At 37.9% G+C, this 115,343-nt stretch carries 109 protein-coding genes, 1 pseudogene and 1 riboswitch (2 of these 111 running past the window's edge); of the genes and pseudogenes, 66 read left to right on the top strand and 44 right to left on the bottom strand.

Going from position 1 to position 115,343, the window contains the following annotated elements; translation table 11 throughout:
• From J3U37_RS06000 to J3U37_RS05985, 4 genes are all read left to right on the top strand, one after another.
• Window positions 1–786 carry the final stretch of a ribulokinase gene (locus J3U37_RS06000; RefSeq protein ID WP_267373813.1) on the top strand. The gene continues 876 nt to the left of window position 1, outside the view, so 786 of the gene's 1,662 nt are visible here — the last part of the coding sequence; its start codon lies beyond the left edge, outside the window; the stop codon is at window positions 784–786.
• Window positions 787–827: 41 nt separating this feature from the next.
• Window positions 828–2,336: an L-arabinose isomerase gene (gene araA / locus J3U37_RS05995; protein ID WP_267373811.1), complete on the top strand. Its 1,509-nt coding sequence runs from the start codon at window positions 828–830 to the stop codon at window positions 2,334–2,336.
• 101 nt (window positions 2,337–2,437) lie between these two features.
• Window positions 2,438–3,835: a sugar porter family MFS transporter gene (locus J3U37_RS05990; protein ID WP_267373833.1), complete on the top strand. Its 1,398-nt coding sequence runs from the start codon at window positions 2,438–2,440 to the stop codon at window positions 3,833–3,835.
• Window positions 3,836–3,919: 84 nt separating this feature from the next.
• On the top strand, window positions 3,920–4,612 hold the full coding sequence (locus J3U37_RS05985) for an L-ribulose-5-phosphate 4-epimerase (protein ID WP_267373809.1): 693 nt from the start codon (window positions 3,920–3,922) through the stop codon (window positions 4,610–4,612).
• Between the two features lie 178 nt (window positions 4,613–4,790).
• Here the strand turns inward: J3U37_RS05985 and J3U37_RS05980 are convergent, their stop codons facing one another.
• The 4 genes from J3U37_RS05980 to J3U37_RS05965 all read right to left on the bottom strand — a co-directional run bounded on the left by J3U37_RS05980 (window position 4,791) and on the right by J3U37_RS05965 (window position 9,961).
• The gene (locus J3U37_RS05980) at window positions 4,791–6,389 is read right to left on the bottom strand and encodes a bifunctional aspartate transaminase/aspartate 4-decarboxylase (protein ID WP_220219087.1); all 1,599 of its coding nucleotides are present in this window, start codon (window positions 6,387–6,389) and stop codon (window positions 4,791–4,793) included.
• A 28-nt stretch (window positions 6,390–6,417) separates the two neighbouring features.
• On the bottom strand, window positions 6,418–8,118 hold the full coding sequence (gene aspT / locus J3U37_RS05975; protein ID WP_220219086.1) for an aspartate-alanine antiporter: 1,701 nt from the start codon (window positions 8,116–8,118) through the stop codon (window positions 6,418–6,420).
• A 328-nt stretch (window positions 8,119–8,446) separates the two neighbouring features.
• Window positions 8,447–8,845: a hypothetical protein gene (locus J3U37_RS05970; protein WP_220219085.1), complete on the bottom strand. Its 399-nt coding sequence runs from the start codon at window positions 8,843–8,845 to the stop codon at window positions 8,447–8,449.
• A gap of 30 nt (window positions 8,846–8,875) precedes the next feature.
• Window positions 8,876–9,961 carry a class I SAM-dependent methyltransferase gene (locus tag J3U37_RS05965; protein WP_267373807.1) on the bottom strand — a complete coding sequence of 362 codons (1,086 nt, stop codon included), beginning with the start codon at window positions 9,959–9,961 and terminating at the stop codon, window positions 8,876–8,878.
• A 118-nt stretch (window positions 9,962–10,079) separates the two neighbouring features.
• Between J3U37_RS05965 and J3U37_RS05960 the strand changes: the two genes are divergently transcribed.
• Genes J3U37_RS05960 through J3U37_RS05890 form a run of 15 tightly spaced genes read left to right on the top strand, consistent with a single transcriptional unit; the run spans window position 10,080 to window position 23,647 of the window.
• A complete protein-coding gene (locus J3U37_RS05960) occupies window positions 10,080–10,805 on the top strand; it encodes a beta-ketoacyl synthase chain length factor (RefSeq protein WP_267373805.1) in 726 nt (241 codons plus the stop codon).
• Entirely contained in the window at window positions 10,784–11,581 is a 798-nt protein-coding gene (locus tag J3U37_RS05955) for a lysophospholipid acyltransferase family protein (protein ID WP_267373803.1), read from the top strand. Before J3U37_RS05960 ends, J3U37_RS05955 begins: the two co-directional genes overlap by 22 nt.
• 11 nt (window positions 11,582–11,592) lie before the next feature.
• Window positions 11,593–11,847: a phosphopantetheine-binding protein gene (locus tag J3U37_RS05950; protein WP_220219082.1), complete on the top strand. Its 255-nt coding sequence runs from the start codon at window positions 11,593–11,595 to the stop codon at window positions 11,845–11,847.
• A 16-nt stretch (window positions 11,848–11,863) separates the two neighbouring features.
• Window positions 11,864–12,112 (top strand): acyl carrier protein, encoded by a 249-nt coding sequence (locus tag J3U37_RS05945; RefSeq protein ID WP_220219081.1) that lies wholly within the window; start codon window positions 11,864–11,866, stop codon window positions 12,110–12,112.
• A gap of 6 nt (window positions 12,113–12,118) precedes the next feature.
• Window positions 12,119–12,682 carry a hypothetical protein gene (locus tag J3U37_RS05940; RefSeq protein ID WP_267373802.1) on the top strand — a complete coding sequence of 188 codons (564 nt, stop codon included), beginning with the start codon at window positions 12,119–12,121 and terminating at the stop codon, window positions 12,680–12,682.
• Window positions 12,652–14,388: a hypothetical protein gene (locus J3U37_RS05935; RefSeq protein ID WP_267373800.1), complete on the top strand. Its 1,737-nt coding sequence runs from the start codon at window positions 12,652–12,654 to the stop codon at window positions 14,386–14,388. The genes J3U37_RS05940 and J3U37_RS05935 overlap by 31 nt, the downstream gene beginning before the upstream one ends.
• A complete protein-coding gene (locus tag J3U37_RS05930) occupies window positions 14,379–16,127 on the top strand; it encodes a glycosyltransferase family 2 protein (protein ID WP_267373798.1) in 1,749 nt (582 codons plus the stop codon). Before J3U37_RS05935 ends, J3U37_RS05930 begins: the two co-directional genes overlap by 10 nt.
• Entirely contained in the window at window positions 16,120–16,539 is a 420-nt protein-coding gene (locus J3U37_RS05925) for an acyl-CoA thioesterase (RefSeq protein WP_267373796.1), read from the top strand. Before J3U37_RS05930 ends, J3U37_RS05925 begins: the two co-directional genes overlap by 8 nt.
• Window positions 16,536–17,141: a LolA family protein gene (locus J3U37_RS05920; RefSeq protein ID WP_267373794.1), complete on the top strand. Its 606-nt coding sequence runs from the start codon at window positions 16,536–16,538 to the stop codon at window positions 17,139–17,141. Before J3U37_RS05925 ends, J3U37_RS05920 begins: the two co-directional genes overlap by 4 nt.
• Window positions 17,142–17,184: 43 nt before the next feature.
• Complete coding sequence (locus J3U37_RS05915) at window positions 17,185–19,449, top strand: MMPL family transporter (RefSeq protein ID WP_267373791.1); 2,265 nt, start codon at window positions 17,185–17,187, stop codon at window positions 19,447–19,449.
• A 10-nt stretch (window positions 19,450–19,459) separates the two neighbouring features.
• Window positions 19,460–20,032: a DUF3261 domain-containing protein gene (locus J3U37_RS05910; RefSeq protein ID WP_267373789.1), complete on the top strand. Its 573-nt coding sequence runs from the start codon at window positions 19,460–19,462 to the stop codon at window positions 20,030–20,032.
• Window positions 20,033–21,217: a beta-ketoacyl-[acyl-carrier-protein] synthase family protein gene (locus J3U37_RS05905; RefSeq protein ID WP_220219073.1), complete on the top strand. Its 1,185-nt coding sequence runs from the start codon at window positions 20,033–20,035 to the stop codon at window positions 21,215–21,217.
• Window positions 21,217–21,693 (top strand): 3-hydroxy-fatty acyl-ACP dehydratase, encoded by a 477-nt coding sequence (locus J3U37_RS05900; RefSeq protein ID WP_267373786.1) that lies wholly within the window; start codon window positions 21,217–21,219, stop codon window positions 21,691–21,693. The genes J3U37_RS05905 and J3U37_RS05900 overlap by 1 nt, the downstream gene beginning before the upstream one ends.
• Window positions 21,693–22,424 carry a 3-ketoacyl-ACP reductase FabG2 gene (locus J3U37_RS05895; protein ID WP_267373783.1) on the top strand — a complete coding sequence of 244 codons (732 nt, stop codon included), beginning with the start codon at window positions 21,693–21,695 and terminating at the stop codon, window positions 22,422–22,424. Before J3U37_RS05900 ends, J3U37_RS05895 begins: the two co-directional genes overlap by 1 nt.
• Complete coding sequence (locus J3U37_RS05890; protein WP_267373780.1) at window positions 22,421–23,647, top strand: beta-ketoacyl-ACP synthase; 1,227 nt, start codon at window positions 22,421–22,423, stop codon at window positions 23,645–23,647. Before J3U37_RS05895 ends, J3U37_RS05890 begins: the two co-directional genes overlap by 4 nt.
• Before the next feature lie 40 nt (window positions 23,648–23,687).
• Here the strand turns inward: J3U37_RS05890 and J3U37_RS05885 are convergent, their stop codons facing one another.
• Window positions 23,688–24,095: a hypothetical protein gene (locus J3U37_RS05885; RefSeq protein WP_267373777.1), complete on the bottom strand. Its 408-nt coding sequence runs from the start codon at window positions 24,093–24,095 to the stop codon at window positions 23,688–23,690.
• Window positions 24,096–24,140: 45 nt separating this feature from the next.
• Window positions 24,141–25,244, bottom strand: coding sequence for a protease SohB (gene sohB, locus J3U37_RS05880; RefSeq protein WP_267373775.1), 1,104 nt, complete (start codon window positions 25,242–25,244; stop codon window positions 24,141–24,143).
• A 151-nt stretch (window positions 25,245–25,395) separates the two neighbouring features.
• Between sohB and J3U37_RS05875 the strand changes: the two genes are divergently transcribed.
• Together J3U37_RS05875 and J3U37_RS05870 are read left to right on the top strand one after the other, a co-directional pair.
• Window positions 25,396–27,096, top strand: coding sequence for a formate--tetrahydrofolate ligase (locus J3U37_RS05875; protein WP_220219067.1), 1,701 nt, complete (start codon window positions 25,396–25,398; stop codon window positions 27,094–27,096).
• Between the two features lie 14 nt (window positions 27,097–27,110).
• Window positions 27,111–27,518: an RnfABCDGE type electron transport complex subunit B gene (locus tag J3U37_RS05870; RefSeq protein WP_220219066.1), complete on the top strand. Its 408-nt coding sequence runs from the start codon at window positions 27,111–27,113 to the stop codon at window positions 27,516–27,518.
• A 42-nt stretch (window positions 27,519–27,560) separates the two neighbouring features.
• Here J3U37_RS05870 and typA read toward each other — a convergent pair whose 3' ends face one another.
• Window positions 27,561–29,387: a translational GTPase TypA gene (gene typA / locus J3U37_RS05865; RefSeq protein WP_220219065.1), complete on the bottom strand. Its 1,827-nt coding sequence runs from the start codon at window positions 29,385–29,387 to the stop codon at window positions 27,561–27,563.
• A 149-nt stretch (window positions 29,388–29,536) separates the two neighbouring features.
• Window positions 29,537–30,088, bottom strand: coding sequence for a menaquinone-dependent protoporphyrinogen IX dehydrogenase (gene hemG, locus J3U37_RS05860; protein ID WP_220219064.1), 552 nt, complete (start codon window positions 30,086–30,088; stop codon window positions 29,537–29,539).
• A gap of 138 nt (window positions 30,089–30,226) precedes the next feature.
• Here hemG and glmU point away from each other — a divergent pair, with 138 nt between their 5' ends.
• The 3 genes from glmU (at window position 30,227) to J3U37_RS12140 (ending at window position 33,808) form a co-directional block, all read left to right on the top strand.
• The gene (glmU, locus tag J3U37_RS05855) at window positions 30,227–31,612 is read left to right on the top strand and encodes a bifunctional UDP-N-acetylglucosamine diphosphorylase/glucosamine-1-phosphate N-acetyltransferase GlmU (RefSeq protein ID WP_267328582.1); all 1,386 of its coding nucleotides are present in this window, start codon (window positions 30,227–30,229) and stop codon (window positions 31,610–31,612) included.
• 3 nt (window positions 31,613–31,615) lie between these two features.
• Window positions 31,616–33,448 carry a glutamine--fructose-6-phosphate transaminase (isomerizing) gene (gene glmS / locus J3U37_RS05850; protein ID WP_267373773.1) on the top strand — a complete coding sequence of 611 codons (1,833 nt, stop codon included), beginning with the start codon at window positions 31,616–31,618 and terminating at the stop codon, window positions 33,446–33,448.
• Window positions 33,449–33,562: 114 nt separating this feature from the next.
• Complete coding sequence (locus J3U37_RS12140) at window positions 33,563–33,808, top strand: AbiH family protein (RefSeq protein ID WP_416379987.1); 246 nt, start codon at window positions 33,563–33,565, stop codon at window positions 33,806–33,808.
• Window positions 33,809–34,206: 398 nt separating this feature from the next.
• Here J3U37_RS12140 and J3U37_RS05845 read toward each other — a convergent pair whose 3' ends face one another.
• A complete protein-coding gene (locus J3U37_RS05845) occupies window positions 34,207–34,953 on the bottom strand; it encodes a hypothetical protein (protein ID WP_267373770.1) in 747 nt (248 codons plus the stop codon).
• Window positions 34,954–35,601: 648 nt separating this feature from the next.
• The gene (locus J3U37_RS05840; protein ID WP_220219058.1) at window positions 35,602–35,907 is read right to left on the bottom strand and encodes a hypothetical protein; all 306 of its coding nucleotides are present in this window, start codon (window positions 35,905–35,907) and stop codon (window positions 35,602–35,604) included.
• A 715-nt stretch (window positions 35,908–36,622) separates the two neighbouring features.
• Between J3U37_RS05840 and J3U37_RS05835 the strand changes: the two genes are divergently transcribed.
• The 4 genes from J3U37_RS05835 to rlmKL all read left to right on the top strand — a co-directional run bounded on the left by J3U37_RS05835 (window position 36,623) and on the right by rlmKL (window position 42,633).
• Complete coding sequence (locus J3U37_RS05835; protein ID WP_267373768.1) at window positions 36,623–38,518, top strand: PTS mannitol transporter subunit IICBA; 1,896 nt, start codon at window positions 36,623–36,625, stop codon at window positions 38,516–38,518.
• Between the two features lie 95 nt (window positions 38,519–38,613).
• A complete protein-coding gene (locus J3U37_RS05830) occupies window positions 38,614–39,774 on the top strand; it encodes a mannitol-1-phosphate 5-dehydrogenase (RefSeq protein ID WP_267373766.1) in 1,161 nt (386 codons plus the stop codon).
• Window positions 39,775–39,780: 6 nt separating this feature from the next.
• A complete protein-coding gene (locus J3U37_RS05825) occupies window positions 39,781–40,332 on the top strand; it encodes an MltR family transcriptional regulator (protein ID WP_267373764.1) in 552 nt (183 codons plus the stop codon).
• A 180-nt stretch (window positions 40,333–40,512) separates the two neighbouring features.
• Window positions 40,513–42,633, top strand: a complete 2,121-nt coding sequence (rlmKL, locus tag J3U37_RS05820) for a bifunctional 23S rRNA (guanine(2069)-N(7))-methyltransferase RlmK/23S rRNA (guanine(2445)-N(2))-methyltransferase RlmL (RefSeq protein ID WP_267335450.1) — start codon at window positions 40,513–40,515, stop codon at window positions 42,631–42,633.
• A 95-nt stretch (window positions 42,634–42,728) separates the two neighbouring features.
• Here the strand turns inward: rlmKL and J3U37_RS05815 are convergent, their stop codons facing one another.
• Window positions 42,729–43,157: a universal stress protein gene (locus tag J3U37_RS05815; protein WP_220219053.1), complete on the bottom strand. Its 429-nt coding sequence runs from the start codon at window positions 43,155–43,157 to the stop codon at window positions 42,729–42,731.
• Between the two features lie 200 nt (window positions 43,158–43,357).
• Between J3U37_RS05815 and J3U37_RS05810 the strand changes: the two genes are divergently transcribed.
• Both J3U37_RS05810 and J3U37_RS05805 read left to right on the top strand, forming a co-directional pair.
• Entirely contained in the window at window positions 43,358–43,765 is a 408-nt protein-coding gene (locus J3U37_RS05810; protein WP_267328590.1) for a GNAT family N-acetyltransferase, read from the top strand.
• A 1-nt stretch (window position 43,766) separates the two neighbouring features.
• Window positions 43,767–44,351: a Maf family protein gene (locus tag J3U37_RS05805; RefSeq protein ID WP_267373761.1), complete on the top strand. Its 585-nt coding sequence runs from the start codon at window positions 43,767–43,769 to the stop codon at window positions 44,349–44,351.
• A 37-nt stretch (window positions 44,352–44,388) separates the two neighbouring features.
• Here the strand turns inward: J3U37_RS05805 and J3U37_RS05800 are convergent, their stop codons facing one another.
• The 10 genes from J3U37_RS05800 to J3U37_RS05755 all read right to left on the bottom strand — a co-directional run bounded on the left by J3U37_RS05800 (window position 44,389) and on the right by J3U37_RS05755 (window position 53,754).
• On the bottom strand, window positions 44,389–45,054 hold the full coding sequence (locus tag J3U37_RS05800; RefSeq protein ID WP_267373759.1) for an ABC transporter ATP-binding protein: 666 nt from the start codon (window positions 45,052–45,054) through the stop codon (window positions 44,389–44,391).
• The gene (locus tag J3U37_RS05795) at window positions 45,055–46,266 is read right to left on the bottom strand and encodes an ABC transporter permease (RefSeq protein ID WP_267373756.1); all 1,212 of its coding nucleotides are present in this window, start codon (window positions 46,264–46,266) and stop codon (window positions 45,055–45,057) included. It lies immediately after the preceding gene.
• 73 nt (window positions 46,267–46,339) lie between these two features.
• Window positions 46,340–46,819, bottom strand: coding sequence for a DUF4418 family protein (locus tag J3U37_RS05790; RefSeq protein WP_267373753.1), 480 nt, complete (start codon window positions 46,817–46,819; stop codon window positions 46,340–46,342).
• Between the two features lie 14 nt (window positions 46,820–46,833).
• Window positions 46,834–47,493: an ABC transporter ATP-binding protein gene (locus J3U37_RS05785; RefSeq protein ID WP_267328594.1), complete on the bottom strand. Its 660-nt coding sequence runs from the start codon at window positions 47,491–47,493 to the stop codon at window positions 46,834–46,836.
• A 10-nt stretch (window positions 47,494–47,503) separates the two neighbouring features.
• Window positions 47,504–48,646, bottom strand: a complete 1,143-nt coding sequence (locus J3U37_RS05780; RefSeq protein ID WP_220219046.1) for an ABC transporter permease — start codon at window positions 48,644–48,646, stop codon at window positions 47,504–47,506.
• Window positions 48,647–48,663: 17 nt separating this feature from the next.
• A complete protein-coding gene (locus J3U37_RS05775) occupies window positions 48,664–49,950 on the bottom strand; it encodes an ABC transporter permease (protein WP_267373751.1) in 1,287 nt (428 codons plus the stop codon).
• Window positions 49,951–49,975: 25 nt separating this feature from the next.
• A complete protein-coding gene (locus J3U37_RS05770) occupies window positions 49,976–51,223 on the bottom strand; it encodes a Fe-S-containing protein (RefSeq protein ID WP_267373749.1) in 1,248 nt (415 codons plus the stop codon).
• A gap of 100 nt (window positions 51,224–51,323) precedes the next feature.
• Window positions 51,324–51,887 (bottom strand): iron transporter, encoded by a 564-nt coding sequence (locus J3U37_RS05765; RefSeq protein WP_220219043.1) that lies wholly within the window; start codon window positions 51,885–51,887, stop codon window positions 51,324–51,326.
• A gap of 89 nt (window positions 51,888–51,976) precedes the next feature.
• Window positions 51,977–53,179, bottom strand: coding sequence for an FTR1 family iron permease (locus tag J3U37_RS05760; protein WP_267328597.1), 1,203 nt, complete (start codon window positions 53,177–53,179; stop codon window positions 51,977–51,979).
• 11 nt (window positions 53,180–53,190) lie between these two features.
• Window positions 53,191–53,754, bottom strand: a complete 564-nt coding sequence (locus tag J3U37_RS05755) for a nitroreductase family protein (protein WP_267373748.1) — start codon at window positions 53,752–53,754, stop codon at window positions 53,191–53,193.
• A 348-nt stretch (window positions 53,755–54,102) separates the two neighbouring features.
• Here J3U37_RS05755 and J3U37_RS05750 point away from each other — a divergent pair, with 348 nt between their 5' ends.
• The 13 genes from J3U37_RS05750 to thiD all read left to right on the top strand — a co-directional run bounded on the left by J3U37_RS05750 (window position 54,103) and on the right by thiD (window position 66,128).
• Window positions 54,103–55,554 carry an LTA synthase family protein gene (locus J3U37_RS05750; protein ID WP_267373747.1) on the top strand — a complete coding sequence of 484 codons (1,452 nt, stop codon included), beginning with the start codon at window positions 54,103–54,105 and terminating at the stop codon, window positions 55,552–55,554.
• Entirely contained in the window at window positions 55,554–56,177 is a 624-nt protein-coding gene (locus tag J3U37_RS05745) for a LysE family translocator (RefSeq protein ID WP_267328600.1), read from the top strand. Before J3U37_RS05750 ends, J3U37_RS05745 begins: the two co-directional genes overlap by 1 nt.
• Window positions 56,178–56,377: 200 nt before the next feature.
• A complete protein-coding gene (gutQ, locus tag J3U37_RS05740) occupies window positions 56,378–57,340 on the top strand; it encodes an arabinose-5-phosphate isomerase GutQ (protein WP_267373745.1) in 963 nt (320 codons plus the stop codon).
• A 186-nt stretch (window positions 57,341–57,526) separates the two neighbouring features.
• The gene (aroK, locus tag J3U37_RS05735) at window positions 57,527–58,048 is read left to right on the top strand and encodes a shikimate kinase AroK (RefSeq protein ID WP_065634798.1); all 522 of its coding nucleotides are present in this window, start codon (window positions 57,527–57,529) and stop codon (window positions 58,046–58,048) included.
• A 67-nt stretch (window positions 58,049–58,115) separates the two neighbouring features.
• The gene (locus tag J3U37_RS05730) at window positions 58,116–58,892 is read left to right on the top strand and encodes an SPOR domain-containing protein (RefSeq protein WP_267373743.1); all 777 of its coding nucleotides are present in this window, start codon (window positions 58,116–58,118) and stop codon (window positions 58,890–58,892) included.
• A 49-nt stretch (window positions 58,893–58,941) separates the two neighbouring features.
• The gene (locus J3U37_RS05725) at window positions 58,942–59,763 is read left to right on the top strand and encodes a Dam family site-specific DNA-(adenine-N6)-methyltransferase (RefSeq protein WP_267328602.1); all 822 of its coding nucleotides are present in this window, start codon (window positions 58,942–58,944) and stop codon (window positions 59,761–59,763) included.
• 38 nt (window positions 59,764–59,801) lie between these two features.
• Entirely contained in the window at window positions 59,802–60,479 is a 678-nt protein-coding gene (gene rpe / locus J3U37_RS05720; protein ID WP_267373741.1) for a ribulose-phosphate 3-epimerase, read from the top strand.
• Window positions 60,472–61,167, top strand: a complete 696-nt coding sequence (locus J3U37_RS05715; protein ID WP_267335472.1) for a phosphoglycolate phosphatase — start codon at window positions 60,472–60,474, stop codon at window positions 61,165–61,167. The genes rpe and J3U37_RS05715 overlap by 8 nt, the downstream gene beginning before the upstream one ends.
• A gap of 51 nt (window positions 61,168–61,218) precedes the next feature.
• Window positions 61,219–62,214, top strand: coding sequence for a tryptophan--tRNA ligase (trpS, locus tag J3U37_RS05710; RefSeq protein WP_220219033.1), 996 nt, complete (start codon window positions 61,219–61,221; stop codon window positions 62,212–62,214).
• Between the two features lie 117 nt (window positions 62,215–62,331).
• Window positions 62,332–63,693: a Trk system potassium transporter TrkA gene (gene trkA / locus J3U37_RS05705; protein ID WP_220219032.1), complete on the top strand. Its 1,362-nt coding sequence runs from the start codon at window positions 62,332–62,334 to the stop codon at window positions 63,691–63,693.
• Between the two features lie 38 nt (window positions 63,694–63,731).
• A riboswitch (TPP riboswitch) is annotated at window positions 63,732–63,834 on the top strand.
• Between the two features lie 48 nt (window positions 63,835–63,882).
• Entirely contained in the window at window positions 63,883–64,671 is a 789-nt protein-coding gene (gene thiM / locus J3U37_RS05700) for a hydroxyethylthiazole kinase (protein WP_267373740.1), read from the top strand.
• A 9-nt stretch (window positions 64,672–64,680) separates the two neighbouring features.
• On the top strand, window positions 64,681–65,337 hold the full coding sequence (gene thiE / locus J3U37_RS05695; RefSeq protein WP_267373739.1) for a thiamine phosphate synthase: 657 nt from the start codon (window positions 64,681–64,683) through the stop codon (window positions 65,335–65,337).
• Window positions 65,334–66,128: a bifunctional hydroxymethylpyrimidine kinase/phosphomethylpyrimidine kinase gene (gene thiD / locus J3U37_RS05690; RefSeq protein WP_267373737.1), complete on the top strand. Its 795-nt coding sequence runs from the start codon at window positions 65,334–65,336 to the stop codon at window positions 66,126–66,128. Before thiE ends, thiD begins: the two co-directional genes overlap by 4 nt.
• A gap of 91 nt (window positions 66,129–66,219) precedes the next feature.
• Here the strand turns inward: thiD and J3U37_RS05685 are convergent, their stop codons facing one another.
• The 4 genes from J3U37_RS05685 to J3U37_RS05670 all read right to left on the bottom strand — a co-directional run bounded on the left by J3U37_RS05685 (window position 66,220) and on the right by J3U37_RS05670 (window position 69,285).
• Window positions 66,220–66,423 carry a heavy-metal-associated domain-containing protein gene (locus tag J3U37_RS05685; protein ID WP_220219028.1) on the bottom strand — a complete coding sequence of 68 codons (204 nt, stop codon included), beginning with the start codon at window positions 66,421–66,423 and terminating at the stop codon, window positions 66,220–66,222.
• 212 nt (window positions 66,424–66,635) lie between these two features.
• Entirely contained in the window at window positions 66,636–67,997 is a 1,362-nt protein-coding gene (mnmE, locus tag J3U37_RS05680; RefSeq protein ID WP_267335481.1) for a tRNA uridine-5-carboxymethylaminomethyl(34) synthesis GTPase MnmE, read from the bottom strand.
• Between the two features lie 110 nt (window positions 67,998–68,107).
• A complete protein-coding gene (locus J3U37_RS05675) occupies window positions 68,108–68,707 on the bottom strand; it encodes a YdcF family protein (RefSeq protein WP_267373736.1) in 600 nt (199 codons plus the stop codon).
• A gap of 14 nt (window positions 68,708–68,721) precedes the next feature.
• Window positions 68,722–69,285 carry a DNA-3-methyladenine glycosylase I gene (locus J3U37_RS05670; RefSeq protein ID WP_220219025.1) on the bottom strand — a complete coding sequence of 188 codons (564 nt, stop codon included), beginning with the start codon at window positions 69,283–69,285 and terminating at the stop codon, window positions 68,722–68,724.
• A 222-nt stretch (window positions 69,286–69,507) separates the two neighbouring features.
• Between J3U37_RS05670 and J3U37_RS05665 the strand changes: the two genes are divergently transcribed.
• Window positions 69,508–70,860: an MFS transporter gene (locus J3U37_RS05665; RefSeq protein WP_220219024.1), complete on the top strand. Its 1,353-nt coding sequence runs from the start codon at window positions 69,508–69,510 to the stop codon at window positions 70,858–70,860.
• A 66-nt stretch (window positions 70,861–70,926) separates the two neighbouring features.
• Here J3U37_RS05665 and gorA read toward each other — a convergent pair whose 3' ends face one another.
• The 11 genes and pseudogenes from gorA to ribE form a co-directional block, all read right to left on the bottom strand.
• Window positions 70,927–72,279: a glutathione-disulfide reductase gene (gorA, locus tag J3U37_RS05660; protein WP_267373735.1), complete on the bottom strand. Its 1,353-nt coding sequence runs from the start codon at window positions 72,277–72,279 to the stop codon at window positions 70,927–70,929.
• Window positions 72,280–72,586: 307 nt separating this feature from the next.
• Window positions 72,587–74,011 (bottom strand): bifunctional D-glycero-beta-D-manno-heptose-7-phosphate kinase/D-glycero-beta-D-manno-heptose 1-phosphate adenylyltransferase HldE, encoded by a 1,425-nt coding sequence (hldE, locus tag J3U37_RS05655; RefSeq protein WP_267373734.1) that lies wholly within the window; start codon window positions 74,009–74,011, stop codon window positions 72,587–72,589.
• A gap of 47 nt (window positions 74,012–74,058) precedes the next feature.
• Complete coding sequence (tatC, locus tag J3U37_RS05650; RefSeq protein WP_220219021.1) at window positions 74,059–74,829, bottom strand: twin-arginine translocase subunit TatC; 771 nt, start codon at window positions 74,827–74,829, stop codon at window positions 74,059–74,061.
• 14 nt (window positions 74,830–74,843) lie between these two features.
• Window positions 74,844–75,164: pseudogene (gene tatB / locus J3U37_RS05645) on the bottom strand (Sec-independent protein translocase protein TatB); the annotation flags it as partial.
• A gap of 3 nt (window positions 75,165–75,167) precedes the next feature.
• Entirely contained in the window at window positions 75,168–75,392 is a 225-nt protein-coding gene (gene tatA, locus J3U37_RS05640) for a twin-arginine translocase TatA/TatE family subunit (protein ID WP_370634036.1), read from the bottom strand.
• Between the two features lie 73 nt (window positions 75,393–75,465).
• Window positions 75,466–77,007: a ubiquinone biosynthesis regulatory protein kinase UbiB gene (gene ubiB, locus J3U37_RS05635; RefSeq protein ID WP_220219019.1), complete on the bottom strand. Its 1,542-nt coding sequence runs from the start codon at window positions 77,005–77,007 to the stop codon at window positions 75,466–75,468.
• A gap of 14 nt (window positions 77,008–77,021) precedes the next feature.
• Window positions 77,022–77,798 (bottom strand): bifunctional demethylmenaquinone methyltransferase/2-methoxy-6-polyprenyl-1,4-benzoquinol methylase UbiE, encoded by a 777-nt coding sequence (ubiE, locus tag J3U37_RS05630; protein ID WP_220219018.1) that lies wholly within the window; start codon window positions 77,796–77,798, stop codon window positions 77,022–77,024.
• Window positions 77,799–77,860: 62 nt separating this feature from the next.
• Window positions 77,861–78,796, bottom strand: a complete 936-nt coding sequence (gene nadR / locus J3U37_RS05625; RefSeq protein ID WP_267335495.1) for a multifunctional transcriptional regulator/nicotinamide-nucleotide adenylyltransferase/ribosylnicotinamide kinase NadR — start codon at window positions 78,794–78,796, stop codon at window positions 77,861–77,863.
• Window positions 78,797–78,923: 127 nt separating this feature from the next.
• Window positions 78,924–79,976: a TrmH family RNA methyltransferase gene (locus J3U37_RS05620; RefSeq protein WP_220219016.1), complete on the bottom strand. Its 1,053-nt coding sequence runs from the start codon at window positions 79,974–79,976 to the stop codon at window positions 78,924–78,926.
• Between the two features lie 21 nt (window positions 79,977–79,997).
• On the bottom strand, window positions 79,998–80,408 hold the full coding sequence (gene nusB, locus J3U37_RS05615) for a transcription antitermination factor NusB (protein ID WP_366518656.1): 411 nt from the start codon (window positions 80,406–80,408) through the stop codon (window positions 79,998–80,000).
• A 13-nt stretch (window positions 80,409–80,421) separates the two neighbouring features.
• A complete protein-coding gene (gene ribE / locus J3U37_RS05610; RefSeq protein ID WP_294832750.1) occupies window positions 80,422–80,892 on the bottom strand; it encodes a 6,7-dimethyl-8-ribityllumazine synthase in 471 nt (156 codons plus the stop codon).
• Window positions 80,893–81,290: 398 nt separating this feature from the next.
• Here ribE and lpcA point away from each other — a divergent pair, with 398 nt between their 5' ends.
• Together lpcA and J3U37_RS05600 are read left to right on the top strand one after the other, a co-directional pair.
• A complete protein-coding gene (lpcA, locus tag J3U37_RS05605; protein WP_220219014.1) occupies window positions 81,291–81,866 on the top strand; it encodes a D-sedoheptulose 7-phosphate isomerase in 576 nt (191 codons plus the stop codon).
• Between the two features lies 1 nt (window position 81,867).
• Window positions 81,868–82,647 carry a class II glutamine amidotransferase gene (locus J3U37_RS05600; protein ID WP_267373733.1) on the top strand — a complete coding sequence of 260 codons (780 nt, stop codon included), beginning with the start codon at window positions 81,868–81,870 and terminating at the stop codon, window positions 82,645–82,647.
• On the opposite strand, the gene mdtH is transcribed toward J3U37_RS05600, so the two are convergent.
• The 6 genes from mdtH to pncB all read right to left on the bottom strand — a co-directional run bounded on the left by mdtH (window position 82,625) and on the right by pncB (window position 90,060).
• Window positions 82,625–83,836 (bottom strand): multidrug efflux MFS transporter MdtH, encoded by a 1,212-nt coding sequence (gene mdtH / locus J3U37_RS05595; RefSeq protein ID WP_220219012.1) that lies wholly within the window; start codon window positions 83,834–83,836, stop codon window positions 82,625–82,627. The genes J3U37_RS05600 and mdtH overlap by 23 nt on opposite strands.
• Window positions 83,837–84,295, bottom strand: coding sequence for a methylglyoxal synthase (locus tag J3U37_RS05590; protein WP_220219011.1), 459 nt, complete (start codon window positions 84,293–84,295; stop codon window positions 83,837–83,839). It lies immediately after the preceding gene.
• A 136-nt stretch (window positions 84,296–84,431) separates the two neighbouring features.
• Window positions 84,432–85,571: a porin gene (locus J3U37_RS05585; protein WP_220219010.1), complete on the bottom strand. Its 1,140-nt coding sequence runs from the start codon at window positions 85,569–85,571 to the stop codon at window positions 84,432–84,434.
• 319 nt (window positions 85,572–85,890) lie between these two features.
• A complete protein-coding gene (locus J3U37_RS05580; protein WP_267373730.1) occupies window positions 85,891–86,997 on the bottom strand; it encodes a porin in 1,107 nt (368 codons plus the stop codon).
• Window positions 86,998–87,300: 303 nt separating this feature from the next.
• On the bottom strand, window positions 87,301–88,704 hold the full coding sequence (asnS, locus tag J3U37_RS05575; RefSeq protein ID WP_220219008.1) for an asparagine--tRNA ligase: 1,404 nt from the start codon (window positions 88,702–88,704) through the stop codon (window positions 87,301–87,303).
• Between the two features lie 162 nt (window positions 88,705–88,866).
• Window positions 88,867–90,060 (bottom strand): nicotinate phosphoribosyltransferase, encoded by a 1,194-nt coding sequence (gene pncB, locus J3U37_RS05570; RefSeq protein WP_267373727.1) that lies wholly within the window; start codon window positions 90,058–90,060, stop codon window positions 88,867–88,869.
• A 155-nt stretch (window positions 90,061–90,215) separates the two neighbouring features.
• Between pncB and pepN the strand changes: the two genes are divergently transcribed.
• Both pepN and J3U37_RS05560 read left to right on the top strand, forming a co-directional pair.
• Entirely contained in the window at window positions 90,216–92,852 is a 2,637-nt protein-coding gene (gene pepN / locus J3U37_RS05565; protein ID WP_267373725.1) for an aminopeptidase N, read from the top strand.
• 1,061 nt (window positions 92,853–93,913) lie between these two features.
• Window positions 93,914–94,246, top strand: coding sequence for a rhodanese-like domain-containing protein (locus tag J3U37_RS05560; protein ID WP_220219005.1), 333 nt, complete (start codon window positions 93,914–93,916; stop codon window positions 94,244–94,246).
• A gap of 31 nt (window positions 94,247–94,277) precedes the next feature.
• Here the strand turns inward: J3U37_RS05560 and J3U37_RS05555 are convergent, their stop codons facing one another.
• Window positions 94,278–95,126 (bottom strand): MetQ/NlpA family ABC transporter substrate-binding protein, encoded by an 849-nt coding sequence (locus J3U37_RS05555; protein ID WP_220219004.1) that lies wholly within the window; start codon window positions 95,124–95,126, stop codon window positions 94,278–94,280.
• Window positions 95,127–95,309: 183 nt separating this feature from the next.
• Here J3U37_RS05555 and J3U37_RS05550 point away from each other — a divergent pair, with 183 nt between their 5' ends.
• From J3U37_RS05550 to citG, 16 genes are all read left to right on the top strand, one after another.
• Window positions 95,310–96,449 carry an amidohydrolase gene (locus J3U37_RS05550; RefSeq protein WP_267373722.1) on the top strand — a complete coding sequence of 380 codons (1,140 nt, stop codon included), beginning with the start codon at window positions 95,310–95,312 and terminating at the stop codon, window positions 96,447–96,449.
• 10 nt (window positions 96,450–96,459) lie between these two features.
• A complete protein-coding gene (locus J3U37_RS05545) occupies window positions 96,460–97,503 on the top strand; it encodes a methionine ABC transporter ATP-binding protein (RefSeq protein ID WP_220219002.1) in 1,044 nt (347 codons plus the stop codon).
• Window positions 97,504–98,202 (top strand): methionine ABC transporter permease, encoded by a 699-nt coding sequence (locus J3U37_RS05540; RefSeq protein WP_267335504.1) that lies wholly within the window; start codon window positions 97,504–97,506, stop codon window positions 98,200–98,202.
• A gap of 280 nt (window positions 98,203–98,482) precedes the next feature.
• Complete coding sequence (gene mlaF, locus J3U37_RS05535; RefSeq protein ID WP_220219000.1) at window positions 98,483–99,298, top strand: phospholipid ABC transporter ATP-binding protein MlaF; 816 nt, start codon at window positions 98,483–98,485, stop codon at window positions 99,296–99,298.
• Entirely contained in the window at window positions 99,298–100,077 is a 780-nt protein-coding gene (mlaE, locus tag J3U37_RS05530) for a lipid asymmetry maintenance ABC transporter permease subunit MlaE (protein WP_220218999.1), read from the top strand. The genes mlaF and mlaE overlap by 1 nt, the downstream gene beginning before the upstream one ends.
• 11 nt (window positions 100,078–100,088) lie before the next feature.
• Window positions 100,089–100,670 (top strand): outer membrane lipid asymmetry maintenance protein MlaD, encoded by a 582-nt coding sequence (mlaD, locus tag J3U37_RS05525; RefSeq protein WP_267328626.1) that lies wholly within the window; start codon window positions 100,089–100,091, stop codon window positions 100,668–100,670.
• Between the two features lie 16 nt (window positions 100,671–100,686).
• Entirely contained in the window at window positions 100,687–101,331 is a 645-nt protein-coding gene (mlaC, locus tag J3U37_RS05520) for a phospholipid-binding protein MlaC (protein WP_267373719.1), read from the top strand.
• Window positions 101,332–101,337: 6 nt separating this feature from the next.
• Window positions 101,338–101,610, top strand: a complete 273-nt coding sequence (locus tag J3U37_RS05515; protein ID WP_220218996.1) for an STAS domain-containing protein — start codon at window positions 101,338–101,340, stop codon at window positions 101,608–101,610.
• An 86-nt stretch (window positions 101,611–101,696) separates the two neighbouring features.
• Window positions 101,697–101,954 (top strand): BolA family protein, encoded by a 258-nt coding sequence (locus tag J3U37_RS05510; RefSeq protein ID WP_267328627.1) that lies wholly within the window; start codon window positions 101,697–101,699, stop codon window positions 101,952–101,954.
• A 94-nt stretch (window positions 101,955–102,048) separates the two neighbouring features.
• Window positions 102,049–104,076 carry an oligopeptidase A gene (prlC, locus tag J3U37_RS05505; protein WP_267373716.1) on the top strand — a complete coding sequence of 676 codons (2,028 nt, stop codon included), beginning with the start codon at window positions 102,049–102,051 and terminating at the stop codon, window positions 104,074–104,076.
• Window positions 104,063–104,800: a class I SAM-dependent methyltransferase gene (locus J3U37_RS05500; RefSeq protein ID WP_267373713.1), complete on the top strand. Its 738-nt coding sequence runs from the start codon at window positions 104,063–104,065 to the stop codon at window positions 104,798–104,800. The genes prlC and J3U37_RS05500 overlap by 14 nt, the downstream gene beginning before the upstream one ends.
• A gap of 15 nt (window positions 104,801–104,815) precedes the next feature.
• Window positions 104,816–105,505, top strand: coding sequence for a 16S rRNA pseudouridine(516) synthase RsuA (rsuA, locus tag J3U37_RS05495; protein WP_267373710.1), 690 nt, complete (start codon window positions 104,816–104,818; stop codon window positions 105,503–105,505).
• A 129-nt stretch (window positions 105,506–105,634) separates the two neighbouring features.
• A complete protein-coding gene (locus tag J3U37_RS05490; protein WP_267373707.1) occupies window positions 105,635–106,882 on the top strand; it encodes a Bcr/CflA family multidrug efflux MFS transporter in 1,248 nt (415 codons plus the stop codon).
• On the top strand, window positions 106,879–107,403 hold the full coding sequence (locus J3U37_RS05485; protein WP_267373704.1) for a gamma carbonic anhydrase family protein: 525 nt from the start codon (window positions 106,879–106,881) through the stop codon (window positions 107,401–107,403). Before J3U37_RS05490 ends, J3U37_RS05485 begins: the two co-directional genes overlap by 4 nt.
• Before the next feature lie 104 nt (window positions 107,404–107,507).
• A complete protein-coding gene (locus tag J3U37_RS12135; protein WP_416379986.1) occupies window positions 107,508–110,447 on the top strand; it encodes a DNA translocase FtsK 4TM domain-containing protein in 2,940 nt (979 codons plus the stop codon).
• Between the two features lie 163 nt (window positions 110,448–110,610).
• The gene (citG, locus tag J3U37_RS05470) at window positions 110,611–111,507 is read left to right on the top strand and encodes a triphosphoribosyl-dephospho-CoA synthase CitG (RefSeq protein WP_267373702.1); all 897 of its coding nucleotides are present in this window, start codon (window positions 110,611–110,613) and stop codon (window positions 111,505–111,507) included.
• A 72-nt stretch (window positions 111,508–111,579) separates the two neighbouring features.
• Here citG and J3U37_RS05465 read toward each other — a convergent pair whose 3' ends face one another.
• Window positions 111,580–112,737, bottom strand: a complete 1,158-nt coding sequence (locus J3U37_RS05465) for an MFS transporter (protein ID WP_220218987.1) — start codon at window positions 112,735–112,737, stop codon at window positions 111,580–111,582.
• A gap of 257 nt (window positions 112,738–112,994) precedes the next feature.
• On the opposite strand from J3U37_RS05465, the gene J3U37_RS05460 reads away from it, so the two are divergent.
• The gene (locus J3U37_RS05460) at window positions 112,995–114,857 is read left to right on the top strand and encodes a beta-glucoside-specific PTS transporter subunit IIABC (protein ID WP_267373699.1); all 1,863 of its coding nucleotides are present in this window, start codon (window positions 112,995–112,997) and stop codon (window positions 114,855–114,857) included.
• A 10-nt stretch (window positions 114,858–114,867) separates the two neighbouring features.
• A protein-coding gene (locus J3U37_RS05455; RefSeq protein ID WP_267373697.1) for a glycoside hydrolase family 1 protein crosses the window boundary here: on the top strand, window positions 114,868–115,343 show its 5' end (the start). It continues 928 nt past the right edge of the window; only the first 476 of its 1,404 coding nucleotides appear in the window; it begins with the start codon at window positions 114,868–114,870; its stop codon lies off the right edge, out of view.

Here is a 115,343-nt window from a genome sequence, read left to right as displayed (position 1 = left end):
GTAATTGGCACTTCAACATGCGATATATTACTGGCAGAAAAAGAAGTCATTAAAGATCGTTCAATCAAAGGTATTTGTGGTCAAGTTGATGGTAGCGTAATGCCTAATTATATTGGATTAGAGGCTGGCCAATCAGCTTTTGGTGATATGTATGCTTGGTATCAAACATTACTAGGTTGGCCGCTTAACCAATTAACCAAACAATTACCCGAAATACAATATGAAGTTGATCAATTAAAACAAACATTATTGAACCAGCTAGCCACGCAATGGTCTCAAAACCCTAATTTAGACAATATCCCAATAATCCTTGATTGGTTTAATGGACGAAGAACTCCATTTGCTAATCAACGGCTCAAAGGAGTTATCTCCAATTTAACGATTGCAACCGATGCTTTAACACTTTTTGGTGGTTTGATTTTATCAACTGCATTTGGTGCTAAAGCAATTATGGAATGTTTTATTGAACAACAAGTCCCTGTGAATAATATTGTTACATTAGGTGGAATAGCCAAAAAATCCTCTGTTATTATGCAAGTTTGTGCTGATGTTATGAATCGTCAATTAAAAGTTGTCAAATCAGAACAATGCTGTGCATTAGGTGCAGCAATTTTTGCAGCCGTTTCAGCCAATATTTATCCCGACATTCCAACCGCTCAAAAAATAATGTCCAGTAAGATCGAAACAACGTTTATTCCAAATGCCGAAAGAGCCGCCAAATACCAGCAGCTGTATGGCAAGTATCTAACTTGGTCTACCTCTTGCGAACCTAATTACCACGTTTAGATTTGCACCCAAACTATCAATTAAATTTAAAGGAGTGAAATATGTTTGTTTATGAAGAAGCAGAAATTTGGTTTGTCGCTGGAAGTCAACATTTATATGGCCCGGAATCACTTGAGCAAATCAAAAAAAATATCCAATTAGTATCAGAGTATTTCAATAAAGAAGCCAATCTACCAGTAAGAATAGTTCTTAAACCGCTAGCCACTAAACCGGATGAAATATATCGCTTATGCCAAGAAGTTAATTATTCGCAAAATTGTGTCGGTTTAATCACATGGTTACATACCTTTTCTCCCGCAAAAATGTGGATTAATGGATTAACCCAGTTACAAAAACCATTGCTACAACTTCATACGCAGTTTAATGAACTAGTACCATGGGATTCAATGGATATGGATTTTATGAATCTTAATCAAACTGCACATGGTGGGCGTGAATTTGGTTTTATTGGGTCTCGTATGCGTTTAGCTCATTCCATTGTCACAGGTTATTGGAAGGACAAGGAGGTACATGAAAAAATTGCAAAATGGATGAGAGTTTGTGTAGCCATACATGAAGAAAAAACAATGAAAGTGGTGCGATTTGGCGACAATATGCGAGAAGTTGCAGTAACCGAAGGCAATAAAGTATCGGCACAAATAAAATTTGGCTACTCAGTCAATACACATGCAGTGGGCGATCTGGTTTCGGTAATTAATTCAATCAATAATAGTGATATTGCCCAATTAATTGAGGAATATGAAACACTTTACCAAATTAGCCCTGTTGCTCAAGTTAATGGTCCAAAAAGACAAAATTTAATTGAAGCAGCAAAAATTGAATTAGGTATCAAAACGTTTCTTGAACAAGGCAATTATTCAGCATTTACCACTACATTTGAAGATTTATATGGTTTAGCACAATTGCCCGGTCTTGCCGTCCAACGGTTAATGGAAAAAGGTTATGGATTTGCCGCAGAAGGTGACTGGAAAACAGCCGCATTACTTCGAACAATGAAAGTAATGGCAAAAGGTTTGTCTGGTGGAACGGCTTTCATGGAAGATTATACTTATGATTTCACCAAAGGCAATGAACTGGTTATCGGTTCACACATGTTGGAAGTTTGCCCGTCTATCACTGATGATGAAGTTAAACCATTATTGGATATTCAACCGTTAGGGATTGGTAATAAAGCCGATCCAGCACGCCTTATTTTTGCATCCAAACCCGGCTACGCTATCAATGCAAGTTTGATCGATATTGGTAATCGTTTCAGACTGATAACTAATACATTACAAACCATTAAACAACCGTACCCATTACCCAACTTGCCTGTAGCTTGTACAGTATGGAAACCACTACCTTCATTAGATATTTCAGCCGAAGCGTGGATTCTTGCCGGCGGAGCTCACCACTCAGTTTATACCCAAGCATTATCAATGGATTATTTTAGACTCTATGCGCAACTGCACAATATTGAATTACTTGTGATTGATGAAAACACAGAAATGTGTAATTTCAGAAATGAACTGCGCTGGAATGAAATCGCCTATGGTAATACTAATGCATAACATTCTGATTTGGTACATAAAATTAAAGAAGTTATAACCGATAATTTTTAAAATAGATATAAATAAGGGGTAAATAGATGGATATCAATACACCTATACCAATGGATAAAAAGGCAAACAGTTCCGCAAAAAAAATGACATTTTTAATCGGTTTTTCAGCTGCCATGGCTGGATTATTATTTGGTTTAGATATTGGCGTAATTGCCGGTGCTTTACCGTTTATCACCATCCAATTCCAACTTACCACACAACTTCAGGAATGGGTGGTTAGTTCCATGATGTTAGGCGCAGCCTTAGGTGCCATATCAAATGGTTGGTTATCTTTTTATCTAGGAAGAAAATATAGTTTGCTAGCGGGCGCTTTATTTTTTATTGTCAGCTGTTTTGGCTCGGCTTTAGCGCCGAATGTCGAAGTCCTGCTCGTTTGGCGGGTGATCTTAGGGTTTGCTGTTGGAATAGCTTCGTATACGGCACCATTATATCTTTCTGAAATGGCACCAGAAACAATCAGGGGAAAAATGATAGCTGCATATCAATTATTAGTAACAATTGGTATTTTATTAGCTTTCTTATCTGATACCTATTTCAGTTTCACCGGAAACTGGCGAATGATGCTTGGTATTATCGCTATACCAGCAATTATTTTATTTTTGGTAGTCATTTTCCTTCCTAATAGCCCTCGTTGGCTAGCTTCCAAAGGTCGATTAAAGGAAACCCAACAAGTTCTTCGATTAATTCGGAACGATCCAAACAAAATTCAACAAGAATTTGATGATATTACCGACAGTTTAAAAGAGAAACAAGAAGGATGGACTCTTTTCAAAGCAAATAAAAATGTCCGCCGCACGGTTTACCTTGGTATGGCACTGCAAGCAATGCAACAATTTACCGGCATGAACATTATTATGTATTATGCACCGGAAATTTTTAGTCTTGCTGGTTTTCAAACAACGGAGCAACAAATGGTTGCAACCATAATTGTTGGACTCACTTTTGTATTAGCCACCTTTATTGCAATTTTTACCGTCGATAAATTAGGACGAAAACCTATTTTAAAAGTTGGATTTGGTATTATTGCAATAGGAACACTAATACTTGGTATTTGCCTGCAATTAATTGAAAACGGAAACACATCCTCAATCACATCTTATGCTGCTGTCGGTATGGCTATTATGTGTATAGGAGGATATGCCATGAGTGCTGCACCTGTGGTATGGATCCTTTGTTCAGAAATTCAGCCATTAAAAAGCCGTGATTTTGGTGTAACTTGTTCCACCACAACCAACTGGATATCCAATATGATTATTGGCGCAACTTTTCTCACTTTATTAAATCACATTGGTGTAGCACAAACATTTTGGCTGTACACCGCCATGAATATCTTATTCATTTTTGTTGTTATCTTGTTTGTGCCTGAAACTAAAAATATTTCGTTAGAACATATCGAAAAAAACCTAATATCAGGAAAAAAACTACGCCATATTGGTGTTGATAAATAAACAAATAAAGGCTAATTGAAGGACAATTTAAATTAAATTGTCCTTACTTATTATTCAATTCCTTCTTTATTAATAGGATTTTATATGTTTACGTCATTAAAACAACGGGTACTAGCTGCCAACTTATTATTGCCGCATTATCAACTTGTCACCTTTACATGGGGCAATGTATCAGAAATTGACAGGCAAAAAGGCGTGATTGCCATTAAACCTTCAGGCGTTGCTTATGAACAACTGAACGAAGATGATATTGTTATCGTCGATCTGAACGGAAACAAAATAGAAGGCCGGCTAAATCCTTCAAGTGATACCAACACACATCTAGCACTTTATAGAGCTTTTGAGCAGATAGGCGGAGTCATTCACACGCATTCACGTTATGCAACTATCTGGTCGCAAGCTGGTTTAGATATTCCAGCATTAGGAACAACACATGCTGACTATTTTTATGGTGATATTCCTTGTACAAGAGCGTTAAGCCCAACCGAAATCGCAATAGATTATGAACTCAATACGGGCAAAGTAATTATTGAAGAATTTGCCAAACGTTCATTAGAGCCAATGGCAATTCCAGGTGTGCTAGTTATGGGGCACGGCCCTTTTGCTTGGGGCATTACTGCACATGACGCAGTACACAACGCCGTAGTACTTGAGGAAGTCGCAACAATGGCATTAGCTACCCGAAATCTCAATATCGGTATTAAAATACAAACAGAATTATTAAATAAACACTATTACCGCAAGCATGGAAAAAATGCCTATTATGGTCAAGGATAAACAATGTCATTTCCATTGATTTGATACTGAAAATTAATGCAATTTAAATAACCTTAAATTAAAACGTTAACCACTATTTTCAATTTTTAAAGCAAAATATTTAATAATTCAAAAAATATAAAAAAGCCCTGCACTGATCAGGGCTTTTTATTTGTATTAATTAAAGATAATTATGCTGTTATTTTTTCTTACCTTTATACTCATTATAGTACTCTTGAGCAAGTTTACGCATTGATAAGCCAATTGCAGCATATTGATACTCATTTAAATTTGCTAAAGAAGCACGTGCTGAAGGGTGTTGAACAGCAAAACCTTTACCAGGTAACAGAACCACACCTGCTTCATCAGCAATTCTAAACAACATCTCTGAAGGATTTTTATTTTTCAAAATCCACTTAGCAAATTTATCATCGTAAAGTTCACGACAAATATGCTCTAAATCAATTAATGTATAATAATCAACGCTATTTTCATCTGTATTATGTTTAAGACCTAAATGCTGATAGAGCGATGCTGCACGTCGACGTATAAGCGATTTTAATGCCGCTTTATAACTTTGATCATTATCCATCATTTCACATAGAGCAAACAGAACCATTTGCACTTGTTGTGGTGTTGATAGCCCGGCGGTATGATTCAAGGCAACAGCACGACTATCGGCAACTAAGCGATCAATAAATTTAAGATTTTGCGGATCAGTGACAATAGAGCTATAACGTTTATTTAAAACCTGTTTAGCTTTACTAGGTAAAGCTTTAATGGTTTTATCAATGACATTGTCACGAGTGGTAGCAATTACCCCTAAACGCCAGCCGGTTGCACCAAAGTATTTTGAAAATGAATACACCAAAATAGTATTTTTAGGGCAAATTGCGAATAAAGATTGAAAATCATCAGCAAAAGTACCATAAACATCATCGGTTAAGATGATTAAATCAGGGCGTTTTTTCACTATATCAGCAATGATTTTTAAACTTTTATCATCGATTTTAACTGACGGTGGATTCGATGGATTGACTAAATAGAAAGCTTTTATTGACGGGTCTTCAAGTTTACGCAATTCAGACTCTGGATATTGCCAATTTGCATCCGGATCGGCATTAATCAATACTTCAACTAATTGATAATCATTAAGAGCTGGGATTTCCAAATATGGGGTAAAAATTGGTGCACCTATTGCAATTTTATCCCCTTTTTGAATCAAACCATTCTCTTTCATTGAATTAAATATATAAGCCATTGCGGCGGTACCACCTTCAACGGCAAACAAATCAAGATCATCACGATCAAGATACTGCGCTCCCATTTGTTGCAAAACATAGGATTTCACTATTTCTTCACTAAAACGCAACATTCTGTCGGGTACAGGATAGTTACATCCCAAAATACCTTCAACCATTTCTTGTAAAAAAGCGTTTTCATCAAGTCCTAGTTGATCACGAATATAGGAAAATGCTTTACCTAAAAAAGCGACACCCGGCGTTTCATAATTTTGGCGAACAAAATGCTCAAAGCGCCCTGTTAATCCAGCTTTTATTGGAAATCCACCTACACCTTCATTCAAATAAGAATAAGACATTTCTGATTCTTGAATTGCAAAAACACCCAGTTGGAAGAAAGCTTGACGCGGCCAAGTAGCAAGAAAGTTAGGATTACCACGACCAGCATTTAACATAGTTCGGTCGGCGTGGCTTTGAGCTAGTTTAATTAAGTTATCTTTCAATTCAAAAGGGCTTAAATTAGCGTACTTTGCATACTCTGTTTTAATTTTTTTCATAATTTGTACCTTTAATCTGATATTACAATTAAACAAAAGCCACAACTAATGGTCCTAGTAATGTTAGGAACACATTAGCTAAAGCATAAGTAATAGCAAAAGAGTTAGTCGGGGTAGAGTTACCTGCTTTGTTTAGCACTTCCCCAAAAGCTGGGTTAGCACTACGAGAACCTGCTAACGCACCGGCAAATACCGCTGAGTTTTTATAACCCAATACATATTTACCAAAATAGATAGCAAGCAACATAGGTAAAATAGTTACCACCACGCCAATTAAAAATAGAGACAGACCTTGTTCTCGAATGGTATCAATAGCTTGAAGACCAGAACTTAATCCAACAACCGCAACAAAACCAGCCAGACCAAAATCTTTTAATAGTTGCAATGCCCCTGTTGGAATATTACCAACAGTTTGATGAAGCGAGCGATACCAACCAAACAATAGGCCGGATAACAATGCACCACCACCAGCACCTAAAGTAATAGGAATATCACTAACACGGATAACGATTAATCCAATAATTAACCCCACAACCAAGCCCAAACCATGGAATATCCAGTCTGTTTTTTCGCTTTTAGTGATGGGTGCCCCAATTTTATCCACAACACGACGTAAATCGCTATCAGCACCATAAATTGTAATCACATCACCTAATTTTAAATTGATGTCATTATTGAGTGGTAGTTGCTGTCCGTCTCGATGAATAGCCGTTAAATAGATGCCATGTTTTAACTTCATCACTTCTTCAGACGATAAAACTTGCGTTAAATTTTGACCAACATAACGTGTATTACGCATCTCAACATCTTGTGTATTCATCACCACATCCATGCCAGAAGCGGAATTGACTTCAGTACCAAGCAAATCACTCGCTTTAATCATCGAATCACGGTGACCAACAACCAATATAATATCCCTTGCTTTCAATAAAGTATCAGGACTAGCTTCGAGGATATTATTACCCCGTTTGATACGTTCGATACTGATACCATCGACAAGCTTTTCAACACTCTCAACAGTTTGATTAATTTTATTGGTAATGCGATATAAACGGCCTGTAACATCTGATAGCGCTAAATTTTGGTTGCTACCTAATAGAAGTGAACCATGAAGTTGCTCAGCTTGTGCCTTCATCGCATCATCGTTAATATCACTGCCCATAATTTTAGGAAGGATATTGACACAAACAATAATGGCACCAAGCGAACCAAAAATATAAGTCACAGCATAACCTATTGTGACATTACCTTGCATTTTACTGAGTTCTTCAGCACTCAGACCTAATTGACTTAAAGCATCAGAAGCGGTACCCATAATTGCAGATTGGGTTAATCCACCAGCCGCTAAACCAGCTGCAAGGCCTTTATCTAAATGGAATAATTTTGCCAATATAACCACCGTTGCAAAGCCAGCAACAGCAATAAACAATGCTAAAAATATTTCACGTAAAGTTTTTACACCCAGTGAACGGAAAAACTGCGGACCACTTTCAAAGCCAACAGCATAAATAAATAGCGCAAATAGCACAGCTTTAACGCCAGCGTCAACTGTGACGCCAAAAACACTTAGTGCTACTGCCACGAGTAATGAACCTGCAACGCCACCCAATTGAAATTTACCAATGCGAATAGCACCGATTAAATACCCTAAACTCAGAGAGAGAAATAATAGAATTTCCGGTGAGTGTCTAAGTCCATCTAAAATCCAGTCAGAAAGCCATTGAAACATAATAATTGTCCTCAAGTGCTAAGATTTATGATTTAAGAATATGAAAAGATATTTGTCAGATTGGAGCAATATTCACAAAAGAATATGAATACAATTACATATTAAACTGCAATGAAAAGAATAGATATTCAATTTTAACGATTAATATTATTGTTAGAATATGGTAGTTGAAGAAATTAACATTATCAATAAGATTTTAAAGTATGCACACAGTTAAACTAAATGTGGAACTTAATTTATAAGCTCAGTAAAAAACTGAGCTTATAAACAGCTTGATTTTTAATATTCAGCATTGACAAAGAAGCTGAATAATTTAACTTTCGTAAAATTATTTTGTTTTAAAAATATTTTCTCTAATTCTCGCATCTAAATTGTTGATCCAACGATTATAGTTACGATGAACATTGCCACGTTTATCTTTTAAATTATCACTAGCTGAAACATATTCGATAGAATATCCATTAGCTGAATAAGGAATATTTACAACAACCTCAAATTTACGGTTGAACAAACTACCTCGAATATTGTTATTATCTACTGATTGAAATTTCCAAGTACCAAAAGCAGAACGGCCATTAGTTGAAGTATTCAAAATCGCTTGTTTAACTTGCTCTTTTGTGACTCCTTGTACAGGTGTAGTAACATTTTTGGGTGCTTGAAATTTACTAGCACAACCGAGTAATGTGGTAATAAATAGCGTGGTTATAATTAACTTAATAATTTTCATTGTTAACTCCTTTAATCTAAATTATATTATTTAACGTTTTTTACATATCAACAAAGTATGACCGTATCCTAAGCCATCAATATCCTTTTCAACGTGAAAACCGGCGCTATTTAAACACTGATAAAAAACCTTCGAATGATAAAAACGGCTATTACCATTTGCTAAACACGTAAAGTATAAAGATGAAGCATTTAAACTTAATGCCCCTGCTTCAAAAGCTTGTCTGTCCCAAAAAAGATCCATAATACATAAAACTGCATCATCTCTCATGCTACCATGAATCAACGACAAAATATGGGTAATTTGTTCTACACTAAAACAATCTAAAAACTGGCTCATCCACCAAACATCAGCTTCATTCGGCAGTTGTTTGGCTAATAATAAGTCAACGGCAAAACCATGAATTCGATCATCAAAACCGGCTGCTTTAATATTATTTTGGGCAACGGCTATTTGTTGAGGTAAATCTAAGAGTGTTATCTTAAGATCTGCACATTGCTGGGCACAAAAAATAGCCCATTTACCGGTATTTCCGCCAACATCATAAATATGCTTAGGATTGAGATCTTTAATATGAGAATAAGCAACTGGAAATGAATGATCAGAATAGAAGTGGTCAAAGGCGAACCAGCTTTTTTTTGCTTGTTCAGGTAATTCTTGTAATGCGGGGTAAATAGTATTCCAATCACCAAATACTTTTAATCCTTCAGGTTTACCATTTGCTAATGAGTCTTGAAGATAAAACATACTTTGATAACATACGTCTTTCACAAAATCGAAGTTTACCTTCGTCATCGTGTCATGTAGCAAATAATGACCAACCTTACCTAAAATAAAATGATCATTATTTTGATAAACAATATGCATACTCAATCCAATATCTAATAAAAGCTGAAGAGAATAAGATGACAACGAAACTTTATCCATTAAATCATCTAAACTCATACCAGTTTTACCGGCATTATCGAGTTGAGCTAATATGCCTTCATTTTTCATACACGCAACAGCTTGAAACATTAATGGTGCAAATGCTATTTTTTGTGCTTCAGTTATTGCTTCTAAGGCAGTATAAATATCCTTATCATAATTAAATTTTTTTGTGTTGAGTCCTTTCAATCTATTGCCTTTTTGAAGTTTTACTGTATTTTATAAACAGCCCCATATTAGGGATTGGTAAAAATAAATAATATTACAATTTATTATTAAGTAAAGAGTTAATTGAAACATTATCAAGATGAATTTTTCTTTTTCCATAAAAAACTGGTTTGCTCTCTCTTCTGGTCTATCTAATCAATCGGATTGGGAAAATTGGTCTAAAAATTCCAACCATGATTGGAATTTGCCTTTGCCAAAGCTAGTCAATTTACCCATGATGCAAGCTCGCAGGATGAGTGTTCAATCACGTCTAGCGGTAGAAGTTGGAATGGAATTAATTAAACAATCTCAAGTTCCCGATCTCGCGGTATTTACCAGTCAACATGGAGAGATAGATAAAACATATAAAATTTTATCGATGCTCAATCAAAATAGTGATATTTCGCCCACTGATTTTGCTTTATCAGTTCATAATACCGCATCAGGTTTGTTAACTATTATTGCCAAAAAACCAATCCCAATCACTTCTATTTCTGCTCATTATGACAGTTTTCAACAAGGATTAATTGAAGCAATATCTGTATTAACGCAAGAAGATAAAACAGTATTACTAATAGACTTCGACGGAACCATTCCCGATACATATCACCGTTATATAAAGTCATCGGTTCCAACTTACGCTGTTGGCTATATAATAACAAAAGGTAATGAGATCAGTTGCCAGAATATAACGCAAACAACAACTGTTCCTGCTGAAAAATACCCACAATCGCTTGCTTTTTTACGTGCTTATTTAAATAAGCAACAGCGCTTCATAGTAAAAGGAAATACTCAAGATTGGTTATGGACGATGAACGAGAAGTAATTAAACAACGCCGTCAAATCAATATATTTTGGCGCCTTATTGCTACCACATTTGGATTTATATTATTTGGATCTTATGGATTATTCATACTATCGCTATTGTGGTTTACGTTATTAAGATTATTTGTTTGGAACGAAGCTCAAAGAATCGCTATTGCGCAAAAAAGTATTAGTTTCAGCTTTAAGATTTTTTTATGGATTGTCAAATCGCTAGGTATTATCGATTATCAGTTTTACGGTCTTGAAAAACTTAAACAAGATAAAAAATGTTTAATCGTTGCAAATCATCCCTCCTTACTTGATGTCGTACTGTTAGCGTCAGTTATGCCTCGCTGTGATTGTTTAGTAAAAGGTGCATTGTTACAAAATATTTTTATCAGTGGAATTATCAAAACCGCAGGTTATATTTTAAACCAAGAGTCTGAAAAAATATTGCCTCAATGTCAGCAAATTCTGGCAAATGGCGGGCGAATTTTAATATTTCCTGAAGGAACAAGAAGTGTACCGAATGAACCGATCAAATTACAAAGAGGGGCGGCTAATATCGCATTAAGGTGTCATGCAGATTTGAGAGTCATCCACATCCAATGTAACCCTCCTTTACTGTTCAAAAAACAAAAATGGTACCGAATACCATATAAAAAACCCTGTTTCACTATTACAATTGGCGAAAAAATAGCAATTAACGATTTTTCTGAATTTAGTACTACGATAGCGGCACGGAAATTAACCCAGCGCTTAACATCAATTTTTAACGAAAAAAGTGAGATAATTTAAAAAGGAAACTTATGGAAAAGCTACAAAATGAAATTAAGCAGATAATTATAGATGTACTTAATTTGGAGGATATCACACCGGCTGACATAGATACAAAAGCCCCGCTGTTTGGTGATGGATTAGGTCTGGATTCTATTGATGCTTTAGAGCTAGGACTTGCGATAAAAAGCAATTATGGTATTGTTTTATCTTCTGAAAGTGAAGAGACCAAAAAAGCGTTTTATTCCGTTCAAACATTAGCAGATTTTATTTCAGCACAACAATAAAAAGGAGCTTAATAACATGGATAAACAACAAATCTTTGAGCAAGTTAAATCTGCACTTGTCCAACTTTTTGAACTTTCATCTGAAGATATCACACCCGAATCAAAACTTTTTGAAGAGCTAGATTTAGATAGTATTGATGCGGTTGATTTAGTCGTTCATCTACAAAAAAAGATCGGTAAAAAAGTTGATCCTGAAACGTTCAAATCAGTCAGAACTGTTCAAGACGTTGTTGATGCGGTTGATAACTTAATTAATAGTAAATAATTAATTATGAGTAAAGTTAAGTTAATTATTAAATGTTTAACAAATATCTCTTTTGTCTGTTACCCATTTATCATTTACTTATCTTTACGCTATCAGGAAATTAAACTAGCCATTTTCTATTTAGCTGCGTTATTTATTCTACGATTATTAACTCTACCCAATATCTTAGTAAGCATGCGTTGGCTTGCCAAAATTACTGCGTTTATTGGATTATCATTATTATTAAGTAGCTGGTTGTTTTCTCAACATCAAATACTTTTTTACTACCCCGTTATGGTCAATGTGGTATTTTTGATTACCTTCGGTTATTCCTTATCACAACCGCAAACAATTGTTGAAAAATTTGCCAGAATTAAAGATGCTAACTTACCCCCTAAAGCAATAAAATATACCCGTAAAGTCACGATTTGTTGGTGCCTTTTTTTTATGCTTAATGGAAGCATTGCATTAATTACCTGTTTAATAAACAATCTTTACTGGTGGACAATGTACAATGGCTTAATTAGTTACATTTTAATTGGCACACTTATGGTGGGAGAATGGCTGATACGTCAACAAATCAAACAATAGTCTCGCTATCTAAACAGTTATTACGGCCTGATCATGAAATTATCGCTTTTAGAAAAAAGCAACCACTGTCTGTACTTGATTTAAAAAAACAAGTTTTACTGTTGAGTCAGCAGCTTTCTAAAAGTCCTGAAAAATATTGGGCTTTAACCATGCAAGATAGTTTTAATTTTGTTGTGGGTTTATTTGCTCTTTTCTATTCAGGTAAACATCCCAAATTAATTAGCGCTTATCATCAAGAAATTAAAGATGATTATGATGCATTATTAACTGATAATCAGGATATTCATCAGTATGATACTCATAAACGTCTAATAAATATCAATCAACTGTTTAACGCAAATTCCGTTGAAATTGCTGACTTTATAAATAAAGATTTTAGCTATAGCACATTAACACTATTTACATCAGGTTCAACCGGTTTACCAAAACCAATTGAAAAAACAGTCAATCAGTTCGAAATAGAGATCCAACAGCTTGAATCTAACTGGGGAAAATTATCCGCTGATCTTATTGTCGCATCAGTTTCTCATCAACATATGTATGGCTTAACTTTCAAAATCATGTTATCGCTAATGATGAAAATTCCCTTTGTTTGTGAGCCGATAATTTATCAAGAACAACTGTATCAATATAATGATAAAAAATTTTTATATATAACAAGCCCTGCTATTATCAAAACGTTAGATGTCAAATTACCGACAATCAATTGTGATAAAGTAATTTCTGCGGGTGGAAGTCTGAAATATGAGGAAGCTTTATCTTGTAAACAAAATTTTAATGTCTTGCCCGATGAGATATATGGATCGACTGAAACAGGTATCATTGCGACTCGTAAACAACTTCACCCCAATATGCCTTGGCAGTTATTTTCTGAAATGGAACTTCAACAAAATGGCGATCAAAAGACATGCCTTATTTCTCCGCTGTTAACACGACCAGAGCTGTTGAATGATAAAATAACGATAGTTGATGCACAGCATTTTCACTTAAATGGTCGATCAGATAAGATTATTAAAATCTCAGAAAACCGTGTATCACTGACATATATTGAGAATAAAATTAATCAATTACCTGAAGTAGAAGAAGCAATTGTCATTCCTTTAATTCAAAATAACAGAACTATTTTGGGTGCTATAGTTAAACTATCTACATCACATAGCGAACTATCTAAAGAACACAATTCTTATAATTTAACACAATATTTTCGACTTTTTTTGAAAGATGAATTATCATTGATTGAATTACCTAAGAAATGGCGATTTGTGGAAAACCTGCCAAAAAATATGCAAGGTAAAACCACTTACATGGAATTGAAATCATTATTTGAAACTAATGAGAAAGTAATGAATAAAGTGTTTGCAAATGAATTAAGCGTCGATAAAGATACTCATCATGTTAATATTGAGTTAGTCATACCTACTGATCTATTTTGGTTTAAAGGACATTTCCCTTCCCAACCATTATTGCCAGGGGTCGTACAACTTAATTGGGTGATTTATTATACTCAAAAATACTTTAATGCAAATTTATCATTATCATCGATAGATGTGATCAAATTCCAATGCCCGATACTTCCTCAAGACCGACTTAAATTAAATTTGAAGTGGAATGAAAAAGAGCAAAGAATAGATTTCTCCTATTCTTTTATCAAGCCAGATAACACGCTAAAAATAGCTAGCTCCGGAAAACTTACATTATGTCAATAAACACGATTAATCTATCGGCAAATTATTGTTTTGTAATTCCATGTTATAACCACAGCCATGCGTTACCAAAAGTCCTCAAAAGTATTGAACAATACCAACTCAAGTGCATCGTCATTGATGACGGTAGTTCGATTGAACAAGCTCAAAAGATAAAACTCATTACCGACCAATATGCTTGGGTGATCTTAATTCGTCTAGCAACCAATCAAGGTAAAGGTGCAGCTGTAATCAATGGGCTTAAATATGCCTATAATCAAGGCTACAATTATGCCGTTCAAATCGATGCTGACGGACAGCACGACAGCAATAGCATCACACAGTTAATCGAACAATCACAATTAAACCCATATTCCTTAATTTCAGGCTGTCCGATATATGATAGTTCCGTACCCAAACATCGGCTTATCGCAAGATACATTACCCATTTCTGGGTATGGATTGAAACGCTATCATTGAGTATAAAAGATAGCATGTGTGGCTTTCGTATCTACCCACTACAAGCTACCAATAAATTATTAAGGCGTTGCAAAATCGGGAAACGCATGGATTTTGATACAGACATTATGGTGAAATTATACTGGCAAGGTACCAATAGCGTTTTTGTACCGACAAAAGTCACTTACCCCAAAGATGGTGTCTCGCATTTTAAAGCGGTGAAAGATAATTTACTAATATCATGGATGCACACTAAACTATTTTTCGGCATGTTTCCACGAATGGTTTCGCTAATAAAAAGAAATTTCAAAAAAAAGAAAGATCAACAACACTGGTCACAAATTCAAGAGCGAAAAGGACTCTGGGGTCTTAGGTTTATTTTAAAGTTTTACCGTTTGTTAGGTAGAAGAGCAGCCAAGGCTATCATGTTTCCGGTTATTTGTTATTTTTGGCTGACCGGTAAAAAACAACGTCAGGCATCACAACAATATTTGCAAAGAATAAAAAATCATTATGACAAAATACCTTTTGTTGAAAAGAAAAGGCTAACCTCTTTTAATCACTTTTTAAGATTTGGAGAGGCATTACTAGATAAACTTGCGTGCTGGCAAGGCGATATAAAAATTAACGATATATACATCCCCAATAACCAAGAGTTCTTAAACCTCATCGATGAAAAAAAAGGAATCGTATTAATAGGTTCACATTTAGGTGATATTGAAATGTGTCGAGCGCTTGCTCAGCTTTCTCATGATGTAAAAATTAATGCATTAGTCTTTAATAAAAATTCAAGCCGTTTCAAGCAAGTATTAAGTGAAGCCAATAATGCTTCAACGGTTAATCTTATTCAAGTCGATACCTTAGGCGCCGACACTGCAATTATGCTTAAACAAAAACTAGATGCAGGTGAATGGATTGCCATTGTTGGTGATAGAACCTCGACCAATCCGCATCAAAGGATGCAAGAAAACGCGGTCAGTTGGGCGAATTTTTTAGGCTCGCCAGCACCTTTTCCTAAAGGCCCTTTCATCCTCTCATCTGCATTAAGTGCGCCGGTTTATCTTTTTTGGGGATTAAAACCGAATGGGCGTTTTCAAATACATTTTGAACTTTTTTCAGATAATCTCAAATTCTCTCGAAAAAATCGTCAAGCTGAAATCGACTTAATCATCCAAAAATATGCAAAAAGGTTGGAACACTATTGTTTAGTGTCACCACTAGACTGGTTTAACTTTTATGATTTTTGGGATTTTAATAAGCCTGAATTAAACGAAGCAACAACAAAAGTAGATAAAAATGAATAACAACGCTAGCCATAATGCAATCATCGAATATACCACTTCATTTCACGATACAGATGCCATGGGCGTTGTATGGCATGGAAACTATTTAAAATTTTTTGAAAAAGCACGTGAAGCCTTGTTTCAGAAATTCAACTATGGTTATAAAGATATGATTGACTCCGGTTACCTATGGCCGATAGTCGATACACGAGTCAAGTACATTGCACCGATAATTGCAGAGCAAAAAATCCAGATTATGGCTAAGTTAGAAGAGTATGAACATCGAATAAAAATTAGTTATCTCATAACCAACAGTCAAGGAAGAAAAACGACTTGCGGTTATACAATTCAAGTTGCGGTATTAGCAACAACCCAAGAAATGAGTTTTGTTACCCCTCATATTTTTTTAGAACGATTTGGATTATTAAAATGAAAAAATATTTTGTCATTGTCATCACCCTATTTTTGATATTTTCAAGTGGCATAACTCAGGCAATAACACTCGAAAACTTGCAGCAACAATTTAGTCAAAATAAAGTTGTTCGAGCAGATTTCAAACAAGATCGTTTTATCAATGGATTAAGCAATCCCCTACATTCGACAGGTAAAATGATTATATCTCAACAAGATGGATTATGGTGGCAACAACTCAGTCCTTTTAAAATGACCTTAAAAATGAATCAAGTTAGAATGGAACAGAATATTGACGGAGGAACACCACAAATAATAACAGCTGAAAATCAACCTCAACTGTTTCAATTCAATCATTTACTATCTGCGATTTTTACTGCTGACGCACAAATGCTAAAAAATAACTTTAAATTAACACTCACAGAGCATGATCAGCAGTGGAATTTAACATTGATCCCAATATCAGCCCCACTAAATAAAATTTTCAAGCAGATACAGCTAAGCGGAAATGTATATCTTGAAAAGATCGCGCTTGATGATATGCAAAATGATAAAACGGAAATTACATTTTTCAACCACAAGACAACTAAATTAACACAACATGAACAGTCGTTATTCAAATAACAAAAAGTTACTTAAAATAAGAGCCATTTTATGGCTTTTTGTTGTGATAAGCATACTCTTAACTGCTGGCTATCTGATACAACATAGCAAACTCAACACAAGCGTACTATCACTACTGCCTAACGAACAAACTAACGATGTTCCAGTAGAAATTATTGATGGCTTTCAAGATAGATTGGATAAACAGCTGGTTTGGTTAATCAAACCTCAGCAAGCAACCAATTTAGAGCCAGTAAATTGGTGGTATGAACATTTACAAAAGCAGCCTTTTATTCATAGTGTTAATGGGTATTTTGATGAACAATTTCAGCAAAATTGGGGCAAATTTGCCTATCAATACCGATATCAATTGTTAGACGAAACTACCGCCAATCGAATTGAAATGCACAATCAATTTGCATGGATTGAGAGCCAAATTTATTCACCATTTAGCGGGGTTAGTGCCACAGAATTAAATAATGACCCACTCTTACTGACGCGATCTTCACAGCTTAATCAGCTCAATAGTGCCGGAAAACTGGCAATTAAAAACAAATGGCTATCAGTTCAAGATAGTTTGGGTAATGACTGGTACATGATTTATGCTGATCTTAAAGATTCCTCATTTAACATTAGCCAATCACATCAAATTGTCGAACAGTTAGATGCGCTTATTGAACAACTACAAATTAACTGGCCTGAAACTAACATTTTAAAACGAGGCGTTCTTTTTTACAGCGATTATGCTAGTGAACAAGCCCAAAATGATATATCGACTATTGGAAGCATTTCAGTTATCGGCATTATTTTATTAATTATGTCTATATTTCGTTCCGTCATACCCATTTTTCTTTCATTACTTTCAATTTTTATTGGTATTGTTTGCGGTTTAGTTGCGGTATTGGCTTCATTTGGTCAAATCCACATTATGACTTTAGTCATGAGTACAAGTATTATCGGAATAGCGATAGATTATTCATTACACTATTTAACTGAACGACTTTTGCATGGTGATCAAGAATCACCTTATGCAAGCTTAAAAAAATTAATATCAACATTATTCATTGCATTATGCACAAGTTTTATTGCCTATTTGGTACTGTTAATTGCACCTTTCCCGGGGTTAAAACAGTTATCCATGTTTGCTATTTTTGGATTAATTGGCGCATTTATGACAGTTATTTGCTGGTACCCTATTTTGGTCAATAAATTACCTGTACGCCAACAAGTCGGCCACCGTATATTGACTCGCTGGCTTGATATATGGCAAAACAAAAAAACACAGTGGCTATTAGTATCATCAGCACTGATATTTATCGGTATCGGGTTATCCAATTTAAAAATTGATGACGATATTGGCAAATTGCAAGCATTACCTGCAGAACTACAACAACAAGAACAGCAGATAATCGATATTACAGGGCAAACAAGTGACCAAAAATGGTTTATTGTCTTTGGTGATAGTGCAGAGCAGACATTACAACGGCTTGAAAATTTTATACCTAAATTAGAACAGGCAAAATCAAATGGCTGGTTTACACAATATCAAAGTATCAATTTACCTTCTATTGGCAAACAGAAGCAAAACATTGCATTAATAGAGCAATATACCCCCGAAATTATTGCAAAACTCAACCAAATTGGTTTTGCAATTAAAACACCAAGTCTTCAAGAAATAAACACATTTATTACACCTAATTTATGGGAACAAAGTGAAATCAGCCATGGGAAAAAACTACTTTGGCTATCATTAAAAACCGGTGAAAGTGCAACTTTAATTCCAATAAGTGGTATAAATAATTTAACCGAAATTTCTCAAATGTCTCAAATTGACGAGGGTATTTATTGGTTAGATCGACGTTCAGAATTTACAACCATGTTTACACATTATCGAGTTTATCTGACAAAGCTCATTATCGGATCAGTTATTGCGATTTGTATATGTTTTATGGTTTATAATCGTAAACATGGGATAAAAACCGGTTTGAAAAGCACACTTCCAACACTTTTATCCATTGGCATTGCGCTATCAGTACATGGCATGATTGATCAAACGTTGAATCTTTTTTCAATGTTGGCACTTATCCTTGTGATTGGTATTGGTATCGATTATAGTCTGTTTTTAAGTAATCGCAAAAGCCAAACCCAAAGTGCCCTGTTAGCCGTAACAATGGCAGCGATAACGACACTTTTATCATTTGGGTTACTGATAATTAGTCACACAACTGCTATTATGGGATTTGGTTTAGTACTAACTAGTGGCATTTTTGGCGCATTTGTATTTGCCCCTTTAGCAATCAATAATCGCCTTGTATTAAAAAAGGATTAGGTAATTAAGGATGAAAAAATATATTGTTTTAATTATGGTTATCGTTGGTTTCTTAGCGACCGGATGCGCTAGCAAAACAAAATCCGAAGCTTGGTTTACTAAAGATACAAAAGTGAGTATTCCCAAACCTAATTTTGAAAATAACTATCATGATCAACAGCTATTAAAATTTAAATATAATGACCAAGAGCACTCTTTAATTATCCTTTTAGACGCTAAAGATGATCAACTCAAGGTTATAGGGCTTTCGGCACTTGGAATACGCTTATTTGAATTGAGCTATACAGGCGAAAGTATTAAAACCAAACAAAATATTTTTATCAAGCAACTCCCTCCGCCCGAACAAGTGCTATCTGATATCTTATTAAGCATTCTGCCTCTTAAGCAATGGCAAGCGGTTTTACCACAAGGGTGGAAACTTATTGATAATGACTATCACAGACAATTAATCGATGATCAACAAAACGTCATTATTGATATTAGTTATAATCAAACAACATCGAATCAGATTAGAAAACCTACACAGATAAAACATAATATATTTGGTTATCAAATTTCAATACAGAGCATGGAAGCAAAATAGATGGTTTATGTAGCAGCATTTGGTGCAATTAATAGTTTAGGTAGTTCTCAAGACGAAATTAAACATAATTTAAGTCAAAATTATTGTGCTAAGCATTGTTTAATTCAACAAGAAGGATGGTTATTAAACGGCAAAAAAACTTGGTTAGGAAAAGTTAATAATCAGACACTCCCTGCTATTCCTAAACATTTATCGCCATATTCAACCCGAAATAATCAACTACTTTATGCTGCCTATTTACAGATTCAGACAGAAATAAACAAAGCGATAAAAAAATATAACGCTGATCGCATTGCCATTGTGATAGGAACAAGCACATCAGGTATTGATGAAGGCGATAAGTATATAAAACAACTGACGCAAACAGGCAACCATAATCAAAATTTCACTTATGCTCAACAAGAGTTAGGCAACCCTTCTTGTTTTTTAACCATGTTACTAGGCTTAACCGGGCCAAGTTACACAATATCAACAGCTTGTACTTCAAGTGCGAAGGCAATAATAAGTGGCAAAAGATTAATTGAGCTTGGTATTGTTGATGCCGCAATTGTGGGCGGTGCCGACAGCTTAAGCAGAATGCCAATCAACGGATTCAACGCTCTTGAAGCACTTTCAGAAAAACCCTGTACCCCATTTGCTGAAAAACGAGATGGCATCAATATTGGTGAAGCCGGTGCTCTATTTTTATTAACTAAAGAACCGACCAGTGATATTAGGCTATTAGGCATAGGTGAATCATCAGATGCTTACCATATCTCTTCACCGCATCCCGAAGGAATAGGCGCTCAACAGGCCATGCAAATGGCGTTAGATACGGCTAAATTGACGATCAATGATATTGGTTATATCAATTTACATGGCACCGCAACCAAATTAAATGATTTAGCTGAAAGCAAAGCTGTCTATCGATTATTTAAACAAAACTTACCGCCTTGCAGTTCAACTAAACATCTTACCGGACACACATTAGGCAGTGCGGCTATAACTGAACTTGCGCTTAGTTGCCTGTTGCTCGATCAAAATATCTATTTACCTCAACAAGACTTTTCCCAATCACCTTATGATGAAAGTCTGGATAAAATTAATATAATTACTAAAAAAATGATGTTAGAAAAACGGATTATAATGTCGAATTCGTTCGCATTTGGCGGTAATAATGCATCACTAATTATCGGAAAAATATGATGAACTATCACCCAGCAAGCTATTATTTACCTCATCAAACGCCAATGGTAATGGTGGAAAACATTCATTTAATCAATGAAGAAAAGTGTATTTGTAGTGTTCGAACTCATGAAACAGGTATTTTAGCGCCTTTTTTGAATGAAGATAAATTACTACCCAATTTTTATGCGATTGAAATAATGGCGCAAACCATTGGCGTTTGGAATGGTTATCACAGTCTGTTAAACAACAAAATACCCTCTTTAGGTATGTTAATCGGTGGACGAGCGATAAAAACAACTTTACCTGCATTTCCTTATGATAGTCACTTAATGATCCACGCCAATTTAGTTCTGAATGATTCAAAATTGGCTAACTTTGATTGTCAAATTTTTATTGACCAACAATGTGTTGTCAAAGGAAAACTTAATGTATATGAGCCAGATGAGTCCGAATTAGAAGACTTATTTGGTGACAATCGATTAGGAGAAAAATAATGGACAAAACAGTACTTGTTACTGGCGCAAGTAAAGGAATTGGTAAAGCGATTGCTTGTCAGTTAGCGCAAGATGGATTTAACCTCGTGATTCATTACCATAGCGATAAACAAGGTGCGCTTGATACTAAGGCAATAATCGAAAATTTAGGTGGTCAGGCTCGTTTGATTCAGTTTGATGTAAGCAATCAAATGCAATGTAAACAAAGAATAGAAGAAGATATCGAATTACATGGCGGTTATTATGGCGTCGTGAATAATGCCGGGATAATACGCGACGGTGCTTTTCCTGCATTAACGCAAGATGATTGGCAAAGTGTCATTCATACCGATCTCGATAGTTTTTACAATGTACTTCATCCTTGTATTATGCCAATGATTGGACTGCGCCGCGGTGGACGTATTATTGTTATCTCATCTGTATCGGGAATAGCAGGCAACCGAGGACAAGTAAATTATAGTGCCGCAAAAGCAGGCGTCATTGGCGCAAGTAAAGCACTGGCACTTGAGCTAGCTAAACGAAAAATTACTGTTAATTGCATTGCACCGGGATTAATTGATACCGGCATATTAGATATGGAGCCGATTGCGCTACAAGAAGCTATGAAAATGATTCCATTAAAACGAATGGGACAAGTTGAAGAAGTTGCCGGACTGGCGAGCTATTTAATGTCAGATATTGCGGGTTACATCACTCGCCAAGTCATTTCAATCAATGGAGGGATGATATGACAAAAAGAGTTGTCATAACAGGTATGGGCGGCGTTACTGCATTTGGTAATGACTGGTTAAATGTACAAAACAGCCTAAAACAGTTACAAAATGCGGTTAGATATATGCCCGAATGGGAAATCTATGATGGCTTACACACAAAATTGGGTGCGCCTATCGACAATTTCATAATACCGGAACACTATACGCGTAAAAAAATTCGCTCTATGGGTAGAGTATCATTGCTATCGACTAAAGCGACTGAAATAGCATTAGAAAAGGCAGGCTTATTAGATGATCCTATTCTTACCGGTGGTGAAACAGGGATTGCTTTTGGTTCATCAACCGGCAGTACTCAACCAGTTGCCGAATTCGCCACAATGTTAAACGAAAAGCATACAAATAACATAACAGCGACCACCTATATACAAATGATGCCTCACACCACAGCGGTTAACACAGGCTTATTTTTTGGATTAAAAGGAAGATTAATCACCACTTCTAGCGCTTGTACCTCCGGCAGTCAAGCAATTGGCTATGCTTATGAAGCCATTAAATACGGCATGCAAACCATTATGGTAGCAGGCGGTGCTGAAGAGTTATGCCCTTCTGAGGCCGCAGTATTTGATACCCTATTTGCCACCAGCCAATTAAACGACACACCTAAGCTATCACCTCGTCCTTATGATCGAGATAGAGACGGGCTTGTTATTGGTGAAGGCGCGGGTGCATTAATACTTGAAGAGTACGAACATGCCAAAGCCCGAGGCGCTAAAATATATGGCGAAATTATCAGTTTTAAAACCAATTGTGATGCTAGTCATATTACCCAACCACGCCAAGAAACTATTCAAATTTGTATGGAAGAAGCGTTAAAACAAGCCAAATTAGATGCTAAACAAATTGGTTATATTAGTGCGCACGGAACAGCAACAGCCCGAGGCGATATAGCTGAAAGCAATGCAGTAGCAAACATCTATGGTAACCAAACGCCAATATCATCATTAAAAAGCTATTTTGGTCATACCCTAGGGGCTTGTGGAGCAATAGAAGCATGGTTATCTGTCGAAATGATGCACAATGGTTGGTTCAACCCTACCATTAATCTTGAAAATGTCGATCCAGCCTGTGGAGACTTAGATTATATTGTCGGTTCAGGTCGAAATTTGGATATTGAATATATGCAAACCAATAATTTTGCTTTTGGCGGCATCAACACTTCAATTATTATTAAACGTCTTTAATTTTTCTAGAAATAACAACTGTATAACTTAATTACAGTTGTTATTTTCTAGGTGTGTTCAACCAAGTCTTAAAAAAATCTTCTTGTTCTTTTGTGGAAACAATATTTTCATCTTCAAAATCAAAAATGGGCACAAGATCTTTTTGATTAGCATGTTTGCCAATGGTTAATTGATAAGCGACTAAACCACCACCCATATCCCTCGCCATTCTCGATGGGTAAACGTTTTCTTTAGCCCCTTTACAAAGAAAGGTAATATCGGGAAAATGATCCCTAATTTGACAAAAACAGCTGAAATAATCATTACCAGTTACTTCAAAACCGTTATTGTTACTAAACAAGATTCTTAACTTGTATTTATCAGATTGTGTTGTATTAAAATAAATTTCAGCTTTTTCAGTTTTTCCTTGGCGGATTAAGGTTATCTGCACAGGCGCTTGTTTTTTCATTTTTATCATCACCCAACACTCAGTTTCTGGCGAGTAAAAAGGGCATTACAGCCCATTTCCTTGCTTGAAAAACAATCTTTCAACGCTTTTTACGACATTTTTTGAGATTTTCTCTGAAAGTTTTTGTTTACGTTGATAACTAACAGAAATAATTTTATGTGAATCTAAATGAGATAAAATAAAATCATCACTGGTACTGATTTCGTCAACTAAACCTTTATCTTTTGCCTGAGTTGCAAACCAATGTTCACCCGTTGCCACTTGCTCGATATCAATATTTGGTCGATACTCTTTAACAAAATCTTTAAATAACAAATGCGTTTGCTCAAGCTCTTGTTTAAATTTTTGGCGACCTTCGTCGGTGTTTTCACCGAACATAGTCAAAGTACGTTTATATTCCCCAGCTGTTTGTAACTCAATATCCACATCGTGCTTTTTAAGTAAACGATTAAAATTAGGAATCTGAGCGACCACACCAATTGAGCCTACAATTGCAAAAGGTGCTGCAACAATTTTTGAGGCAGTACATGCCATCATATACCCACCGCTTGCTGCAACTTTATCAACAACCGCAGTAAAAGGAATATCACGTTGTCTGAATCTTAACAACTGCGATGCGGCAAGTCCATAACCATGAACCACACCACCAGGGCTTTCAAGTTTTATCACAACATCATCTTCAGGTTTTATTACAGCAAGCACCGCGGTAATTTCTTGACGTAATTCTTCCACTTCATGAGCATCCATACTACCATTGAAGGATAAGACAAAGAGTTTAGGTTTAGCGTTATCCTGATTACTATTTTCAGTTGACAGTTTACCTTCAGCCGGTTGTTCATTGCTCTGATCGCTATTTTGTTGCTGCTTATTTTTTTCTTTAGCGGCTAATTTAGCTTGTTTTTTCTCAAGCTTTTTCTGTTTTTTTAGATCTTTGGCAAACTGTTTAGCTTCCAGCTCATCCATACTCAACATTAACATGTCATCTTTGACTTGCTCATACTCATGACTGATATCTTTAACACTAAGACGTCCTGCTGCTGTTGAAGATTTTCGGCGTTGACTAATGATAAAAACTAAAATCGCCAATATTGCGATTACAACTGTTACTGTTTCAGCTAAAAAAAGTGAATACTGAGAAAACCAATTCATCTAACTATTATCCTTTGATTGAAAATTTAAATTATTATAACAATATAAATGAGGATTGTGCTTAAAATCAATAAAGATAAAATTGGCGCTTTATTCGGCAATTCAAATTATTTATACTGATACCCCAATTAAAAGTAATATGAGAACAAATATGTCGTTACGCCCAATTACCGAAATTGCAAAACAGTGCAATATACCTGACGAATTTGTCCTGCCTTATGGCAAACATGTGGCAAAAATCGATCTTTCAATTATTAAAGCAAATGAAAATAAACCAAATGGCAAATTAGTGCTTGTGACAGCTATTACCCCTACTCCACTTGGTGAAGGTAAAACGGTAAATACTATCGGGCTTAGTGAAGGTTTAAATTATATCGGCAAAAAAGCCATCGCCTGTATTCGCCAGCCTAGCTTAGGGCCAGTTTTTGGCGTTAAAGGTGGTGCAGCTGGTGGAGGTCAAGCGGAAGTATTACCAATGGAAACGCTAAATCTCCATTTAACTGGTGATATTCATGCCATAACTGCCGCCCATGATTTAGCATCAGCGGCTTTAGACTCTCGCCTTTATCATGAAGAGCGACTTGGTAATGAGTTTACCGAGCAAACAGGATTACAACGATTAAACATTGATGTCAATCGTATTGTATGGAAAAGAGTGATAGATCATAACGACCGTGCTTTACGAAACATTATTGTCGGTGTAGGTGGTGGTGTAAATGGTATCGAGCGCCGTGATGGTTTTGAAATTACCGCCGCTTCTGAATTAATGGCGATATTAGCCTTGTCATCAGATCTACAAGACATGCGTACTCGTATTGGCAAGATTATTTTAGCCTACAATACTCAAGGCGAACCCATTACAGCTGAACAACTTGAAGTTGCTGGCGCCATGACTGTACTGTTAAAAAATGCGATTAATCCTAATATGATGCAAACCGTTGAAAACACCCCTGTGCTTATCCATGCGGGTCCCTTTGCCAATATTGCCCACGGCAACTCATCGGTAATTGCCGATCGCATTGCTTTAAAACTGGCAGACTATGTGGTAACCGAGGCTGGCTTTGGATCGGATATGGGTATGGAAAAATTCTTTAATATCAAATATCGCCAAGCAGGAATTAAAGCTGATTGTATTGTGTTAGTTGCAACTGTGCGTAGCTTAAAATCGAATAGTGGTAAATATAACATCAAACCGGGGCAAGCCATTCCTAAAGAGATCTCTGAATCGAATGTAGAACTACTTGAGATTGGCGCAGCAAATTTAGCATGGCATATTAACAACGCTAAAAGTTACGGTTTACAAGTGATTGTAGCGATAAACCGCTTCCCGCATGATAGCGAAGAAGAACTGGCTTTCTTACAAAAATATGCTGTTGAACATGGTGCATTTGCTTGTGAAGTGAGTGAAGTATTTACTCAAGGTGGTAAAGGTGCAGAAAAACTGGCGCAACATGTTATTCAAGCGTGCGCTATGCCAAGTTCGATCACATTACCTTATCCGGATAATATGCCGCTAATCGACAAAATACAAACCATGGTCAAAAAATATGGTGCCAATAAAGCCAATTTATCGGAAAGAGCGCTGGAAAACATCAAAGAGATTGAAGCACTAAAACTCGATACTCTACCGCTTTGTATTGCCAAAACACCTATGTCGATAAGTGCTGATGCTAACCTTAAAAATGTACCAACTAACTTTGATGTTGATATTAGCCACTTAGCTATATCAGCTGGGGCTGGCTTTATTCGTGTTTATGCTGGTAATGTAATGACCATGCCAGGGCTTGGTACTAATCCTGCATATCGACAAATCGATATTGACAAAGATGGTAATATTGTAGGTTTAAGTTAAAACAAGAAGTGATTATGCAAAACCAACAACAATATAAAGCTTTTATTGATGAAGAAAACTGTATTGGTTGTGGCAAATGTATTCGTGTTTGCCCAACTGATGCTATTGTCGGTAGCAAACAAGTATTGCACACCATTTTGCCTCAACTTTGCACCTCGTGCAGTAATTGCATCAATACTTGTCCAACAGACTGTATTAGCCTTAGTACGCTAGGCGTCGCTTTAAGTGAAGATGAAGAGCTAAGATTAACGCAGAAGAAACAACAACGATTAAACCATAATCAACTGGTACCACCGACCATTTTATTTCCTCGTTCAATACCGGTTAATCCCGCGCCTATCAGCACGCAAAAGGATCGCAAACAGTCTATTGCAGATGCTATTGCCAGAGTAAAAGCCAAAAAAAACCTCGCTAATAAGTAGCGAGGTTTTTGTTTAACAGCTGTAAACTAATGTGACAGACACCTAGTCTTTATTGCCACTTCTGAACGCACGTTTACGATCATTTTCAGTTAAATGACGTTTACGTAAGCGAATTGATAATGGTGTAACTTCAACTAATTCATCATCATCAATAAACTCTAACGCTTGCTCTAATGACATTTTAACCGGTGGAGATAACGTGGTTGCCTCATCAGTACCCGATGCTCGCATATTGGTTAGTTTTTTACCGGTTAAACAGTTAACGGTTAAGTCGTTTGAACGGGTATGAATACCAATAATTTGACCTTCATAAACTTCAGCACCATGACCAAGGAATAATTTACCACGATCTTGTAAACTGTATAAAGCATAAGCTAACGCTTTACCTGTACCATTAGAAATCATCACACCGTTATTACGTTGACCAATTTCACCCGGACGCACATCATCATAATGACTAAATGTAGAGTAAAGTAAACCTGTACCCGACGTCATTGTCATAAATTCTGTTCTAAAGCCAATCAAACCACGGCTAGGAATCACATAATCTAAACGCACACGGCCTTTACCGTCAGGCAGCATATTGGTTAAATCGCCTTTACGTAAGCCAAGCGCTTCCATTACTGAGCCTTGATGTTGCTCTTCAATATCAAGCGTCACTTGTTCAAATGGCTCTTGTTTTTTACCATCAATCTCACGATAAATAACTTTAGGACGTGAAACCCCAAGTTCATAACCTTCACGACGCATATTCTCGATTAACACCGACAAATGCAATTCACCACGACCAGACACTCTAAACGCATCAGGATCAGGAGTTTCTTCAACACGAAGTGCTACGTTATGTACCAATTCTTTATTTAAACGTTCAAGAATTTGACGTGAAGTAACATACTTACCTTCTTTACCGGCAAAAGGTGAACTGTTTACATTAAAGAACATGGTGACCGTTGGTTCATCAACGCTCAATGCCGGTAATGCTTCAACACAACTATTGTCACAAATTGTGTCAGAAATGCCTAATTCACCAAGCCCGGTCAAGGCAATAATATCACCCGCTTCAGCTTCTTGCGCTTCATAACGCTGTAAGCCTAAATGACCTAATACTTGACCCACTTTTCCGGTGCGTTTGTTACCTTCACTATCAACGATAGTAACTTGCTGATTAGGTTTAACTCGACCACGTTTAATACGACCAATACCAATAACACCAACATAATTGTTATAATCAAGTTGTGAAATTTGCATTTGGAATGGACCATCTAAATCAACTTTAGGGGGTTCAACATATTTAACAATCGCTTCAAACAATGGCGTCATATCTTCAGCCATATGCTCGTGATCTAAACCAGCAATACCCATTAAAGCAGATGCATAAACAATTGGAAAATCTAATTGTTCATCAGTTGCACCTAGATTGACAAATAAGTCGAATACTTGATCGACAACCCAATCCGGGCGAGCACCTGGTCGGTCAACTTTGTTAATAACGACAATTGGTTTTAAACCATGAGCAAACGCTTTTTGCGTAACAAAACGTGTTTGTGGCATTGGTCCGTCCATTGCATCAACCAGCAAAAGAACAGAGTCAACCATTGACATAACACGTTCAACTTCACCACCGAAATCGGCATGTCCCGGAGTGTCAACAATATTGATACGGTAACCATTCCAGTCGATAGCTGTATTTTTAGCTAAAATGGTAATACCACGCTCTTTTTCAAGCGCATTAGAATCCATTATTCGTTCATTGTCATCGCCACGCAAATTATCTAGCGTGCCTGATTGTTTTAATAACTTATCAACCAAAGTCGTTTTACCATGGTCAACGTGAGCAATAATGGCTATATTTCTTAAATTTTCAATCACAATTAAAATCCCAATTAGGAGATAGATTCTTTAGGCGCAATATTGTACACCTTTTTATTAAAAATGTTGATCTATATCACAAAATTTCTTGAAAAGAACTTTATAACACAATAACTAAAGGAAAATCTTAAATTTAGCGTTTAAGATCTTTAAGACAAAGTACATGTTTTAATATAAAACTGCTGAGCAAATTCATTAACCTGATCCCAATTGGTATATTCAATGATTTCCTTAGTCACATCGGTATCCCCTTTACCTAACCACATAATAAAGCGAATCATATTACGATCAAACCAATTATATTTAGGATAATAAAGCGCACCGGCAAAAACGGCTGTAATAGTTGGCTTCCAAGCAATTTTGGCTAAAAACTTTTTAGTATATAAATTGGTTTCCGGCGTATTTTTATTTGGCTTTCTAGCCACCACATTCACCCCAAAAAAACCTGATTTAATTTTGTTTAATTGTTGATAATTTTCATCAATAAACTTCTTCATCACTTTACTGTAAAAACCATATCGAATCGAACAGCCTAACAACACTGCTTGATATTGGCTTAGGTCAATTTTGCTATCTGATTTTAACTCAATAAGATCACAATCACATTTCCCTTCGAGTTGTGCTTTAATTCGTTGCATGATTTTAAGTGTTTGTTTTTCGTGTGTGGTATAGAGTAATAAAACTTTTATAATGCTGTTCATAACGATGCTTCCTTTTAATAAACACTTAGTTAATTGCACGATAACTTTTTTTATGAGAAAAATTAATTCATTCGGGATGATTTCATACCAAACTTTGATTATAGTATTAAACTATTTTCAACCAGACCGGAACTGATTATGGCAATTTCACCTCCAAAACTTAGTGCTATTATTTTGGCGGCAGGAAAAGGCACACGGATGTATTCTAACCTACCTAAAGTATTACATACAATCGGCGCTAAGCCGATGTTACAACATGTTATCGACACAGTACAACAACTTAATATCAATCATATTAATATTGTCTATGGGCATGGTAAAACACAGCTTGAAGATGCCTTACAAAAGCAAGATTTACAACTGGTTTACCAAGCTGAGCAGCTCGGCACCGGACATGCGGTTTTACAAGCGATACCCAATATACAAGATGATGAAGATGTGTTGATTCTTTATGGCGATACCCCGTTAATTTCGGCAGCTACACTACAAAACTTAATTGCCAGTAAGCCTAAACAAGGTATCGCACTATTGACGGTAATACTTGATGATCCTACCGGCTATGGGCGCATTGAGCGACAAAACGGTAAAGTGGTTGCTATTGTCGAACAAAAAGATGCCACAAAGGAGCAGCAAAAAATTAATGAAGTCAACACAGGCATTATGGTAGTAACAGGAAAACTACTTAAAAATTGGTTATCCAGACTTACCAATAACAATGCACAAAATGAGTTCTATTTAACCGATATTATTGGCTTTGCTCATCAAGATGGCTATGAAATTCTCACATCTCATCCGACCGATCAGTTTGAAGTGGAAGGTGTGAATAATCGATTACAATTAGCAACATTAGAGCGCCATTATCAGCTTAAGCAAGCCCAAAACCTATTGCAAGCAGGCGTCACGTTAAAAGATCCAAGTCGCTTCGATTTACGAGGCACGCTTACTCATGGTAAAGATGTCATTATCGACTGCAATGTCATCATTGAAGGAGACGTTAAATTAGGCAATAACGTGACAATTGGTGCCGGCTCAATTTTAAAAAATTGCACCATAGATGATAATTGCGATATCAGCCCTTATAGCATCATTGACAACGCTAACATCGCTCAGCATTGTACAGTTGGACCTTTCGCCAGATTAAGACCCGGTTCCACCCTTGACGAGCAAGCCCATGTAGGAAACTTTGTCGAACTGAAAAAAGCGCATTTAGGTAAAGGCACTAAAGCAGGCCACTTAACTTATCTGGGCGATAGTGAAATTGGTGATAATGTCAATATTGGCGCAGGTACAATTACCTGTAATTATGACGGCGCCAATAAATTTAAAACGATTATTGAAGATGATGTTTTCGTTGGATCTGACAGCCAATTGATTGCCCCGGTGAAAATTGGCAAAGGCGCAACCATAGCTGCCGGAACGACGGTAACAAGCGATGTAAACGAAAACGAGTTAGTCGTAAGCCGGGTTAAACAAAAACAACTTGCTGGTTGGAAAAGACCGTCTAAGTTATCGAACGAGGAATAAACAATGTGTGGAATTGTTGGCGCCATTGCCAAACGTGATGTTGCAGAAATTCTATTAGAAGGATTAAAACGACTTGAGTATCGTGGTTATGATTCAGCAGGACTTGCAATTATTTCCCCGGCAGGCGAGTTACAACGCATTCGACGTGTTGGTAAAGTGCAAGCACTAAAAGATGCCGTCGAACAGCATCCTATTAAAGGTGCCACCGGTATTGCCCACACACGCTGGGCAACCCATGGAGAACCGGCCGAACACAATGCCCATCCACATGTATCTGATTTTATCGCTGTTGTACATAATGGCATTATTGAAAACTTTGAGCCACTACGTGAACAGTTAATTGCTAAAGGCTATCAGTTTCGTTCTGAAACAGACACCGAAGTGATTGCCCACCTAATTCATCACATTATTACCACTGAAGATTGCCCGTTATTAGAAGCCGTACAAAAAGCCATACCGCAACTAAGAGGCGCCTATGGTACGGTAATTATGGATACTCGCAATCCGGATATCCTTGTGGCTGCTCGCTCAGGTAGTCCATTGGTGATTGGTTATGGTGTGGGTGAAAATTTTATCGCCTCTGATCAACTTGCGCTTTTACCGGTTACTCGTCAATTTATCTATTTAGAAGAAGGCGATATTGCCCTTATTACTCACCGCACGGTCACAATTTTAGATAAAAATCATAATGAAGTTACCCGCCCTTGTATTGAGTCAGAAGCAAAATACGATGCGGGGAGTAAAGCGGGTTACAACCATTACATGCAAAAAGAGATCTACGAACAACCTAACGCCATAAAAAATACTTTGGAAGGACGCATGGCACATGGCGAAGTGGATTTATCAGAGCTAGGCGAAGAAGCGCAAGCAATCCTTAATCAAATTGAGCATGTGCAAATTGTTGCCTGTGGCACTGCTTATAACGCCGGAATGGTTGCCCGTTATTGGTTTGAAGCATTGGCCGGTATCCCGTGTGATGTCGAAATTGCCTCAGAATTTCGCTATCGCAAACCGGCTCGACGCAAAAACAGTTTATTTATCACCCTTTCTCAGTCGGGCGAAACAGCCGATACACTAGCAGCACTAAGACTTGCCAAAGAAAATAACTATCTATGCACTTTAGCGATTTGTAACGTCGCTGCCTCTACGCTAGTACGTGAAGCCGATTTAGTTTTGCTCACTAAAGCAGGAGTTGAAATTGGTGTAGCATCAACCAAAGCTTTTACTACGCAATTGACTGTATTACTGTTATTAGTGGCTAAATTGGGACGCTTAAATAACATGGCGCAAATCACTGAACAAGCGATTGTCCATGCCTTACAAACCTTACCTAATCGCATCGAACAAGTATTAATGGCGGAGCCTGAAATTAAAAAACTTGCTGAAAAGTTTGTTGATAAAAATCATGCACTATTTTTAGGTCGTGGGGATGAGTACCCAATTGCCATGGAAGCAGCGTTAAAACTTAAAGAGATCTCTTATATCCATGCCGAAGCTTATGCCGCTGGCGAACTTAAACATGGTCCTTTAGCGTTGATTGATGCCAATATGCCAGTCATTGTTATGGCACCGACCAATGAAATGCTGGAAAAATTAAAATCCAACATTGAAGAGGTGCGAGCACGTGGCGGTCAACTTTACGTTTTTGCAGAGCAAGACGCCGGTTTTGTCAGCGACGACACTATGCATATCATCAATTTACCTCATATCGAAGAGCTTACCGCACCAATCTACTACACGGTACCAACCCAATTACTGGCATATCACGTCGCCTTAATTAAAGGTACCGATGTCGATCAGCCAAGAAATTTAGCAAAATCGGTGACAGTAGAGTAAATTTCGCTATATAAAATGTGAGGACTGAGTGTATGGTTTTGATATCATCATCAAAACCAACGTTCTCACATTAAATCAATTAGATAAAGATGAAAAACTATTCTAAAGCTAGAATTGAATAACAAATTAGAAATTTTAAATCAAAAACCAAGTTTAAAAGGTTTAGCTACGAACACAAAACTACCATTATCTTATCAGGTTACTGAAACTTTATTTTTATATTTCAATTACACTAATACCATTGAGCAATATCTATCACCTGAGATTAAAGCAAAACATCTCCAAATACATGGCAAACAGGGCAATCTAGATAATCCGATTGTATTTGGATATGGCGATGAATTAGATAATTCATATTAGAATTAGAAAATAAAAATGATAATCGATATTTGAAATATTCAAAATCACTGCATTATTTATTGAATTCTAATGATAAAGATTTATTAACTTTTCTAAAGCAAGATATGTATCAAGTTTATATTTGGGGTCATTCTTGTGCCACCTAAGACCGTGTTTTATTAGAAACAATATTTGAACATGAAAATTGTGTAAGTATTAAACCATTTTTCTATAAATCAAATAATGGCACAGATAATTTTACGGATTTATGTACTAATATTAGTCGGAGTTTTACTAATAAACAGAAGTTTAGAGATGTAGTTGTTAATAAAAAATATTGCGAACCTTTATAGGTTAAATTATTAACTAGGTACAAAAATTCGAGTACCTAGTTTTTTCATCTATATTCTTTTTTATTATTAATATTCTAATTTTCGCGTAATAGTACCTAAATCAATATTACCATTTTTAATACATTGGCCTTTTGTCCAATCTCCATATTCATTATAATCAGAGAAAGAGCAAGTTATTGTCTTGTCTATTTTTGAATTGTTTTCATCTGAATAATTGGTTTGTATTGTTTCTTTTAGTTTATTGTCATCATCATAAATAAAATCTATTTTTCTATTGTTGGGTCGATTAGAGACATTTGCTTTAAAATCAATAGATTTTACTAAATTATTATTTGTATAGAAAAATTCAATTTTTGCCTTTGTGGTCATTCCTTCACCCATGGACATTACTAATCTTTTGAGTTCATCATAATTATAGCGATAATGGAAATTGAAACTATTTAATGATGACAATTCAATAATGTTTTCATCTTCATTGCGAGTTATCTTAATTTGAGTAAAAGGTTTATTATTTATATCCCATTTAAAAAGACCTTCAACATAATCATAAAACTGTACTGTTTTATATTTCTCGCTCTCACTAAAAATTATTAAACCATCACTATTAGATTTAATAATTAATTTTCCATCAACGAATCTCATGGCATCCATGTAATTAACAGTTGTATAAATTTCTTGTTGTTTTATTAACTTTGAATAAGGTGCTATTTCTGGTATATATAATCCGATGTAGCTGTTGTATACTTTTGTGTTTACTTCGGCATACGAATAATTACTAAGAATACATAGAACGAATAATATTAATTTTTTCATACCTACTTGTTTCCTATATCCATTATTTTTACGCTATAAATGATAGAGAATCTTTATTGATTATACACACAATTGATTAATTAAAATATTGTCATTTTGAAATGCGTTCAAAGTTGGCATAAATGTCAACTTATCTATAACTTGAAACAATAAAGATATGCTTGATTTTCTGTTTTGTACTCTTCTTTAGTAACGTACTGACTTAAACCAATTGGATCAATAATATCTTGTATGTCAGTTGTACCATCTAAAACTCTTTTCTTCCAAAACCTATCTCATAATCGTTTAAAGTAATCTTTATATTTTAGATTAATACTAATCATTAAATGATAGTGATAATATTGTTTTTCATTTGATTTTAAAAATGCTAAAAAGTTTATACTACCTTCACTAAGTTTATCGCTATGAAATCTAAAAAGATGAAAACAAATATTATTTAATCAATCAGTTATTGCTATTTGTATATGATATAACAAGTGTTCTTTATTTGATGCTAAGGTGAAAAATAAACAATTATTGACACCCTATAATGATTTGAAATCTTCAATCCATTTCAACGACATAAAATAACCCAATGAACACTGTGGATTCATTGGGTTATTTTAATATCTATTTTTTATCGTTTGTCGAATCGATTATGCTTTGTTTTTATCTTTTTTTCATGATGAAGAAATAAACAAATGCAATTAACATTGCAACAACATGAAAACCGACATAGAACGCATAAGTACCCACGCCTTCTTGACCTTGAGCGCCAGATGCGATTAATAATGATGGGGATAGAAATGCAGTACTGATTATATTAACCCCAAAAGTAATGCCGGAAATGGTAGGTTGTCCACGAAAACTAATTAATGCTAAAACACTACAACCCATAGCAATAAATAGCCCAACAATAGGAACAAAAATAGAAATGATAGCGAAAATTAACGCTACAATAGATAGTGCTTTCATTTTTACCTCAATGTAAAAGAATGATCCTTCATCGAATCCTTTATCAAATAATAACTTACTTTAGTAAGTGCTTTCCCAAAGCGTCGGTTATGATATCAAAATACAGATAAAAGTAAATTAAATTTGATATAAAAATCAGAGCATTAGTTATATTGTTTAGTTAATTTTTGTAAACAAGCGAATTATTTTTGTCAAGAAGTTTCAGAAAATGTATACGTTTAAGCAAAAAAATAATGTCATCTGATAGTATCATCCAAAATTACCTAATTAGCAGAAAATAAAATGTGTCATACATATTTAACTATTCTTGCTCAAGCATGTGATTGAAGTATTTAGAACGTTTTATTGCAAAAAATTGCGAAATAATTAAAACAGCAATGTATTTATCTTTTACTCATTTTTGATTGGCAGTAAAAGGAAGTAAAACTATATAAATTACGGATAACGCTTAAAATTAATTTAAGTTTGTGGCAAAACATGACCTTGTCTAAATCGCAAGCCCCCAGTTCAAACAACCAATAAATTTAGTAAAACTTACCTTAAAAGCAGTCTATCGCCACATTAGCGTGATCTCGATCACAAAAAATAAAAATACCCTACTCTTAGGTGTGTGATATTGGTCACATTTATCAATTATTTTTGATGAATCAGATAAGTGAATACTTCTACAATAACAGCATTATGATTATATCAATCAACAAGGAAAGATTAATTTATGAGTACCTCAAATATCAAATTAAAAGTCCAAAATTTCGGACGCTTTCTCAGTAATATGGTGATGCCAAACATCGGCGCATTTATTGCTTGGGGTTTTATTACAGCCATATTTTTATACAACGCCAAAGATTCTAGCGCAGGCGGATGGCTGCCTAACGAAGCGATTTCTACTTCATTCATTGGGCCGATGATTACCTACCTCCTTCCATTACTCATTGGTTATACCGGTGGTAAACTTGTCTATGGTGAGCGTGGAGGAGTGGTAGGCGCTATCACAACATTTGGTGTTATTGTCGGTGCATCAATTCCGATGTTTTTAGGTGCCATGATATCAGGACCATTAGGTGGCTGGACAATTAAAATCTTTGACAAAGCCGTAGAAGGCAAAGTCAAAAGTGGTTTTGAGATGCTGGTCAATAACTTTTCAGCGGGCATACTGGGCATGATTCTTGCGTTGATTGCTTTTTTCGCAATTGGCCCGTCGGTGACTTGGTTAACCGGTATATTGATTGTCGCAGTGCAATTTATGGTCGATCATGGTTTATTACCGCTTACCTCAATCCTTGTCGAGCCGGCAAAAGTACTATTTCTTAACAATGCCATTAATCACGGTGTATTTACCTCATTAGGCGTAACACAAGTTGCAGAAACCGGTAAATCAATCTTCTTCTTAATCGAAGCAAACCCGGGGCCGGGCTTAGGTTTATTGCTCGCTTACATGTTCTTTGGTAAAGGTGCGGCAAAAGGTTCAGCTAGTGGCGCAGCAATCATTCACTTCTTTGGCGGTATTCATGAAATTTACTTCCCATATGTGTTGATGAATCCTCGCTTAATCATTGCAGTTATTTTAGGTGGCATGACCGGTATCTTCACTTTAACCGTATTTGATGCCGGATTAACTGCGCCAGCTTCGCCGGGTTCAATATTTGCAGTGATGAGTATGGCAAAAGGGTCATATTTAGGTGTAACACTATCAGTTATTGCCGCAACAGCAGTATCATTTGTAGTTTCAGCAATTTTATTAAAAACCACAAAAAATAACGATAAAAGTTTTGAAGATGCTAAATCTGATGTCTCCATGATGAAAAATGAGGCAAAAGGCTCAGAAAATAAAACCTTTACCCTTACCGAGGTGAAAAAAATTATTGTCGCTTGTGATGCCGGCATGGGGTCAAGTGCAATGGGTGCTGGCGTATTACGTAAAAAAGTACAAGATGCTAACTTAGATATTAACGTCATTAATTTAGCCATTAACAATTTACCTAATGATGCTGATATCGTTATTACACACAAAGATCTCACTGAACGGGCAAAACAGTATGCGCCAGATGCACACCATATTTCTTTAACTAACTTTTTAGATAGTGACTTATACAGCCGATTGGTTGTTGAATTAACCGATGCGCAAACTAACCATTTATCCGATACCCAACAAAATCGCCAATCTGCTGTTGAAAACACACCACTATTTAAACTCACTGAAAAGAATATCTTTTTAGACCTAACGGCAAACAGTAAAGAAGAGGCGATTCGCTATGCCGGGCAAAAATTAGTCGATAATGGCTATGTTAAACCGGCTTATATTGAAGCAATGCTTGAACGTGAACGGTTAACCTCTACCTTTTTAGGTGAATCGATTGCCGTACCGCATGGCACGATTGAAGCAAAAGATGATGTTATTACAACCGGCATTGTATTTTGCCAGTATCCAGCAGGCGTACAATTTGGTGAGGAAGAACAAGATCAGGCAAGAATTGTTATTGGTATTGCAGCGCGTAATAACGAACATTTAGATGTTATCGCCAAACTCACTAATGCACTGGATGATCCAAAAATCATCGCACAACTTGCAACGACTTGTAACATCGAAGAAGTTTTAACAATACTGAGTTAACAAGCGTAAATATTACCCACATTTTGAAATCAGGATGTGGGTAATGAATAATAAAACAGTTAAATAATTAAAATTAAATAAGAAGGTCAATTATTATGCAAGCATTACATTTTGGCGCCGGGAACATTGGACGTGGTTTTATTGGCAAATTATTATCAGATGCGGGAATACATGTTACTTTTGCTGATGTCAATCAACAAGTTATCGACGAATTGGCAAAGCGCCATCAATATCCTGTCAATGTAGTTGGTGAAAACTCAACAATGGAAATTGTCCGCAATGTTGATGCAATTAACAGCACTTCCGATGAAGTGATAAATTACATTGCTAAAGTCGATCTAGTCACAACCGCCGTAGGTCCACAAATACTAGCTCGCATAGCGCCGACAGTAGCTAAAGGCATTATCGCAAGACATCAACAAGGTAATAACGCACCATTAAATATCATCGCATGTGAAAATATGGTTCGAGGTACCAGCCAATTTAAACAAGAAATTTTTAAAACAATACCCGACGATCTTCATCATTGGGTCAATAGCCATATTGGCTTTGTCGATTCTGCCGTCGATCGCATCGTGCCGCCTGCAACGTCAAAAACAGGTGATATATTAGAAGTCACCGTTGAAACTTTTTGCGAATGGATTGTCGATAAAAATCAATTTATTGGCCCTATTCCAGCAATCAAAGGCATGGAGCCTGTCGATAATTTAATGGCGTTTGTCGAACGCAAACTATTTACCCTCAATACCGGTCATGCCATTACAGCCTATTTAGGGTACTACCATAATATCGCCACAATTCGTGAAGCCATTTTAGTAGATCGAATTCGAGATGTAGTACGTGGCGCAATGGAAGAAAGCGGTCAAGTTTTAATCAAACGATATCAATTTGATCCAACCAAACATCAAGCTTATATCGAAAAGATTCTTACTCGATTTGAAAACCCGTACTTGCATGACGATACTGCCCGAGTAGGTCGCCAGCCAATGCGAAAATTAGCTACCGGTGACCGTTTAATTAAACCTTTATTGGGCACATTTGAGCATCAACTAACCAATAGCAATTTATTAATTGGTATTGCCGCTGCGCTCAATTATCGAAATCATGAAGACGAACAAGCCGTTGATTTAGCCAATCAAATTGCACAGCATGGCATTACGCAAGCTTTTTGTTCGATTTCTGGCATTGAAAACGATAATCCTATTGTTCCGCAAATTGAACAACTTTATACTGCTATGCAAAATCATCAATATTAAGCAAAGATGCCCGAATCGATATTAGCAGAAGACACGATACTTGAAAAACTCAATCAGCAAGCTGATATTTACAGCTTGCTGACGGTTGCAATTAAGCTCATTAACCAAAGTGTTAATCAATTAATTTTAACTGTTTTTCGTAAAGATACGCACGCCATTAAATTTGTTATCCCCACTTTAGTCGGCAAAAACGGCCCTCTTAATGATACTTCGGTTTGCTTAAAACTGCTTTATGCGCTGGGCATTATTACCCGTGAAGATTATGAAGATATCGAACTGCTGATAGCGATTTTAGATGAATTAGAACAAGACGATAAAAAATACACCTTTCTGGATGATGAAATATTAGGGCCGATTAGTTTACTCCATGATATGGTACTCCCCCCCAATTGGGCTGATCAGCATGAACAAGTAAAAGAACTGGGTATTGTCGATTCGTTAAAATCAACCATGTATCAACACCGCTATCAACAAATGATCCGTTCGGCTCTGATTATTGCCATTACCGATCTCACGCTTAGAATTGTAAATAAACAAAAAATCGATTATTTTGCCTAAAGCTTAATGAATCTATAATAAGTGCAGTGCAATTAACAGCAAAATAACGATAAAAACAGAACAGTTAAGCAACTGAGCCTATTTGATTGTCGTAAAAAAATGGTTAAATATCGGCTTTATTTCCCACTGCATTAATAAGTCGGTATAATGCCAGCAATTTTATTTTTAAGTGGATTATGCATGAAAGCACTATTTGCCAGCACATCGCGCGGGCTTGAAGAGTTATTAAAAAAAGAGTTAGAACACATCGGCGCTGCCAATTGTAAAATTGCTCAAGGCGGCGTCTATTTTGATGCTGATGAACAGACCTTATATCAATCGCTATTATGGTCACGCTTAGCATCACGCATCTTACTGCCGATTGCAGAGTTTGATATCTATAGTGATTTAGATCTTTACTCTTGCGTATTTAATATAAAATGGACCGATATTTTTGCTGTCGATAATTCATTTGTGATCAATTTCGTTGGTGTTAATGACTTTATTCGTAATAGCCAATATGGCGCATTAAAAATCAAAGATGCCATTGTTGATAACTTCTCTCGTCATACCGATTTAAGACCAAGTGTTGCAAAGCAAGATCCTGATATTCGTATTCATGCTTATTTGCATAAAAACCGAGTAACGCTATCATTAGATTTGAGTGGTAATAGCTTACACCAACGTGGTTATCGCCAGCAAACCGGTCAAGCTCCGCTGAAAGAAAACCTAGCGGCGGCGATTATTCAGCGTTCTGGCTGGCAAACCGACGAGCCGTTACTCGATCCGATGTGTGGTTCGGGCACCTTATTGATCGAGGCCGCCATGATTGCATCGAAAATCCCACCGGGTTTACATCGTAAACAATGGGGATTTTTTGCCTGGAAAGGATTTAATCCGACACTTTGGAACGACATACTTTTTACGGCCAAACATAATATTTGTAAATCAACAACGCCATTTATCGGCTACGATAACAACCCGGCAGTACTTGAGCGAGCAAAACAAAATGCATTACAAGCTGGCGTTGCTGACTTAATCACCTTTGCCTTGCAAGATGTGACACAATTAACCAACCCGTTACCGAATACAACAAACGGGATGATTATTAGTAATCCGCCTTATGGCGAACGTTTAGAGAGCGAACCGGCACTGATTGCTTTACATTCAGCCTTAGGACAACAAATAAAACAAAACTTTGCCGGCTGGAGGCTGTCACTTTTTAGCGGCGCACCCCAATTGTTAGATTGCCTACAAATGCGTGCAGATAAACAGTTCAAAGCCAAAAATGGTCCGTTAGACTGTGTGCAAAAAAATTATGCTATTGCTAAACGTGATAACGCCGAATCGACGCCAGTACAAACCATTGCGGCAAGTGATTTTGCCAATCGCTTACGCAAAAACAGGCAAAAACTTGAAAAATGGGCTTCGCTTGAACAACTTGAATGTTATCGACTTTACGATGCTGATCTGCCCGAATACAATGTTGCAATCGACCGTTATAAAGATAAAGTTGTCATTCAAGAGTACGCAGCACCGAAAAATATCGATCCTCAAAAAACACGGCAGCGCCTATTTGATATCATTAACGCCACGATGTCAGTGCTTGAATTGACAGCGGATCAACTTATCTTAAAAACACGGGAAAAACAAAAAGGCAAACAACAGTATCAAAAATTGGGGCAAAAACAGGACTACTTCTTAGTTCATGAATATCCTATCGGCGGGCGTAAAACCCAATTTTGGGTTAATGTGACCGATTACTTAGATACCGGGCTGTTTTTAGATCATCGTTTAGCGCGTAAAATGATTGGCGAAATGAGCGCAGGCAAAGACTTTTTAAACCTGTTTGCTTATACCGGCACGGCAACTGTTTATGCCGGTCTTGGCGGGGCAAAAACCACCACGACTGTCGACATGTCGAGAACCTATTTACAATGGGCGGATCGCAATTTAAAGCAAAATGGTTTAACCGGCAAAAAACACCGATTAATTCAAGCTGACTGCCTACTTTATTTAGCCCAAAGTGAGGATCAATTTGACTTAATATTTATCGATCCACCGACATTTTCAAACTCAAAACGCATGGACAATACCTTTGATGTTCAGCGGGATCACTTAAAATTAATGGCAGATCTAAAACGTTTATTAAGACCTAATGGCACAATTATTTTTTCAAATAATAAGCGTGGTTTTAAAATGGATGCTGAAGGTATGCAAAAGCTAGGGCTGACTTATCAAGATATTACCAACAAAACGCTCTCATTAGATTTTAAGCGTAACAAACAGATACACTGCTGTTTTATTGTTAAACATCAATAGTCTGCAACGTTATTAAAAAACATCACTGTAACAAAGAGGGGGGATGATTTAATCACTCCCCTGCTTTATAGCTTAAAACGCATTGTTGACAATCGCTATCTTACCACCAGCACCGAGGTTTGAGCGCCACGCACCACCCCCGAGGCATTGGAGCCGAGTAAGTGGGTTGTGATATTTGGGCGTCTTGAGCCTAAGATGATAAGATCAGGCTTAATTTCATTGGCCAACGATAAAATTTCATCTCTAGGATTGCCAAAAGCGATCGAAAAAGATAAATTTTCCTGTGGTAAATTAATCGATTCCATTAATTTATGTAAGTATTGCTCAGTCTGAACGGTAGCTTTATCTTTAAACTCATCAAAACCAAAGGAGTAAGCATTGACGATAGCCGAAGCAACCGGCAAAGCATGAAAAAAGATCACTTGAGCATTAGCTAGTTTTGCTAAGCGCTCAACATGCGGAATAACTTTTTTAGTTAAATCCTCTTCGGTGATATCAATTGGCACCAAAATTTTATTGTACATAATACTCCCCCCAACTCGATAGATGTAAACTTGAATCATTAACCTGCGTTAACGCTTTTACTCAACTATTATGCTACTAGTTTAGGATTGATACACCCAATATTTTATATTGTCATATGCTCAATTAACCTATAATGATATCCTAAAATTAATTGAGAAAATTGAAATAAGTTTTTATTCATTATATGACGGAGATCAAAATGCACAGTATTATTTATCGTTCAGATGTTAAGCCAACACTTGAACAAACCCAAATACTTTATCAAAACTGTTCATTAGGTGAACGTCGACCAATTGACGATGCAAAGCGTTTTCAAGCTATGTTAGATAATGCAAATCTCATTATCACCGCATGGCATGAAAAGCAATTAGTCGGTATCGCCCGTTGTTTAACCGATTTTGTCTATATCACTTATTTAGCCGATCTCGCCGTTGATAAAAATTATCAAAAACAGGGAATTGGCAAACAATTAATTCATCATATTAAGCAAAATACCGACAAGCAGTGTTCAATAACCTTACTGGCCGCGCCTTCGGCAGTTGATTATTATGGTCACATAGGGTTTAATGCTCACCCTTCAGCTTGGATATTAAATAAGAAGCCTTAACATGAAAATCATATTAGCCTCAACTTCACTATCACGTAAGAAAGTACTGGAAAAGTTAGCGATACCCTTTGAGTGTGTTCCGCCAGTTTGTGATGAAACCCCGCTACCGGGTGAATCGGCAGAGCAATTGGTTGTACGACTAGCAAAGCTTAAAGCTCAATCATTAGTTGCAAAGTATCCCAATAGTTTAATTATTGGTTCTGATCAAGTGGGTGTGCTTAATGATCAAATTGTGGGTAAGCCTCACACGGTTGAAAACGCTCGTATACAATTGAAAAAAAGCAGTGGCAACACTTTTTATTTTTTTACCGGCATGACAGTAATTGATACCCAATCGATGCAATCAACCACTATTTGCGAACCATTTAAAGTCACTTTTCGACAATTAACTGATGCCGAAATTGATGCTTACATTGCTAAAGAGATGCCTTTGCAATGTGCAGGTAGTTTTAAATGTGATGAACTGGGTATTACCCTGTTTGACAAGCTCGAAGGCAATGATATTAATTCGCTTATTGGTTTACCTCTGATAACATTGAATAAAATCATGATAAAAATGGGGCATAACCCGCTTTTAATCGCCTAAGTCAGTGTTTACTTAACCATTAAACTGACTTATTTGATTAGTCAATTAAGCGACCTGATGACATTTTCACAATTTTTTGGCTATAGCTTGCCACATCATTATCATGGGTAACAATTAATAAAGCCGTACCTTGCTGATGAATATCTGACAAAAGTTGCATAATTTCAGTGGCGCTCTCTTCATCCAAATCGCTTGTCGGTTCATCAGCGATAATGATTTTGGGCTGACAAATCAGTGCACGTAATATGGCAATGCGCCGCATCTCTCCACCTGACATATTTGCCGGATAAGCATTTTGTAAATCAGCGACTTTCGCTTTTTCCAGCAATTGTTTAGCTATATTTAATGTGCTTTGATTTGGGCGCTTAGTCAGATAAAAGGGTAATCGAATATTTTCCAGCGCAGTTAAATTAGGGAGCAAACTACTCCCTTGCGGAACATAACCAATATGCTGATTACGAAAAGCAGATACTTGCTGATCATTAAGCTCAAACAAATTAGTGCCATTGATGATAATTTTGCCTTGAGTTGGGGTCAGTAAGCCTGCAATCATATTAAGTAGTGTGGTTTTGCCACTGCCTGATTTACCCATAATACAGATAAAATCATTTTCAGCCATTGAAAAACTAACATTATTCACTGCCGAAAAAGTTTGCTCACCTCGTTGATAATCTTTGCGTAAATTTTTGATATCTAATAGCATTTATTCACCCTCTCGCAGCGTGCGATATGTATCAAATTTAGTCATGGATAAAGCTGAATAGATACTTGAAAATGGTCCAATTATTAATGTTAAAACAAACACCACGCTAGCATAAATTAAGACATCTAATAATCCGATATTAACACAAGGAAGCCCTATTGATTGGCAGATCAATAAACTAAAGGCATATAGCAATACGCCAGCAATCACTATTCCAGCAATTCCACCTAATGCACAAATAATTAGTGATTCACGTAATAACATTTTCACTAAATCACGACGTGAAGCGCCTAAAATCCGTAAAATACTAATTTCCCGTTTACGTTCGTTTAGTGATGAAGAGAAGATAACGAAGATCACAATAATTGCCAGTACCCAAAATAGAGCAGATAAACTATAAACAATTGTTGAGAAGCTATTTAGATATTTAGCAATATTACTTAACATCCCTTTAGTCATCACAAAATCAAGGTTATAGTCAATAGCAAATTTGGGCATAATTTGATTGACCACATCTTTCGGTGAATAATTTGGATCGACTTTGATAAAAATAGATGAAGCATAGTTATTAAAGTGTTCAACATCACCCTCGATTAATTTGGCGTCTCTCATTAATGCTTGCGCTGCTGACATAGTCATAAAAACTGAAGTATCAAACCCCATTCCGGTGCTATCCATTTTCGCCGCAATTTTGAATGGATGATTAAAAAACCTGATTTCATCGCCCACTTCGGATGTGATTTTAGCCCCTACCACTACTTTATTATCGCTCAGTGGCTGAGATAATTGGGTTTGAAGCCAAGGCTTAATCACAAAATCACTATGCTGATCAAAGCCAATTAATTGCACTTTGGAGCTACAACAGCCGGCATTTAACGAGGCAATAAAAAGTTGAGGCGAAATGGCATCAATTCCTTTGATATTCTTAATTTTATCAATCAAATCAACTTTAAGATAAAAACTACTCGGCTCACCACGCAACAGCGCCACTTCAAGATTTTTTTCATAACCATGTGGCACAATCAAAATATCAGCCCCTAAGCGATTGCCCATACCGGCAATGCCCAAGCTTAGGTTTTTCATCAGCACACTACCACCAAATAGCGTTGCAGAAAAAAGCATAATGATGATAATCAAACAACAACTACGAAACGGCCGCCGTTGAATATTTCGCCATGCTAAACTAGCTATGGTAATAGGTTTTTCTTGCATGTTTTAATTCCAGTCATTCATTGATTTGTTTTACTTATCTGTCTTAAGAAAAATAAACTCAAAGTTTCTTAAGTTACATCCAATTTCTTTTGGTCATTTTATTTAAACTAACAATATTGATAATAGCTACAATAAATAACACTAATGACAGTAACACTAACGCTGGTTTTGCGCCGATATTGCATCGCATCATTTCATTACCGCAAACACCGATTAAAACAGTTGGAATTGCGCCTGCTAATATCGCAATGCAAGCTAAAGCCAAGCTTAATCCCATTCGGATAAATACGGTGCGAGAAAATAGCATCAAAAAACCGATAGCCATAACCAAAGCGCCCACACCTAGTTCGGCTTTGGCAGTCCAAAAACATTTCATTATCTTGCCACCACTGCTATGCATATGCCCTGCATTAGCCGCTTCACTGGCCATAGTATCAGCCGGCATTGATGCCACTTCGGGGAGTGGGCAAACGGGTAAAATATAAAGGGGGAATAAGATAATCATTGATCCGAGAAACATAAAACAGAATGATGAAAGCATACGATTTTTCATTTTACTAACCTTTCTTAATTATTAATTACTTGTGCAACTTTGCCATGCTCAAGTACAACAGTTGTTTGTGCATGTTTAGATACTTCGGGCGAATGGGTTACGACAATAATGGTGCTGCCCTCTTCGTGTAATTGATGTAATAAGTTCATGACCATGGCTTCATTACTTTCATCTAAATTACCGGTTGGTTCATCAGCTAAAATTAACTTTGGATAGTTTATCAAGGCTCGAGCAATGCAAACACGTTGCTGTTCACCACCAGATAACTGACGTGGTAAATGTTTAGCTCGAGCGGCAAGCCCAACTCTCTCAAGGGCTTGTAAGGCTTCTTTTTCATCGACCATGCTGTGGTAATATTGGGCAACCATCACATTTTCTAACGCAGTTAAATAGGACACTAAATGGAATTGTTGAAAGATCAATCCAATTTTATCGCGACGAATTTCAGTCAACTGCGGTAAAGAGAGCTGAGTTATATCTTGCCCATCTAAAATCACTGATCCTAACGACGGTTTATCCATACAGCCGATAATATTCATTAACGTCGTTTTGCCACTCCCTGACGGTCCCATAATCGATAACCATTTACCTTCCTCAACGGTTAAATTCACCTCTGATAAGGCATGAAGTGATCCATAAATCTTTGATACATTATTGACTTGAAGTATATTCATTCTTTACATCCTATTCGCCACGTAAAACTAATGCCGGCTCCACTTCGAGCGCTCGTTTTACCGGAATTAAACACGCAATGACTGTCACAATAGCTGATACCACAACTGTCGTTGGGATAAGGTAAAATTCAACATTAATAGTGCGCCCAAAAACATTGGTACTAATGACCTGTGCAAAGATCAGTCCACAAATCACACCAATAATCCCCCCCAAAACACCTAAAATTAGCCCTTCAGCAAGAAACTCTTTGGCAATGCTTCGATTATTCGCCCCGATTGCTTTTTTTAGCCCGATCTCTTTGCGTCGTTCCATTACAACGGTCATCATGGTGGTTGCGACACATATCATCGTTAACATTAATACCACAAACGTCACCAGATAAAGTAAGGAAGAAAGCTTACCTAATACTGAGGACTCCGATTGTGTTACCCATTTAATTAGATGCGGCTCAATACTATCGGACTGCTTTTTTATTATCTCAATATCGTGTTTTAGTTCATCTTGAGTGGCGGTAATACTTACTTCAACCACCTCAGCTTGATCGCTTTCTTCAAGAAACTGCTCTAAATCATGCAAAGCAATAAAAATAAAACTGTCTTCTGAGCGACCTGTTTTAACAATACCGGTAATAGTTAAATCTTCATCAAAGCGGGCATTTTGTTTCGATTTACCTGTGACAGGCATCGTGCTACCAATGGTCAATTTTGCAAAATTAGCGATATCGGTTCCGATCAAAATTTCATTTGGATGCTCAGGAAGTTTCCCTTCAATTTGCCAATAAGGGCTGGTTTTAATAACCTGCTTAAAGTCAGTCCCAACAATGGTATAGGGGTGTTGATTACTGCGTATTGCGTCATAGCGAAATGGGGTAACGCCAAGTAGCTTATCTTGCGGTAACAGTTTAACGACTTTAGTCACATCCGCCATTGACATAGTCGATTGGTTATTGGCGGGCATTAAGAGCATATTGGCGCCGTAAGAACGGAACTCTTGCCCCATTTGCCGTGGTATATCATAACAAAGCGTTACCATACCCAGTAACACCGTTGCGCCAATAGCCACACCAAGTAAAGCAATTGCCATTCGAGAACGCCGACGAATAAGGGAACTGACAAGCGTTTTTATAATAAATCGTTGATTTTTATTTATCATGATCTTTGCCTTTTCCTTTACCTGCCATGTAACACATCTGTTGGGCGTAAAAACATCATAATCCGTAGTGCCGGTAAACTACCGAGAATGGTTATCAAACTGACCATAATAAGTACTAACGGTATGATAATCATTTTAGGCTGAACAAACGAACCAAAGACCGTGTGCCCAATGATTTGTGCAAAACCTAATCCAATAAAATAACCTGCTATGCCGCCTAATAGCGCAATAATTAAAATCTCAGTTAAGATTAACATTGCCACCGACGTATTTGTCGCCCCTAAAGCCTTTAATAGACCGATTTCGGTACTGCGTTCAATCACATTAGCCGTAACCAGATTCGAAATCGCCAACGCTGAACAGATCAACGATAAAATGGTTAACAGTAACATGAGTAATTGCGTTTTTTGCAAAATTGAGCCTTCCGATTCGGCAACTTGCATAATTGCTTTTACTTTGACATCCGGCATTAACTCTTCTAATTGATAGGCTATTGAACTAATGTAAGCGGTGCAATACCATGTGTCCCACTGTGTGCGTGACAAGCTGGAAGGGTCTTGTGCGGCTTTTCGGGCTAGATCGTTTTCCGGGGTAGTTAAGGCACTGACTTCAACCCGCTCGACTAATCCGACTTTATTCGCTAAATTTTGCGCCACAGGTAAAGAGACATAAAGTTGTGAATCTTCAATACCGCCACTGTGGAAAATGTTATTAACGGTTAAAGTAGCCCGGTTTTGGGTATAAGGTGAAGTTAATTCAATTTTATCACCGATTTGCAAATTCCACTGTTTAGCAATCGCTTCACCAACCATAACACCCTGTAAATTATCATCTTTCATCGAGTTACCGTCTATAGTCCACCAGGATTTCATCGCTAACATGCCGGTATCAACTTCATCACCGGTTGGAATGGTCAAGTGTTTGTTAAACCATGTTCCAACAACGGTAACCGGTTTATCGTGGAAGGTTGCTTGAGTGGTTAAGTAAGGGGCAAAATCGACAATGTTATAGGCCCAAAAAATCATCTTTATTTTGACTAAATCATCTTGCTTAATGTATTGTACTGCTTGCTCGGTTTCACTATTATCAAGCTGATACATTTCACTAACTAAGGCTGTACCTTTAGGCACGATATTGAGATTTGCACCGTAGGCTTTTAATTCTTGGTTAACTTTATCCCCTACATCAAACATCACATTTAACATAGCCGTTGCTAGTGAGACGCCCAATGCAACGGTTAAGGCAATCAAAAACAGCTTCTTTTTTTGACGAACTAAAACGCTAAGTAACATTCTGCGAAACATATTTTCTTCCTTTGCAAATCGCCTTTTATTTAAAGCGGCTTTTTTCTGCTTCTAAATTAGCCGGGCGAATCACCATATTACCGTCGATAATTTCATATTTAAGCGGTACCGGATTGCAACCGCCTGAAAATCCGATTGTTGCAATATTCATCACCACATCACACAAAATGCAGACAACTTGATTGCCTCGTTGATAATAACCGCTTGCCCCACAAATATCGCAAGCATCAAACCCTACGCCGTAAGCATTTTCACTTTTTTTGATGACAATAAAACGAACAAGTGTGCCGTCGGTTGCCTTATATCCATAACGATGTAAATTACCGTCATTGACTTTCTCAAGCGGGATGACAATTAAACCATTGGCATCAGGCGTAACTGGCTCAGCTGGGGTAAGTTCAACCCCTTTTTCAAAAATGTATCGGGCACGGGTTACGGTGTAGGCAGTTATGGCTACTGTGGCAATCATCCATAGGGAAGTTCGCCTATCTTGACGTAACTTAGCTTTGAGTTTACGCACTTGCGCAGGATTGCTCCCGACTAATGAGGTTGTATTGGCTTTAAAATATAAAACGGCGGTAAGGCAAAGCGCTATGGCCATAAATGCAAAGATAAATAAATTAACATGCGCTAACACAAAAATGACTAGTTCCATCATCCATTTTTGTGGCGCAATAAAACGCCGGACAATTAAAATTTGGATAAAATTGATGCCATTTGCAAGGGTTAAAATAGTGATTGCAAGTGCCGTTATCAATACCACAAATTTATCGGCGAGTCTGAGGCACATTCTGTAAGCAAATAAGCCAATTAAGAGTGTGACAACTAAGGAAAAACCGTAGCCCACCCACTTAGACAGGTAATCATGATTAAAAATTGACTCCATGCCAACATCAAATTCAAAAGGATAAAGCAGTAAATTCGGGACAAATTGAGCAGATAATAAGCCAATAGCTAAACCGGATGAAACAATCAACAGCGCTTGACTAAATCGATTATGGCAAGATTTTACCAGTAGACAAATTAATAGCGGTAAAGCGATAACCAACCAAGGAATAATCACACCGAGATCATAAAATTCCCGAATGGCAATGCCGGTAGTGCGTTTTAAAATGGCGTAAATGAGTGCAGCAACAAAACCTAATAAAAAACCAACGGTAATGTATCTTTTACAATGAGAGTAATTGGATTTAACCATAACTGCGCTTAGCAGCGCTATCATAATGACAGGAACAAACGTATTATCGGTAACATTGATAAGGTATTGAAGCATAACCATTGCCTAATTATTACAATATCATTGGCGAGCTTGCTACTCGCCAACAATATGACTTATTGCATAAATTAAAAAAATTTATTTAAAAAAACGATAATTACCATGCACGTGGAATAAAATCGAAGTCCCAAGATACTTCATACGGTGTAGTCCAGAAACGACCTTCAACACCGGTTTCTTTATCAACATGTAATAAATAACCTTGTTTTTCCGGGCTTTCAATAATAAATGTCACTTTATATTTACCTGCACCGTCTAATTTAACGTTATTACCATAATGTGGACCGTCAGAAGCATTCATTGGCATAAAGTTACCTTCGATAACATTGTCGCTCCCTTCTTTTTGGATTTTATATTTCACTGTTAGATAAGGGACAAAAGTACCGATACCATAACCAAGAACATTATCTTCATTAGCTGAGATATCTGCCTCTAAATGCATATCTGATTTTGATGCAGGTAATCCGCCCATGCCAGCAGGTTCCATATCAACAGGTTGGAAATAAACAGCACTCACATTTAATGGACCGACTGTCACTTCTTCACCAATTGGGAACTCTTCAAAGCCTTTTTCCTCACCGGGTGCGGGTGCTTCGGCATTGGCGAATGATGAAAATGCAAGGATTGAAGAAATACCTGCGGCTAAAACTAATTTTTTCATTGAATACTCCTTAACTTCGTTTATGATTATGTGTTGTTACTCTTTTAATGCGACACAATTTCCCATTGTGTCACAATCAATCTTGTTACTTAATTAGAAACTGCCTTATTTGTCGATTTAAATTTGTAATATAAGACAGATACTATTACGAGCATTACCATTACTACTTGCGGAATTAATGTTTCAACCGTAGGATAAATACCTAAAATTTCAACAGAACTGATAAAATCAACCGGTGTTACCTGAATAATATCGGCTTCTTGCAACTCTTTTACACCACCGCCAGCAAAAGCAATTGCCATAATGTACATCAATACACTGGTACAGATGAAGAATGGTTTAAGTGGTAATCGAATTGCACCAAAACGAATAACAATAAAGATGAAGGCAAGGATTATCCCGCCAACGCCAAGTCCGTACCAAACCATATCCATATGCTCTTTAGCATCGGCTAACATGGCTTGATAAAAGATAATAGTTTCAGCCCCTTCCCTAAACACGGCTAAGAAGGCAGCAAAGCCCAAAGCAATACTACTACCGGTTGTAACAGCCGTTTGTACTTTACCTTCAACATAACTTTTCCATGCTTCAGATTCGGATTTGGAGATCATCCAATTGCTGACAAAAAAGAGTACTACCGTGGCTAATAACATGGCGCCACCTTCCATAATCTCTTGATTAGCGCCACTCAAACCAACAATAGTATGTAAGGCAATTGCGGTTAAAATACTGACAAAAATAGCAAACAATGAACTTAGGTAAACCACTTTTAACATCGGTTTATTATTGGTTTTGACCAGATAAGCTGAGATTGCGGCAACAACCAATATCGCCTCTAAACCTTCACGGAATATGATGATAAATGAAGCGAAGAAAACACTCCAACCACTCTCTTTTTTGCCGTCTAATTCATTAGCATCTTCATGCAGCATTTTTAAAATCACATCGATTTCGGCTCGCACCACTTTATTCGGTGCATTAGATGTCATTAAACGTTTAATTTTAGCAAACTGATATTCGGTATCGGTGCCTCGTTTACCGGAAATATAGGACATTACCGCCCGTTCTACACCATGTTTTTCATAAAAGCCAAAATAGGCATTATTGACACGATCTTTTGCCTTGTTAATATCTTTCATAAAGTAGATGTCATAAGCATCATTTAGAATGATATCCATTTCATCGACAATGGCATTCCAAGACTCATATTTTTTGTCAGTGGCATAAGATGTTGGTACAAAAGTAACGATACTGGCAACAAGCAACAATGCTAATGTTAAAAATCGTTTCACTTCCTTACTCCTTATTTACCTAGTAACACTATTCCAATTGGCTTGCTGTTTTCCGGTAGTTGCAATTGTTGTGATATTACATCTGGTTTGATTGAATGAATATATCTAACACTGAGTTTTAAAGCTGTCGCGGCAAGATAGACATTTTGACTCATCGCACCGACAGCTATCTGACTAAAATCATTGGCCTGATCAGGCGAAAAGTCGGTTAATGCTTCGCTATCAGAGACAAAAATTAAAGAGTAAGCAGCACGTTTGGTGAAATTTTGCATAGCAATATCGCCACGTAAGTCTTGATTATTTATCTCACGCAGATAGTGTCCTTCCCATTCGTATAAAAAGGTACCTTTCTCACCAGTGACATAAATTCGAACGTACGGAGCTTTGCCTTTTACCATTGGCACTGTCCAACCCGTTTTACCACGATTTAAGCCACTGGCAGCCCAAAGTATGTTCGAAAGCTCCTCATCTGAAATAGTACCTACCGGAAAACCCCCACCAGGCGTTGAAGAGCGTTTTTTTAGGCTTTCGAATAAACTCATACCGTCTTGAGTTTGAGGAGAAGGCAAAGACATGTCTGCATAACAGAGAGACAAAGGAGAAATGGACAAGAACAATATGACAACTATCTTCCGTAATAGGCACGGCATAGCAGACCTCTGGAACCTTGATAAAATTTTAGCCATATCTTATTGCTATTATTGTTAATTATCAACATTAAATAGCAATAATTATCATTAAACACAACCTTATAAAATATAAGGATTTACTAATTTATTCGATAAAATTAAAAATTTAGTTGGTAAATTAATCAAAAACCAGCTAACTTCTATCACTACCTATAAATAGCGATTTTTATTTTTTTTATCATTAAGTATATACTGATGCTAATTGCTTTATTGAAAATTTGAGTACAACATTTTATGCCTTTATCTACATGGGTGGTATTACCCCTTTTTATTTTAGCGATTACTTCTGCTTCTTTAATTGGCAGCAGAGCTTTGCGACGAGACACAATTGTGTTAATGACTGTTTTTATTGTTATGGAACTGACCTCTATCTATTTTAGTGGCGGGTTTATAGACTATCAGTTCTATGTCAACTTGAATATAAATGATATTATTGAAGGATTATTCATCTTTAAATTTCAAGCTGTCTTAGTCATTGCTGTTTTTTTTGCCTTAATCATTGGATTAATCAAATTGGCGAACTTTTGTAGGCGTAAATTTCGTCTACCTTACCGTTTATTGCTAGCCACTTTAGCTATTGCATCGCTCAGTTATCATAACGGACCTTTCAGTCGTTTATACGAAATATATCAAGTCACCACTGCCGATGAAAAACCCTTCGACCAAGCGTTACAATCGATGAACATGGTTGATTATCCGCATAAACAACAAGTTCACACACAGCAAGGTAAAAATATTATCGTTCTGTCGTTAGAATCCTTCGAGCAAGGCTTTTTTGATTTTGCCGATATCACCCCTAACTTAAGACAATTACGCCAAGAGTTTACCTTTTTCCCGAATATGCCAATGGCAGCAGGAAGTAGCTGGACAACCGCCTCGATGTATACTTATATGACGGGTATGCCGTTTTTAATTGGCGGATATAGCACCTCGCCTTTAATGAAAGCGGACAAAACTAAGCTGGTTAGTTTGGGGGATGTACTTCAGCAAGCGGGCTACCAAACACGCTATGTTATGTCTGGCCCCGATTTTGCTGGTATTGGACACATCGCAGAACTATTAGGCATGCAAGTTATCTCTGAAAAAAATTATGTTGGACAATATCCGGTTGCGCCATTTGGATTATATGATAAAGATATCTTAGATATCGCCCAAAAACAGGTTACTCAATTGCACAATTCCGGCAAGCCCTTTGCGCTATTTATTTCAACCATTTCAACACATGCGCCAAATGGTTTTAATGATGAGCGCATGACATCAGTCATTTCTCCAAAGGATGATAACATGTCGTTTGTGGCCGCATCCCTTGATCATAATGTAGGGAAATTTATTGCGTATTTAAAAGAAAATAATTTATTAGATGATACGGTGTTTTATATCTTTCCCGATCACCTCATGATGGGGTCAGGCACACCAACAATTAATCGCCTTTCTGAAAAAGAACGCAAACTTTACTTATTAACTAATGCCAAAACTGAGAATCTACAAAAATCAACAGATCAAACAATCTATCAAATTGATCTACCTCGTTTAATCTTAAACGGCGCACAAGTTAATACCAACGCTAAATTTTTAACGGACTATTTAACCACTCCAAATTTTGATAAAAAACAGTTCATTGAACAAAATAAGTCCAATATAGCAACGTTAAATCATGCCGCTCAAGAGTATAAACAGGACAAATAATGACGCTTGATACAATCGTTTTAGTTACAACCGTCAGCTTTTTGGGTATGGTTTCGCCCGGTCCTGATTTTTTTCTGGTGCTGAAAAACAGTTTAAGTTATAACCGAAAAACAGCGCTGCTAACATGTTTTGGCGTGATAACGGCAATTTTAATTCATATGAGTTATTGTGTCGCAGGTATTGCTATGCTCATTACTGCCACACCGTTAATTTATGATTTACTGCGTTATGCCGGGGCGATTTATCTTTTTTGGCTGGGAATTAAAGCGCTGCTTGCCCGAAACGGTGGGACTACCTATATCAGTCAAGGCGTGGTTAGAGACCAAATCTCTGCTAAATCAGCCTTTATGCAAGGTCTCTTTTGTAATTTACTGAATCCCAAAGCAACGCTGTTTTTTTTAGCGATTTTTACCCAACTACTCAATGCGCAATCTTCATTTTTAGATAAATGCTTAGTGGCGCTAATTATCTGGCTTTTAGCTGTGTTATGGTGGCCGTTTGTCGTTTTTATTTTTCAGACCCAAACCGTCCAACGGCGCTACTTTAAAATTCAATTTTTAATTGATAAATTACTGGGCGTGATACTTATTATATTAGGGGTGAAAGTCGCATTAGGATTTTAAATATTTTGCGTAATTTAAAATCTGTTTTATACTGAAACGTATACATTTTCTGAAACTTCTTGACAAAAAACGTTTCTTTTTGAATATTCAATAGTTAATTGTTAAACTGTTGACAGTCAGACTTTTTATATTCGTTTAACTTATCGTTTTAATCATAAAAAGTTGTCATTCACATTTACCCAAACGCTAGGCTAATTGAAATGGATAAATTATTACAGTATGGTCAAGAACTGCTTGAGCTCGAACTGCAAGAAGCACAAAAGTTACCTAATCGACTCGGTAAAGATTTTATCAAAGCTTGCCAACTGATCTTATCGACCAAAGGCAAAGTGGTGGTTTCCGGCATTGGAAAATCAGGTCACATTGGCAAAAAAATTGCAGCATCACTTGCCAGTACCGGCAGTCCGGCTTTTTTTATGCACCCGTCTGAAGCCTTACACGGCGATCTGGGTATGGTGACTGAAAATGATATTGCGATTTTAATATCCTACTCCGGGCGAGCTAAAGAGTTTAACTTTATTTTACCGATACTATCGGCCATGAATATTCCGGTAATAGCTATCACTGGTGGGCTGGACTCCCCGCTAGCTAAGGCGGCACAAGCAGTACTGGATATCTCAATTGAAAAAGAGGCTTGTCCTATGGGACTGGCGCCGACTTCAAGCTCAACTAACACGCTGCTAATGGGCGATGCGCTTGCGATTGCTGTCATGCGTGCCAGAGGCTTTAAAGAAGAGGACTTTGCGCGTTCACATCCGGCTGGAAGCTTAGGGGCAAAATTACTTAATCAAGTTAAAGATGTCATGCGAACAGGTGATTTAATTCCTAAAGTGCCGGAAAGTGCAACCGTCCTTGATGCTATGCTAGAATTAAGTCGTACCGGTGTTGGTTTGGTTGCTATATGCCATAACGATAACCAAATAATCGGCGTATTTACAGACGGTGATCTGCGCCGTTTATTGTTAAAAAATGGCACTTTACAAGATAGTATTGCCCAAGTGATGACCAGCCCGGGTTATCGAATCCCCGAAAACTGGAAAGCAGTAGAAGCATTAAAAACATTTAATGATCATAACATTACCGCTGCACCGGTAGTCAATAGCGAAGGGGAATTAGTCGGTGCTTTAAACATTCATGATTTGCACCAAGCAGGTATAAGCTAAAACTATTGATAAATACCTATTGCAAAAAGGGGCTATCTATTGAGATAATTACCGACCTAAATTTTTGTCGTTAGACGGAGATCCAAGAAAAGTTACACAATGACAAACCAAAATGATATTACCAATCATAACGAGTTGATATTGTGTTGTAAATTTTAACCAAAATTAATAGATGATGAAACTACAATGGCAGAAAAGCGAAATATCTTTCTAATTGGCCCAATGGGGGCAGGAAAAAGCACAATAGGCCGACAAATTGCACAACAGTTGGGCATGGAATTTTTTGACTCCGATCAAGAGATTGAAAAACGTACAGGTGCTGATATTGCATGGATTTTTGACTTAGAAGGTGAAGACGGATTCCGAGCCAGAGAAGAGAAAGTCATTAACGAATTGACTGAAAAACAAGGTGTTGTACTGGCAACAGGTGGCGGATCGGTTTTATCTAAAGAGACACGGAATCGATTATCAGCACGTGGTATTGTTGTTTATCTTGAAACAACCATTGAGAAACAGATGGCACGGACTCAAAAAGATAAACGCCGTCCATTATTACAAGGTGGTAACACCCCAAGAGAACTTTATGAAGAGCTTGCCGGTGAACGTGAACCACTTTATGAAGAGATAGCAGATATCACAATAAAAACTGATGAGCAAAGTGCTAAAGGTGTTGCTGGTTATATCATTGAGAAAATAGAGCAAATCTAAGTCATTGACATTCTTCAGTGGCTTGAATTGTTGAGCAATAAACCAGATGTTGGGTTAAGGAGAGAATATGCGTGTAGATAAAAATGATCGATATGTATCAGAAAATTCTTACAAGAAGTCTACGCCTTTAATGCAATTGCCAAATTTTCTTCAAAACTACTCAAAAAGAAAATTGACTATTATGCTTATGGCAGTTGTAATAATTCTGTTATTACTTAGCTTAGTCGTATTTCGTCCTTCAACAAATAACGAACCAACTTCATTAACGCCGCCGGTAGTCAATGGCGTTCCACCGGAAGAGCCAAATAGCGTAACCGAGCAGCAACCTAATCCTGCTATTCAACCGCCACAACCGGTTGATAGTCAGACAACTAATGGTAGCTCAAATAGTGCACAGAGCCATGTTACGCAATCTGGCGGCAATGATAATAGCAATAACCCAACACAAGCACCGAATTCGGCTAATGGAGCAAGCACTAGCCAACCGACTACACCGCCAGCTTCATCGCAAACTACGCAGAAGCCTGAGCCTGTTAGTCATAAACCAGAAATTAATACTTCAACAAACTCAGCGATAATTAAAGACGAACACTATGCTGTCCAACTTAGTGCGTCTAAATCAGCTGAGGGATTAAGAAAACTCGTTAAGCAACATAATTTGACCAATTACCAGATTTACGAAACCAAACGTAACAATGAAACTTGGTATATTTTAGTTCAAGGTAATTACGCCACCGCTGATGAAGCGAAAAAGGCGATTAAATCATTACCCGATGCTTTACAAAACGACAAACCATGGATCAAATCTGGTGCAACGATCAATAAAGAAAAAACTGCAAAATAATAAAGGATATCGTTCATTTATCCTGGCAATAACAAAATAGGAGTTTCCGTTGAAGAAGCAGCGAGCCTTTTTAAAATGGGCTGGAGGAAAATATGAGCTCGTAGACACGATTAAGCGATATCTACCACAAGGGGATCAACTCATTGAGCCTTTTGTTGGCGCTGGCTCCGTTTTTTTAAACACCAATTATAAAAGTTATATTTTAGCTGATATCAATCATGACTTAATTGCACTTTATAACTTATTAAAAACAAGTCCTGATAAGTTTATTAGCGATCTTAAATTACTATTTAGTAAGCAAAATAACCAAGCTGATGCATTTTATCAGTTACGAGATGTGTTTAATGGGAGCAAAGATCAGTATATTAGATCGCTTCTGTTTGTCTATTTAAACCGCCACTGTTACAACGGTCTTTGTCGCTATAATAACAGTGGATTATTTAATGTGCCATTTGGACGTTATAAAACAATTTATTTCCCTGAAAAAGAGCTCTATTTTTTTGCTAAAAAAGCGCAAAATGCTGAGTTTATTTGTGCGCCTTATCATGATGTCATGAAACAAGCTAAACATAATTCAGTGATTTATTGCGATCCTCCCTATCTTTCGCCCAATGACTCAGCAGGTTTTACTGCTTACTACTCCAATAATTTTGGATTTGATGAGCATAAGAAATTATCGCAATTAGCCGAAAACATGGCTTATGAGAATAATGTTCCGGTTCTGGTATCTAATCATGATACTGATTATACAAGAACTTTATACAATAAAGCGCGATATCTTTATCGTGCTGAAATGCGTCGCTCAATTAGTTGCGCAGGTGAAGGGCGCAAAAAAATTGATGAAATCTTAGCCTTATATCAAAAGTCATAAAGTGATATTGATAAAGGCTTTATCAGTAGAGGTATGTAATGCAAGAGTTTATTATAGCGCCATCAATACTATCAGCCGATTTTGCCCGTCTTGGCGAAGATACCCAAAAAGTACTTGATGCCGGGGCGGATGTAGTCCATTTTGATGTAATGGATAACCACTTTGTGCCAAATTTAACTATGGGTTCAATGTTCTGCAAGGCACTTCGTGACTATGGAATCAAAGCGCCAATTGATGTGCATTTAATGGCATCGCCGGTTGAAGAGCTGATTGTCTCTTTTGCGAAAGCCGGCGCGACTAACATATCTATTCATCCCGAATCGACCATTCATCTTGATCGCTCATTACAACTTATTAGAGATCATGGTTGTACCGCCGGTTTGGTTTTCAACCCGGCAACACCATTGGATTATTTAGATTATGTCATGGACAAAGTCGATATTATCTTATTAATGGGTGTCAATCCCGGCTTTGGTGGACAATCATTTATCCCCTCAACGCTAAAAAAACTACAACAAGTGAAAAAGCGGATTGTCGAATCGGGGCAAAATATCAGACTTGAAATCGACGGCGGGGTAAAAGTTGAAAACATCGCCGAAATAGCAAAAGCAGGTGCCGATATGTTTGTTGCCGGCTCAGCTATATTTGGTCAACCCGACTATAAAACCGTTATTGATGCCATGCGAAAAGCGTTATCAGGAGTAAAACATGCCTAAACTTGATGATATTCAGGCAATTGCCTTTGATCTCGACGGCACTTTAGTTGACAGTGTGCCCGGACTGGCCTTAGCTGCTAAGCAAATGTTGGCCGACTTAAATCTGCCGACAGTTACCAATGAACAAGTCAAAAATTGGGTGGGTAATGGTATTGATGTTATGCTAGAACGTGTGTTTAAAGCCATTGAGGTAACACCTTCTACAGAATTATTTCATCAAGCAAAAGATCGCTTTAATCAACACTATGACAAAGTCATGGATGCCCAAACAAAACTGTTTCCGCATGTCAAAGAAACGTTAAAAATCCTACACGATAATCACTACCCTTTAGCTTTAGTGACCAATAAACCAGCGCATTTCTTACCTGCACTGCTCAGTTCATTAGGCATTAAAGACTATTTTTCGTTAGTGCTAGGCGGTGGGGATGTGATTAAATTAAAACCGCATCCGGCGCCACTTTATCAAGTTATGGCAACGTTTGGACTATTTAGCTCGCAATTATTATTTGTCGGCGATTCTAAAAATGATATTGATGCGGCAAAAAATGCCAATTGCCCAACAGTTGCATTAAGCTATGGTTATAATTATGGTATATCTATTGCAACCAGTCATCCCGATTTTTTACTGGATGATTTTAAAGATATATTAACTTTATTACCTCAGCCCAAAGCTGACGCAAAAAAATAATTAGCACAAATAATTAGCACAAATAAAGAGAAAACAGATTAGGAATTAATTATGAGTAAACCGATTGTATTTAGTGGCGCTCAGCCATCAGGAGAACTAACACTTGGCAACTACTTAGGCGCTTTAAAAAATTGGGTGGCGTTGCAAAATGAATATGATTGCGTTTACTGTATCGTCAATCAACATGCGATAACGGTACGTCAAGATCCACAAAAACTACGCAAAGCGACGCTCGATACCTTAGCACTCTATTTAGCTTGTGGCATCGATCCGCAAAAAAGTACCATTTTTGTTCAATCACATGTGCCAGCCCATGCCGAACTTGGCTGGGCATTAAACTGCTACACCTACTTTGGCGAGCTGAGCCGTATGACGCAGTTTAAAGATAAATCATCACGCCATAGTGAGAATATTAATGCCGGCTTATTTGATTATCCGGTGCTTATGGCTGCCGATATTTTACTTTATCAAGCTAATTTAGTGCCAGTTGGTGATGATCAAAAACAACATCTTGAGCTATCACGTGATATTGCGATGCGCTTTAATGCGCTTTATGGTGAGATATTTACGGTACCAGAGCCCTTTATTCCGAAAGTCGGTGCAAGAGTGATGTCACTTCAAGAACCGACTAAGAAAATGTCTAAATCAGATGAAAACCGTAACAACGTCATTGGTTTACTTGAAAATCCAAAAGATATTGAGAAAAAAATTAAGCGAGCCATGACCGATTCTGATGAGCCACCGGTTGTACGTTATGATTTAAAAAATAAAGCGGGAGTTTCGAATCTGTTAGATATCTTAACCGGCATCACGGGCAAACCAATAATTGAGCTTGAAAAAGAGTTTGAAGGCAAAATGTACGGCCACTTGAAAACTGAAGTAGCAACACAAGTTATTGATATGTTAACGGCTTTACAAGCTAAATATCACCAATACCGTGACGATGAAACGTACCTGTTTTCAATTATGCGTGAAGGTGCTGATAAAGCACGCTCAAAAGCTGAGCCGACATTGAGAAAAGTGTACGATGCTATCGGTTTTGTATAATAACGATTCGACAGACGACACAAGTCGCGATAAACATTGAACAATATTAATTGGCTTTAGTAAGCAAAAAAGTTGACACTGTAAGCTTTAAAGCCATTTAACTATTATGGGTTAACAATGAAGATTATAATTCTTGGTGCAGGACAAACCGGCAGTGCGCTGGCAGAGTATCTGGTAACCGATAAACAAAACGATGTCACTGTGGTTGATGAAGATCACGAAAAATTGCAATCTTTGCAAGAGCGTTTTGATTTACAAGTCATTGTAGGAAAATCTTCTTATCCACAAGTGTTGGAAAGCGCTGGTGCTGAATCGGCTGATATGCTCGTTGCGGTTACCAATTCTGACGAAGTTAATATGATGGCTTGTCAGATTGGTCATGTCATGTTTAACATTCCGCAAAAAGTCGCCCGTATTCGTGCGCCGGAATACAATGATGAACGATACCCTTTTTTCAATAAAGATTGTATTAATATCGATCACATTATTGCACCAGAAAATTTAATCACAAATCATATCAGTCAATTAATTCAATATCCCGGCGCTCTTCAATTTGCCTCGTTTTATGATAATCGGGTCTGTCTAGTTGCTGTTACTGCATATTATGGTGGCGCTTTAGTCGGTAGTGAACTGTCCGAACTCAAAGAGCATCTCCCGCATGTTGAAGCTCGAGTGGTGGCGATTTATCGCCAAAATCGCTTTATTCGTCCATTAGGCTCTACACTTATTGAAGCCGGTGATATGGTCTACTTTATTACTCCTCCGGTGAATATTAAAGCGGTAACCAGCGAGCTACAACGGTTAGAGAAACCTTACAAACGAATTATAATTAGCGGTGGTGGCGGGGTTGCGGTTGCCTTAGCTAAGCGGTTAGAGAACGACTATCAAGTCAAGTTGATTGAGCGGGATGCGGAACGGGCAGAATTTATTGCTGAACAGTTAGTTAATACCACTGTTTTACATGGTGAATCGTCCGACCAAGAGCTTTTATCGCAAGAACAAGTCGAATTAACTGATCTGTTTATTGCTGTAACCAGCGATGATGAATCAAATATTATGTCTTCAATGCTGGCCAAAAGAATGGGCGCCAAAAAAGTTATTGTGTTAATCCAAAAGCAGGCTTATTTGGAATTGATTAATGATAGTGTGATTGATATTGCTATCTCCCCACAACACGCAACGATTTCAGAGCTACTGAGCCATGTAAGACAAACCGGCGTTGTAAAAGTGATTTCACTTCGACAAGGCGAATCGGAAATTGTCGAAGTGGTGGCTAATGGCACCAATGAGAGCTCCAAACTGGTCGGCAAAAATATCAACGGACTAAAATTACCGTCCGGCGCAACCATTGGGGCTGTTGTTCGTGGTGAAGATGTCATTATCGTCAACACGGATTTAACTATTGAAGATGGCGATCATTTAATTATCTTCCTACCGGAAAGAAAAGTGATAACAGATATCGAAAGATTATTACAATAGCTTGTTTAAAACCGATAGTAAGTTCATAATAACTAAAAAAATTTGACTCGGGGTGTTTTTTGCCTTTTGCAAAAAACTGAGAGTTTACCCGTTGAACCTGATCTGGATCATACCAGCGTAGGGAAGTCTGAGCCACATTGCGCTTAATCTGGCAAATTCTTCCCAATAAATAGATGATAAGGAATGAATATGTCACAAGCCAAAATGTTTGATTTAGCCCAAGCCACTCCCTTTATTAATAACGTCAAACAACAACATCCCCTGGTCCACTGTATAACAAATGATGTAGTACAAAATTTCACTGCCAATGTGTTACTGGCTATTGGCGCATCACCTGCAATGATTGTTGCCAAGCAAGAAGTTGCCGATTTTGTTAGCGTTGCCAGCAGTTTATTGGTTAATATTGGAACAATTGAGGATAATATTGCGCAAAGCATGCTGATTGCTGCAAAGCAGGCACAACAAAGCCAAACACCTTGGGTGCTCGATCCGGTCGCTGTTGGTCCCGCATTGCCTTATCGCACCGCAATAGCTCATCAACTATTGGCATTTAAGCCCACTGCCATTCGCGGTAATGCATCAGAAATTTTGGCATTAAGCGGTGAGCAATCTTGCTCAAACGGGCCTGATAGCCAAGATTCAACCGAACAGGCGCTTGAAGCGGCAAAGCAGTTAGCACAAAAGTATCAAACCATTGTTGCAATGACCGGTGATATTGATTATGTGACTAACGGTCAAATCACATACCGCATTGAAGGCGGTGATATTGCATTGACGAAAGTAACCGGAACCGGTTGCTCACTGTCGGCAATGGTGGCGGCCTTTATCGCTAGCTCAGACGATACGTTATTAGCTTGTGCTTCGGCCTGTTTGATGATGAAAAAAGCGGGTGAACAAGCTAACAAACACCATGGCTTAGGCAGTTATGCCGTATCAATTATCGACAAGCTTTCACTGTTTAATTCACACCATGGATAAGGAAATCTGATGAAAAAACAATTGAATTTGGACTTATATTTAGTTCTCGATCCCTTATTGTGTGGTGGTATTAATGGTATGGTAAACACGACCGAAATTGCTGTTGCTAATGGCGTTACTGCTGTGCAGTTAAGATCTGAGCAAGCGCTAACAGGTAAAGCGTGGTATCATGCCGCCTTAGCACTGAAAACCGCACTAGCCGACACCCCTGTCCCGCTATTTATTAATGACCATATCGATATCGCACTCGCTATTGATGCAGACGGTGTCCATATTGGGCAAAGTGATCTGCCTGTCGATGTTACTCGCCGTTTAATCGGTAAGGATAAATGGTTAGGGTTTTCAGTTTCCAATCAAGAGCAACTTAATGCGGTTGACTGGCAACAAGTCGATTATTTGGGAATTGGTCCAATCTTTCCAACATCAACCAAAAAAGATGCGGCAACAGCTATGGGAATTGAGCTGCTGACTCAACAAGTAAAACTGAAAAAATGCCCTGCTGTAGCCATTGGTGGCATTGATATCAATAATATTAGCCAAGTTATTCAAACAGGTATTGACGGCGTTGCCGTGGTTTCCGCCATTTGTGGACAAAAAAATGTCGCACAGGCAACCGCATCGCTGATTAATAAAATACAACAAGCTCGACAGGAAAAAATATTATGACAACAATCGCCTTAACCATCGCCGGCTCCGACCCAAGTGGTGGTGCTGGTATTCAAGCTGATTTAAAAACATTTTCAGCATTAGGCGCTTATGGGATGTCGGTAATTACTGCTCTCACTGCGCAAAGCACTCAAGGCGTTGATGACGTGCTGGCTATATCGCCACAATTTGTTGAAGCGCAGTTTAATACGTTATATCAGGATATCAACATCGACAGTGTTAAAATCGGTATGTTGATGAACAAAGAGATAGTGTCGACGGTCTATCAGTTATTAAAAAATAACCCTATAAATAACATTGTGCTAGACACCGTTATGGTTGCCAAAGGTGGGCACCGCTTATTAAAATCCGACGCTGTCACTGCAATTCGTGAAAAATTATTGCCACTGGCAACTGTTATCACCCCAAACTTGCCGGAAGCGGCTGCCTTGTTAGATTGTGACGAAGCTAGCAACGAAAATGATATGCTAAAACAGGGGCAAGCGCTGCTTAAATTAGGCTGTCAAGCTGTGCTAATGAAAGGCGGACACTTGCCGGGGCATGAAAGCCCGGATTACTTGATCACACATGATGAAATTATCACTATGTCTTCACCAAGAATTCAAACCAAAAATACCCATGGCACAGGTTGCACCTTATCTGCGGCAATTGCTGCGTTATTACCTCAACGCAGTTTAGCGCAGGCAGTCAAACAAGCGAAAGATTATTTATATGGCGCCATTAGCCATGCTGATGATTTAAGTATCGGAAAAGGTATTGGACCAACGCACCACTTTTACCAATGGTGGTGATCGATTGATAACTGAGGTTTCGGACAAATTAACACTGTTTTTTATTTAACTGAAATTTTGCCCGAAACCGTCATAATTGAAATCATTAAAACTAGTAGGCAATACCAACAAATTCATAACCGGCTTCATTAATCGCAGCAATAGCGGCTTCTTGCGAAATGGTTCCGCCGTCGATATCAACTTCATGTTTAGCTAAATCAACCGTCACTTTAGCCTTTGGATCGATATCGTTAATCGCCTTAGTGATAGCATTAACACAGTGCTGACAACTCATATTATCGACTATTAATTTCATAATTAACCCTCTGTTTTATTGGAAATAACATGGTTTTGTAAATAATTAACCGGCTGAGCGCATAGATTAGCTATTTAACAAAACGCTATGCTAAAAATGAAAAAGTTTTTATATATTACGCCAAAACAGCCTAAAACCAAACTACCAACTTAGTATGATAAAACGACAAATAAGCGGATATTTAGCCTAGCTTAACAGTTGAAATACATCTTCTATTTACCAATGCAAAATGAGCTAAATATGCGCCCAAGCAAATCATCAGAAGTAAACTCTCCGGTAATTTCACTTAAAGCTTCTTGCGCAAGTCTTAACTCCTCAGCGAGTAATTCACCGGCATGAAAAGTCATTAATTGATAATGCCCATTGCTTAAGTGCTGAGCGGCTTTTTCCAGTGCTTGCAAATGGCGGCGGCGCGCTAAAAAGCCACCTTCAGTGCTCGCATTAAAGCCCATAGCTTGTTTAAGATGATCACGCAGTAGCGCAATACCGTCACCGGTACGGGCTGAAAGTTGAATTAGTGAGTAGCCATCTATTTCACTGTAACCTAACGCCTCGCCGGTTAAGTCAGCTTTATTACGAATCACAGTTACAGGCATATTTTTTGGCAGACGCTCGATAAATTCTGGCCACAATTTTTCCGGATTTGTTTCATTAGTCGTTGTGCTATCTACCATAAATAAGACTCGATCGGCTTGCTCTATTTCATGCCATGCTCGTTCAATACCGATTCTTTCCACTTCGTCACTGGCTTCACGCAATCCGGCAGTATCAATGATGTGTAGAGGCATACCGTCAATATGAATATGTTCACGTAATACATCACGAGTCGTACCGGCAATATCGGTCACAATTGCAGCTTCACGCCCGGCAAGTGCATTAAGTAAACTTGATTTACCGGCATTAGGGCGCCCGGCTATCACCACTTTCATGCCTTCTCGTAACAGTGAGCCTTGTTTAGCCTCTTGACGAACTTCGTTTAAGCGAGCAATCACTTCATTAAGTTGCGCTTCTATTTTGCCGTCCGACAAAAAGTCGATCTCTTCTTCAGGAAAGTCAATAGCAGCTTCAGTAAAGATTCTTAGGTGAATCAATGATTCAACTAGCGCATTAACTTTTTTAGAAAATACCCCCTGTAGGGATGATATAGCTGATTTTGCAGCCTGTTCAGAACTGGCGTCAATTAAGTCGGCAATGGCTTCAGCTTGGGCTAAATCTAATTTATCATTTAAAAAAGCACGCTCTGAAAACTCACCCGGTCTTGCAATTCGCACATTAGGTATCTCAAGCACTCGTTTAAGTAGCAGATCTAATATTACCGGCCCACCATGCCCTTGTAATTCAAGCACATCTTCACCGGTGAAAGAGTGAGGATTAGGGAAATATAATGCGATCCCCTCATCTAACGTTGTATTATCAGACGCTAAAAAGGGAAGATACTCAGCATAACGAGGTTTTGGTAATTTTCCTAATACCGCATGCGCAACTGTTTGAGCTTGAGGCCCGGAAATACGCAAAATTCCAACACCACCTCGACCCGGTGGCGTTGCTTGTGCAACAATTGTATCGGATTTCATATTTATCTATAACAATTTAAAATTTGATGATTAATAATAGCATGGAAGCACGGTAAAAACATTAGCTACTAATGGCTTTACCGCGATTGATTAAAGGTTTTGATTTAAAATTATTGCTCGTTTTTCATATCATCGCTTGGATGATCAAATAGCCAGGAGTTTGCCAGTGCAAGTGGCTCACGAATCAATGCGTAATATTTATCGATATTATCCCAAGCTAATGGTGCTGATAGTCCTGATACTTGGCTAAAACCTGAACGTTTGGCTAACATAATTGAACGCAACAGATGAAAATCATTGGTTACCACAACCGTATTACCTAAAGGTAATACATGATTTGCATAGATAAATTGTTGTGCTGTTCGGGTTGATTTATCTTCTTGATAAATTCGACTAGGTTCGATACCTTTATCGATTAAATATTGTGCCATAACGCTAGCTTCAGTTGCCGACTCATCCCTTCCTTGCCCGCCACAAACAACCACTTTGGTTTGGGGATTATCTTTTAAGTAATCATACGCAACATCCAATCTTACAGCTAATGTAGGATGCGCAACAGCCGGCTTGCCTATAACTTGAGAGCCGAGCACCACTAAAGTATCCGCATTTGATACCGGTTTTTTATTGGCATACAAATAAATAACAATATTGGCAATAACAAAATAGGTAAAGATTAAAATAAAGCAAATCTTGATCAATTTAATAAGCATAGTCATTTTTTCCTTTATTTTTTATCACAATATTGAAAATGATCGTTAACTAATCCCATTGATTGCATAAAAGCATAACAGATAGTCGAACCAACAAAAGTAAAACCTCGCTTTTTTAAAGCTTTTGACATGCTGTCAGAAATATCGGTAGTAATAGGCACTTCACTCATATCGTTAAAATGATTAATAATCGGTTTTCCCTCGACAAATGACCAGATAAATGTTGAAAAATCTTCACCGTTATTTTGCATATTTAAATAGGCATGCGCATTTTTTACTATTCCGTTGAGTTTTAAACGATTGCGTATTAAGCCTTTGTTTTGCAATAAAGCTTCGATATTTTCTGCCGTTAATTGAATAATTTTTTCCGGCTGAAAATCAAAAAAACAGCGACGGTACTCTTCTCGCTTCTTCAACACTGTAATCCATGATAATCCAGCTTGTTGCCCTTCTAAACAGAGTTTTTCGAATAATTTAAGGCTATCATATTGAGCAATTCCCCATTCGTTATCATGATAATCGATATACAAAGGATCATTAGATACCCAGCTACAGCGCCTTGATTGTGGGGTTGACATAGATAGTTTTCCTTACATAAATTTCTATAAACAAGCTGAATTTTTCCAAATTTTTCCGAGAATTATAAATCAAATAACCGGTTTTGTCTCACTCATGAAATTTTTTTATGATGAAAAAAAGGACAAATTTTTATGGCAGAATGTTGTCTCAATTTAGGATTTCGTCAAAAAAGATGAATTATTTGGTTATCTTTATTTAACAATAACAATAAGGTTGTGTTCATGAGTCAATCTGAAATCAACGCCGAATGGCAACCCGTTGCTCGGCCATTAAATTGCAAGGATTTGAAAACATTAGTGCTCTCATCGTTAGGTGGAACGTTAGAGTTTTACGATTTTGTTATTTACGCGCTTTATATTGACACTATTGTCAAACCGCTTTTCCTCCCCCATACATTATCACCTTTAACCTTGGATCTTTTTGCTTGGGGAATTTTTGCCGCTGGTTATTTAGTTCGTCCGGTTGGCGGAATTATCATGGCGCACTTTGGCGATAAAGTCGGACGTAAAAAAATGTTCACGCTAAGTGTAGCCATGATGGCTTTACCGACTTTTATTATTGGTATATTACCCACTTATGAAACCATTGGGATTATGGCGCCACTACTGCTGTTGATAATGCGTATGCTACAAGGTGCAGCCATTGGCGGGGAAATGCCCGGTGCTTGGGTATTTATTGCAGAGCATGTGCCAAAACAACGTTACGGATTTGGCGTTGGCACCTTAACATCCGGCATAACTGGCGGTATCTTGCTTGGTTTTATTGTGACAATCATTATTGATCTCTGTTTTACCAACCAAAATATCTTAGATTATGCTTGGCGTATTCCCTTTATCGTCGGGGGCATTTTTGGTGTTATTTCAGTTTATTTACGCCGATTTTTATCTGAAACGCCAATTTTTAAAGAATTGGCTGCCCGTAAAGCTATTGAAAAAAATATTCCGGTTGTGACCGTTTTGAAAAAACATAAAACCGCTTGCATGATTGTGGCGCTTTTAACTTGGTCATTATCAACAGCCATTATGGTCGGCATTTTAATTACCCCGGGGCGTATTGTCGGGGGGATGTACCACTTTGCCAACCTTGATTGGCGAATCGGTGGTTGTATTGCAGCCTTAACCTTAACCATTGGCTGTATTATTTCGGGTTGGTTAGAAGATAAGCTCGGTACCACTAAAACCGTTATCCTTTCTTGGGGTGGCCTTGCGATTGTTAGCCTCTATTTTTATAGCAGTCTATCGCCTGACATTTCGCTCTGCAAATTATATTCAATTTGGGCGATATTTGGATTATTTATTGGTTCTATCGCAATGACACCAATTATTGGCACCAGAACTTTCCCACCCGCTATCCGCTATTCGGGACTGTCATTTTCTTATAATTTAGCCTATGCCTTGTTTAGTGCAATTACGCCAACGTTAACCATTTATCTATTAAGTCCGGATCATTTACTGGGTCAATATAGTTATCTTGGTGCGGGAATTTATATCTCATTTGTGGCATTAATCGCCGTCGCTGTAGGCTTTTATCCATTAGCCAAACAAGGCTGGCGAAGTGAGTCTAATAATCGATAAGTAAGAAGTACAAAAAAGCAGGCATTAGCCTGCTTTTTATTTTATAGTTTGCAGTCATTAATTTTATTAACGCATAGTGACAAACTCTTCAGCAGCAGTTGGATGAATTGCCACAGTATTATCAAAGTCTTTTTTGGTTGCGCCCATTTTAAGTGCGACAGCAAAGCCTTGTAATATCTCATCCATGCCATAACCGATACCATGAATACCGACAATTTTTTCATCTTTACCCACACAAACCAGCTTCATTCGGCAAGGTTGACGATGTGCAGTGACAGCGGTATACATAGCGGTAAAAGTGGATTTATAAACTTTTACATTCTCTTGACCGTATTGAATAATAGCTTGCGGTTCAGTCAATCCAACAGTACCTATAGCCGGATGAGTAAATACCACGGTTGGAATGTTAGTGTAATCGAGATATTCATGTTTTTTATTATTAAAAAGTCGTTCCGACAAGCGACGTCCGGCAGCGACGGCAACAGGAGTTAATGCGGTGGCACCGGTATCATCACCAACCGAGTAAATGCCTGCAACATTAGTATTTTGGTACTTATCGACGATAACAAAACCATTATCATCAACATCAACGCCGGCAGCTTCTAGATTCATATCACCAGTGGCTGACTGACGACCAATTGCCCAAATCAAACAATCAACAGTATAACTTTCACCGTTTTCCAATGTTAGGGTTAATGAATCATCACTATTTTTAGTCACTTGTTTTGGAATAGCAAAGGTATGTAACCGTTGACCTTCAGCGGCAATCACTTCCATTAAAGTTTCAATAATCAGTGGATCAAAACTGCGTAAAGGTGTTGCCTGACGAACAAATTGATGCGTCTGCGCACCTAGCGAATGTAAAACGCTGGCAATTTCACAAGCAATATAACCTGCCCCAACCACGGCCACACGTTTAGGTAAGGCTTTTAAGGCAAAAAATCCATCTGACGTGATACCATATTCAGCGCCGGGGATGTCCGGAATGGTTGGCTTTCCACCGACCGCAATAAGAATATGATCGGCACTGTATTGTTCACCGTTAACCTCAATTGTGTGTGAGTCAACAAATTTTGCATAGCCATAAATCACATCTACGTTATTATTGGTTAGCACACGGTCATACGATTGGTGTACACGATCGATATAAGCGTCACGGCTTGCTAATAATTTATCCCAACTAAATTGATTAATAGTGGTATCAAAACCATAGTCGGGACCATAATGATTGATTGCTTCGGCAATTTGCGCGCCATACCACATAATTTTTTTCGGAACACAGCCTACATTAACACACGTTCCGCCCAATGATTTTGCTTCAATAATTGCACATTTTTTGCCATATAACGCTGCACGGTTAACCGATGCAATACCGCCACTACCGCCACCGATAGCAATATAATCATAATGTTTGGTCATTATCTATCCTTTAAGCTTACTGATTCAATATGGTTAATAGCTTTGCACAAAGTGGGCAATAAAAAAAGCATTTATTCTAAAATTTAACAATAGTTATTATCTATTGATTATCAAAATAAATAAATAATTATTTAATTAAACAACCGAAGCGCCACTGATTGTTGTTAATCTAAAAAACTGGATAGATGTTTAGCTAAACGATTTGTACATCATGTTGTTAATACAACAGATAGCTAAAGTGGTGAGAATTGACATTGTAAACAAAAAATTGGCCACCTGTTGGTCGCCAATTTTGCCTAAGAATGGTTTATTGATTTTTTATGGCATTGATAATATTTGTGGTGGAGCAACCATCTTCAAAGTTTAAAACTTCTACCGTTCCACCTGCTTCAATGACCTCTTTACCGCCAGCGATATCTTCCGGCTTATAGTCGCCACCTTTGACCAAAACATCAGGCAAAATATTGCTAATGAGTCGCTGTGGCGTTTGTTCAACAAATGGCACAACCCAATCTACTGATTCAAGTGCGCCTAATACAATCATACGTTGCCTTAACGGGTTAATTGGTCGGGATTCACCCTTGAGCTGTTTTACTGATTCATCACTATTTACAGCGACGACTAAGCGATCGCCAAGTTTTCTGGCATTAGCAAGATAAGAGACATGGCCTGCATGCAAGATATCAAAACAACCATTGGTCATCACAATTTTTTCGCCACGTAACCTTGCTTTTCGGACTTCTTCTTTTAACTCATCTTCAGTCATCACCCCAAAACCATTATTTTTACGGGCTCGAATGGCATTTTCTAACTCAATTTGAGAAACGGTTGAAGTTCCTAGTTTACCCACAACCACACCTGCGGCGGCATTGGCTAAAAAGCAGCTTTCTTCTAAAGATTGGCCTGAGGCTAACGCTGTAGCTAATGTAGCAATCACGGTATCGCCTGCTCCGGTCACATCAAAGACTTCTTTGGCATGAGTCGGTAAGTGATAAACCGGCTTATCTAACTGGAGTAGCGTCATGCCTTTTTCGCTACGGGTGACCAGTAATGCTTTGAGATCAAATCGCTTAATTAGCTCATAGCCTTTTTCGATGATCTGCTCTTCATTCTGGCAATGCCCCACTACCGCTTCAAATTCGGACATATTTGGCGTAAGTAGTGTGGCGCCTCGATAACGTTCAAAATCTGTTCCTTTAGGATCAACTAAAATAGGCACATTAGCTTGATTAGCCAGTTGAATCATAGCTTGAACAGAAGATAATGCTCCTTTGGCATAATCTGACAAAACCAATACATTATGGCTGGCGAGTGCAGTTTTAATACGTTCGAGCATTGGCGAAGGATCTACATTATCAAAGCCCTCTTCAAAATCAATTCGGATAAGCTGTTGATTGCGAGAAAGCACTCTTAATTTAGTAATCGTTGGATGCGTTGAAACCGAGACAAAGTCACATTGCACATGGTATTGAGTTAATTGTTCATCAAGGATTTTAGCTGGCTCATCAATGCCTGTTAAGCCAATGAGCCGCACATGACCGCCAAGCGCTGTGATATTCATCGCCACATTCGCAGCGCCACCTGGACGCTCTTCGAGCGCATCAATTTTCACAACCGGAACCGGCGCTTCAGGTGAAATACGATTAGTGCCGCCATACCAGTAGCGATCTAGCATAATGTCACCAACAACAAGAATATTGGCAAAATTAAAGTCTGGTAATGATGTTTTCATTATGATGAGTTATCCTTTACTAGTCATTTAAGCTATAACTTAACTATTTATTGATTTTCATTTAAATCTTGTTGGCTTTCATTGTCAAGTTGGCTATTTTTACGTGGTTGGTAAAATCGTGCAAAAAAAGTACCGATTTCAAATAATAAGCAAATTGGTATTGCTAATAAGATTTGTGAAAATACATCCGGTGGTGTAACAAACATCGCAACGGCAAAAACCCCAACAATAATATAGGGGCGTTTTTTTCGTAGGCTTTGGGGATTTGTCACCCCTGTCCAACAAAGTAAAATAATGGCTACCGGTACTTCAAATGCAAATCCGAATACAACAAAAAGCGTCATGACAAAATCTAGATATTTGGTAATATCGGTATTAATTGCCACATCCACTGGTGCGGTATGAATAAAAAAGTAAAATGCCAATGGAAAGACCATAAAATAAGCAAAAGCAATACCGATATAAAATAGAATCGTACTTGAAATAATCAGTGGCATGACTAAGCGTTTTTCATGCTGATAAAGTGCCGGGGCAATAAATCCCCAAACTTGATAAAGCACATACGGAATCGAGACAAATATTGCCACAACCGCAGTTAACTTTATTGGGGTAAAAAAAGGCGCTGCAATGTCAGTTGCAATCATACTACTGCCGGTAGGCAATTGTCTAATCAAAGGATTAGCAACAATATGGTAAATATCATTCGAAAAATAGAGTAAGCAAGCCAGTACGATTAAAATACAGATTATGCAACGTAGTAGCCGTGTTCTGAGTTCAACAAGATGTCCAATTAAAGGTTGAGTTGCGTCGTCTGTCATGATTTATCTTTGTCTGAGTGTTCAATATCTATATGGGTAGCCGAATCAATCTCTTTTTGTAATGATTCGGTCACCCGTTTTAATTCATCAATTGATTCTTGAATTTCAGGGGTAAGGGTTTTTAAACCACTTTGCTCAGCTTTTTTTAAGCTGTCTTGTAACTCTTGTAGTTTCAGCTCTTTGCTTAACTCTAATTGCACGGTTGCAGACATGCGGCGCATAACTTTAATCCAACCAGCGACGGTTTTAATCGCCACAGGTAAGCGCTCAGGCCCAAGCACAACCAGTCCAATAATGAGCACTAATAATAATTGACCAAAGCTTATGTCAAACATAAGTTACTCTTTTTTATTATTGTCATCATCAGTTGAAGTCAGATCTTCAACTTTTGCTGAACTGTCACTTGCCTCTTTTTTGCTATCTTGTTCGTCATCATCATTCATGGCTTTTTTAAAACCTTTAATCGATGCGCCAAGATCTGATCCTAAAGAGCGTAGTTTTTTCGTTCCAAACAATAATACAATAACGGCAATAATTATAAGGAGTTTGGGCATACTTAGCATAATAATGACTATCTCCAAAGGGGTTAAATAAATAAATTATACACTTAAATAATAAGATTCTAAAGTGACCATATTAGCGAAGTATCAATAATGCAACACATAAAGTACTCACAACAGCAATGATACAATATAAATAACGTTGGCTTTTCTTATTGCGTTGTAATTGTTGATTGATGCTGACTAATTGTTGATTAATCTGCTTTGTGATTCGTGATTGATCATTCAATTTTGCCGGTAAATTGGGTAAAATTGCCCGCCATTCCGGCAGTGAAGCCCAAGCTTGTTGTAAGATCTTTTTGGCACTGTATTTATCTTCATACCATTTTTCTAAAAAAGGTTTGGCTGTTTGCCACAAATCCAATTCAGGATATAACTGACGACCTAATCCTTCGATATAAAATAACGTTTTTTCCAGCAACGTTAATTGCGGCTGAATGTCCATTTCAAACTGACGGGCAACTTGAAATAAATCCAATAATATTTGTGAGAACGAAATCTCCACCAGTGGTTTTGCAAAAGCCGGTTCGCACACATTGCGCATCGCCATTTCAAGCGCAGCGGGATCGGTTGTCTCCGGTACCCAGCCCGATGCGATATAAGTTTCAGCAATCTTACGATAATCACGATTAAAAAAGGCCAGAAAATTTTCAGCTAAATAGCGCTGATCTTCTTCAGTTAGAATGCCAACAATGGCACAATCAATACCAATATAGCGAGGGTTTTGCGGATCGGTGATATCAACAAATATATTACCCGGGTGCATATCTGCATGGAAAAAATTATCCCGAAATACTTGTGTAAAAAAGGCTTGAACACCTCGCTCGGCGAGTAATTTCATATTAACGTTATTGCGTTTTAGCTCATCAATATTGGCAATCGCAACGCCTCTAACTCGCTGTTCAACTAAAATCGTTTTACGAGATAACTCTTGATAGATGTAAGGAATATAAAGAATATCGCTATTAATAAAGTTTTCACGCAGGCGAATAGTATTATAGGCTTCTTGCTGTAAATCGAGCTCTTTAAGTAACGTTACTTCATAATTATTAACAATTTCAACCGCACGCAACCTTTCACCAAATTTGATGCGTTTAGTTAGCTGTCTTGCCACCCAATACATCAATCGAATATCGGATTGAATCACGGGCAAAATATTCGGTCGCAACACCTTAATCACTATTTCAGCTTGACTACTTTTTAATGTCGCAGTATGTACCTGCGCAATGGACGCTGAAGCTAATGGAATTTCATCAAAATCGGAAAAATAGGTATCAATAGGCTTACCAAGAGCAGACTCAATGAGTTGTTTCGCTATCTTCCCGTCAAAAGGCGGGACTTGATCTTGCAACTTAGCCAGCGCATCGGCAATATGCTTAGGTAATATGTCACGCCTTGTCGAGATCATCTGCCCGAACTTTATCCAAACCGGACCAAGTTCGTGAAGGGCTTGACGTAAGCGTTCGCCAATTGGTTGATGTTTCGCTTTCGGTCTGACCCAAAATAAGCAGATCAATAAAAATCGCAGCCATTTGGATGACTGATGAGCGGGCAACAACTCATCTAATCGATAAGCCCGAAAAATTGCCAGAATTTTATAAAGTCGAAAAAATGTCATGATGTTTTATCGTATTAGAATTTGAAGCCAATATGTAAAGCGACAATGCCACCGGTCATATTGTGATATTTCACATCAACAAATCCGGCATCTTCCATCATCTTTTTCAACGTTTTTTGATCCGGATGCATTCTAATTGATTCAGCTAAATAGCGATAACTTTCTGAATCATTGGCCACCAATTTGCCCATTAATGGCAGCATGGTAAAAGAATACAAATCATACGCTTTATTTAAGATTTGATATTGAGGTTTGGAAAACTCAAGAATTAATAATCGTCCGCCCGGCTTTAGAACTCGCCACATCGAACGCAGGGCTTTCTCTTTATCGGTAACATTTCGTAAACCAAAAGAAATAGTAATACAATCAAAATAGTTATCGGCAAACGGCAATTGTTCAGCATTTGCTTGCACATATTCAATGTTTTTAAATAAGCCTTTATCACGTAACTTATCACGACCAACTTTTAACATCGATTCATTGATATCGGCAAGCACAACTAAGCCATCATCACCAACTAACTGGGCAAATTTAGCGGTTAAGTCACCGGTTCCACCAGCAAGATCGAGAACTTTTTGACCTTTACGGACACTGCTATACTCAATGGTGTTTTTTTTCCAGATACGATGAATCCCAAATGACATCAAATCATTCATTACATCATATTTATCTGCAACCGAATGAAAAACTTCTGCTACACGTTTGACTTTATCTTGTTTTAAAACTTGGGTATAACCGAAATCGATTTTCTCTTGATTATTATTATCTTGTTTATCAGAAGATTGAGACATAAAAATACACCTATCGTAAAGATTTAGGGTATTTTAGCATAAGCATTAATAAATGTGATGAACTAAATCAATAATGACTCAACCATTTTCGTCACCGTTTCAAAATGCTCTAAAGGTGAGCTATTTGCGGGTAAATCTGACTCATGTATGACTAAATCAAAAGGACAATTGATTTTTAAATCTCTTAACGCATCACTTTGTTTATTAAAAATCTGATAGTAGTTTTTCGCTAAACTATCAAAATCAATCGAGGTAAAGACCAGTTTATTGGCAGTTTCGACCGCTTTCGCCACACGTTCAACATGAAGCATAGCTATTCGCATATAATCATTTTCACTTAAATAACGCTGATGTTGCGGTGTGGTTATTTCGCGTTGAATGTAATTAATATAGCCATTAGAAACATATTGAGTATTGTATATATTGGCAAGCTGAAGGGGTAAATCGTTAAATTTACCTTGTCCGATAATAGCGACTTTTTTAACGAAAAAAGGTTTAGCCGCTTTTGCAATGAAATTCCAATTTTTATAAGGATTTTCACGAATTTTTGTCGCACTAATATTAACAAAATCACGATCGGCATCGACAATCACAACCGGACAGCCAAAATAGTGTTCATGATTTTTAGCATCTTGCGGCTCACTGGTGAACACGACGGTAGGTTCAATTTTGTGCTCAGCTAAAATATGTTTAACACGATCGCTCCAATCTCGCCAGCCATTGGGATAAGATTCAATACCGGCTTCATCTAAAATATGTACATGAATATTGTGACGATCTTTGAAGGTTTCTTGTAACCAAGAAAAGCGATCGTAGACTTGAGGTTGTTTTGGTAATTGGCTTTTTTGAAAAAGGAGTTTATCACGTTCAGCCTCGCAGCCAAGGATAATATGCAATTCATCAACTTGACTCATCGCTTTTTCAATCAGATAGATATGACCACAATGTAAAGGATAAAACTTACCAAAAATTAAACCAACTTTATGTTTCAACACCATAATGATTACCAGAACAGAATAACTAGCTACCAATGTACAGAAAAAATAACCATTTTCTATTCAAATGATGCTATTTAGAAATATTAAATGACAAAAAAGCTAATCCAACTCATCTGCAACATATTCACTACTGATTTTGCAAATGCGATAATACAATCCCTGTAGCAACTGAAATATTGAGTGCAGGCATATTATCATTTCCTTTAAGATGAACAACTACATCAGCACAATTAACTAATTTTAAATTAATTTGCTGGAAAATGACCAAAGCAACTTTTTGATTAAAATGTGCTTTATGTAGCTCAGTTGATGCCATTGATTTAACCTGACACGGTAATAGCGCAACAACTTGATAGCCATGTTGTTTTAATAGATCTAACGAAGCAATAAAATCATCACTTTTGATTGATTCAACCGCTTCAATACCCCCTTCGGCAACCCGCATAGCAGCACCACTATCGAGTAAATTGGTTTGACGTAACATTACACCATTTACATCAAAAAAAGCCGCACTACGAATCAAACCACCTAAGTTATGAGGATTATTCACATCATCAATAGCCAAAAGGCAATCTTGAGTTTTATCACTTTGTTTAGCTAAATAGTCAATTAAACTAAGTGGAACACGTTTTTTTACAATTAAGCACACACCACCGTGATGAGGAGTCTGGGTAATTTTAGTGATTTGCTCAGATGATACAACATCATAGCCCAAACGCTGCTTGACTAACCAATTAATTAAATCTTTAAATTGATAAGTCATCTCTTGAGTAATAAACAGTTTGACTATCGCTAAACGACGATGTTTAAACACCGCTTTACAACTGTTTTCACTATAGACTAAAGACTCTTCTTTACGTTGACGATACTCATCAAACCCAAAAGTCGGAGTCTGCTCATTATTACGAACTTTCTTTTGCCATGGTGAATCATTTAAATCATATTGAGATTGATCGGATCGAGCTTTGTTATCTGGTTTTCTGCCACTAACATTAGGTCGAAACGTTTCAATGCGATCATTAAAATCACGTTTGCTTCTTGAATTAGACTGAAAAGAATCTTCCCTATGCTTATTTCGGCTATTTTTCGATTTCTCTTTAGTCGCAAAAGAGTGTTTTGGATTCTCTTGTTTTTTAGCATAGTAAACAGTGGGTTTATTTTTTTCAGTATTATCGTTCATATTTGTCTCAATATTGTTCAGTTAGCGAGTACGTATAGTGGGTGCAATTTTATCTAAAACACCATTAATAAATTTATGGCTCTCTTGAGCGCCAAACGTTTTGGTTAGATCAATAGCTTCATTAATCACAACTTTATATGGCACATCATGACGTTTCATTAATTCATAAAGTGCAATTCTTAAAATGGCTAACTCGACTTGCCCTAACTCATCAACACTACGTTCGGTCAAATAAGGTGACATTTTTTCATCGAGTTCAGCAGTGTTTTTAGCCACACCACTAAGTAACTCTCTAAAATATTTGGCATCAACGCCTTTCATATCTTGCTCAGCCATAAAACTTGCTTCAACATCAGCAAGATCATTGCGTGAAATTTGCCAAGAGTAAATTGCTTGAACGGCACACTCTCTTGCACGGCGACGAGGATTCACTAACGCCACTAAATTACTCCTTAATTGCTTTAATAATATTTAGCATTTCCAGTGCAGTTAAAGCAGCTTCAGCGCCTTTATTACCGGCTTTAGTGCCTGCACGTTCAATAGCTTGTTCTATACTTTCAGTTGTTAAAATACCAAACCCTACCGGAATTGAAAAATCTAAACTGGCGCTTAATAAGCCAGAACTTGACTCACCAGCAACAAAATCAAAATGCGCAGTACTACCACGAATCACTGTGCCTAAAGCAACAATAGCATCATATTTTTTTGATTGTGCTGCGGCTTTAGCAGCAAGTGGAATTTCATAAGCGCCCGGAACCCAAATTACAGTAATATTTTTATCATCAACTTGCCCGATACGGGTCAATGCATCAACAGCGCCATTAACTAAACTGTCATTAATAAAATGATTAAAACGAGCGACGATTATAGCTACTTTAGCTTTGGGTGCCGCAACTTTACCTTTTACTGTTTGCATATCAATTCCTTATAGATTAATTTTAAATGCTATTTAACTCACAATTATCTAATTACCACTTATTTAACTATTACGGTAAGCGAAAATAATCTTGCTATTTTATCACAATTTAAAGGCTTGTCCTATTAGGATATAACGCTACAACAACGTTTTAATAAATAATTTTTTGAAAATTGATCGATAACATTTAACCAATCAAATCATTTTATTTTTGGAAAAAGAGTAAGGCAAAAATAACAGCTGTTTAACTCTAGGATTTTTCTCAGAAAAATTATGCTTAAACATAGGTTATTTCTGAAACTTCTTGACAAGGATAGGCATTTTATTTTTTATCGCTTGCAAGCTATTTTGAACGATTTACAATACTAAATAGAATTTCTATTTATGAGGTTATATTAATGTACATTGATAATATTCGTGATGAGTTAAACCAAGCTATTGACGTGTTAGCCAATTTTGTTTCGGATAATAAAAATCTTGAACAAATTCAGCAAGCCGCTATTTTAATTGCTGATAGTTTTAAACAAGGCGGAAAAGTTTTATCGTGCGGAAATGGTGGTTCTCATTGTGATGCAATGCACTTTGCTGAAGAATTAACCGGCCGTTATCGTGATAACCGCCCTGCCTACCCAGCCATTGCCATATCTGATGTTAGCCATATATCGTGCGTAGGTAACGATTTTGGTTTCGATTATATCTTTTCTCGTTACGTTGAAGGTGTTGGGCAAAAGGGGGATGTGCTGTTAGGTATTTCAACTTCCGGTAATTCAACAAATGTACTAAAAGCCATCGAAGCGGCAAAACAAAAAGGCATGAAGATTATCACCTTAACCGGTAAAGATGGTGGAAAAATGAATGGACTGGCTGATGTCGATATTCGTGTACCACACTTTGGCTATGCCGATCGAGTACAAGAAATCCATATCAAAGTTATCCATATTCTTATAATGCTAATTGAAAAAGAGATGGCTTAAAATGTGCGAACTATTGGGTATGAGTGCCAATGTACCAACCGATATCTGTTTTAGCTTTACCAGTTTAATCAAACGTGGCGGCGATAAAGGGCCCCACAAAGATGGTTGGGGCATCACTTTTTATGAAGGAAAAGGCTGCCGGACATTTAAAGATCCGGAGCCATGTAGCTATTCGCCTATCGCTAAAATGGTACAAAACTACCCAATCAAATCCACCGCAGTTATCGCCCATATCCGTCAAGCGAATCGGGGTGGAGTGGCATTAGAAAACACCCACCCTTTTACTCGACAATTATGGGGGAAAAATTGGACATTTGCTCACAATGGTCAATTAACCGATTATGAAAGTTTAGACAGGGGTATTTTTGAGCCGGTAGGCATGACCGATAGCGAGTATGCTTTTTGCTATTTGATCAATCAATTACTTAAAAAATATCCGAAAAAACCGACTGATGATATCAAACTCTTTGATGACATTAGACAGTGTGCTGATGAGTTAAATAAGCTAGGGATATTTAATATGTTACTGTCTGACGGACAATATGTTTTTGCGTATTGTTCAACCAATTTGCACTGGATCACTCGCCGAGCACCATTTGGTAAAGCAAAATTGATTGACGAAGATGTGGAAATTGATTTTCAAAAACATACCACACCTGATGATGTGGTCACTATTATTTCGACTTTGCCATTAACTTCGAATGAAACATGGCATAAATTAAATACCGGCGATGCGATGTTATTTAAAAATGGTGAGATTATCCAATCTTCCTGGTCTTAATACGTACCATAGGTTGTTCATCTTTAAATAGATATTGTAAATACCCCAAAGTCAGCAAGCCGACAAAGGTTAGGACTATCCATGGAAGATGCGGGAAACCTATCGCCTGCGCAACATCATATAACCAGCCGGCACCGGTATAGCCAATAAATCCGCCTAAAGCTAAGCCTAGTCGGCTAAATCCCATATAGCTTCCTTTTGCTTTCGGATTGGTTAATACTGTTGATAGTGTTTCTCTCGCAGGCTCAGCAATAATTGCCCCTAAATAAAACAGTGCAATAAGAGACAACAAGATAGATAAATGATGCGTAAAACCAATGATAATAAAGGCAAAAGTCATCAGAAACAGACCAAATTTAAGTCTTTGATCTAATCGGAAATAGCGCTCACTTAATCGTGCCAATGGATAAAGTAACACTAATGATATGCAAGCTTGAATGGCATACATCCATTTGACATAACCAGGACTGCCCGACACATTGGTTATAGTTAAAGGCAACATCAACATGATCTGCACCCAAAGCACATAATAACCGGTCAAGGTCAACACATAACGGGTAAATTTGCGATCTTTGACAACCATTTTCATCCCATTGATAATGGGCGCTTTACCAATTGCGATATGGTAGGCCGGCAAATAGATAACATTAAAAATGCCACATAAGAAAAAGATAAATGCGCCGCACCAACAGACCAGATGAAAATCATAATCGATCAGCAAACCGCCTATTAAGGCACCTATCACCGCACCAGCATTATCTTGTATCATTAGCAAAGAGATAAACTTACCACGCTCATGCGGTCGAGTAAATTTAATGGTTAATCCCATACGTGGCGGATCAAACAATAAACCGCCAAGTGCCGAGAGCAAGCACGATAGCAGTAATAACCATGGTTCGTTAGCAACTGCCATAGAGATAAAACCAATGGAACGCAAAAACATACCGGTGACGATCATTGGCTTAGCGCCAAATCTATCGGCTATGGCACCGCCAATAATACCAAAGCCTTGTTGTACAAATTGCCGAAATCCTAAAGCAAAACCGACAAATAATGCACTCCAGCCTACTTGACTGACAAAATGAGTCGAAACCAGCGGAAAAACGACATAAAATCCTAATACGATAAATAAATTATCAAATAATAATATTTTTCGACCGGTTTTACGGATTTGCGAAGGAATTGGCATCTATTTGACTCTTTGCGCTAAATAACCTTGATAGTCCGGGATCTCTATTTCGACCTCTTGAGCAAAAATAGATGATTGTATTAAAGCGTTAGCTGTTGCTTGATTAGTCGCCACCGGTATATTCCAGACGGTTGACAGGCGAAGTAACGCCTTAACATCGGGGTCATGCGGAACTGCATTAAGCGGATCCCAAAAAAAGATAAGAATATCGATTTTACCTTCTGCAATTAAAGCGCCTATTTGTTGATCCCCGCCCATTGGTCCACTTAACATAGGGGTAATTTCAAGTCCCGTCTCTTTTTTAATTAAAGTACCGGTAGTGCCGGTGCCACATAAATGGTGATGAGTCAGTTCATGATAATTTTTCTTGCACCATTCAAGCAGTGAATCTTTTAAGTGGTCGTGAGCGACTAAAGCGATACTCTTTTTGGCAGGTAATATACGGGTGGTTAAGCGCATTGATTTTATCCTAATCTATTATTATCTTTGCAATTTTTAACAGAGTATCGACGAAAGTGCAAGAAATATTTGATTAAAATAAAGCCAATAAAAAAGGCACCGAAGTGCCTTTTACTTGATAGCAAATTGCAATCAATTAGAATTGGTAAATTAAACCAAGTGCTACAGTATCTTTTGTTGTAGCTTTGATTTGTGATTTGCTAAATGTGCTGTCATTATATAAAGCACGACGAGCACCGATATCATCTTTATCTAACAAGTTGATTTTATAATCGATAAGAGCTTGTAAGTTTTTGTTGAAGTCATAAGTTAAACCAACATCAACATATTTTGCTAAGTCATTACCTTTAAGACCAGCATCGCTTGAATAACGAGATGCATCGCTTACTTTGTGTTGAATATAAGCAACAGATGGTGTTAAACGACCCACTTCGAAGTCGATACCATATTGTGCAACAAATTCATAACCTTTGGTTTTTAAATCATCAGCATTAGTTGACGCTGATCCATTATCCCAACCATATTTTTGTTTGCCTTGAATATATAATGCAGCTAAGTAAAGGTTATCATTGGCATATTTAACACCAGCAGACCAAGCTTTAGCATCTTTATGACCACCAGTTTGTGCATAACCGGCACCAACTGATAAACCAGTTTCTAACACATCCCAATCAACCACGGCACCCCATGCTTCTGCACTATTGTGGCCATTACGATCGTGTTTATTGAAACGACCAGTTGAACTATTATCACCATTATCCGCATACTGAACAGCAAAACGAAGACCGTCTACTAGACCGAAGAAGTCAGAGTTACGGTAAGTTGCAACCGCTTTAGTACGTGCAGTTAATGCATAAAGATTGTTATCAGAAGCATCACCACCAAACTCAGGTAAAACGTCAGTATAAGAAGTTAAGGTTTTTAACACACCGTCATTACGACCATAATCGAATGAACCAAGGTCACCAAAGTTTAAACCGGCGTAAGCATAACGAGTTTCGTTATCTGCATCAGCACCTGTTTTTGCTTCGTATTCCCAACGGCCATAACCACTTAAACTGTCAGTAATTTGAGTTTGACCAGACATACCTAGACGTGCAGTAGTTTTGTCGCCTTCGCCTGTTTGGTTGTTACGATCAGTAATATAATTTAAGGCATAAACTCGACCATAAAAGTCAACTTTATTACCGTCTTTATTCCACACTTCGATAGAAGCGCCAGCAGTACCTGCAATTAAAAGCGCAGGAATAGCGATTGCTAATAGATTACGTTTCATTTTGTTACCCTCTTAGGTATTTTATTATTGAAGATGCAAATTACTTTGCTCTCGATTTAATAAATAACTGCTAGCTAATAGCAATTATATTATTACTGTGATATCTATTCTTAATATGTAGTATATAGATTTTATTGTACACACTATCTATTTAACAATGATAATTAGATTAATTCTGCGAATTTACGTTTATTTTAATCTTAAATATCAAATTTTTTAAGCATAAAATGTGTTTTTGTTTGAAAAGATTAATAGAAGGCGAAAAAAAAGGCACCGAAGTGCCCTTTTTATTAAGTTTTAAGAATTAAGTCTTAAGCAATTAGAATTGGTAAATTAAACCAACACCTAACACATCTTTAGTACCTGGTTTGTTTTCATGTTTACCACGTTGTACTTTAGTGTTTTCAGCTGCACCAACGTCTTTACGATCAAGTAAGTTGAATTTGTATTCAACAATTGCGCTGAAGTTTTTGTTAAGATCATAAGTTGCACCTAAAGATACATATTTAACTAAAGGTGAGCTTGAAGAATGATCGTAGTAACGAGAATGATCGCTGCTTACTTTATGTTGAACATAAGCTAAAGATGGAGTTAAACGACCCACTTCTAAGTCGAAACCATATTGAGCAACTAATTCAAAACCTTTAACTTTAAGATCTTCAGTTCCATCATTATAAGCTACACGATTTTTTAACTTGCTTTGGAAGTAGTTAGCACCTAAATATAAATCGTAGTTTTCATATTTAAGACCAGCAGTCCAAGTGCTGTGACGGTAGTAGCTTGAAGATGAACGAGCATAAGCTGCACCAGCAGTTAGACCAGTGTCAAAAATACGCCATTGAGCGTTAGCACCGTAAGCTTCTCTTGATCCACTATGGATAGCGTCTTTTGTATTTGAGTTATCACCGTTGTCTGCATATTGAAGAGCAAAGCTGAAGTCGTCAGATAAACCAAAGAAGTTGTTGTTACGGTATGTAGCAACGGCTTTAGTACGTGCAGATAATACATGCCAGTCGTTGTTAGCTGCGTCACCACCAAATTGTGGTAATACGTCAGTGTAAGCAGTGATTGCTTTAACTACACCGTCATTACGACCATAGTCGAATGAACCTAAATCACCGAAGTTTAAACCAGCAAATGCATAACGAACTTCGTTATGTGAATCTTTACCTGCTTTAGCTTCGTATTCCCAACGGCCATAACCAGTAAGGCTGTCAGTGATTTGAGTTTGGCCAGACATACCTAAACGAGCTGAAGTATCATCACCTTCACCAACTTGTCCGCGATCAGTAATGTTGTTAGCTGCTTTTACTCGACCATAAAAATCAACTTTATTACCGTCTTTGTTCCAAACTTCGATAGATGCATTTGCGCTAGCTGCTACTAAAAGCGCGGGAATAGCGATTGCTAATAGATTACGTTTCATTTCTTACCCTCATGGTTATTTTCTAAAAAGACACGTCCCATAAGTTTAGTGTCAATTTCATTACAATAATTCATCCAAAAATAATAATTCGATTATTATTTTTATGTACTTTATTCAAGTACTGTAAATTATGTATAAATTTTTTTTAAAATCAAGTGAACTTTTCGTTAAATGCAGTGTCTAAGTCTAAAATATCGACTGTTTGATTACTTTTTCAACTATTTTTACAAATTTTACAAAAATCAAATTACACTACAATAAGTTAGATTAAATAAACCGGCAATTTGCCGGTTTATTTTTACGTTAAAAATGCGCATTACGTGGCGTTCTCGGGAATGGGATCACATCCCTGACATTTTGTACCCCGGTGACATAAACAATCAGTCGCTCAAAACCAAGACCAAAACCAGAATGAGGTACAGTGCCATAACGACGCAAGTCACGATACCACCAATAATCTTCTTTTTTCAGCCCCATTTCATCCATACGTTTATCTAACATGTCTAAACGCTCTTCACGTTGTGAACCGCCAATGATTTCACCGATACCGGGCGCTAACACATCCATTGCGGCCACCGTTTTGCCGTCATCATTCATGCGCATATAAAACGCTTTGATATCTTTCGGATAGTTTTTTACCACTACCGGCGCTTTAAAATGTTGTTCAGCTAAATAACGCTCATGCTCCGACGCTAAATCGATACCCCAACTCACCGGGTTTTCAAATTTTGCCCCACAGTTTTGTAAAATGGTAATTGCATCAGTGTAATCAACTTGAGCAAAATCGGCATTAATAAAGCTTTCAAGACGATTAATTGCCTCTTTATCGATATGCTGAGCAAAAAACTGCATGTCATCAGCGCGTTTTTCAAGCACCGCTTTAAATACATACTTAAGCATATCTTCAGCAAGTTTAGCGTTATCATCAAGATCAGCAAAGGCGACTTCCGGCTCCATCATCCAAAACTCAGCTAAATGGCGGGTTGTGTTGGAGTTTTCAGCTCTAAAAGTTGGACCAAAGGTATACACTTTTGACAATGCACAAGCATAAGTTTCAGCATTTAATTGCCCCGATACGGTTAAAAATGCTTCTTTACCGAAAAAGTCTTTATCAAAATCAACTTTACCGCTATCCGTTTTTGGCAGATTTAACATATCGAGCGTGGACACACGAAACATTTCGCCAGCCCCCTCGGTATCCGATGCGGTAATAATCGGAGTTGAAAGCCAAAAAAAGCCTCGCTCATCAAAGAACTGGTGGATAGCTTGCGCTAAAGTATGACGTACACGAGTAATGGCACCAACAATATTTGTTCTGGCTCGTAAATGGGCAACTTCACGTAAATACTCTATGGAGTGACGTTTTGCCGCCATTGGGTAAGTTTCCGGATCGTCAACAAAACCATAAACTTCAACCTGCGTAGCTTGCAGTTCATATTTTTGACCTTGCCCCGGTGATTCAACCACTTTACCGGTGACTTTGACTGAACAGCCAGCAGTTAGGCGTAAAATATCTTGTTCATAATTTGCCAGATCTTTTTCAATTACAGCTTGGATAGAATCAAAACATGACCCGTCATATACAGCTAAAAATGAAATGCCGGCTTTAGAATCACGTCGGGTTCTTACCCAACCTTGTACAGAAATAGTGCTCCCAACAGCAATTTTGCCTTGAAGCACGTCAACAATAGGTGCAACTGAATTCATTTTAATTATCCATCTCTATATTAATTTATCTATTCATCATAATTTAAGTAATCGTGTTTTTGCTAAATGATGTTTCGCAACTTGATTAAGTAAGCACCCAAATAAGTTGATATGCAAAAAACGTAATTACTGATTTTTTTGACATTAACATAACGTTAATTGTCAATGCTTAACCCTAAAAGTACGCTTTAATTCATCGATAAAAGCTTGGTCTTGCGATATGGTTTTACCGGGACTGTCCGATAATTTAGCGACTGACTGACGATTACACTCAGTCAATTTTATAACAATATTTAAGGCTTTCGTATTAACCACTGTCGAGGGAATATCACATGCCAGATGACCGCCGATGCCAAAGGCCAATTTTACTCGCTGATTAAAATGCTGATAAATTTTCAGCGCTTTATCAAAATTGAGGCTGTCAGAAAAGACTAATAACTTACTTTTAGGATCGATACCCAGCTGCTGGTAATGGCTGATCGCCTTTTCACCCCATTGAATCGGATCACCCGAATCATGGCGCAGCCCTTGATAGTGAGAGGCAAAATGCCAATCAAAATCCCGCAAAAACGCATCCATAGTAATACAATCGGTTAAAGCCACCCCTAAATCATTAGGATACTCATCTAACCAAACCTGTAGCGCAGTTTTTTGACAATCTGGTAAAGACGGACTTAAACGCTGATGCGCTTGAAACCATTCATGCGCTTGCGTACCCACCGGCGTCAGCCCCAAACGATAAGCCAATAAATAATTACTGGTACTATGAAAATTATCAAAATGGTCTTTTAAATAACCGATAACGGCTTCTTGCACGGCAAATGAATAGCGACGACGTGTACCAAAGTCCATTAAATTAAACCCGGACATATCGATATTTGCCGTTTGCTGGTTAAATATTTCCAGTTTGTCTTTCAATCGATCTATTGCCTCAGCTACGCCGATATGAGGCGAACGATCATGGTGGACAATTTCGCTGATAACCGCCAGCAGTGGCACTTCCCATAAGATCACATCTAACCATTTGCCTTCAATTCGGATAACTAACCGGCCATTTTCATTGCGAATAGTTAATAAATCGCTATTAAATCGCCAATTTTTTAACCAATTCAAATAGTCAGCTTGAAAAAAAGAGATGTTGGACAAATAGTTAAACTCATCATCAGTGAGAGTTAATGATTCCATTAATTTAACTTGATGCTTTATTTGATCTGCATAGTGGCCTAATAAATCATCACTACGGCATCGAAATTCAGCAACCACAGTCGCATTCGGATAGTGATGAAAAACAGCTTGTTGCATATGCAATTTATAAGCATCAGTATCAAGTATTGATGTAATTATAGCTGGTAACATGTGAATCTATTATCAGTACATTTATAAAATTGCAAAGATTATAGCAGAATAATAGTGAAGAGATAGATCAATTATCTAATAAGATTATTTTTATTAGGCTATACTAGTAAACTAAATTGAAGATTAATTGTGTTTGATTAATAAGGTTAATAATAATGAGTACAAACAAACCCCATACCCAACCAACGGCAAAATATCGTCTGGATTATAAGGCGCCGGATTTTACCATTACTGACATCGATCTTGATTTTAATCTGTCAGCCGACATTACAACTGTAACCGCTCGTAGCCGGGTTATCCAAAAAAATGCACAAGCAAAAGATTTGGTGTTAGATGGCGAAGATTTAAAATTAGTCTCTATAAATATTGATGAACAACCTTGGACAGATTATCAAATCACCGATAGTGGCATCATTATTCATCATGTTCCTTCAGATGAATTTACCTTAACAATTGTTAATGAAATTAAACCGATTGATAATACCGCACTGGAAGGATTATATGTTTCCGGCGAAGCGCTATGTACACAGTGTGAAGCCGAAGGCTTTCGCCACATCACTTATTATCTGGACCGACCAGATGTCTTAGCCCGTTTTTCAACTCGAATCACAGCCAATAAACAACAGTATCCTTATCTGCTTTCCAATGGTAATCGCATTGCTCAAGGTGAACTTGCTGACGGACGTCATTGGGTACAATGGCAAGATCCGTTTCCAAAACCAGCTTACTTATTTGCCTTAGTTGCCGGAGATTTTGATATTTTAAAAGATGAGTTTATCACTCGATCAAATCGTAAAGTCGAGCTTGAAATTTACGTTGATAAAGGTAATTTAGACCGTTCGCACTGGGCAATGACCAGCTTAAAAAATGCCATGCGCTGGGATGAAACCCGATTTGACTTAGAATACGATTTAGATATTTTCATGATTGTGGCGGTTGATTTTTTCAACATGGGCGCAATGGAAAACAAAGGACTCAATATCTTCAATTCTAAATATGTACTGGCCAAACCACAAACCGCCACTGACGATGATTATATCGGCATTGAATCGGTCATTGGTCATGAATATTTTCATAACTGGACAGGCAATCGTGTTACTTGTCGGGATTGGTTCCAATTAAGTTTAAAAGAAGGCTTAACTGTATTTAGAGATCAAGAGTTTACTGCCGATCAAGGATCAAGAGCGGTTAAGCGTATTGCCGATGTCAAATTACTGCGTACAGTACAATTTGCCGAAGATGCCAGCCCAATGTCGCACCCTATTCGTCCGGATCAAGTGATTGAAATGAACAATTTCTACACCGTCACCGTCTATGAAAAAGGGGCTGAAGTTATTCGCATGATGCACACCCTATTAGGTGAAGAGAAATTTCAAGCCGGAATGAAACTCTATTTCAAGCGTCATGACGGCAGCGCAGCGACTTGTGACGATTTTGTCGCCGCAATTCAAGATGCTTCGGGTATTGACTTAACGCAATTTAAATTATGGTACAGCCAATCGGGCACACCGCAATTAACCATAACCGATAGTTATGATGCAAACGCCAAACAGTACACCTTAACCATTGAGCAAACAACCCCGGCGACGCAAGATCAAGCACAAAAAAGCCCGCTGCATATTCCGGTTGATATCGAGTTGTATCAACATAATGGCGAAACAATTGCCCTGACACATAATCAGCAAGCGATTAATCATGTATTAAATTTAACCGAAGCCAAACAACAGTTTGTTTTTGATAATATCGAGCAAAAACCGATTATTTCACTACTCCGAGATTTTTCCGCACCGGTTAAAATGCACTATGATTATCAAGATAATGACTTAATTTTCTTGATGCAACATGCAACCAATGCATTTAGCCGTTATGATGCAGCACAAATGTTGTTAAATAAATACGTACAAACCAATGTTGAAAATTACCAACAAAATAGAGCGCTAAACCTACCTGATGCGGTCGTTGATGCTTTCAGAGCGACGCTCTTGTCTGAATCAACCGATCCGGCGTTAATTGCTCAAATCATTACACTACCTTCAGAAAACGAACTGGCGAATCTGTTTAACATCGTTGACCCAATTGCCATTTACCAAGTCCGCCAGTTTTTATTGACTCGTTTTGGCAATGCGTTATATGACGAATTAACAGCCGTTTACCGCCATAATAAACTCGACAATTATCGAATAGAGCATAACGATATCGCTAAACGATCTTTAAAAAATGCCTGTTTGATGCTACTCGCTTATTCAAATGAGCGCGCACAAGTCAATCAGTTAGTTAGCCAACAATATTATCAGGCTAATAATATGACCGATTCAATTGCCGCACTATCGACTGCGGTCAAAGCGCAGCTTGATTGCCGGCAAGAACTTTTAGCCGATTTTGACAATAAATGGCACCAAGATGGTTTGGTTATGGATAAATGGTTATCGTTAAACGCAACCAGTCCGGACCAACATGTCCTGTCAACGGTTAAAAAACTGCTTACCCATCGCTCGTTCACGCTCAGCAATCCAAACCGGATTCGTTCACTCATCGGTGCTTTTGTGAATAATAATCCGGTTGCATTCCATGCAACTGACGGTAGTGGTTATCAATTTTTAGTTGAAATTTTGACAGAACTAAATCAAAAAAATCCACAAGTTGCAGCAAGACTAATCGATCCATTAATCAGATTGAAACGTTATGACCAACAACGCCAACAACAAATGCGCAACGCACTGGAATCATTGCTAAAACTGGACAATCTATCAAAAGATTTATTTGAGAAAATCAGCAAAGCGCTAGCGGCATAATCCCCCCTATCTCATCATGTTAATGCTTTAGCATGATGAGATCATGGCGTGTAAAACCAGGGCTTTATACTAAAACATAGGTATTTTCTGAAACTTCTTAACAAGAATTAAAATGAATTTAACCCAATAATTAAGACAAAAGCCCAACACCGACAGGGCTTTTAACTGAATTAAAATAGAAAGATAAGTATTATTGGTACAGTAATAAAAGCTATTGTATTTTTTACTTAAACATAGGTATTTTCTGAAACTTCTTGACAAGAATTAAAATGAATTTAACCCAATCATTTAGACAAAAGCCTAACACTGACAGGGCTTTTAGCTGAATTAAAATAGAAAGACAGTATTATTGGTGCAGTAACAGAAGCTATTGTGTTTTATACTTAAACATAGGTATTTTCTGAAACTTATTGACAAGAATTAAATTGAATTTAACCCAATAATTAAGACAAATGCCTAACACTGACAGGGCTTTTAGCTGAATTAAAATAGAAAGATAGTAATATTGGTACAATAATAAAAGCTATTGTATTTTTACTTAAACATAGGTATTTTCTGAAACTTCTTGACAAAAATTAAAATGAATTTACCCCAATAATTAAGACAAAAGCCCAACACTGACAGGGCTTTTAGCTGAGTTAAAATAGAAAGATAAGTATTATTGGTGCAGTCACAAAAGCTATTGTGTTTTTACTTAAACATGGGTATTTTCTGAAACTTCTTGACAAGAATTATAATGGATTTACCCCAATAATTAAGGCAAAGCCCAACACCGACAGGGCTTTTAACTGAATTAAAATAGAAAGATAAGTATTATTGGTACAGTAATAAAAGCTATTGTATTTTTTACTTAAACATAGGTATTTTCTGAAACTTCTTGACAAGAATTAAAATGAATTTAACCCAATAATTAAGGCAAAGCCCAACACCGACAGGGCTTTTAACTGAATTAAAATAGAAAGATAAGTATTACTGATGCAATAACAGAAGCTATTGTATTTTTACTTAAACATAGGTATTTTCTGAAAGTTCTTGACAAGAATTATAACGAGTTTGACATAATGAATAATATAAACACACTAACAGCTACCGAGCTTTCTGAAAAACTAAATCAGAAAACTCCGTTATTTTTACTTGATGTACGCGAGCCTAACGAAGTTGCGATCTGCGCAATTGCGGGGGCAACTCATATTCCGATGAATTTAATTCCACTTTATCTTGATCAAATCCCGGATGAAATTGATATTGTGATCTATTGTCATCATGGTGTAAGAAGCCTGAATGTTGCCAACTATTTAGCTGAGAATGGTTTTGAAACTCAACACCTTTACAATTTAAGTGGTGGGATCGATGCGTGGGCATTAACCGTTGATAAGCTGATGCCAAGATATTAAAACGCCCGTAATGCAACGGGCTTTAACTTGACTATTCTTGTGGCATTACCCAATAACCGTTTTGATTATGGGTTTTCATATAATCTTTAAATTGTTGCGATTGATAAATACGCTTCACATCTTGAGCCCACTGGCTATTTTCATTACCGCCATTTACCACAACCATGATTTCTAAATCCGGAATAATGGTTTCTGATAATAATGCGGTTTTTGAATCAATATTGGCTGAATAGACAATACTGCCGGGTATAACCGCAAAATCGATTTCATTAAGCACCCGAGGAATATTCGCCGAATCCATTTCAATAATTTCAATACCGGCAATATTTTCCGCCACATCATTTTTACTGACAATAATCGGATTACTGTTCGGTTTCAACTTTATCCAACCGGCTTTTTCAAGCAAATTATAAGAGCGGGCGGCATTCGATGCATCTTGTGGTATAGCCACTTTAGCGCCGGCAAAAACCTGATTTAACGAAGTATATTTATTAGAAAATATCGCCGCCGGCACAGAAGGAACATGCACAACAGGTTTTAAATTCGCTTTACGCTGTGCATTAAACACATTCATATAGGCGGTGTGTTGTGCCACGGTTAGATCAATACTTCCTTCACTTAAGGCAACATCTGACTCTAACAAATGTGGAAAGTTAACCAATTTTACTTTATATCCTTCAGATTCAAGGATCGGTTTGACGGCATCTTTAAAAAGGTCATTATAAGGACCGGGTGAGACGCCCATACTGATCTCTTTTTTCGTTTGATTATCGGCTTTTCCCGATGAGTTATCACACGCACTGATTAAAAATATTGTACTAAATAAAGCGACCACGGCTGCACGCTTAATAAATGTTTGTTTGATAAATCCCGCTTTCATTTGAACAACCCTCAACAGTCTAAAAACATAAACACACTCTAACATAGAAAAAACCATTCAGTTATTCCATGTTCTTCTAACTTATAACTTTTAGGAATAAGATATAAAAAACGATTATTAGGGTGACAAATTAAGCTATGTTACTGTAAAAACTATCAATAATTAATTAGCGTTGGGTATAACATGAATTCGTCACTTGCAGATACGCTTAGAGAGCTTTTTACCACGTTGCATCAACATCCTGAATTATCCAATCAAGAGTTTGAAACAACAAAAACACTACGCGCCTATTTGGAAAAAGCACACATCCGCATCTTAGAATTAGGCGCTAAAACCGGCGTTATTGCCGAAATTGGCACCGGCTCGCCGGTGCTTGCACTGCGGGCAGATATTGATGCGTTACCGATTAATGAGCAAACCAATTGCGCCTACCGCTCTAAAACAGCCGATGTCATGCATGCCTGTGGACACGATGTGCATGCCACCATTTTAATGGGCGCAGCTTATTTATTAAAACAGCAAGAAAAACACTTAAAAGGCACTGTTCGCTTACTGTTTCAACCGGCAGAAGAGAACTTCACCGGCGCCTTGCAATTTATCGACATTGGCGCCCTAAATGGGGTAGATGCTATCTTAGGTCTGCACAATAATCCCAACTTAACGATTAATCAAATGGCATCACGAGCCGGCGCATTTTCCGCTAATGTTGATCGAATCGAAATCACCGTAACTGGCGTCGGTGCGCATGCGGCAAGGCCTGAATCGGGCGTTGACCCGATTGTCATTGGCGCACAAATTATCAGCGCAATACAGACTATTTCCAGCCGTACGGTCAGTGGATTAGATGCGGTCATAGTCAGCATTACCAAATTTCAAGGCGGAAATACTTGGAATGTCATACCTGAAAAAGTTGAAATGGAAGGTACTGTCAGAACATTAACCCCTGAAATTCGTGCCAAAGTAAAACAACAGTTGGCGACTATTATTGAAAATATCGCCATTGCCATGGGCGGTAAAGCCGAATTAAGGTGGTTTGACGGCCCGCCTTCCATTATCAATGTGGCCGAATGGGTTGAATTTGCTCAAAAAGTTGCCAAACAAGTTGGTTATGATATTATTGATTTTAAACCACAACTTGGCGGTGAAGATTTTGCCCACTATTTACATCATTTGCCGGGTGCATTTATCAATCTTGGTTCACAAAGTTCTTATTCGCTTCATCATCCAAAATTCCAAATAAATCAAGACATGATAATGCCCGCAGCCAACTATTTATCCCAATTGGCGCAGCAAGCACTTATACAATTAGCACAGAATCGATAGGAACGAAATAATGATAAGATTTGAAAACGTCTCTAAGCAATATGAGCGCAACGGCATCACCACTCAAGCATTAAACAATATCAATTTAACTATCGATAAAGGCGATATTTATGGCATCATCGGTTATAGCGGCGCCGGTAAAAGCACCTTAGTGCGATTGATCAATTTTCTTGAAAAACCCACTCAAGGCGAAGTTATTATTGAAAACCAACTGTTAAATCAACTATCTAACAGTGAATTACGTCAAGTCAGACGAAAAATCGGCATGATCTTCCAACACTTCAATTTACTTGAATCAAAAACCGTATATGACAACGTGGCAATTCCACTTATCTTAAATAAAAAAAATAAGCAAACAATCAAACAAAAAGTCCATGAACTGCTGGAATTTGTTGGATTAAGTGATAAAGCCAATAGCTATCCCAAAGAGCTATCCGGCGGGCAAAAACAGCGCATCGGTATTGCCAGAGCTTTAGCCAACGACCCAACTATTTTACTATGTGATGAAGCCACTTCTGCGCTCGATCCGCAAACCACTCAAGCAATTTTAAACATCATCAAACAGATCAACGAAAAGTATAAAATAACCGTTGTTTTAATTACCCATGAAATGCATGTTATTGAACAAATTTGCAATAAAGTGGCGGTGATGGAAAAAGGCCAGATCATTGAACATGGTAATGTGCTTGATGTGTTTGGACACCCTAAACATCAAACGACCCGCAACTTTGTCAGTTCGGTCATTAACGATCAGATCCCAACTGGGGTCGTTGAAAATCTGTTAGAGATAGAAGGCAAAAAAGAGAATATCAAACTATTCAAACTGGAATTTTTAGGGCGTTCTGCTTCTGAGCCGGTCATGAACTCATTGATATTACAACAAAAAGTTGTCGTCAATATCCTGTTTGCCCATATGTCTGAAATTGAAAAAACGGTATTAGGCAGCATGTTTGTACAACTAAAAGGCAGTGAAACAAACATCGAACAATCAGTGCATTACTTACGTGAAAACGGCGTACAAGTCACTGAAATTAAACATTGGGAGATAAACTAAATGGAAATATTAACTAACATTTGTGATTACCTGAAAACTAATTTCTCAACATCAGTGACCGTCGATCAGTTTATTCAAGCCACTTACGATACCTTTTATATGGTGTTTTTTGCATTATTATTGGGATCGCTAATTGGCATATCCCTTGGCATCTGTTTAGTGACAACTCGTCCGGGTGGGCTGTTGGAAAATAGTCGGGTCTATCGCATTATTAATCCAATCATTAATCTGGTGCGCTCACTGCCTTTTATTATTCTATTAGTCGCCATTGTTCCGTTAACGAAATTGATTGTCGGTAGCTCAATTGGTACAACGGCGGCCATTGTGCCTTTAACATGCTACGTGGCGCCTTATATTTCAAGGCTGGTTGAAAATTCACTGCTCGAAGTCAACAGTGGGATTATTGAAGCGGCGCAATCTATGGGCGCAACACCAGTACAAGTTATTTGGTATTTTATTTTACCCGAAGCGTTCAGCTCCTTAATTTTAACCCTAACAACTGCCACAATCGGTTTAATTGGTGCCACCGCCATGGCGGGCGCTATCGGTGCCGGTGGTATTGGCGATTTGGCGGTATCATACGGTTATCAACGCTTTGATACCACTGTGACCTATATTTGCGTGGTCATTTTAGTTATCGTCATTCAAATTGTCCAAAGTTTAGGAAACTATTTAGCACGTAAAGCTCGGCACGAATAACCAAAATCCTAGCGTACATTATTTACATAACAGGGAAAAGCCAGCTAAAAGCACTTTTCCCTAATAAAATAATGGGAAAATAAAGGATAGTAATGAACACTATTTCCAACCAATAGTGATAAAGCATGGAACTGCTGATAAAATAAGCTAACTTACCAAAAAATATCGACAAATTGGCTAAAATGTCAGTTAAATCAACTATATGTTTAATAGATTTCATTATTCTAAAATATCAAGTAAAATAACTTCAAATTTAATCATGGTAGTGTAGGAAATCATAGTGACAAACACATTACAGCAAAATATAGTCGAAATTCACGATATGTCCTTTTATCGGGGAACAAGACCTATTTATAAAAATATGAGCCTGAATGTGCCAAAAGGCAAAGTGACTGCCATTATGGGTCCATCCGGAATTGGTAAAACAACACTACTCAGGCTTATTGGTGGTCAGCTTAAACCACAATCCGGTCAAATCTTATTTGACGGTGAAGATATTCCCAGTATGTCACGTTCAAGATTATATGAAGTGCGTAAACGCATGAGTATGTTATTTCAATCGGGCGCATTATTTACCGATCTCAATGTCTTTGATAATGTGGCTTACCCATTGCGTGAACATCTCAACTTACCCGAACCGGTATTGCATAATTTAGTTCTGATGAAATTACAAGCGGTCGGACTACGAGGCGCAGCGCATATGATGCCTTCGGAATTATCCGGCGGTATGGCTCGGCGTGCAGCGCTAGCCAGAGCAATTGCGCTTGACCCAGACTTAATCATGTTCGACGAACCTTTTGCCGGTCAAGACCCTATCTCAATGGGCGTGATTGTCAAACTCATCGCCGAAATCAACCAATCACTAGGCTTAACCTGCATTGTGGTAAGCCATGATGTTAAAGAAGTACTAAGTATAGCTGATTATGCCTATATTATTGCAGAACAACATATCATTGCCGGTGGAACATCACAGCAACTTCGAGACAACCCGGATCTACGTGTGAAACAGTTTCTTGAAGGCTTAGCTGACGGCCCTGTGCCATTCCATTATCCAGCAGATGATTACAAATTAGACCTAAGCAGAGGTGCAAAATAATGTTGAATTTAATTGCGAAACTGGGGCAATCAGTCATTAATACTATCGCAATGCTGGGTCGTTCAGGTGTGATGCTATTTGGTGCGCTCATTGGTCGTCCACAATTTAAAAAGCAATTCCCACTGCTGATCAAACAATTCTATTTTGTCGGCGTACAATCACTGACAATTATTATTGTATCGGGTCTGTTTATCGGCATGGTATTGGCGTTACAAGGTTATTTTATTCTTACCACATTTGGTGCCGAAGCCAGCCTCGGGATGATGGTAGCCCTTGCGCTACTTCGTGAGTTAGGACCTGTGGTTGCCGGATTACTGTTTGCCGGGCGAGCCGGTTCAGCGTTAACCGCTGAAATTGGCTTAATGAAAGCCACAGAACAGTTATCAAGTATGGAAATGATGGCAATTGACCCCCTAAGACGGATTATTGCACCACGTTTTTGGGCTGGATTTTTTAGCATGCCTTTTTTAACCGCTATATTTGTCACCGTCGGAATACTGGGCGGCGTGCTTGTGGGTGTTGAATGGAAAGGTATTGATTCCGGATTTTTTTGGTCATCGATTCAAAACAACGTTGATTGGTGGCATGATTTAGGTAACTGTTTTGTTAAAAGCTTTGCATTTGCAATTGCCAGTACTTGGATTGCACTTTTTAATGGTTATGACTGTGTACCAACATCAGAAGGAATTAGTCGGGCAACAACCAATACTGTTGTCTATTCATCATTAGTTATTTTGGGGTTAGATTTTATTCTAACCGCATTAATGTTTAGTCATTGAGGTCATTAAACATGAGTCGTAAAGTTGAAATTACAGTTGGATTATTTATGCTACTGGTCATTGCATCAGTATTATTTTTATGCTTTAGAGTCACTGACCCGACATCATTTGTCAGTCATAACTCTTATCGTGTCTATGCGATATTTGATAATATTGGCGGATTAAAAGTCAAATCACCGATAAAAATTGGTGGCGTGGTGATTGGGCGAGTAAGTAACATTACATTACAATCAACCGATGCTGAACAATATAAACCTTATGTCACAATGGATATTGATACATCATATGACAAAATCCCTAGTTCAAGCTCACTATCAATAAAAACATCCGGTCTTTTAGGTGAGCAATACATCGATATCAATTTAAGTTTTGATAATCAAACCGTATTTGATATCGATTCCTATTCTGCAAATAATTCTACACCGGTTAACCCGAGTAAAGACAAACAACCCCCTTATTTCGAAGAAGGTTTTGTAATACATAACACAATACCGGCTATGGTCATCGAGGATTTAATCGGAAAATTCCTTTACTCAGTTGGTTCATCTGACAAAAATAAAACCGAAAATACAGAAAATACAGAAAACAAATAACAAGTAAGGAGTTCACATGTTAACCAAATTTAAGCAAGCCCTAGTATTAGTCTTCGCTTTATTATTTAGTAGCCTAGTACTGGCTGAAAACAATCCGTATCAAGATATGCAAGTAGCCGCTGATAAAATCTTCGGCACAATGAAAGCACAAGCGGCAACCTTAAAAGCCAATCCGGATAAATTAAAAGATATTGTACGAACAGATTTATTACCTTATGTCCAAGTAAGATATGCTGGTGCACTGATTTTAGGTAACTACTACAAATCAGCAACCGACGCTCAACGTACAGCTTATTTTGATGCATTTGAAGGCTACTTAGTGCAAGCTTTTGCCCAAGCATTAACCCTATACAATGGTCAACAGTATGAAGTTGAATCCGCAAAAGATTTAACCGGTAAAAACTTGATATCAATTCGTGTATTACTTATTCAACCGGATAAGAGCCAACAACCGATTCGTATCGATTTCCAATGGCGCAAAAACACCGTTACCGGTCAATGGCAAGCTTATGATTTGATTGCTGAAGGGGTCAGTATGATTACCACTAAGCAAAACGAATGGTCTACCACTTTACGTCAGGAAGGTATCGATGCGTTAACAAAACAGTTAATCGACCTATCCAATCGTAAAATCGATCCTAACGCCAAACCAAAAGGTTAGTTGAACATGTCGCAAATTCAAGTAGAAAAGCAACAAACAGTATTACATTTAATTGGTGAGCTTGATGCTCACTCATTAAATGATTTGTGGTCAAAGCCAGATTCGCTCTTTATTGGTACTGACAGTATCGACGTAGCACAACTTAGTCGGGTTGACTCTTCGGGACTTGCGACACTCGTCTACTTTTGCATTAAGTATGGAACGAAACTAATCGGCATAAACCCTCAGCTACAAACCTTAATTGCGCTGTATGATTTGCAGCCGGTTATCGCCGATTAAATTAGGTTTTTTACTTAAACGTATACAATTTCTGAAAGATCTTGACGGCACGTCACTATAATCATTAACAACAATGAGTTTTAATAATGGATAAACAACAAATCATTGATAAATTAAACAGTTCACTTAATCTTGATGATCTTCATGTCATGACAACTGACGGAAGTCATTTTCAGGTTATTGCTGTTGCCGACTTTTTTGGGCAATTAAGCAGGGTAAAAAAACAACAAGCAATTTATGCGCCATTAGCTGAGTTTATTAACGATAATCGTATTCATGCATTATCAATTAAAACTTATACACCCACTGAATGGCAACGTGAAAGAAAACTAATGGGCTTATAAGTTATTCGATGATTAGAATAGACTTCAATAGCCCTTTTTTGCCATTAAATTACGTTCTATCTATAGACGAAATCAATGCATAAGGTATCGCAACATGACAAACCCATTACTAACAGATGCACCTCTTCCGCTATTTTCACAGATTAAGCCTGAACACGTATTACCAGCCATAAAACAGACTTTAGACAATTGTCGCAATACCATTGAGACAGTACTTAAACAAAATAGTGAATATACATGGGACAATTTAATTCAACCGATTGATGAAATGGACGAAAAATTTGGCCGGGCATGGTCTCCTGTTAGTCATCTCAATTCAGTGAAAAACAGCCCTGAGCTACGTCAAGCTTATGAAGCTTGCTTACCACTGCTTTCACAATACAGTACCTGGGTTGGTCAACACAAACCGCTTTACCAAGCCTATAAACAGCTAAAACAAAGTGAGCACTACAACACCCTTTCTAAAGCACAAAAAAAAGTGATCGACAATGCCCTGCGTGATTTTGATCTATCGGGAATCGGATTACCGGATGATAAGCAAAAACGCTATGGTGAAATTGTAGCGAAACTTTCCGAACTTTCATCACAATATAGTAATAATGTGCTTGATGCCACTATGGGTTGGTCAAAATTAATTACCGATATTAATCAGCTAGCGGGCTTACCGGAAAGTGCGCTTAGTGCAGCTAAGCAGCAAGCGACAGCGAAAGGACAAGAAGGCTGGTTATTAACCCTTGATATGCCTAGTTACATACCTGTCATGACCTATTGTGATAATCGAGATTTACGTTTTGAATTTTATCAAGCCTATAATACTCGTGCTTCTGATCAAGGTCCAAATGCCGGCAAATGGGATAACACCCAAATCATCAAACAGATTTTAGCATTACGTGATGAATTGGCTAAATTACTCGGTTTTGACACTTATGCCGATAAATCCTTAGCCACCAAAATGGCACAATCAACCTCGCAAGTTATAGCGTTTTTAACCGATCTTGCTAACAAAGCCAAACCGCAAGGCGAAAGAGAGCTGGCCGATTTAAAACGTTACGCTTATGAATTTTTTGGCGCAAGTGATATTCAACCATGGGATATTGCATATTACAGCGAAAAGCAAAAACAGTATTTATACTCGATCGATGACGAACAATTGCGCCCCTATTTTCCGGAGCAACGTGTCATTAACGGCTTATTTGAAGTTGTTCATCGCATCTTCGGTATTACTGCCAAAGAGCGTCATGGCGTTGAAGTGTGGGATCCGCAAGTCAAATTCTACGATCTTTATGATGCCAACGGTGAGTTGAAAGGTAGCTTTTACTTAGATTTATATGCTCGTGAGCATAAACGTGGTGGCGCCTGGATGGATGATTGTATTGGCCGGATGCGTTTTGCGGACGGTCAGGTACAAAAACCGGTTGCTTATTTAACCTGTAATTTTAATCGCCCGGTTGGTGATAAACCGGCACTCTTTACCCATAATGAAGTAACAACCTTATTCCATGAGTTTGGTCACGGTCTTCACCATATGCTAACCGAAATTGATGTATCATCGGTGGCCGGTATTAATGGTGTGCCATGGGATGCGGTTGAGCTGCCGAGTCAATTTTTAGAAAACTGGTGCTGGCAACCGCAAGCATTGGCATTTATCTCCGGTCATTATCAAACCGGTGAACCGTTACCAACGCAAATGCTTGAAAAAATGTTAGATGCCAAAAATTATCAAGCGGCACTGTTTATTTTACGTCAGTTAGAGTTCGGGCTATTTGACTTTAAATTACACTCACAGAAAGACGCCGACATACTTGACACATTGGCACAAGTTAGACAACAAGTGGCGGTTGTGCCAACAGTTGACTGGGGACGATTCCCGCATGCATTTAGTCACATTTTTGCCGGCGGTTATGCAGCAGGTTATTACAGTTACTTATGGGCTGAAGTGCTATCTGCCGATGCTTTTTCACGCTTCGAAGAAGAAGGCATCTTCAATACCAAAACCGGTAATGCTTTCCTTGATCACATCTTGTCACAAGGTGGCAGTGACGAGCCGATGACGCTGTTTAAAAACTTCCGTGGACGTGAGCCACAGCTAGAGGCACTACTACATCATTATGGTATCTCCTAGTTCGAATTTAGCTCAGCTAATCCCATTAGCTGAGCAGTGGTTATCTCACCATACCGATCTGCCATTCGCACTGACGTATCAAAATCAGCAACTTGCGTTAAAAAAAACTGATGAGCCAAAACTCAGTGCCATTACGGTTGATTTTGTGTCAGGCGCAATGGCGCATCGTCGTCAATTTGGTGGAGGTCGGGGCGAAGCAATTGCCAAAGCGGTGGGGGTTAAAGGCAGTTATCTTCCCAAAGTGATTGATGCAACAGCCGGGCTTGGTCGTGATGCATTTGTATTAGCTTCAATTGGCTGTCATGTGACAATGTTTGAAAGGCATCCGGTCGTTGCCGCCCTGTTGGCTGACGGTTTAAAGCGTGCCTATCAAGACCCAACTATCGGTCAGTGGCTGGCACAGCATTTACAGCTTATCTATCACTCGAGTATCGACGGCCTTGATTGTTATACCGATAAGCCCGATGTCGTTTATCTTGATCCGATGTTTCCACATCGGCAAAAAAGTGCGCTGGTCAAAAAGGAGATGCGCGTTTTTCAGCATTTAGTGGGCAGTGATAGTGATGCTGATAGTTTACTTGAACCGGCAAGGCGACTGGCTCAAAAACGGGTTGTAGTAAAAAGACCGGACTATGCGCCCTTTTTAGCTAATGAAAAACCTACCGCTGAGATTAAAACCAAAAACCACCGGTTTGATATATATACCCCTGTTAGTGCATTATAGGAATGATAAAAAATTATGCGATTAGATAAATTTCTCGCTCACCATTTAGGCATTAGCCGTACCATTGTTGGTAAAGAATTAAAAGCCAAAAAAGTCACCGTTGACGGTGAAATTATTAAATCCGGTGCCTATCAGCTTACTCCACAGCAACAAGTTGAGTATGACGGCTATATCATTACCCCGGTTATTGAAAATCGTTATTTTATGCTCAATAAGCCTCAAGGCTATGTCTGCTCAACTGATGATCCGGATCATCCAACCATACTCTATTTTATTGATGAACCCATGCCGGAAAAACTGCATGCAGCGGGTCGATTAGATCTTGATACAACCGGACTTGTACTGTTAACCGATGATGGTAAGTGGTCACACCGTATCACCTCGCCTAAACACCATTGCCAAAAAGTGTATGAAGTTACCGTCGAACAGCCGCTAAGCCCTGATCTGATTGAACTATTTGCAAAGGGTATTAAGTTAAAAAGTGAGAAGTCACTAACTAAACCGGCGCAGTTAACGATTATTGATGATTATCATGCCGAATTGACGATTAGCGAAGGCCGCTATCATCAAGTTAAACGGATGTTTGCGGCAGTAAATAATCATGTGATTGCATTGCATCGCAAGCAAATTGGCAATATCATTCTTGATATACCCGAAGGCGAATATCGCTTACTAACACAAGATGAAATCAATTCATTTAGTTAATATCGAATCATATTATTAATCAAATAAAAACCTATTAATAAAATTGTCATGCGAAACCAATAAGCGCTTACGATTAATTAATGGTATTTAAATAATGTTGTAAATTAAAATCCATAAAGGAAAAAGTTCGTGCAAAATACTGATCAACCCGTAGCAATTAAGATTTCGAAAAGCGCACTCATTTTTATTCTTGGATTACTGTCTATGTTAATGCCGCTTTCGATAGATATGTACTTACCCAGTATGCCAACTATCGCCCAGCGGTTTAATGTTGCTGATGCAACGGTGCAGTTAACGATTAGTTGCTATTTATTAGGCTTCTCAGTCGGGCAGCTATTATTTGGTCCACTGACCGACAGTTATGGTCGCCGTAAGGTATTAATTGCCGGATTAACTATCTTCTTTGTGGCGGCATTTTGCTGTGCGATAGCCGCAACGATTCATCAGTTAATTACGGCTCGCTTCTTCCATGGTATTGCGGCTGCGGCAATTGCTATTGTAGTAAATGCCTTAATGAAAGATATCTTTCGTGATCGTGATGAATTTTCCAAAATGATGTCATTTGTGATGTTAATCTCCAATGTTGCCCCACTACTCGCCCCGATTATTGGCGGTTTTATTTTGTATTGGTTCAATTGGCAGGCTAACTTTTATAGCTTAAGTTTCATCGCCCTTGTGTCAATCATTTTAGTATTCACAACCATTCCCGAAACACTACCTAAAGTTAAACGCAGTAAATTTAGCTTAAGGCGTATATTGAGTAACTTCATTACCCTATTCCGTCACAGGCAAGTATTTACTTATATGATGATTGGTGCATTTTCCGGCGCCGGCCTGTTTTCATTTTTAAGTTTAGGGCCTTTTGTGTATATGAACTTACATGGCGTTGCAGCAATCAATTTTGGTTACTATTTTGCGCTCAATATTTTAGTTATGGTATTTATGAATACCCTCAATAGCCGTTTAGTAAAACGTGTAGGCGCCATTAAGATGATGCAGTTAGGGTTATTAATCCAATTTATTATGGCAATTGGACTGGCAATTATAACCTTATGTAATTTAGGCTTTGTCTGTTTAGTGATTTGTGTTGCCGGTTATATTGGCTGTATGTCAACCATTGGTGGCAATAGCATGGCGGTTATCTTAGACCTTTATTCACATATCGCAGGAACCGCCTCATCACTGGCCGGCACGCTTCGTTTTGCGGTTGCCGGCGCAATCGGTGTAATCCTTTCGAGCTTAGTTTCAACGCATAATAGTGTTGCGGTTAATGATAATATGAGTGAATGGCTCATGGTTGGCTCAATGGTGATATGTAACTTTTTAGCAGTTGGTTTATACTTGACGGTGAAAAACATCAAAAGGAAAGAATCATGATCTATCAACTCGATAATTTACGCCCTAACATTGCCTCCGACTGTTTTATCGCAAATTCGGCCGATATTATCGGTAATGTCGAAATAGCATCCGGCGTATCAATTTGGTTTAATGCTGTTTTGCGTGGTGATATCGCCGCAATTTATATTGGTAAAAATAGCAATGTTCAAGATAATACAACGATTCATATTGAAACAGATATTCCTTGTGTTGTCGGTGAAAATGTCACTATTGGGCATAATGTGATTTTGCATAGTTGCACTATCGAAGATAATGCCTTAATTGGTATGGGCAGCACCATTTTAAACAATGCTAAAATTGCTAAAAATTGTCTGGTTGGAGCAGGCTCACTTGTCACCCACAGTTTACCTTATGAAGAAGGTTGTCTTATCATGGGCTCGCCGGCTAAAATTATCCGCAAATTGACCGATGCCGAAATTCAAGCCAATATTGAAAATGCCAACAGATACGTCGAAAATGGCAAACGGTTTAAACAAACTTTAGTTGCGATGACCAATTAGTCCAATAATAAATTCGTTTTTATGTTTTATTCCCTCTCTCAGAGGGCACAATATATGGTAAAATGCCAATAATTTTAACTGAAAATCGCTATTTAGGTACGTGTTTGAAAAAGTCAAAAATTACGAGAAGGCAGATTATAGCGCAACTGATTCTATTAACGATAATAGGGTTATCCGTTTGCTTATTTTTATCGCTGTTTACTTACAATCCCTCTGATCCGGGCTGGTCTCGCACCGCTTGGCATACACCGATAAGCAATTTTGGCGGTTATCTCGGTGCTTATGTTTCCGATGTGTTATTCCAATTTTTGGGCTTTGTGGCTTTTAGCATACCCGTAATTTTTATTTTCTTTTGTCTGCAATTAATGCACTATTTTTATCGGCATGCCAATGATCCGATTAACTATTTTAGTGTCTCATTTCGAATTATTGGTATTTTAGCGTTTATTTTCAGTTCCACTGGTTTTTTTGCCTTAAATATTCAAGATGCCGAACAATTTGAAGCCGGCGGTTATTTAGGTTCAATCGTTATTGAAAGTCTGTTACCGGTGATGAGCAACCTTGTCACCTCACTGGTTTTACTGGCAACCAGCTTTGCCTGTGTCACACTATTAACCGGGCTTTCATGGTTGTATCTAATAGAAAAATTAGGTGCGCTGGTTATGCTGTTGTTATCACCAATTAGATGGTTATTTTCATTACGTAAAACAAGACACGTTGCTGACGATGAAAATGATGCGCCAGAAAACCCACAGTCAGCCGAACAAGAGCAGGATCCTCAGTTTACTATCCCGTTTGATCATGATGCAGTCAATATCCAACAAACTGCCCCTCTTAATATCAAGGTTGATGATCAGCAAGCTGAGGCTACAATTAAGATTGATAAACAACCCCAAACCGAAGCAACCTTATCGCCTAAAACGGAAGATGACAAACTTAAACAAACAACAATGGAGTTAGTCAAGGCGCTGCAAGAGCTTAATGCCAGATCGCTAGCTGCTGCTGAAGATAGTTCAAATAAAACGCAAAACCAACTAGAATCTGATGATATATTAACTCGCATTGAATCGATTTTACAAAATATGAAAGAACGTGATTCTGATTCAGTAAAATCGTTAGTTGAACAAATTCAACTAAACAAATCAGCAACGGTAGACCCTTTTGAGCACGACAAATACACTATTTCTGATGCGCCAAGTAAACCTTTGTTTATCATGAATGATAATCAACCGTCCATCACATTACAACATGATAGTGAGATTGACGAAGAGAATGAACAGAGTGCATTTGATCCTATCATCGAACTCTCAGCCGACGAGCCTGAGCCACTATTCATCACGCCCCAAATCATGACGGATGTTGAGCTACCTGAGCGGATACCAGCCACCGATGTGGATATAGATTTACTGAAAAAAGAAAATCCGGTTATTGAAGATATCTATCAAGTCGAAACCACCGATGAAAAAGTTCAGACGTTTGAGCCGATAGCGGACGATGAGCAAGATAGCTTAATTCATCCATTACTCAGGCGGGATGATACGCCACGGGCAAAACCAACCACACCATTGCCGTCTTTGAATTTATTGACCGCACCGCCAACGACTCGAATTGAAGTCGACCATGCTGCCTTAAATGCCATGGCTGAATTAATTGAAAAAAGCTTAGCTGACTATCGTGTTAAAGCCAAAGTGGTTGATTATATGCCGGGTCCGGTCATCACTCGTTTTGAAATCGAACTGGCGCCGGGGATTAAAGCTGCCCGTATTTCGACGTTAGATCGTGATCTGGCTCGCTCTTTGTCAATGCCGTCGGTGCGTGTGGTTGAAGTGATTCCCGGCAAACCTTATGTCGGTATCGAACTACCAAATAAAAACCGTCAAACCGTCTATTTTAGGGAAGTGCTTGATAGCCCACAATTTAAAAATGCCCAATCACCACTAACTGTTGTGCTAGGTAAAGATATCGCCGGACAATCGGTGGTGGCGGATTTGGCCAAAATGCCACATCTGTTAGTGGCAGGTACCACCGGATCCGGTAAATCAGTCGGCGTTAATGCAATGATTTTAAGTATTTTATATAAATCACAGCCGGAAGATGTTCGCTTTATCATGATTGACCCTAAAATGCTTGAGCTGTCTATTTATGAAGGCATCCCTCACTTACTCACTCAAGTGGTTACCGATATGAAAGATGCGGCCAATGCGCTAAATTGGTGTGTCAATGAAATGGAAAGACGTTATCGCTTAATGTCATTTTTAGGGGTACGTAACATTGCCGGTTACAACGAAAAAATCAAACTGGCTGAAGAAATGGGTCGACCAATCCCCGATCCATTATGGAAACCAACCGACAGCATGGATCTGAACATGCCAACATTGGAAAAATTACCGTATATCGTTGTTATGGTTGATGAGTTTGCTGACTTAATTATGGCGGTAGGTAAAAAAGTCGAAGAGTTAATCGCAAGACTGGCGCAAAAAGCACGGGCGGCCGGTATTCACCTTGTCTTAGCCACCCAGCGACCGTCGGTTGATGTCATTACCGGTTTAATTAAAGCTAACATTCCAACTCGTATTGCTTTTACCGTTTCGAGTAAAATTGACTCACGCACGATTTTAGATCAAATGGGCGCCGAATCCTTGCTTGGTATGGGGGATATGCTTTATTTGGCACCCAATAGCTCTATACCAATTCGTGTTCATGGTGCGTTTGTCCGTGATGAAGAAGTTCATGCCGTTGTACAAGATTGGAAAGCACGTGGCACACCAAAATATATTGAAAACGTGACCGTTTCAACCGATGACAGTGAAAGTAGCAGCTTAGACGGTATTGATGAAGAGCTCGATCCATTATTTGATCAGGTTGTGGCTTTCGTTGTTGAAACACGTCGGGCTTCAATCTCTAGCGTTCAACGAAAATTTAGAATCGGCTATAATCGAGCGGCTCGCATAGTTGAGCAAATGGAGCTGGAAGGCATTATTAGTCCGCCTAGTCATAATGGTAATCGTGAAGTTTTAGCAACCCAATCACAACACGATTTTTAAAGTGATAACGCCAGCTTATAGTATCTAATAAGCTGGCAAGCTCGAAGGTAATAACCCGCAAATATATTAACTGGGGTAACCAAACTTTGCTGTTAACTTAAATTAATTGAAAATCGTTAATTTTGCACAGCAAGGCATTAAAACCCGCAAGGTAACACAGACAATGAGTGATTACTCACAGCAAGTGGCTTTATTGGAAGCCAAAATAATTGATAATAAAAATTTAAGCCCGGCGACACAGCTTGCGATTAAGGCGTTAATTAAAGAAATTTGCCTGTCACCTAAACCCGGTCTGGTGGATATGAACAATAATGGCGCACATCGGGATATGGATTTTCAAACCTTCATTTCCAGTATTCAAGCCATTACACATTGGTTTGAACAGTTTTACCAATACGGTAAAAACACCGCTAATATGCCGGTTAACCAATTTTTATCGGGCATTAGACCGATTGGATTACAATGTGAAAAAGCGATGTTTGACGCAACGCATCAAGTCAATACCCACAAAGGAGGCATTTTCGCTTTTGGTTTATTACTCGGTGCTATTGGTCGAATTGAACAGCAAGGCTTGCCACTTAATGCACAAAGTATCTGTGAGCAAGTCGCCACTATCTGTCAAGGTATCGTCAATAACGAACTTAAACAAAACAACCCGACACATTCCGTCGGTGAAAAGCTGTTTAAACGCCACAATTTAGCCGGTGCCCGCGGAGAAGCTGAATCAGGTTATGCCACAGTTCGACAAGTATCACTGCCAATATATCAACAGATGATAAACCGCGGTTACGATGAAGAGACTAGCTTATTACAAGCTTTATTATATTTACTGGCTTTTAACCAAGACACCAATCTTGTCTCTCGTGGCGGGCTTGAAGGATTAAACTATGTTCAACAACACGCTAAAACTTTGATTGATCAAGGTGGAATGGTTGATCATCATGGGCGAGAAAACCTATATAAGCTCGATCTTGAGCTAATAAAACGCAATTTAAGCCCTGGCGGTTCGGCCGATTTGATTGCTATTACGTGGTTATTGTCTCAATACCCAAATGCTTAAATCATCGTAAATATCCGTTGATAGAATAAGAGCATAATTGGTTGCTTACAGTTTAGCCGCTTTTGCCATTCCCTATTTTGCTGGTTGTCTTTTAACGTAAAAACAGTACAAAACCGCGCCCAACACAGCGCTTATGGCTAAAATAAAATAAGCTAAAGTCATTGAATATTGCAAGCTGACATAACCAACAATCACCGGAAATAGCGTCATCCCTAAGGCATAAATTGCTTGAAATAAGCCCATTGCCGCCGAGCGAACATCTGCCGGAATATCGCTCATCGCTTCAAAAGTTAACAATGAGAACAAAATACCTGTTGCCATACCGGGAATGATCTGGAGCAGTAAAATTAAATAACTCGATGCCACAATAGGAACTAAGGCGCAATACAGCGCCAAAAGCAGAAAAGCGAGCATAATCCAAACCGATACACTTAATCGATCGATCCACTTACTGGCGCCGAGTTTGGCAAATAAGACCGAAGATAACATATAAATAATGGCAGACAGACCAATCATTGCAGAGTTTGCGCCCAGTTCACTCAATATCTGATTGGTAAAAGACATGGTAGTAGACATTTGTATACCCTGCTGAATAAGCGCCAATAACGAAAAAAAGAGTAACTTAGAATTAAAAAAGACTTTAAATAAATGGTGATATTGAAAATGATGATGTATTTTTTCAGGGTATTTAAGTTGGGTTGCTAATATAAAGGCAATTAAACCGCTTAAACAACTGAGTAAACAGATAAATTTCATGCCGCAAAAATCAAAAAATAGCATACCGGTTAAAAAGGCCAGGAAGATCCCTAAATTGTTTACCATAATAATCAAACTGGTGGCATACCCCCTTTTGGATTTGGGATAGAATCCTAAAAACAGCACCATAAATGAAATCCACATAGCACTGGCAAAGCCAGAAATAATATTACCGATTAAAAATCCCATGCCATTGGGCTGTATTATGCGAATAACTGAGGCAAAACCGGCTAAGAAACATCCCACGATAATAAACGCTTTATGCTTCTCTTTAACATTAGCGATTAAGCCCACCGGAAGGCGTAACACTAATTGTGAAATGCCGTAAGCACTGATCACGATACCAATAAATTGCGTCGACAAGCTTATCGCAGCCAGATAAGGCGTTTGATAAGGAATATAGATATATTGGGCATACCAGAAGAAAAACACAATTGTTAAGAGTAAATAGGACTTTTTTTTGGCAGATCTCATTTGTAGACAATTTCATGACAACTAATTGTATAAAAATATATCTAAATTAGCGATTTAGCAACTACCAATTCGACCTTGTCTAAATTTTTAAACTATGCTAGCGTGGAGTCAGTTAGTCAAACGATAAAAGTTAATTTTTACTAAAAAACATCAATAATTTCAGACATCATACGATAACTGATATTACTTGTTACCAACATTTAGTCTATTTTGTCTTTTATTAGTGTTTAACCATTCTTTTAGCAATGGAGAAAATAATGGATTATCAAAAAATTGCGCTACAAATATTAAAGCTCGTGGGTGGCGAACAAAACGTCGTTAGTGTGACCCACTGTTTTACGCGTTTACGCTTTGTATTAAATGATAATAACAAGGCAGATCGTGAAAAGTTACTGCAAACCGAAGGGGTGATATCGGTGGTTGAAAGCAGTGGACAATATCAGATTGTGCTAGGCAACAAAGTCACACACATTTATGATGCGCTCACACCGTTAATCGACAAATCAACAAAACATCATCAACCTGCCCCTAAAGTCTCAATTGGGGTAAAGATACTCAATGCATTTGCTGCCATTTTTACGCCAATTATTCCCGCTATTGCGGCATCGGGCATGTTGAAAGGCATTTTGGCCGTTGCTGTAATGATTGGTCAATACTACTATCAAACCGATATTAAAACCTATAGCACCTATACCATTTTACATGCGGCATCGGATGCTGTTTTTTATTTCATGCCGATAATTTTAGGCTATACCGCCGCTAAAGTGTTTAAAGCGCACGAATTTATCTCCATGATTATAGGGGCAACACTATGTTACCCTTCAATCGTGAGCTTAATGGCAAGCAAAAATGAGGTGACTTTATTTGCTATCGAACTAACTAAAGCCAGTTATACTTCAAGCGTTATTCCAATTATTTTAGCGGTGTTTATTTTAAGTTATGTGCAAAGATTCTTAGAATATATCATCCCAGAAGTCTTAAAAATAATTATGGTTCCAACATTTTCTTTGTTGATCATGATACCTGCAACATTGCTAATTTTTGGACCTATTGGAATCTATATCGGCGAATTTATTAACTGGATCTATTACTACATTATGGGAGTGAGCCCTATTTTATTAGGTGCCTTTATTGGCGGCATTTGGTGTATCTTAGTTATTTTTGGTGCGCATCGTGCAATTGTACCAATTGGCATCAATGATGTTGCGCAAACTGGCCGGCAAAACCTATTAGCCTTCGCCGGAGCGGCGAACTTTTCGCAAGCTGGCGCTGCCTTAGGGGTATTTTTTAAAACGAAGAATAAAAACCTAAAGACTGTTGCCGCATCCGCTACCATTACCGCCCTGTTTGGCATTACTGAGCCGGCGATTTATGGTGCTAATTTAAGACTGAAAAAACCGATGATCTGCGCTGTCATTTGCGGTGCTATTGCTGGCGGATTTATGGGCTGGGGTGGCTCTTACGGTACCGCTTTTGCCAATCAAGGCGTATTAACTATTCCGGTCTATGCTGAAGCGGGCAGTAAAGCATTTTTATGCTACTTAATCGGCATTGTTTTTGCTTTTTTTGGTTCTTGCCTAATGACAATGATGATTGGTTTTAACGATATTCCAAACGATGAAGATTCAATAAAAACAGCGCCTAATACTAAAAATAACTTAACAACCGATGATGCCATTGCTGCGCCAATCGAAGGGCGGGTTGTGCCATTAAACGAGGTCAAAGATGAAGTGTTTGCCTCCGGCTCAATGGGATTAGGGGTTGCAATATACCCACAAACAGGCGAAGTTATCGCACCGGCTGATTGTACTGTGACGGTGCTTTATCCTACTTTACATGCGATAGGTTTAAAACTCGATAATGGGGTTGAACTTTTAATTCATATCGGTATTGATACGGTTAATCTACAAGGCGAATATTTCACAGCGCATGTTAAAGCGGGTGAGCATATTACTAAAGGCAGTAAAATCGTGTCGTTTGATATTCATCGCATTGAACAGAAAAATTATGATTTAACAACATCGATTATCATCGTCGATTCACAACAATATAAAAGCGTTGAAACTACGCAACAAAGTGAAGTGAGTTATCAAGACAATTTATTATTTATTCAAGTTTAGAGGTTAACATATGAAAACGTTTGCTAAGGATTTTTGGTGGGGAGCATCGTCTTCGGCATTTCAAATTGAAGGTGGCTGGGATGCTGACGGTAAAGGAATGACTGTTGCAGATTATAATTCCTTCCAACGTTCAGCTATACAAGCCGATAGCAAAGTCGCCAGTGATTTTTATCATCATGTAGAAAGTGACATCGCTTTATTTAAACAATTAGGACTCAAAACCTATCGCTTTTCAATCTCATGGGCAAGAATCATTCCGGACGGTGACGGACAAATTAATCAAGCTGGTATCGATTTTTATAATCGAGTGATCAACGAGCTTTTAAAAAATGATATCTTACCTTTTATTACACTTTATCATTTTGACTTGCCTTTTGCTTTAGTCGACAAATATAACGGTTGGCAAGATCGCCGCTGTGTTGATGCGTTTAGACGTTATGCGCAAATCTGTTATCAAGCGTTTGGCGATCGGGTCAAACATTGGCA

The organism is Gilliamella sp. B3172, assembly GCF_026536465.1.
In the GTDB taxonomy this organism is placed as follows: domain Bacteria; phylum Pseudomonadota; class Gammaproteobacteria; order Enterobacterales; family Orbaceae; genus Gilliamella.
Note: the sequence above shows the minus strand (reverse complement) of the source record. Positions and strands in the feature narration are given on the sequence as shown.

Excerpts from the sequence above, each read along its gene's own strand:
- araA (WP_267373811.1), top strand. The coding sequence starts at position 828 with ATGTTTGTTTATGAAGAAGCAGAAATTTGGTTTGTCGCTGGAAGTCAA.
- J3U37_RS05990 (WP_267373833.1), top strand. The coding sequence starts at position 2,438 with ATGGATAAAAAGGCAAACAGTTCCGCAAAAAAAATGACATTTTTAATC.
- J3U37_RS05985 (WP_267373809.1), top strand. The coding sequence starts at position 3,920 with ATGTTTACGTCATTAAAACAACGGGTACTAGCTGCCAACTTATTATTG.
- J3U37_RS05980 (WP_220219087.1), bottom strand. The coding sequence starts at position 6,389 with ATGAAAAAAATTAAAACAGAGTATGCAAAGTACGCTAATTTAAGCCCT.
- aspT (WP_220219086.1), bottom strand. The coding sequence starts at position 8,118 with ATGTTTCAATGGCTTTCTGACTGGATTTTAGATGGACTTAGACACTCA.
- J3U37_RS05970 (WP_220219085.1), bottom strand. The coding sequence starts at position 8,845 with ATGAAAATTATTAAGTTAATTATAACCACGCTATTTATTACCACATTA.
- J3U37_RS05960 (WP_267373805.1), top strand. The coding sequence starts at position 10,080 with ATGAATTTTTCTTTTTCCATAAAAAACTGGTTTGCTCTCTCTTCTGGT.
- J3U37_RS05955 (WP_267373803.1), top strand. The coding sequence starts at position 10,784 with ATGGACGATGAACGAGAAGTAATTAAACAACGCCGTCAAATCAATATA.
- J3U37_RS05950 (WP_220219082.1), top strand. The coding sequence starts at position 11,593 with ATGGAAAAGCTACAAAATGAAATTAAGCAGATAATTATAGATGTACTT.
- J3U37_RS05945 (WP_220219081.1), top strand. The coding sequence starts at position 11,864 with ATGGATAAACAACAAATCTTTGAGCAAGTTAAATCTGCACTTGTCCAA.
- J3U37_RS05940 (WP_267373802.1), top strand. The coding sequence starts at position 12,119 with ATGAGTAAAGTTAAGTTAATTATTAAATGTTTAACAAATATCTCTTTT.
- J3U37_RS05935 (WP_267373800.1), top strand. The coding sequence starts at position 12,652 with ATGGCTGATACGTCAACAAATCAAACAATAGTCTCGCTATCTAAACAG.
- J3U37_RS05930 (WP_267373798.1), top strand. The coding sequence starts at position 14,379 with ATGTCAATAAACACGATTAATCTATCGGCAAATTATTGTTTTGTAATT.
- J3U37_RS05925 (WP_267373796.1), top strand. The coding sequence starts at position 16,120 with ATGAATAACAACGCTAGCCATAATGCAATCATCGAATATACCACTTCA.
- J3U37_RS05920 (WP_267373794.1), top strand. The coding sequence starts at position 16,536 with ATGAAAAAATATTTTGTCATTGTCATCACCCTATTTTTGATATTTTCA.
- J3U37_RS05910 (WP_267373789.1), top strand. The coding sequence starts at position 19,460 with ATGAAAAAATATATTGTTTTAATTATGGTTATCGTTGGTTTCTTAGCG.
- J3U37_RS05905 (WP_220219073.1), top strand. The coding sequence starts at position 20,033 with ATGGTTTATGTAGCAGCATTTGGTGCAATTAATAGTTTAGGTAGTTCT.
- J3U37_RS05900 (WP_267373786.1), top strand. The coding sequence starts at position 21,217 with ATGAACTATCACCCAGCAAGCTATTATTTACCTCATCAAACGCCAATG.
- J3U37_RS05895 (WP_267373783.1), top strand. The coding sequence starts at position 21,693 with ATGGACAAAACAGTACTTGTTACTGGCGCAAGTAAAGGAATTGGTAAA.
- J3U37_RS05890 (WP_267373780.1), top strand. The coding sequence starts at position 22,421 with ATGACAAAAAGAGTTGTCATAACAGGTATGGGCGGCGTTACTGCATTT.
- J3U37_RS05885 (WP_267373777.1), bottom strand. The coding sequence starts at position 24,095 with ATGAAAAAACAAGCGCCTGTGCAGATAACCTTAATCCGCCAAGGAAAA.
- sohB (WP_267373775.1), bottom strand. The coding sequence starts at position 25,244 with ATGAATTGGTTTTCTCAGTATTCACTTTTTTTAGCTGAAACAGTAACA.
- J3U37_RS05875 (WP_220219067.1), top strand. The coding sequence starts at position 25,396 with ATGTCGTTACGCCCAATTACCGAAATTGCAAAACAGTGCAATATACCT.
- J3U37_RS05870 (WP_220219066.1), top strand. The coding sequence starts at position 27,111 with ATGCAAAACCAACAACAATATAAAGCTTTTATTGATGAAGAAAACTGT.
- hemG (WP_220219064.1), bottom strand. The coding sequence starts at position 30,088 with ATGAACAGCATTATAAAAGTTTTATTACTCTATACCACACACGAAAAA.
- glmU (WP_267328582.1), top strand. The coding sequence starts at position 30,227 with ATGGCAATTTCACCTCCAAAACTTAGTGCTATTATTTTGGCGGCAGGA.
- glmS (WP_267373773.1), top strand. The coding sequence starts at position 31,616 with ATGTGTGGAATTGTTGGCGCCATTGCCAAACGTGATGTTGCAGAAATT.
- J3U37_RS05845 (WP_267373770.1), bottom strand. The coding sequence starts at position 34,953 with ATGAAAAAATTAATATTATTCGTTCTATGTATTCTTAGTAATTATTCG.
- J3U37_RS05840 (WP_220219058.1), bottom strand. The coding sequence starts at position 35,907 with ATGAAAGCACTATCTATTGTAGCGTTAATTTTCGCTATCATTTCTATT.
- J3U37_RS05835 (WP_267373768.1), top strand. The coding sequence starts at position 36,623 with ATGAGTACCTCAAATATCAAATTAAAAGTCCAAAATTTCGGACGCTTT.
- J3U37_RS05830 (WP_267373766.1), top strand. The coding sequence starts at position 38,614 with ATGCAAGCATTACATTTTGGCGCCGGGAACATTGGACGTGGTTTTATT.
- J3U37_RS05825 (WP_267373764.1), top strand. The coding sequence starts at position 39,781 with ATGCCCGAATCGATATTAGCAGAAGACACGATACTTGAAAAACTCAAT.
- rlmKL (WP_267335450.1), top strand. The coding sequence starts at position 40,513 with ATGAAAGCACTATTTGCCAGCACATCGCGCGGGCTTGAAGAGTTATTA.
- J3U37_RS05815 (WP_220219053.1), bottom strand. The coding sequence starts at position 43,157 with ATGTACAATAAAATTTTGGTGCCAATTGATATCACCGAAGAGGATTTA.
- J3U37_RS05810 (WP_267328590.1), top strand. The coding sequence starts at position 43,358 with ATGCACAGTATTATTTATCGTTCAGATGTTAAGCCAACACTTGAACAA.
- J3U37_RS05805 (WP_267373761.1), top strand. The coding sequence starts at position 43,767 with ATGAAAATCATATTAGCCTCAACTTCACTATCACGTAAGAAAGTACTG.
- J3U37_RS05800 (WP_267373759.1), bottom strand. The coding sequence starts at position 45,054 with ATGCTATTAGATATCAAAAATTTACGCAAAGATTATCAACGAGGTGAG.
- J3U37_RS05795 (WP_267373756.1), bottom strand. The coding sequence starts at position 46,266 with ATGCAAGAAAAACCTATTACCATAGCTAGTTTAGCATGGCGAAATATT.
- J3U37_RS05790 (WP_267373753.1), bottom strand. The coding sequence starts at position 46,819 with ATGAAAAATCGTATGCTTTCATCATTCTGTTTTATGTTTCTCGGATCA.
- J3U37_RS05785 (WP_267328594.1), bottom strand. The coding sequence starts at position 47,493 with ATGAATATACTTCAAGTCAATAATGTATCAAAGATTTATGGATCACTT.
- J3U37_RS05780 (WP_220219046.1), bottom strand. The coding sequence starts at position 48,646 with ATGATAAATAAAAATCAACGATTTATTATAAAAACGCTTGTCAGTTCC.
- J3U37_RS05775 (WP_267373751.1), bottom strand. The coding sequence starts at position 49,950 with ATGTTTCGCAGAATGTTACTTAGCGTTTTAGTTCGTCAAAAAAAGAAG.
- J3U37_RS05770 (WP_267373749.1), bottom strand. The coding sequence starts at position 51,223 with ATGCTTCAATACCTTATCAATGTTACCGATAATACGTTTGTTCCTGTC.
- J3U37_RS05765 (WP_220219043.1), bottom strand. The coding sequence starts at position 51,887 with ATGAAAAAATTAGTTTTAGCCGCAGGTATTTCTTCAATCCTTGCATTT.
- J3U37_RS05755 (WP_267373748.1), bottom strand. The coding sequence starts at position 53,754 with ATGTCTTTGCCTTCTCCTCAAACTCAAGACGGTATGAGTTTATTCGAA.
- J3U37_RS05750 (WP_267373747.1), top strand. The coding sequence starts at position 54,103 with ATGCCTTTATCTACATGGGTGGTATTACCCCTTTTTATTTTAGCGATT.
- J3U37_RS05745 (WP_267328600.1), top strand. The coding sequence starts at position 55,554 with ATGACGCTTGATACAATCGTTTTAGTTACAACCGTCAGCTTTTTGGGT.
- gutQ (WP_267373745.1), top strand. The coding sequence starts at position 56,378 with ATGGATAAATTATTACAGTATGGTCAAGAACTGCTTGAGCTCGAACTG.
- aroK (WP_065634798.1), top strand. The coding sequence starts at position 57,527 with ATGGCAGAAAAGCGAAATATCTTTCTAATTGGCCCAATGGGGGCAGGA.
- J3U37_RS05730 (WP_267373743.1), top strand. The coding sequence starts at position 58,116 with ATGCGTGTAGATAAAAATGATCGATATGTATCAGAAAATTCTTACAAG.
- rpe (WP_267373741.1), top strand. The coding sequence starts at position 59,802 with ATGCAAGAGTTTATTATAGCGCCATCAATACTATCAGCCGATTTTGCC.
- J3U37_RS05715 (WP_267335472.1), top strand. The coding sequence starts at position 60,472 with ATGCCTAAACTTGATGATATTCAGGCAATTGCCTTTGATCTCGACGGC.
- trpS (WP_220219033.1), top strand. The coding sequence starts at position 61,219 with ATGAGTAAACCGATTGTATTTAGTGGCGCTCAGCCATCAGGAGAACTA.
- trkA (WP_220219032.1), top strand. The coding sequence starts at position 62,332 with ATGAAGATTATAATTCTTGGTGCAGGACAAACCGGCAGTGCGCTGGCA.
- thiM (WP_267373740.1), top strand. The coding sequence starts at position 63,883 with ATGTCACAAGCCAAAATGTTTGATTTAGCCCAAGCCACTCCCTTTATT.
- thiE (WP_267373739.1), top strand. The coding sequence starts at position 64,681 with ATGAAAAAACAATTGAATTTGGACTTATATTTAGTTCTCGATCCCTTA.
- thiD (WP_267373737.1), top strand. The coding sequence starts at position 65,334 with ATGACAACAATCGCCTTAACCATCGCCGGCTCCGACCCAAGTGGTGGT.
- J3U37_RS05685 (WP_220219028.1), bottom strand. The coding sequence starts at position 66,423 with ATGAAATTAATAGTCGATAATATGAGTTGTCAGCACTGTGTTAATGCT.
- mnmE (WP_267335481.1), bottom strand. The coding sequence starts at position 67,997 with ATGAAATCCGATACAATTGTTGCACAAGCAACGCCACCGGGTCGAGGT.
- J3U37_RS05675 (WP_267373736.1), bottom strand. The coding sequence starts at position 68,707 with ATGCTTATTAAATTGATCAAGATTTGCTTTATTTTAATCTTTACCTAT.
- J3U37_RS05670 (WP_220219025.1), bottom strand. The coding sequence starts at position 69,285 with ATGTCAACCCCACAATCAAGGCGCTGTAGCTGGGTATCTAATGATCCT.
- J3U37_RS05665 (WP_220219024.1), top strand. The coding sequence starts at position 69,508 with ATGAGTCAATCTGAAATCAACGCCGAATGGCAACCCGTTGCTCGGCCA.
- gorA (WP_267373735.1), bottom strand. The coding sequence starts at position 72,279 with ATGACCAAACATTATGATTATATTGCTATCGGTGGCGGTAGTGGCGGT.
- hldE (WP_267373734.1), bottom strand. The coding sequence starts at position 74,011 with ATGAAAACATCATTACCAGACTTTAATTTTGCCAATATTCTTGTTGTT.
- tatC (WP_220219021.1), bottom strand. The coding sequence starts at position 74,829 with ATGACAGACGACGCAACTCAACCTTTAATTGGACATCTTGTTGAACTC.
- tatA (WP_370634036.1), bottom strand. The coding sequence starts at position 75,392 with ATGCTAAGTATGCCCAAACTCCTTATAATTATTGCCGTTATTGTATTA.
- ubiB (WP_220219019.1), bottom strand. The coding sequence starts at position 77,007 with ATGACATTTTTTCGACTTTATAAAATTCTGGCAATTTTTCGGGCTTAT.
- ubiE (WP_220219018.1), bottom strand. The coding sequence starts at position 77,798 with ATGTCTCAATCTTCTGATAAACAAGATAATAATAATCAAGAGAAAATC.
- nadR (WP_267335495.1), bottom strand. The coding sequence starts at position 78,796 with ATGGTGTTGAAACATAAAGTTGGTTTAATTTTTGGTAAGTTTTATCCT.
- J3U37_RS05620 (WP_220219016.1), bottom strand. The coding sequence starts at position 79,976 with ATGAACGATAATACTGAAAAAAATAAACCCACTGTTTACTATGCTAAA.
- ribE (WP_294832750.1), bottom strand. The coding sequence starts at position 80,892 with ATGCAAACAGTAAAAGGTAAAGTTGCGGCACCCAAAGCTAAAGTAGCT.
- lpcA (WP_220219014.1), top strand. The coding sequence starts at position 81,291 with ATGTACATTGATAATATTCGTGATGAGTTAAACCAAGCTATTGACGTG.
- J3U37_RS05600 (WP_267373733.1), top strand. The coding sequence starts at position 81,868 with ATGTGCGAACTATTGGGTATGAGTGCCAATGTACCAACCGATATCTGT.
- mdtH (WP_220219012.1), bottom strand. The coding sequence starts at position 83,836 with ATGCCAATTCCTTCGCAAATCCGTAAAACCGGTCGAAAAATATTATTA.
- J3U37_RS05590 (WP_220219011.1), bottom strand. The coding sequence starts at position 84,295 with ATGCGCTTAACCACCCGTATATTACCTGCCAAAAAGAGTATCGCTTTA.
- J3U37_RS05585 (WP_220219010.1), bottom strand. The coding sequence starts at position 85,571 with ATGAAACGTAATCTATTAGCAATCGCTATTCCTGCGCTTTTAATTGCA.
- J3U37_RS05580 (WP_267373730.1), bottom strand. The coding sequence starts at position 86,997 with ATGAAACGTAATCTATTAGCAATCGCTATTCCCGCGCTTTTAGTAGCA.
- asnS (WP_220219008.1), bottom strand. The coding sequence starts at position 88,704 with ATGAATTCAGTTGCACCTATTGTTGACGTGCTTCAAGGCAAAATTGCT.
- pncB (WP_267373727.1), bottom strand. The coding sequence starts at position 90,060 with ATGTTACCAGCTATAATTACATCAATACTTGATACTGATGCTTATAAA.
- pepN (WP_267373725.1), top strand. The coding sequence starts at position 90,216 with ATGAGTACAAACAAACCCCATACCCAACCAACGGCAAAATATCGTCTG.
- J3U37_RS05560 (WP_220219005.1), top strand. The coding sequence starts at position 93,914 with ATGAATAATATAAACACACTAACAGCTACCGAGCTTTCTGAAAAACTA.
- J3U37_RS05555 (WP_220219004.1), bottom strand. The coding sequence starts at position 95,126 with ATGAAAGCGGGATTTATCAAACAAACATTTATTAAGCGTGCAGCCGTG.
- J3U37_RS05550 (WP_267373722.1), top strand. The coding sequence starts at position 95,310 with ATGAATTCGTCACTTGCAGATACGCTTAGAGAGCTTTTTACCACGTTG.
- J3U37_RS05545 (WP_220219002.1), top strand. The coding sequence starts at position 96,460 with ATGATAAGATTTGAAAACGTCTCTAAGCAATATGAGCGCAACGGCATC.
- J3U37_RS05540 (WP_267335504.1), top strand. The coding sequence starts at position 97,504 with ATGGAAATATTAACTAACATTTGTGATTACCTGAAAACTAATTTCTCA.
- mlaE (WP_220218999.1), top strand. The coding sequence starts at position 99,298 with ATGTTGAATTTAATTGCGAAACTGGGGCAATCAGTCATTAATACTATC.
- mlaD (WP_267328626.1), top strand. The coding sequence starts at position 100,089 with ATGAGTCGTAAAGTTGAAATTACAGTTGGATTATTTATGCTACTGGTC.
- mlaC (WP_267373719.1), top strand. The coding sequence starts at position 100,687 with ATGTTAACCAAATTTAAGCAAGCCCTAGTATTAGTCTTCGCTTTATTA.
- J3U37_RS05515 (WP_220218996.1), top strand. The coding sequence starts at position 101,338 with ATGTCGCAAATTCAAGTAGAAAAGCAACAAACAGTATTACATTTAATT.
- J3U37_RS05510 (WP_267328627.1), top strand. The coding sequence starts at position 101,697 with ATGGATAAACAACAAATCATTGATAAATTAAACAGTTCACTTAATCTT.
- prlC (WP_267373716.1), top strand. The coding sequence starts at position 102,049 with ATGACAAACCCATTACTAACAGATGCACCTCTTCCGCTATTTTCACAG.
- J3U37_RS05500 (WP_267373713.1), top strand. The coding sequence starts at position 104,063 with ATGGTATCTCCTAGTTCGAATTTAGCTCAGCTAATCCCATTAGCTGAG.
- rsuA (WP_267373710.1), top strand. The coding sequence starts at position 104,816 with ATGCGATTAGATAAATTTCTCGCTCACCATTTAGGCATTAGCCGTACC.
- J3U37_RS05485 (WP_267373704.1), top strand. The coding sequence starts at position 106,879 with ATGATCTATCAACTCGATAATTTACGCCCTAACATTGCCTCCGACTGT.
- citG (WP_267373702.1), top strand. The coding sequence starts at position 110,611 with ATGAGTGATTACTCACAGCAAGTGGCTTTATTGGAAGCCAAAATAATT.
- J3U37_RS05465 (WP_220218987.1), bottom strand. The coding sequence starts at position 112,737 with ATGAGATCTGCCAAAAAAAAGTCCTATTTACTCTTAACAATTGTGTTT.
- J3U37_RS05460 (WP_267373699.1), top strand. The coding sequence starts at position 112,995 with ATGGATTATCAAAAAATTGCGCTACAAATATTAAAGCTCGTGGGTGGC.